This window comes from Burkholderia sp. 22313, assembly GCF_052045245.1.
Taxonomy (GTDB): Bacteria; Pseudomonadota; Gammaproteobacteria; order Burkholderiales; family Burkholderiaceae; genus Burkholderia.
Genome location: NZ_JBQEON010000003.1, coordinates 226,888 through 330,328, shown reverse-complemented (window position 1 = coordinate 330,328; position 103,441 = coordinate 226,888). Strand labels below are relative to the sequence as shown.

Below are 103,441 nucleotides of genomic sequence, written 5' to 3'. Positions count from 1 at the left end.
CAGCATGCCAGCAGTCAAAAACACGACATCTGTAAATAGCCAGAACACGACATTAGGATATGGCCGCTACAAGATTTGAGTTCGATAATTCACGTTATGTAAAATATGAATTCTCAGATCAACACGTCGCTGTCTTTGAATCGAAATACCGAGGGCGGTAAAGTCTCGGTGCGAATGGATCGGCTCCATGAAACCGCCCGAAAACGCCACAAAAGTACGTTCACAACAGCATGCCCATGGATCGAAGTCGCTTGGAAATTTCGGCCGCCAATCTCTGCCCCTCTTTTAAATGAAAAAGACTATAACTAACAGTTAAGCCAGCATCCGTTGTCTTCTGCATGCAGGATTTTTTCTCTTCGGCGCACGGGGAAAGAATACTGTATGCCCCTTCAACATCTTTTGCCAAATCCTTGAGAGAAACATTGTGTTGTTTCGCCATTTGTTCTAGGAAAGAAATCATGGAGTCCTCGGCGTGAATTGGAACTCTCTTTTTTTTCCCATTGACTGTATCCTCGACACGTATTGAATAGCTCGAAAAGACATGATAAAGACCTCCAATCTTTAGCACGCCCGCGTTGTTGGCGAAATTCTTTGCGTAACGCTCCACTATCACATCCGGAGGAACGAGATCCTTGTGGTTGCCACGATATGCCCAGATAGCGTTGAAGGAAAGCGGATTATCTGGGTCGAACAATCCAATTGGGTCCTTAGCCGCAGCCAGGCCAAAAGGATCAGCCCATGCGAGGGCATTGGGGGCATATTGATATAGGTTTACCCCGCCTGCGAGCCGAAGGGGGTCTTCGCTTACAAATTGCCCTAGCCGGGTATCGTAATATCGGTTCCGGTTGTAATGGAGCCCGGTTTCCTCGTCAAAATACTGCCCTTGAAACCGCAGCGGCTGATCAACCCAGAGCTTCATTCCAAGTCGACTGACATTACCCCACACCCCGTAACGCCCACTCCAGGCAACTGTGCCTGATTGGTCGGCAAGGTGGGTTGGCGCCCCATTGGGATCTGTATGGAAGAACACATGCTGTGTCTCGCATCTGGGCGTCGAGGCAAGTGGCTCCGTAGGTTGCTGATCGCCTCCATCGGCATGTAACGCTTGTTTCGGGTACGCGCATCGAATCCCCGCCAGCGGCCGAAAGGTACCCGGATAGTACACCCACTCACTCGCATCCCGGTATTCGTTAGCTGGCTCTGGCAACATAGCAGTCGAGCCCTCTGCGCTCTTCAAGTCCGCGTCGGCCATTGCGTCTGCCAGTAAGCTGCGATCGTCCGCATCACTGTGCGCGATCTCTGCCACCAGCGCATCGCCTTCCCAGAAAAAACAACAGGTACGCGCCCCATTGGTCCAGCCGGAAGCTGCGTCGTTCTGTGCGCCACGCTGGTGCTTGATCTGCGTGACCTTCCGGGTGCGCCGATGGAAGACGTCGTACGCATAACGCGTGTAGATGCGCGAATTGCCGACTAGAGGGTTTCCCGAGGGGCGCACCATCAGCGTTTCAATTAGCAGCCCATCGCCATCCCAGCGCAACAGCAGGTCCTCTTGTGCGCCCCGCTTACACAATAGGTTGCCGATCGAGTCAAATGTGTAATGGCAACCATCATACTCACCCTCACGCAACCATGTGTCGGTTTGCAGCCCGCAGTCAAATAAGACGGTCCGACTTCCTTCGGTGCCCTGACGGTTCCGTGTCTTCAATAAATCGCCCGCCGAGTCGTACAGGAACTGGCGCAGCATGCCAGTCGGATCGAGGTGGCCGGTCAGCTTGCCCACCGGGTCGTACTCGAAGCGTTCCGTGCCGAGTCGGGAGTCCCGTTTTTCGGTCATTTCACCGTTGGCGTCATAGGCGTATTCCGTGGCAAACACGGCGCCGGTGCCGACAAGCAGCGCTTGCTGGGCCAATTGTCCATCCGGCGTGTAGGTCAACTCGCGCCGCAGTACCTCACCCAAGTGTTCGACGCGAACCCGCCCGAGTGCATCGCGTTCGATCGTGACCGGCGCCGCATCGTCGATTTGAATCGAGGCGACCGCGCCGAGCGCGTCGTAGCCGTAGCGCACGATGTGTGAGACTGTTTCGGTGCCCGTTTCGAGCTGCGTGCGTCGCTCGATGCGCCGGCCAGCCGCGTCGTACCGGTAGGCAATCACGAAGTCGTCGCCCTGCTGTTCTTCAACGAGACGACCCGCGTCGTCGTAACGCAGTTCGACACGGCTGTCCGGATTTGTCGCGACGATCAACTGGCCACGTCGATCGTATGAGAATGTTTCGGTGCGGACACCGTCGGGTTGCCGAGGGTCCGGCACTTGCTTTTGCACAATGCGCCCAAGCGCGTCCGTCTGGTAGACAATCGCCTGCCCCAGTGGGTCGATGCTGCGCCGCAGTTCGCCCAGCGGGCCGTACTCGTAGCGGCGCGGTTGACCCCAGTAATTGACCTCCTCGACAATCCTGCCCAACCCATCGCGCTTGAGTTCGTAGAGCTCGCCGCGCTCGTTGATTACACCGACCAGTTGTTCCTCAGTATCGTGGCGGAATTCGACGACGTTTCCGTCCGGCGTCTGCCTTATGCTCACCTGCCCCAGCGCCGAATAGGCCAATTGCGTCACATTGCCGGTCGGATCGCGGTAGCGCACCAGATTGCCATCGGCATCATAGACACAGTGGGCCTCGCGCCCGCCTGGTTCGAAGGCGCGTGTCAGATTGCTGTTGCTGTCGTATTCGTAACGGCTCGCCTGCCCGAGCGCGTTGACGATCTGCACCAGGTTCCCAAGCGCGTCGTGCGTGTACTCGGTGCGATGTCCAAGTGCATCTGTCAGCACCGCAAGGTGGCCATCCCGGTCGTAGTCGAACCGCATCACCACTCCGAGTAGCCCGGTATGCGCGACGAGCTGGCCGTACTGGTCGTATTCGTAACGGACGCTGGCTGGAGATGGCGTTGTCTGCGTCAGCAGGTTGCCCCGATCGTCCCACGTATAGTGCCATTGTCCGCCCTCGGGCTCCATCCCGCACACCAGCCTGTGGTCGACGTTGTACTCGGCGCGCAGTACGCTCCCGTCTGGCAGGGTCTGCATGAGCAGATTGCCGTAGGTGTCGTATTCCCACCTAGTGGTGCGTCGCGCGGCATCGATTTTCGCGTTGGTGCGCCCCTGCGCGTCGTACCGGTAACTCGCTACGCCACCCAACGGATCAACCTCCGCCACCGGCATCCCACGCTCGTTCATCTGCGTTACCGTCGTATACCCGAGCGAATTGGTGACGCGCGTCTCCATCCGCGCGCGATCGTAGACGAAGCGATAATCGAATAGCCCGTTGTCACCCCAAGCATGATCGACACGCCACATGCCGTCGTCGCCCTGCTGGTAGCTGTAGTAGAACGACACGCCCCGCGCGCTCGTGTGGCTCTCCATCCGGTGCCCGGCCGCATACTTGAAATGATGCGGATGCGCCATCGCATCGATAGCAGTTGCCAGATTGCGCTCGCGGCTGTGCTCGTAGCTCACGAGCGGATGCGCGTTTCCGTCCGCATCGATCAGCGTCAATGAGGTCAACAACCCGGCGTGCAGCCCGCGGCCCATACCGCATTCGACAAAACGCTCGGTCTGCCCGTCGCGCCTCCACTCGACGAGACGCTCGAGCCCGCCATACATGTCACGCTCGAACACCCACGCATTGCCGTTGAGATCGGCCATGCGATCGATCGGCAACGTGAATCGCGAATCGCCATCGAGCGCCGCAATGGCATCCCGCCAACGGGACGGCAACACGAATCCGTATTCGATTCCCTCGCGCGTGCGAAGTACCATCCGCCCACCGTCGCTATACAACGCGTGCCCATGCTGCCAGTCATACGTGCGCGCCGGCCAGCCGTCGTCCACCGGCACCACGTTGAAAGCGGTCGCATGATCCGGAAAATGTGCGATCGCGCCGATCCCGTCTTCGTTGTGCGTCAGTTCGAGCCGGATATCGGCCGGCGTCTGCCAGCCGAAGCCCACTGCGCCCGCATGGCGATCATGACTCGCGTAATAGCGATTCCACACGAGCGGGAAGCGACCGGACACGGTGAAGTCTTTCTGCTGCACAACCACTTCGCCCGTCGTCACGTCGACCGGCTCCGCCTTCAGCACCGTGCATCGTAGAAATCCCGACTTCAGATGCAGTTTGTCCGCGAGATCCTTCGCCCACTTCGACCCCCGAAACGCCTTGAACAACCCCTTCGCCGCCGCAGCCATATTCACAATCGGCGGCCCACCCACCAACACCGGCCTTCCTGCCGGAATTGGCAACATCACCGAACTCGGCATCGACGGATAAGTCCGATCCGTATGCGCGCTGTTATGCGGAGGCGGCTCCATCCCAACCGACCAGCAACTCAACGCCTCAAGCGCCATGTACGACATCGGATCGTTGTTGGCGAGCACCGTCTTGCTGCCCATGAACGATTCCCCGTCGTTCGACGGTTCAACCTCCTCAGGTGGCGGCGCAAATGACTCCCCGAGAGGGAAATGCAACCCCGGAACGTGATACGCATGCGTCCCTGCCGTGGCCCGCATCATCCCGTTCACAAAAATCGGCCTGCCGCTGCTTCCCCCCGATCCGACGTTCGAACCAAGATCATCACTGATGCGGTTCTTGATCTTGTTGGCCTCTTTCGCCAGCCGCATCCCCTCCGCGACGTTGGGATCGTCCTTGAAGTCCGGCAATTTTCCGCCACCCGTCAAGTCGTTGACCTGCTGGCTTGCTTCATCGGCCAGGTGTTCCAGCTTCGTCACATCGTCGGGATGATCTTCGATGTATTCGGTCACCTTCTCCTGAACGATCATCATTGCAATGCAGCCGACCACGGCCTTTGCGGCCTGGATGTACTCGCGCTTATCGAGCATGAACCCGACATGTGGGTGCGGCAGGAACACCGGCGGTGTACCAGGCGTAACCAGCACCGAATGAACGTCCACGCCAACAACCGGATCGAGATGCTTGACGGCTGGAAGTGCCACGGTTTCGTCCCCTCGCGCTCACTCAGCGCCCGCCGCGCAACGCAGCGACCTTCTCGCTCAACGCGTTGCGCCGCCGGTCCATCGCACCCAGTTGCGACACCATCCACTCGACAACCATCGGCAGGTTGCTGTTCACCCGCATCGGCTCGTCGATCATCAACCCTGCATCGAGCGCATTGAACCCGGCCTCCAGCGCATGCTCGCGCTCCCCTGCCCGTTCCCAGCACACGGCGCTCATCCGCCACGCCTCGACCGTCATCAGCCCGTCCTTCGCCGCCGTAGTCGACGCCGTCGCACGCTCGTAGCAATAAGCCGAGTGCGCATAGTCCTTGTGCGCCAGATGCACGCTCGCCTCGCCGAACAACCCGTTCGCAACGAGCTTGTGGCCCGCCGGATGCCCCGCCTCGACCGCGCGCATGCCGCTGCTGGCGGCGCTCTGGTAAGCCTCGATCGCCCGCTCCCGATCGCGCCATTTCAGATACGCGGCCCCCGCAATCAGATGCACGACAACGCATTGATCGAACCACTGTTCACGCTCCGCGACCTTCAGTGCCGCCGCACGCAGTTCCTCCAGCCGAGAAGGACCACCGCCTTCGATCATCTCGGTCAGCATCACGAAATGCCGTCTAAACTCACCGCTCGGCCCGCGCTCGCCCGATTCCGCCAGCAATTCGCGCGGCACGCTCGCCATCGAATACTTGCCTTTTACGACGCACACCGCAGTCCGATGCCGTTGCATCAACGCAGCAAACGGCGCGATATCGATACGCGGCACGACGAAGCGCACGCGCTCGGCAAGCTGCGGCGCGACCGCAAGGATCGACAGCAAGTCATCCATCCAGCGCACCCATGCTGCATCATCCCGCACTGCCACAGGCTCCAGCACGAACACCATCGCCGGAAAAATGTCCGGATGGTGCTGCATCAGGCTGTCGGCAACCGCGAACAGATAGAGCACGGGATTCTTGCCGTCGTCATATGGCGGCTGCCAGTCCGCACGTACGCCCTGCGCAGCGGACCCCGCTCGCCGGCTGTCGTAGAACGCGATGAGCTCATCCACCAACGCTGACGCATAACCCGCTTCATTGACGAACGACGCCCGCATGGTCCTGACCGCGCACGACGTTTCATCCTGGACCTGGAAATACAGCCGGACGAGCTCCGCATCCGTCTCGTCGGTCTGCCAGATCATCACTCGCGCGTCCTGCTCTTTCGCGAAACTCATCCAGTCCGAATGCGCATCCATGAACCTGCGTTCTATCGGATTGGTCGGCTGCCAGTTCTGCATTCGTGCGGGCCTCCGTCACGGATTCAGTTTCAGTACGGCACCTTCGACCGTGTGCTCGGCAGTCGCCGACGACGTCACCGTCTTGCCGTTCACGCTGTGGGTGTTCGTGCCGGTCGATGCGACGTTGACGCCCTGGATCGTGATCGTGCCGTCGCTCTTCATCACGATGCTGGACATCCCGCAGACGAGCGAAAGCTGGTCGCCGGCGTTGACGAGCACCTGATGCTGCACGTTCGTCGTATGGTTCGCGCCGACGTTGACGGTGTGTTCGCCGCCGACCGTGTGCGTATGCGCATTCGCGATCGTCGACGTCCGCGTGCCGATCTCTTCGGTATGCGCCGATGCAACCAACGTCTTCATGTCCTTTGACGTCGTCTGATACATCTGTCCGACGTTCAGCGTCTTGCCTTCGCCGATTGTTTCCGTCTTGCCATGCGTGACCGATTCCGTATGGCTGCCGCCGATCGTCGCCTCACGATCCGACGCGATCGTCACGGTCTCCTTCTTCCCGACCGTTCGCGTCCGGTTCCCTCCCACCCCATGCGTCTCATCCACCCCGATCTGCGCGACCCGGTTCTTGCCGATATTCACCGTTTCGTTCTGCCCGACGCTCCGTTGCCGGTTGTTCTTCACCTGCATCGTTTCGTCGTTCCCGACCGTATGCGTATGGTTGTTCCCGACGGAAAGCGTGTGATCGGCCTCCGTCTCCGCATCGAAATTCCGCTCCGCATGCATCCACAGCTGCTCGGCGCCCTTCTTGTCTTCGAAGCGGAACGCGTTCGCATGCTCGGTCGTCCCGCCCGGTGACGACCGGGACAGCAGCCCGCTTTGCGTCGCACTCCCCGGCAGCCCCCACGGCGGCATCTTCTCGCCGTTGTAAACCCGCCCGGTCACGATCGGTTCGTCCGGATCGCCGTTCAGAAAATCGACGACGACCTCGTCGCCCACGCGCGGAATCTGCACGCCCCCGAATCCGCCCCCCGCCCAAGGGCTCGACACCCGCACCCAGCACGACGAATCCTGGTTGCTCTGCCCGTATCGATCCCACCGGAACTGCAGCTTCACGCGCCCATACTGGTCGGTCCAGATCTCCTCGCCGGGCGGCCCGACCACGGTAGCCGTCTGCGGCCCGTTGGTTCGTGGCCGCGGTGTATCGCGCGGCGACCGGTAAGGCTGGCTCGACGGCTGCACGATCATCATCGTCTGATGCACGACGGCCTCCGCGCCCCGATCGCTCGCGTAAGCGTTCTCCTGAAAGCGGTACTGGCACCGCACGATCAGATATTCGCGATTCTGGTCAGCACGCGGACAATGCTCGAGCGTGAACAGATACCCAGGCGCCGCACCGCGCACGTCCGTCTCGGCACTCGCCCGCTCATGCTCGGCCTGCTGTTCCTCGAGCCGCACGCGGCTGTAATGCGCACCCGGCGCATCGTCGCGATACCCGCCCGGCCATTCGAACGACGCGAAGCCGTCGTGATCATGGCCGCGTGGGTCGACTTTCTGCGTCGACAGATCGGCACGCGGCTTCGTATAGTCGTAGTCGGTGGTCTGATGCTTGCCGACGCTCACTTCCTGCGCGGGCAGCCACGCGTCGATGTGCTCCTCGTCGGCGATTGCGGTGCGATCCTGCGCGATGTACGGGATCGTTTCGTAGCCGGGCAACGCGGTGTGCGACGACATCGCGTCGCACAGCACGAGCGTGTGACTGTCGGCCGCGTGCCGGAAGTAAAAATAGATACCCTCGAACTCCATCAGGCGCATCACGAAGGCGGTATCGGATTCGTTGTACTGCACGCAGTATTCGCGCGGCACATACGCGTCGGTCAGCTTGTTCTCGATGGGGAAACCGTAAGGCGCGAGTACTTCCTGCACGATGTCGGGCACGGTGCGGTTCTGGAAGATCCGGCAGTCGGAACGGCGCGTCGCGAGCCACAGCCACGGCCGCACGACGAGTTCATAGCCGTAGTGCCGCTCGGCACGCCGGCCGCCGAGCGACGCGCGCGCGACGATCCCGTTCAGGTAGCGCGTCGACAGGTCCTGTTGCTCGATCCGCACGGTCACGGGTTTGCCGAGAAGATCCTTCAGCGACAGGCTGTGGCTGTCCGCCAGCGCCTCGATCCGGAATTCGAACAGGCGGCCGAGTTCGTCGCTGCCGTCGAGCGTGTGGAATTTCAGGTCGTCGCCGTGCGGGCTGTCGAGTGTGAATACGCGATTCACGTCGTTCCCTCCTCGTCGAACCGGTAAGCGAATTCGCCGCCGGCCGCGCTGACCTCGATCGACGCCAGCGCGCGGCCTTCGAGCGTGGCCTCGAGGATCGCGCGGCCGATCCGCGGCATCACGGTATGCGTGAGGATCGCGTCGACCATCCGGCCACCGGATTCGATGGTCTGGCAGCGCTCGACGATCAGCGCGGTCGCCGCATCGGTGCAGCGGAGCCGGATCCCGTGATGCAGGTCGATCCGCTTCTCGAAACGCCGCAACTGCAGTTCGACGATGCGTGCGAGCGTCGCATCGGTCAGCGGGTAGTAAGGCACGACAGTCAGCCGGCCGAGCAGCGCGGCCGGGAACACGTCGAGCAGCGGCGCGCGCAGCGCGTCGGCAAGCGTCTGCATGTCGGGCAGATGGTCGGGATCGCGACACAGCCGCATCACGCGATCGGCGCCGACGTTCGAGGTCAGCAGGATCACCGTATGCCGGAAGTCGATGTCGCGGCCTTCGCCATCCTCCATCCAGCCCTTGTCGAACACCTGGAAGAAAATCTCGTGCACGTCGCGATGCGCCTTCTCGATCTCGTCGAGCAGCAGGACGCTGTACGGCCGCCGGCGCACGGCCTCGGTGAGCACCCCGCCCTGTCCGTAGCCAACGTAGCCGGGCGGCGCGCCCTTCAGTGTCGATACCGTGTGCGCTTCCTGGAACTCGCTCATGTTGATCGTGATCGCGTTGCGCTCGCCGCCGTACAAGGTGTCGGCCAGCGCGAGCGCGGTCTCCGTCTTGCCGACGCCGGACGGCCCGCACAGCAGGAACACGCCGTGCGGCTTGGTCGGATCGTCGAGCTTCGCGCGTGCAGTCTGAATCCGTTCGGCGATCAGTTCGACCGCGTGACGCTGGCCGACGACGCGTTCGCCGAGGGTCTCGGCAAGCTTCAGCACGGCCTGTGTCTCGTCGCGCACCATCCGGCCGAGCGGGATGCCGGTCCAGTCGGCGACGACGGCGGCGACCGCATGCGTGTCGACGGCGGGCAGCACGAGCGGTGCGTCGCCCTGCATCTCGGCCAGTGCCTGCTGCGCGGCGGCCAGACGCGCCTGAACGTCGGCGCGTGCGGCCGCCGAGCGTGCTTCGGACGGCGTCTCGTCGAGGAGCGCGGCGCGCGACTCGACGATCGCCGTCAACGCATCGCGCTCGGCCTGCCAGCGCGTGTCGAGTCGATCGAGTTCCGTCTGCACCGCGGCAAGCTCGGCATCGATCGCGTCACACCGAGCGGTGTCGCCGCTGCCGAGCGCACACTCGCGTCCGATCCGTTCCCGCTCGACGCGCAAGCCTTCGATGCGCCGCCGCGCGTCCTCGATCGGCGCCGGCACCGCGTGCTGGCTGACGGCGACGCGCGCACAAGCCGTGTCGAGCAAGCTGATCGCCTTGTCCGGCAGTTGCCGCGCGGGGATATACCGGTGCGACAACGTCACGGCGGCCTGCAGCGCGTCGTCGAGCACGAGCACGCGATGGTGCGCTTCGAGCTTCGCGGCGAGGCCGCGCAGCATGGTCGCGGCGGCCGCCTCCTCGGGCTCGAGCACGTGCACGAGCTGGAAGCGGCGGGTCAGCGCCGGATCCTTCTCGATGTACTGCTTGTACTCGGACCACGTGGTCGCGCCGATCGTGCGCAGCAGGCCGCGCGCGAGTGCCGGCTTCAGCAGGTTCGCCGCATCGCCGGTGCCGGCCGCCCCGCCCGCGCCGACGAGCGTATGGACTTCGTCGATGAACAGGATCGCCGGCCGCTCGGACGACATCGCTTCGTCGATCACGCCGCGCAGCCGGCTCTCGAACTCGCCCTTCACGCTCGCGCCGGCCTGCAACAGCCCGATGTCGAGCAGGTACAGCGCGACNACGACGGCGGCACGTCGCCGGCGGCGATCCGCAGCGCGAAGCCCTCCGCGACGGCCGTCTTGCCGACGCCGGCTTCGCCGACCAGCAGCGGGTTGTTCTGCCGGCGCCGCAGCAGGATGTCGACGATCTGGCGGATCTCCGCGTCGCGCCCGATCACGGGATCGATCTCGCCGGCGCGTGCGCGGGCCGTGAGGTCGACGGCGAAGCGTGCGAGCGCCGAACCGTCGGCGGCCGATGCGGAGGCTGCGGCGCGCGCCGGAGAATCCCCGCCCGCGCCGGCCTGTCCGGCCGACGGCGTTTCGGGCGAGCCGTCGACGATCGCTTCGAGTTCATCGGCAAGCACGTCGGGCACGATGCGCTCGAACTCGCGTGCGATCGCGTACAGCACGTTGCGCAACTGCGGCGTCTTCAGGATCGCGAGCAGCAGGACCGCGCCGCGAATCCGCGCCACGTCGTATTTCAAGGTGGCATAGACCCACGCGCGCTCGACCGCGTCGTCGATGTGCACGGACAGGTCCGACACCGATCCCGCGCCGCGCGGCAGCCGGTCGAGCGCGGCAACGAGCCCGCGTTCGACGGCGGCCTCGTCGATCTCGAATCGACGCAGCACGCGCTGCAGGTCGCCGTCGGGTCGCTGCAGGAGCTGCTTGAACCAGTGCGCGAGTTCGACGTACGGATTGCCGCGCAGCCGGCAGAATCCGGTCGCTTGCTCGAGCGTCTCGTAGAGGAGCGGATCGAGCTTTCCGAACAGGTTGACGCGGCCGATATCGGACATGACGGTTCCCGTTTAGGCGGTTTCGCGATGAAGGACGGCGCCGGTGCGCGGCGGGGCGCCACGGCGCGCGTCGTAACGGACGACGAGATCGCGCGCGGGCCCCGCTTCGAGCCGCTGCCCGAGCCACGCGGTACGGCCGAGGCCCTGCGCCGCGCCGAGCGCGATCGCCGGCACCGCGTCGGCCGCCAGTTCGAGCTGCACGTCCCAGTCGAACTCGATGCCGACGTACTCGCGCACCCAGTGCGCGAGCTGCCGCGCGTGCGGGCCACCCGGCAGGAAGCGCCGGTACGCGTCGAGCGACAGCGGCCCGAGGACGATCCGGAAATGCGCTTGCGCATCGCGCACGGCGATGCCGAGCGCGACGCCGCCGACGCGCAGGGTCGGCCGCGTCGCGCGGATCACGCAGCGCTGTGTGCGTTCGATCGCGACCCAGCGCGGTACATGCTCGACGATGCGTGCGTCGACACCGAAATGGCGCCGCAGGATCTGCGCGAGCCCTTCCGGGTTGCGCGTGTGCCGGACGAGATGACCCGCATGGAAATAAAGGGCGTGCGGCGCGAGCGCGTCGGCAGCGGGGCGTTCGGCATCGGTCCGCGCGGCCGGCCCGTCGCCATGCGCCGCGCGCCCGACCAGGCTCGCGACGTACGCGTCAAACCGTGCTCGCCCGGGGCGATCGAGGCTCACCGTCGGCTGCGCGTCGGCCCATGCCCGGTAGAACAGCAGGATCAGCCGGTGATGGAACAGGTCCGCGAACGCGGTGAAGGTCGGGTCATCGTGCTGGGCCGCGCGCTCGTGTGCGTATTCGGTCAGGTGAGTCGGCAGCGGTCCGTTCGGCCCGAACAGCCCGAAGCCATGGATCGCGATGCGCGGCCGTACGACGCCACCGTCACCGTCGGTAACGCCGGCCAGCATCGACGCCGCGAACGCGAGCGACGGCTGCTGCCCGAGCCGCACGGGTTCGTCGCGCGGCCGCGCGGCATGACCGAGCGGTGCACGGCCGGGCGACAGCGCATCGAGCCAGCGCAGCGCCTGGAACAGGTCGTAGCCATGCGGCGCGGCACGCAGCCGCGCCCACCACGCATCGCGGCGTGCGGCATCGGCGGCCGGCTGCGCGCCGGCGGGTATCTCGTGTTTCATATCGCGGGCCGCCTGCCGACGCGCGCCGGCCAGTGCGCGAGCGTGCCGCGCTGCGCGCTGGTCAGCACGCATTCGGCGAACGCGTTGATCGAGACGTGCCGCGCGAAGAACTGTTCGAGCACCGCGCCGAGCAGGAATGGGCTGTCGCCGGAGAACGCATGGTCGTCCACGGTCACGTCGACCTGCACGCCGCGCCCGAACATCAGCGGCCCGAGCGCCGGCAGCCGCCGGAACACCGGCGAGAACGCGACGCGCCGCACGCCGTCGATCTGCCGGCGCATCGCCGCATCGGCCGGGTCGGCGTGCAGGCCGAGCAGTTCGCGCAGCACGTGCGCGCCCTCCTCGTCGTCGAGATCGGTCAGCGTCTGCCGGGCCAGCCCGAGATGGCGGATCAGTCGCCAGGCTGTCTGCGCATCGGCGATCGGCGGGCGCGGCCGCGACGGGCCGCGAATCGCGACGACACGCTCGACGGGCGCCGAGATGCGCAGCGTGAACGCGTTCGCATCGCCCGGCGGCAGCAGCAGCGCGAGATCGCGGTTCGTGCACAGCGTGTCGACGGACAGGTAGCGCATCGTCTCGTCGTACGGCGCGCACTGGCTGTCGACGAGCGACACGTAGGCTTCGCTGCCGACGTAGCCGGTGCGCGTGCCGTTCGCACGTGCCTGCGCGGACACCAGCCGCGGCTCGCGCCGCACCGTGTAGTACGCGCCGTAGTTGCCGTCGTCGCGCGCGAACGACGCGTGAAACGGCCGGAATTCGCGCGACTGGCCGTCGTCGCGCTGCTCGCTCGCGAGCCGCTGCACCGCATAGATCTCGTGATCGAGCGGCCGGCTGCGATCGACGACGACATGATGCTCGCGCGCGCCGGGCTGTAACCGGATGCGGTCGCCGCGGCGCGCGAACAGGTTCACGGCCGGCGTGCAGTTCAGCGCCAGATGCCGTGCATCGACGGCCGCCTCGAGCGCCGCATCGTGCCGGTCGAACAATACGGTCAGCTCGCATTCGTCGCCGGTGGCGCGCGCAAGCGCGGCACGCAGCCCGCCGATGCTGAAGAACAGGAAGCGCGCCGGAAACGCGAAATACTCGCGCAACAGCCGGTAGCCGTGGAAGCTGCGTCCGTCGTCGGGCAGGATAGCCTGCGCCGGGTCGAAACCCTCGTGGCCGATCGTGTCGGCGTCGAGCGCATGCAGCCAGCGCGGCGGCTGTGCCGGATCGTGGCAGACGACGCCGAGCGCATGCGCGGCAATCAGTTCGAGCAGGTGCAGCGCGTCGCGCTCGGGGCCCGCGAGATGAAAGGTCAGCCGTTCGAGCGGCAGTTGCGAGAGTTTCGCGCCGCCGCGCGCCTTGAGCCGGATGCGCAGCGCGCCGCGCGCGTCCTGGCGCGCCGGTACGGCCCCGCGTGGCAGCCACGACGGCGCGCCGGTGACGGTCGCGTCGGTCAGTTCGAGCGGCCACAGCGTCAGGTCGTGCGCGGTGCGGAATTCGCACGCGGTCTGCTCGGACGCGGCCGGCCGCGCGCGCAGCGCGGTGCCGGCCGGCAACCGCCAGCCCTGTGCGAGGCTGCCTTCGTTCAGCATCGGCGCGAACCGCACGATCGCCATCGACGGCAACGGCGCGAGGTAACCCGGATACACGGCATCGAGCAGCGCCTGCGTGAAGCGCGGAAACTCGGCGTCCATCTTCAGCTGCACACGCGCGGTGAGGAAGCTGAAGCCTTCGAGCAATCGTTCGACGTACGGATCGGGCGGCCCGGATTCGTGCAGCCGCAACCGCGCCGCGACCTTCGGGAACTGCTGCGCGAATTCGTCGCCGAGTTCGCGCAGGTACGCGAGTTCACGGTTGTAGTAGTCGAGCAGGCGCGTATCCATCGTGTCAGTTTCCCGCTGACGACTGCAGCGACATCGCGCCCGTCTCGAGATCGAGGTCGGAGCGCAGCACGAATTCGACCGGATGCGGGATCGACCACAGCGTGCCGCGGATCTCGAACAGCAGCACGTTGTGACGCGGTTCGCCGGCGCGCCCGTCCGCTGCATCGGCGATGCTGCGGACCTCGACGCTGTCGGGCGCGATGCGCGGCTCGAAGCGGACGATCGCGTCGCGGATCGACGCCTCGACCGACATGCGTTCGACGTCCGACATCGGCTTGCCGACGAGCGGCCGCATCCCGTAATTGAGCACCGATGCCTGCGCGTGCGCGAACGCGGCCCAGTCGACGAAGCCATCCTCGGCATTGCGCGTATTGAGCAGCCACGCGAGGTCGCGCAGCACGGCCGAGCGCAGGCGCTCGGCGCCGATCCATTGCGTGCCGGGCGGATCGGTCGTGCGCTGCGGCGCGTCGTCGGTCAGCCGGTCGAGCAGCGCCGGTTGCAGCCGGTCGCGCATGCCGCCGTGCCGGCCGTCGCGGGTTTTCGGGTCGTCCATCGTCATCGGTCCGCGGTCACATCTCGGTGTTTTCCTTGATGTTCCAGCCGACCGACACCTCGGCGCCCTTGCCGCCGTTGTCGTTCTGCTGCCAGTACTGCTTCTTCACCTTCGCGGCCTGGAAGCCGTAGTGCATCATCAGCCGATCGGCCGCGTCGCCGGGATCGATGCCCGCGACCTGCGCGGACGTGACAAGCACTTCCTGCAGCGTCACGCGCATGAACTCGATCTGCGAGCCGCCGGTCTTGCACGCGGAGATCTCGACCTTCGGCAAGTGCTTGCCGCTTGCGCAGTTCTTGATGATCGCGGGCGCGCCCTTGTCCATGTACGCGGCCACGACGAGATCGTTGAAGCTGGCCTTGCCCGCATTGCCGCCGCTGCCGCTCGCCATCGCGCCCGGCTGGCTCGCGCCCCACGTGAACGATTCGATGTCGGTCCAGCCCTTGTGCTGCGCGTCCGCCGATTCGCCGGTCACGCCGTCCACCTTCATAAACATTGCCACGCCCATTGCCGTCTCCGTTTCGGTGCGAAATCAGGTTGAATGCTGGATGGAATGCCCCTGCCGCTCACGCGTTCGCCGCCTTCGCGGACGGCAGCCGCGAGATGAGCCGCAGCGACACGGTGAGCCCTTCGAGCTGGTAGTGCGGCCTCAGGAAGAATTTCGACGTGTAGTAACCGGGGTTGTCCTCGACCTCGTCGACGACTACCTGCGCGGCCGCCAGCGGCTTGCGCGCCTTGGTTTCCTGCGACGAGTTCACGGGGTCGCCGTCGACGTAGTTCATGATCCAGTCGTTGAGCCAGCGCTCCATGTCGTCACGTTCGCGGAACGAGCCGATCTTGTCGCGCACGATGCACTTCAGGTAGTGCGCGAACCGGCAGCACGCGAACAGGTAAGGCAGGCGGCCGGACAGCCGTGCGTTCGCGGTCGCGTCGGGGTCGTGGTACTCGGCGGGCTGGTATAACGACTGCGCACCGATGAACGCCGCGAAATCCGAGTTCTTCCGGTGGACGAACGGCATGAAGCCGTTCTTCGCGAGCTCGGCCTCGCGGCGGTCGCTGATCGCGATCTCGGTCGGGCATTTCTGGTCGACGCCGCCGTCGTCGGTCGGGAACGTGTGGCTCGGCAGCCCTTCGACCGCCCCGCCCGACTCGACGCCGCGGATCGACGAGCACCAGCCGAACTGCTTGAACGAGCGGTTGATGTTGGCGGCCATCGCGTAAGCGGAATTCGCCCACGTGTAGCGGTCGTGATTCGCAGCGTCGGTGTCTTCCTCGAAGTCGAACTCGTCGACCGGATTGGTGCGCGCGCCGTACGGCAACCGCGCGAGAAAGCGCGGCATCGCGAGGCCGACGTAGCGGGAATCCTCCGACTGGCGCAGGCTGCGCCACGCCGCGTATTCGGTGTTCTGGAAGATCTTGGTCAGATCGCGCGGGTTCGACAGCTCCTGCCACGAATCCATCTGCATCAGCTCCGGCGACGCGCCCGCGATGAACGGCGCGTGCGCGGCCGCCGCGATCTTCGACAGCTCGCCGAGCATCTCGACATCCGGCGGACTGTGATTGAAGTAGAAGTCGCCGACGAGGCAGCCGAACGGCTCGCCGCCGAACTGCCCGTATTCCTCCTCGTAGATCTTGCGGAACAGCGGGCTCTGGTCCCACGCGACGCCCTTGTAGCGCTTGAGCATCCGCCCGACCTCGTTGCGCGACGCCGGCAACGCCTTGATCTTCAGCAACTCGTCGGTCTCGGTGTGCGTGACGAGGTAATGCAGGCCGCGCCACGCGCCTTCGAGCGTCTGGAAGTCGTCGTGATGCAGGATCTGGTTGATCTGCTCGGACAGCTTCCGGTCGATCTCCGCGATGATCTGCTTCACGCTGCCGTAGGCGTCGGTCGTCATGCCGACCGTATGTTCGAGCGCCTGCTGCGCGAGCGTGCGCACCGCACGCTCGACCGACTCGCGCGCCTCGGCGGTCTTCGGCTTGAATTCCTTCTGCAGCAGTGCGGCGAACTCGCCGGGCGCGGCTGCCGGTTGCGCGGCGGAGCGTGCGTCGCGGGTATCGGCGCGGGACTGGACAGGGTCATTCATCGCGGGCCTCCGTTCGGGTCGCGTCGCCGTCCCGCGCGTCCGCGTGCGGCTCGCGCACGAGTGTCTTCAGCAGGTCGGGGTCGTTGATCGCGCGCTCGATCAGCTGTTCGGCGCCGTGCTTGCCGTCCATGTACGACAGCAGGTTCGACAGCTCGGTGCGCGCATCGAGCAGCCGGCGCAGCGCGTCGACGTTGCGCGCGATCGCCGCCGGCGAGAAATCGTCGATCTGCTCGAACGTCATGTCGACGTTGAGCATCCCTTCGCCGGTCAGCGTGTTCGGCACCTGGAACGCGACGCGCGGCGCGACCGACTTCATCCGCTCGTCGAAGTTGTCGACGTCGATCTCGAGGAACTTGCGCTCCGGCAGGTTCGGCAGCGGTTCGGCGCGCTTGCCGGCCAGGTCCGCGATGACGCCCATCACGAACGGCAACTGCACCTTGCGCTCGGCACCATAGGTCTCGACGTCGTACTCGATCTGCACGCGCGGCGCCCGATTGCGCGCGATGAACTTCTGTCCGCTGCCTGCCGCCTTGGTTCTGTCCGTCATCGTCCACTCCTTCACATCGATCAGGTTGCGCGTACGGTGCCGCCGCTGGCCGGCGGCCTGCTTCATTCGCTCCGCTCGCCGCTCAGCAGGTCCAGCTTCGGCAGGCTCTCCGGAGCGAGATCCCGGATGATTTCGTAGAAGTCGAGCGCGAGCAGCCGCTGCGCGCGCCGCAGCAGCAGCGGCGCCGGGTGGCTCGGCTCATGCAGTTCGAAATAGCGGCACATCTTGTCGAGGCCGAGCCGCACGTCGTCGCGGCTCGTGACCTCGGCATCGCGCCAGGCCTGTGCGTTCGGCAGAACGGCCGGCGCCGATGCGGCTCGCGTGGTGCCGGATGCGGCCGGCGCGGCCGGAATCGAACCGTCCGGTGCGGACTGCCGCGCCATCGGCGCCGGCGCCGGCATTTCGCGCGCGATGCGTTGCAACGCCTTCTCCGTATCGCTCGCGTCGGGCGCCCATTCGCTGCCGAGCCGGTCCGTCACGCGCGCACGGATCGAATCCAGTGCGCGCAGCGCGGCATGCACCGCTTCGATCGGCATGCGACCGTCGTCGCGCACGGTCGACAGCGCGGCGATCAGGCCATCGCGGCTGCCTGCCGCCGGGCCGCCCGCTTCGTCGCGACCATCGAGCATGCGTTCGGCGTCGCGCACGCTCGGGCCGCCGTCGAACAACGGCTGGCGCCGTGCCGCGCGTGCGCACTCGTGCGCGCCGGCGACATCGGCGAGCGCGTTCATCCGCGGTGTCGGGTCCGGTTCGCCGTCGGCGTCGAGGCGCGGGTGCAGGTCGTCCCACCAGCGCTCGATCAGGTCCGCCACGACCGTGAGCCCGTCCGCATAGCCGGGAATGCCGTGCTGCTCGGTCCAGCTGCGCGCGAGATACGCGGCGACGCGCAGGTCCTTCGTCCGCTCGCCCAGCGCGAGCGCGAGGCGTTCGACCGTGCGCCAGTCGGGCAGCTCGGCCGGGATCACGGTGTCGCCGTACTGCTGCTCGGCGCGCGGCGTCGCGCGCTCCTGAAGCTGCAGGAAATCCGCGTCGTATTCGAGGTTCGGGCCGCACGGCGCATCGGGCGCGACGTCCGCGAGCAGCCGGCCGATCAGGTCGGCGCGCGGCGTCGCCGCCGGCAGGCCGGGCGACGGCGAGGACAACGCGGCGGCGGCCGGCGCCGCCTGGCTGACGTCATTCGAATGCATAGTCGATGTTGACCGGTTTGCTGCCGAAGTCGATCGCCACGGTGCGGTGCAACGGCGGCAGCGAGCCGTTGCGGATCTCGATCTGATAGACGCCCGGTGTCAGCGACACCGAGCGCAGCGGCGGGCTCGCGCCGCGCCGTGCGCCGTTCACGTACACGTCGCCCCACGGGCGCACGTTGAAGCGCACCTGGACGGTTTCCTGCTTCGGCGGGCGCGGCTCGGCGGCCGGCGCGCTGACCGCGGCGACGGCCGTGTCGGCTTCCGATGGCGACGTTTGCGCGGGCACCGGTGTGGTCGACGGCGACGCGGCGGCCTCTGACGGCGGGACGTTGACGACACGCTCCGACGCGTCGAGGCTGCCGGCCGGCGCGATGGTCGAGCGTGAGCCGGCTGGCGACGGTGTCGCGCCCGCGACGTCCGTGGCGGTCGTCGCGACCTGCGGCGCGGACGCGGCGGCCCCGATTGCCCCGACTGCGGGCGCGCTGGCCGGCGCGGCGGCCAGCGATGGCGGCGGCACCTGCGCGGACGATCCGGCCGGCAGGCTCGACGGCGGCACGACGATCGGCGTCGGGCCGTGCTGCGCGAGCGTCGCTTCCGACTCGCTGGCTGACGATGCGGCACCGGCCCGCGGCTGGCTTGCGGCGGCTTCCCGTTCACTCGCGACTTGCGCGGGTCGCGACAGATAGGTCGCGGCGATGCCGACGACGATCAGCACGGCCAGCGCGCCACCGATGTAGACCGGCATGCGCCGGTTGCCCGCCGCGATGAACGACGGGCGGCGCGGGGTGCGGGAAGGCGGCGAGGACGCCGATGTTGTAGCACCAGCACCAGCACCAGCAATCGGCTCTGCCGTTCCGTTCGGGTTTCCGGTCGCCGTTGCACCGCGCTGCCCGACGTCCGCCCCTGCGCTTGCCGATCGCACGCTCGCGTCGTCATGCGCTTCGGTCTTTGACGCTGATCGCTCATCTGCGGCCGCAGCCGACGCTTTGTCTGCCACACCGGAAGCACCGGAAGCACCGGAAGCACCGGAAGCACCCGAACCCCACTTCCCTTCCCCGCCTCCCCCCGTAGCAACCGCCTGCGGCGCAACGACCGCACCGTACCCGCCGCCAGCCCGCTCGACGTCCCGCAACCCCAGCTCGGCCGCGAACGCCGCGACCGACTCCGGACGATCCGGAATCCGCAACTGCAGCGCGTGATCGATCGCCGCGAGGAACGCGGGGCTGTACACCTCGCCGGCCGGCAACTCGCGCGACGCGAGCGGCCGGTACGTGTCCTTGATGCTGCGCACGACGGCCGCGGGCGGCAGTTCGCCGGTGATCATCGCGTGCATCACCGCGCCGAGTGCATAGAGATCCGTCCACGGCCCCTGGCTGAACGCGGGATCGTCGGTGTACTGCTCGATCGGCGCATAGCCGGGCTTGATCATCATCGCGCCGTCGTCGACGAGATCGCCGATGCGTTTGCGCGCCGCGCCGAAATCGAGCAGGATCGCGCTGCCGTTCGGGCGAATCAGCACGTTGTCGAGCGCGACGTCGCGATGGAAGCACTGTGCGCGATGCAGCGTATCGAGCGCGCCCAGCAGCGCACCGACGATGTTGCGCAATTGCGTTTCGCTCATGCGCATGCCGCTGTCGAGCAGCTGCTTGAGCGTGCGCCCTTCGTAGAACGGCATCGCCATGTACGCGGTGCCGTGGCTCTCCCAGAAGTGCAGCACCTTGACGAGCCCCGGATGGTCGAATTGCGCGAGCAGGCGCGCCTCGTTGAGGAACGCGCCGCGTCCTGCGTCGAACGCCTGCGCGAACCGCTCGGAGCGCAGCGACACCGTATAGTCGCCGCCGCGCGTCGCGAGCATCGACGGCATGTATTCCTTGATCGCGACCGCGCGCCGCAACGTGCGGTCGAACGCGCGATAGACGATGCCGAAGCCGCCGATGCCGAGCACCTCGTCGAGCTGCAGCTCGCCCAGGCGATGGCCGAGCGGCAGCGGCCGCACCGTGAATTCGGGCGCGTCGCCGCGGGTTGCCGTGTCGTGGTCGTTGTCTCTCGATGAAGGGTCCTTCATGTCCACCTCGCGATACCGCATCCGTGTTGCCCGCCGCCCGCTGCTAGCCGCCGAACAGCGTCAGGAACAGCGCGTTGTCGGGCACGCCCGTATGCGCATGCGTGCGCAGCGGCGAGCCGTCGGCACGATTGGTCCACCAGAAGCTCGTCCCGCCGTGCGGATCGAAATAGCCGGACAGCCCGGGCCACGCGGTGAGCGCCGGCCGCTCCGGCAGCGTCGCCGGCCTCGCGTCGACGACTTCCGCCGGCAACCCGCCGCCCGGCGCGAGCCGCACGCGGTCGAGCGTCTGCTCGAGATCGGCCGGCGCGCGCGCATGCCGGATCGCGTCGAGCAGTGCATGGCCGATCTGCCAGTAGAACGCGTCGGCGGCGTCCGGCAGCCCGTTCCAGTAATCGGTTGCCGGCATCGGCAGCGTGACGATCACCGGGTAGTAACGCCCGACGCGGTCGCAGCTTGGCGCGAGACAGCCGGCCTGCACGCACGATGCGCCGGCGCCCGCCGGCACCAGGAAGTTCCACACCGGTGCGACCGTGTAGTGGCGCGCGATCTCGTCCGGGCCGCGCTGGCGCATCGCGGCCATCCCCTGCTGAAGCCAGCGTTCCCACCACAGCGCGAGCGCGTGCGGCAGCCGGCTGTTCACGAAGTCGCCGGCGCCGGGAATCTTTCCGTACCAGGCCGGGGCGTCGCCATCGGCGCGCGTGAGCGGCGGGAGGCGGCTCATTGCTTCGGAGGGCATGTAAAGGACTCCATCTGGGGCAGCCTGAACGGATTGCGGACACTGCCCGCATTCACCTGCAGTACCAGCGGTTTTCCGTCGACGGTGAAGCGCGCGACCATCTGGTCCGAGCCGCGTCCGGCCGACACGGCCGCGCGGTCGAACAGCCGGTGCAGCGCCCACGGCCCGCCGGTCGTGAAGCCGTCGGTCGTGCCGGCCTGCCCCGATACCTGCAGCCGCACCTGGTTGCTGCCGCGCGGGCCCGGCCAGTCCACCGCGCTCTGCACGAGCGGGCCGTGCGCATAGCGGACGACCTGGCCGTCGACGTCGAGCACCATCTCCGTGATCGACGGATCCATTTCGAGCGGCTGGATCTGCACCTTCAGTTGCGCGGTGCGCGCGCCGCCGCCGAAATAGACGTCGCGAATCACCGCGGCCTTCTCGAACGACGCAAGCATCGCGGCCGCCGCCGGATCGGCATCCGCATTGCGGTTCGCGAAACGCCACGGGTGCGACGTCGTATCGACGATCGACTGCAGGTTCTTCTGGAAGAAATCGTCCATCAGGCCGCCGGGCGCGAACATCTGCGCGAAGTCCGCCGGCGCGACGTCGCGCGACGAGCCGCGCGCGAACGGATAGCGGCCCGCGATCGCCTGCCGGCAGAAGTCGCCGACGTTCGCGCCAGCCCGCTGCGCGACGCTGCGCTGCTCGACGGTTGCGACGCTGCCGTTCGCGACGTTCGACAGATCGTCGAGCACGTCGCGGAACGGTGTCGGCAGCCGGCCGGCCTGCGCGCGCAGCCGTGCGGGCGCGTCGGACGGCGGCGGCTGGGCGCCGCTGCGCAGTGCGTCGTCGGTGGCCGTCAGGTACGTATAGAGCGCGTCGATCGACTTCAGCACCGCGTCGAATGCCTGCGCCTGGTCGCCGCTGCCCGGCGCGAATGCGCGCAATCCGGCGAAGTGACTGTCGACCACCTGCTCGGGGCTCGCGGGCGCCGCCGCGGACGGATTCGCGTCGCTCGCGCCCTGCCCCGCGAAGATCTGCGACAGCGAGCTGCGCGCCTCGTCGACCTTGTCCTGCGCGCGCGACGCGAGCGTGCGTGCGCCGCCCGGCGTGTCGCCGAGCGCCGTGTCGCGCGCCAGCGCGATCATCAGCCGCGTGAGCGGCGAATCCGCCGACGACAGCGCACGCGCGACCTGGATGCTCTGCGCGAGCGTCGCCGTGTGCTGCAGCTTGATATCGGCGAGATAGTCGTCCCAGATCTTCAGGTAGTCGTTCAGGTACAGCTGGCGGATGTCGCGCGCCCACGCGCCGGCGTCGTTCGGCCCGGGGATCTCGGATAGCCCGAGGTTCAGCACCCACACCTCCTCGTGGCCGTACGCGTCGACCTCGCCGGCGAGGCGCGGCGAGAACACGTTGCGATAACCGTTGCGCGTATACAGGCCCGGCACGCCTTCCGACAGCGGCTTGCCGCTCTGGCGGCGGAACACCAGCGATGCGTCGGGCCCCACCGCGCGTGCGACGTTGAAATCGAATGCGGACGTCGCCGGCCGCAGCGTGCGCGTGAGCTGGCGGTACAGCCGCTGCGAGAACGGCACCTGGCGCAGCCGGTCGCGCACGTCGGCCACGAGCCGCTCGTTCATCGGATACGGCGACACGGCCACCCGGTTGCCGAACAGCGCGGCGAGATGCGCGCGCAGCGCCGAGCGTTCGGCCGGCGAGAAATCGGGCGGCAGCGCGCGCTCCATTTCCAGGTCGACGACGGCCTGCACGAACGCGGGGTCGTAGTGCGCGCTGTCGTACAGCATCAGGTACGCCTTCAGCGCCGCATACGCGTAGTCGGTTTCGTCGGGCCGTGCATCGCTCAGCGCGGCCTCCATCCGGCGCGCGGCGATCGGCAGCAGCACGTCGTCGAGCGCGCGCCGGTACACGGCGTCGACGGCCTCGTCGATCTTCTCGCCCTGAAAGAGCCCCCAGCGGTATGCGAGCGGCGGATGCGACCGGTCGACGCCGCCGGCATTCGCGAGCCCGCCGAGCGCGTCGAGCACCGGCAGCAGCCGCGCGATGTCGGCCGCCTCCGAGAACTTCGCACCGGCGATCTGCGCATCGACGGCCGGCACGCGCTGCGCGATCCGGTCGAGATACGCGCGATTGTTCGCATAGCTGCGCAGCCACGCGGCCAGCACGACCACGCTCACGACGGCCAGCAGCGCGTAGCCGGCGATCTGCAGCACGCGCCGCTTCTGATGCCAGCGCAGGTCGCTGCCGGCGAGCGCGGCTTCGCGGAAGATGTGCTCCTGCAGCAGCGACTTCAGGAAGAAGCTGCGCCCGGTCGAGCCGACCTGCGCGACCGGCGGCACGCCTTCGATCTTCAGGAAGCGCTTGATGCCGCTCATCACGCGGTCGAACGCGGTGCCCTCCTGCGTGCCGCTCGTCAGGTACACGCCGCGCAGCATCGGCATCGGTTCGAAGCTCGATACGGAAAACACCTCGGCGACGAACTGGCCGAGCATGTCCTGCAGGTCGGCGACCTGCTGCGGCAGCAGGTACGCCATCTCGCGCTGGCGCGCATCGGTCTGCGTCGCGAGCAGCTCGGGCAGTCCGTCGTTCAGCCGCTGGTGCAGCAGCCGGTATTCGCGGTCGAATGCGGCGCGCAGGTCGAAGCCCGGCGCCTCGCTCTGCGCGAGCGGAAACGTGAAGCCCCACACCTGCGCGCATTCCGCGCGGCCGAAGGTGCCGAAATACTCGGCGAAGCCGGCCAGCAGGTCGGCCTTCGTCACGAGCAGGTAGACGGGAAACCGGATGCCGAGCTGCGCGCGCAGTTCGAGCAGCCGCTTGCGCAGCACCATCGCGTGCTGCGTGCGCTCGGCCTCCGACGCCCCGACCAGGTCGGCGACGCTGATCGTCAGCATCGCGCCGTTCAGCGGCTGGCGCGTGCGGTACTTCTTCAGCAGCTCGACGAAGCCCTTCCACTCGGCTTCGTCGAGCGCGCGATTGCCCTCGTGCGTCGTATAGCGGCCGGCCGTGTCGATCAGCACCGCGTCGTTCGTGAACCACCAGTCGCAGTGCCGGGTGCCGCCCACGCCGCGAATCGCCGCGCGGCCGAACTGCTCGGCGAGCGGAAAACTGAGCCCGGAATTGACCAGCGCGGTCGTCTTGCCCGAGCCCGGCGCGCCGATGAACACGTACCACGGGAGCTGGTACAGATACTGGCGCGACATCCGGTCGAACCAGCGCGCCAGCCCCTTGCGCGCGCTGTCCGCCTGGCCGAAGCGGACTTTCTTCAGCAGCGTCGCGGCCTCGTCGAAGCGGCTGCGCAGCTCGTCGAGCTGGGCCTTGGCCGGATCGTCGACGGTGGCCGGCCCGGGCGCGGCGGCGCGCAACTGGTTCAGCAACTGCGCGTTCAGGCGGCTCGCGTGCCAGCTGCGCCACGCGACGCGTGCGCCCCACGCGGCGAACAGCGCGGCGATCGTCACCGCGCGCGCCCAGCCGCTCTCGAGTGGCCGGATTTCGGCGAACGCGAACAGCGGCCCGGCGAGCCACACGAAGCACGCGAGCACGACGAGACCGGCGAAGGTCCAGATTTCCCGCGACGGCAACGGCCGGACGAAACGCGCGACAGCCTGGTTCATGTCAGTTGGCTCCCTGCGTCGCGCGCGCGCCGACGGCGAGACTGCCGGGCGCCGGCAGCAGCGTGATCTCGACGCGCCGGTTCAGCGCGCGGTTCGCGGGCGTATCGTTCGGCGCGACCGGATCGAGCGTGCCGCGCCCTTCTGCCGCGAGCCGCTCCGGATGATCGAGGCGCGCGGCGATCATGCTGCGCACGGCCTCCGCGCGTTCGCGCGACAGATCCCAGTTCGACGCGAAGCGTGCCGTGTGCACCGGCGTGTCGTCGGTATAGCCGGTCACGCGCACGTGGCCGGGCACCTGGTTCAGCGCATCCGCGACCCGCGCGAGCACCGGCGCGTAACGGTCGATCACCGACGTCGAGCCGGACTTGAACAGCCCGTCGCCGCGCAGCACGATCACGCTGCGATCGGCGTCGTCGCGCACCGACACGAGGCCGGCCGCGATCTCGGGGGCCAGGAACTTCGCGACCCGCGGCACCGGCGCCGGGCGCGGCGGCGCCTGCGCGGGCTGCAGCTTCGGCACGTGCAGCGCGTCGATCGACGCGAACAGCTGGTCCGAATGTCCGGCCAGCGCGACGCGCAGCCCGACGAACACGCCGAAGCCGATCAACAGCGCGAGCGCCACGCAGACCCACAGCGGCACGACGAAGCGGCGCGACACGTCGCGCGTGACGATGTCGCGCCAGTGCGGCGACAACGCGGGATCGAATTCGCCGCGCACCGAACGGATCGTGTGAGCCAGCTGCCAGCGCAGCGCGTCGAGCTCCGCATGGCCATTGTCGAGCACCCGATAGCGCCCCTCGAAACCGAGCGCCAGACAGAAATACAGCAGTTCCAGCAGATCGAGGTGCTGACGCGGTTGCTGCGACAGCCGTTCGAGCAGGTGGAAGAACTTCTCGCCGCCCCAGGTTTCGTTGTGGAACGACACGAGCAGGCTGTGCGACGACCACACGCTGCCGCCCCACGGCGTCAGCGCGGCCGCTTCGTCGAGCGCCGTGCACAGACAGTAGCGCGCGCCGATGATCGCCTCCGACGGCACGCCGGCTTCCTGCGCGCGCGCCTCGAACTGGCGGATCTCGACGACGAGATGCTCGCGCAGCCATGCCGGATTCGGATGATGGACGGTCGAACGGATCTGCGGCACGAGATTGAGCAGCGGGTTCGCGGCCGCGACGAGCGGGTTCGTGCCGCTCGCGGCCCAGCGGCCGGGGCGCGGTTGCGTGGCCGTCGGCCCGGTCGCACTGGCTGCGGCGGCCGGATGCATGCCACCCGGATTCGGCGGCACGAATCCGCCTGTGCCGGCGGAGATCGAATCGGAGGAAGAATTCATCGTGCTGTCCCGCCCTCACCCGCGTATCGCCCAGAATTCCATCGAGAGCCCGGGGAATTCGCCGGCGAAATGAAATGCCAGACCGCCGGAGCGCGCCAGCTGCTTCCACAGGTCGCTGCCCTTGTCGATCTCGAAGTACGTATGTCCGGCGTGATACGGGATCTGCCGCGGCGCGACCGGCAACTGGCGCATCGTGATGCCCGGCAGCTGCAACTGCACCAGGTCGCGGATCCGCTCGACCGGGCCGAGCTTCGCCTGCGCGGGAAACCGCGCGCGCAGGCTGTCGGCCGGTATGTCGGCGCGCACCGCGAGCACGAAGCCGGCCGTGTCGCGCAGCGCGGGATCGGCGAGCGTCGCGACCCGGATGCCGTTGCCCGCGTCGCGCAGCTCGATCTGGATCGCGTTCTGCTCCAGCACCGTCGACAGCGACCGGCGCAGCTCCGTCATCAGTTCGGCGAAGCTCGTGCGCAGGTCGTCGTGCACGTAGACCGCGAGCGATTGCGGGCGCCGGCCGGCCGCCGTGAACGTGCTGAGGTCGCACGCGAGCTTCAGCCAGTCGCGAAACAGCGCCTCCGGATGCGTCGCGACGTCCTGCTGCGCGTGCCAGGTCAGCGCCAGGTAGCGGTTCACGAGCTGCAGCAGCAGGAAATCCGCGACTTCCGAGACGCCGCCGCGCCCCGGTTCCGACAGGCGCTCGGCCAGCGCGTCGCTGCGCTGCGTGAGCAGTCCGTGCAGTTCGCGCGTGTAGGCGAGCAATGCCGGGTCGCGCTGCGCGACCAGGCGCGGCGGGATGTAGCCGTCGTCGACGAGCAGCCGCGCGTCGGTGCGCCGCTCGACGATCCGCACGACGCCGAGCGCATGCCAGTCGCCGGTCAGCTCGGTGTCGAGCATCAGCCGGACGTTCAGGCGCCCCGTCTGCAGCAGCGCGGGGCCGAGCGCGACCGCGTTCGCATCGGCCACTTCGTATTCGCGCACGACGTAGCGGGCGACGTCCGCGTTGCCGCTGCCGCCCGCGTCCGCGCCGAACGACACCTCCTCGCCGCCGCCGCGCCAGCGCGGCAGCGCGAGCACGACGAGCCGGTCCTTCGCATCGGCCGGTATGTCGAGCGGTTCGGGCAGATCGTCGGGATGCGACAGGTCGAACGGCGTACCGTCGCGCATCACGCCCGTCGCCGCCCGCAACGCGACCTTGCCGAGCGCCAGCTGCTCACGGTCGATCTCGAGTGTGTCGAAGCCCCAGTAAAACCCCTGCAGCGGCAGGCAGCGCAGCGCGACGTAGCGTTCCCAGTGCCGTTCGAGCTGCTGGAAATGCTGCGGCCGCAGGAACATCCCTTCGGTCCACACCACGCGCTGACGCAGCGCGGCGACCGGCGTCGCGGACATCGTCGGTTCCGTCATGGGCGCCCCCGCGTGTCGTTCAACGCGAGACCGCCGTTCCTGACCGCGATCGACAGCTTCAGCTCACCGGGCGACGTCTGCCAGAACTTGTATACGTTGAGCTGCCTCGCGCGCGGCAGCGGCACCGTCAGGCGCCAGCGGTTCCTGTCGAGCATCCGGTACTCGGCGATCACGCCGATCGCACCGGCCTCGACATTGCCGCGGTAGTGCAGCGTGCGCGACTCGCCCGGCCGCAGGATCACGCGGTCGGTGCCGAGGAGGTCCGCGCCGAGGATGTTCTCGGGCTTGTCCTGGAGCGAGAAGAAATCGGCACCATCGAACGCCGACGCCGCGCGCAGCTGGAACACCTTCAGCACGATTGGCGACGGCCTGCGGTTGAGGTCAGGGTTGACGTCGGGCGCAACGTCGACCGTGATCGCATACGGCACCGCGGCGGCCCGCTCGGTGGCGCCGCATCCGGGCAACAGCAATGCACATCCCAACACGATGAACCCGCTGGACCGCCAACGCATATTCCACCCTCGCAGCGCAATAATTCCCCCGCCGATTTCCATAAGCGAAATCGGAGCTCCGGATTAAAAAGGGACAATTAATTGACCGGTAATTATGTGACTCGCATACCCTTCCGTTAAATTCCATGCGGCAATTTATTCTTGTAAAAAGCCGGGTCAAATCGCCAATTACGAGCCGGGGTCGAAATTGGGGTAATGACAATGGATTGAATTGATTTCGGTCATTTCGAGAAGACGTGTTAATTCGACCGGTTCGCGGCGGCGGCCCGGTTCTCTTGCATGGACATTTGCTGTATGGACGCTGAACCCAAGCCTGCCAGCCGTCGGCGGTGGGTGGTCACGCCCCGTGGGTCGTGCCAGGCTGTTTGCGTTGGCCGAACGGACGGCCCGCTTCTTCGGCCATTGACGGGCACCGGGCAAACAACTGACGAATCCAAAAAGCACAGCGAACTATAGAATCGATTTTATGGATTAACAAGTCGAAAACCGGGAATTGATTTGAGTGGTAACTCGAACGCATTTTTCCAATTGAAACAAAGTGTAACGACGGCATCGATCGGCATGATTGGCACTAGAATCCAACAGCGCTTGCGCAACACCTTCCAATCACGCAAAAAATTCATTCCAAAATGAAAGGCCGTTCATCGATCGTGATTTTTCTCGGCGCCTTGTTGCTGGGAGTCGGCGGATGCGGCACGTCCCCCACGCAGTCGGCTGCGCGCGCCGCGGTCGACAGCGCGCGCGCGGCCTATGGCGCGGGCGACTACGGACGCACGATTGCGATCCTGAGCCGGGCGAAGGAGATCGACGGGGCCGACACCGACACGCAGGTCGCCGCGCACAAGCTGCTCGCGTTCAGCTATTGCGTGACGAACCGCATCGCGCAATGCCGCGCCGAGTTCTCCAAGATTCTCGACCTCAACCCGCGCTTCGACTTGTCCCCCGCCGAGAAGGGGCATCCGATCTGGGGGCCCGCGTTCGAATTCGCGCGCCGCAGACATGCGTCGTCATCCTGACCGAACCGGTTTCCCCGCGAGCGCTTCACCACCGAGCGACGTATGACATGCAACTGATCGTGATCGAACACGCCGGCGAGCCGGTCGAAAGCGACTCCTACGACGCCGTCGTGTTCCACCCGCCCGGCGGCACCATCGGCCGGGCCACCGACAATCATCTCGTGCTGCGCGACGACACCCGGCAGATTTCCCGGCTGCAGGCCCTGCTGCAGGTGGGTGACGACGCGTGTCTGCTGAGGAACCTGAGCAGCGTGTCGACCATCGAGGTGAATCGCGAGCCGGTCGGCTATGCACAGGAGCGCCCGCTCAATACCGGCGACATCATCCGCATCGGGCCGTACGTGCTGCGGGCCGAGCGCGACGATGGGCAGGATGCGCCGGTCGTCGACATGCCCTCCGATGCCGGCGCGCGCGCCGACCTGCCGCGCACGCAGGAAACCGCCGCGCGCCCGCACGGCGACGCGAAAGGCGCCGGCAACCGGCTGTGGGGGCTGCTGCAGGATCGCCTTGTGCCGCGCGGCAAGGCGGTGGACGCCGGCGTGCGGTCCGGCGCGGCACGCAAGGACGCGGAGCGGCCGGCGAGCCGCACCGCGCCGGCCGCATCTCCGGCGCCGTCGCAGCGCGACCTGAATCAGCTGTCAATCGATCCGCTCGACCTGTTCACGCAGCCGTCGCCCGATATCGGCGCATCGGGTCCGGCGTCATCGGCCGAGCGCGGCAATGCAGGGCGCGACGCGCCGTCCGCGACGCAGGCCGACCATGCGCCCGAGTGGACGCAGCACGTGCGCGTGCAGCCGGCGGCGGCGCACGCCGAGCCGCGGCCGGCCGACGAGGCTGCCCCGCAGCCGCACCGCGTGCCGACGCCCGATGAATTGCTGAACGCATTCTTCGAGGGCGCAGGACTCGATGCGGCCGCCGAATCGCATCAGTGGTCGGCCGAACAGCTGTACATCGCCGGACAGTTGCTGGCGCTGTTCGCGAACGGCACGGTCGAGCTGCTGTCGTCGCGCAGCATCCTGAAGCGGGAGGTGAAGGCGCACATGACGATGCTGCTCGATCGCGAGAACAATCCGCTGAAGCTGCTGCCGGACGGCGGCGCGGTGCTGCGCCAGATGTTCGGGCTGCCGCTGCCGGGCTTCATGTCGCCGCAGAGCGCGGTCAGCGACGCGTTCCAGGATCTGCATGCGCACCAGATCGGCATGGTCGCGGGCATGCGCGCCGCGCTGATGGATCTGCTGACGCGTTTTTCGCCGCAACGGCTGCGCGAGCGCGACGATGCGATGCGCTGGTACGAGAAGCGCGTGCCGGCGCTGTACAAGGCAAGGATGTGGGATCGCTACACGGCGACCCATCGCGACACGGTGTTCGCGATCGAGGACGATTTCGCGTCGGTGTTCGGCAAGGCGTTTCTGGCGGCGTACGACGCGGAAGTGGAGAGCTATCGCGGCAGCAGCCGGCATTGAGCGGCGAACGCCATCTGTCCAATGCTCGATGGGAGCGACCGCCATTGCCGGGCAAAGCCGGCAGCGAACGAAGCGGAAAGAACCAGAAACAACAAGGCCGGGCACAACACCCGGCCTGCAACCGACTACTCAACGTGCGCGCCGCGCCAACGGCAGCACGCACGCCGTCGAACGGTCGTCAGACCGCCATCACCGTCACCGACTTCGTGACGAGATACGGCTCCAGCGCTTCCGGCCCGCCTTCCGAACCGTAGCCCGAATCCTTCACGCCGCCGAACGGCATTTCCGGCCACGGCGTCGCCGGCTGGTTGATCCACAGCATGCCGACTTCGAGGCGCTGCGTCAGCAGATGCACGTTCGCGAACGAACGCGTGAACGCGTAGCCGGCCAGCCCGAACGGCAGACGGTTCGCTTCCCCGATCGCGTCCTCGAGCCTGTCGAAGCCACGGATCGCCGCGACCGGGCCGAACGGCTCGTTGTTGAACACGTCCGCTTCGAGCGGCACGTTCGCGATCACGGTCGGCGCGAAGAAGTTGCCTTCCGAGCCAACCCGCTCGCCGCCGGTCTCGATGCTCGCGCCGACCTTGCGCGCGTTCTCGACGACCGACGCCATCGCGGTCAGCCGGCGCGGGTTCGCCAGCGCGCCGAGCGTCGTGCCTTCCTCGAGGCCGTTGCCGACCTTCAGCCCCTGCGCATGCGCGACGAGCGCGCGCGTGAATTCGTCGCGGATGCTGTTGTGCACGAGGAAACGCGTCGGCGAGATGCACACCTGGCCCGCGTTGCGGAATTTCGCGCCACCGGCGGCCTTCACCGCCAGCGCGACATCCGCATCCTCGGCGACGATCACCGGCGCGTGGCCGCCCAGCTCCATCGTCGCGCGCTTCATGTGCTGGCCCGCGAGCGCCGCGAGCTGCTTGCCGACCGGCGTCGAGCCCGTGAACGTGACCTTGCGGATCACCGGATGCGGAATCAGGTACGACGAGATTTCCGCCGGATCGCCGTACACGAGGCCGATCACGCCGGCCGGCACACCTGCGTCGACGAACGCGCGCAGCAGCGCGGCCGGCGACGCAGGGGTTTCTTCCGGCGCCTTCACGAGGAACGAACAGCCGGTCGCGAGCGCGGCGCTCAGCTTGCGCACGACCTGGTTGACCGGGAAATTCCACGGCGTGAATGCCGCGACCGGACCGACCGGCTCCTTCACGACCGTCTGCTGCGCGCCGAGATTGCGCGGCGGCACGATCCGGCCGTACACGCGGCGGCCTTCGTCCGCGAACCATTCGATGATGTCGGCGGCCGACAGCACTTCGACACGCGCTTCCGTCAGCGGCTTGCCCTGCTCCTGCGTCATCAGCTGCGCGATCGTATCGGCGCGCTCGCGCACCAATGCGGCCGCCTTGCGCATCGTCGCCGCGCGTTCGTGCGCCGGCACCTTGCGCCATGCTTCGAAACCGCGCTGCGCCGCAGCCAGTGCGCGATCGAGATCGGCGATGCCCGCGTGGGCCACCTTGCCGATCACCTTGCCCGTCGCCGGGTTCACGACGTCGATCGTCTTGCCGGTCGCGGCGTCGACCCACTCGCCGTCGATCAGCAGTTGCGTATCCGTATAAGTCACGTTAGCCATCCAGACACCCCAGTTTTACGTCGATAAAACGCGCGCAGCCGCGAACGGCCGCGCGCCGGTTGACAGAAAAAGCTGCGTGGCCAGGCGCGATGCACCCGGCAACGTTCGACGACAGGCACGCGGCACGCATGCCCGTCGTCATCCGCCACGGTCGGCCGCGCTCAGCGCGCGGTCGCCGTCGCCTTGCGGAGTTTCGCGACGTCCGCCGCCTGCACGGCCGGCGCGCCGTTGTTCCAGCCGGCGCGCATGAACGTCAGCACGTCGGCGATCTGCCGATCGTTCAGCTCGTTCGCGAACGCCGGCATCGGATACGCGGAAGGCACGCCGCCGATCACGAGCGTGTCGCTGCCGTTCAGGGTCACGTTGATCAGCGACGATGCATCGGCCTCGAGCACGTTCGGATTGCCGGCGATCGGCGCGAGCAGCGGCGCGTAGCCGCGGCCGTCCACGCCATGGCAGTGCAGGCAGTAAGCGTTATACACCTTTGCGCCCGGATCGTTCGCCGGCCGACTCAACGCAACCTGCGTCGCCTTCGGATCATGACGGTATGGCGGCGCGCCCGTGCCGCCCGCGGCGGGCAACGACTTCAGGTAGCGGGACATCGCCGCCAGGTCGTCGTCGGTCAGTTCCTGCGTGCTGTGGTTGATCACGCTGACCATCGAGCCGAACGCGGTCGCATGCCGGTTCGCGCCGGTTTTCAGGAACTGCGCGAGCTCCGCGTCGCTCCAGCGGCCGAGCCCCGTATTGGGCTCGCCGGTCAGGTTCGACGCGAACCAGTTGTCGATCGGCGCGCCCGACAGGAACGCCGCGCCACCTTCGTCCAGCGCCTTCTCCTGGAAGCCGACGCCGCGCGGCGTATGGCACGACCCGCAATGCCCGAGCCCCTGCACGAGATACGCGCCGCGGTTCCACATCGCGTCCTTCGACGGCTTGTCGCTGTACGGCGTCGAGTCCAGGAACACCGCGTTCCACAGCGCCAGCGTCCAGCGCATGTCGAGCGGCCACGGGATGTCGGATGCCCGGTTCGCCTGCTTCACCGGCTCGACGCCGTGCATGAAGTATGCGTACAGCGCCTTCACGTCGTCGTCGCGCAGCTTCGCGTATGACGGATAGGGCATCGCCGGGTACAGGTGACGGCCGTCCTTCGCGACGCCCGCGCGCAGCGCGCCCGCGAACTCGGCTTCCGTATAGCCGCCGATGCCCGTGTCCGGGTCGGGCGTGATGTTGGTCGTATAGATCGCGCCCATCGGCGTGACCATCTTCAGGCCGCCGGCGAACGGCGTGCCGCGCGGCGCGGTGTGGCACGCCACGCAGTCGCCGGCCTTCGCGAGATACGCGCCGCGTGCGACCAGCGCGCTGTCGGCGCCGGCCGGCGTCGCTTGCGCGGCATGCGCGGCCGTGCCGGCCATCAGCGCGGACAGCGCGATCAACGATGCGCCGAGCGTGTGAGCGACGTGATTCAGGCGGCTCGGGCGATTCAGGGTGAGGTTTCGCATGATTCTGCCCCCTCCCGTCAAACCGACTTCAGCTGGCTGCCGACGGGCAGCTTGCGCAGCCGCTTGCCGGTCGCCGCGAAGATCGCGTTCGACAGGGCCGCCGCGGTCGCGGCGGTGCCCGGTTCGCCGATCCCGCCCGGCGCTTCGCCGCTCTTCACGAGATGCACCTCGATCGGCGGCGTCTCGTTGATGCGCATCATCCGGTAGTCGGTGAAGTTGCTCTGCACGACGCGGCCGTCCTCGATCGTGATCTCGCCATACAGCGCGCCCGTGATCCCGAAGATGATGCCGCCCTGCACCTGCGCCTCGATCGTGCTCGGATTGACAGTCATGCCGCAGTCGACCGCGCATACGGCACGCCTGACCTGCACCTCGCCGTCCTCCACCGCGACGTCGATGACGATCGAGAAGAAGCTGCCGAACGCGTGCATCACCGATACGCCGCGCCCTTGCCCCTTCGGCAGCGGCGCGCCCCACCCGGCCGCCTTCGTCGCGACGTCGAGCACGTTGCGCGCACGCGGCGTCTTGTCGAGCAGCGCGCGGCGATACTGGACGGGGTCGGCCTTGGCCTGCGCGGCGAGCTCGTCGATGAAGCTCTCGACGACGAACGTGCCGCGCGTCGGGCCGACACCGCGCCAGAACGCGGTCGGCACGTGGCGTGGTTCCTGGCGCACGTAGTCGACGAGCTGGTTCGGCAGATCGTACGGGAGTTCCGCCGCGACTTCCACCGCATCGGGATCGACACCGTTCTGGAACGCGGGCGGCGCAAAACGCGCGAGGATCGACGAGCCGACGATCCGGTGCTGCCAGGCGACCGGCTTGCCGTTCGCGTCGAGGCCGGCCGAGATCCTGTCGTAGTAGTACGGGCGGTACATGTCGTGCTGGATATCTTCCTCGCGCGTCCACACGACCTTCACGGGTGCATTCACCTGCCTGCCGACCTTCACCGCTTGCGCAACCATGTCCGTCTCGAGGCGCCGGCCGAAACCGCCGCCGAGCAGATGGTTGTGCACGACGATCTTCTCGGGCGGGAAGGCCGTGATCCGTTGCACGGTGTCGCGCACGCGCGTCGGCACCTGCGTGCCGAGCCACACCTCGCAGCCGTCCGGACGCACATGCACCGTGCAGTTCACGGGCTCCATCGTCGCGTGTGCGAGGAACGGCTGTTCATAGACGGCATCGACACGCGTCTTTGCGTTCGCGAACGCCTTGCCGACGTCGCCGTCCTTGCGTGCGACGGCGCCCTTGCCGGTCGCGGCGGCTTGCGCGAGATCGGCGACGATGTCCTTCATCGACACCTTGGCGTCCGCGCCCTCGTTCCATTTGACGACGAGCGCCGACGCGCCGCGCTTCGCGGCCCACGTGTGATCGCCGACCACCGCGACCGCGTTGTCGACGCGCACCACCTGGCGCACGCCGGGAATCTTCGTCGCGGCCGTGTCGTCGACACTGGCAACCGTGCCGCCGAACACCGGGCTGTTCACGATCACCGCGTACAGCATGCCGGGCAGCCGCACGTCGAGGCCGAACTGCGCGGTGCCGTCGACCTTCTCCGGCGAATCGAGCCGCTTCACCGGCTTGCCGATCAGCTTGAAATCCGCCGGCGGCTTCAGCGCGACGTCCTTCGGCACCGGCAGCTTCGACGCGGCGTCCGCGAGCTGGCCGTAAGACGCACGCCGGCCGCTCGGCGGGTGCCGCACTTCGCCGTTTTCGGCGCGGCAGGTGGCCGGATCGACGTGCCATTGCTTCGCGGCTGCCGCGACCAGCAGCGTGCGCGCGGTCGCGCCGGCCCGGCGCAGCGGCTCCCACGCGTAGCGCACCGACGTCGAGCCGCCCGTCAGTTGCCCGCCGAGCAGCGGATCGAGGAACAGCTTCTCGTTCGGCGGCGCATGGTCGAGCGTCACGCTCGACAGCGGCACGTCGAGTTCTTCGGCGATCAGCATCGGGAGCGCCGTGTAGACGCCCTGGCCCATTTCCACCTTCGGCATCACCAGCGTGACCTTGCCGCCGCGGTCGATCTGCACGAATGCGTTCGGCGCGAACACGCCGGCACGCGCGCTTTCGTCGGCATCGCCGCCGATCACCGAGCGGCGTGCGTCATCGCCGGCGGCCGGCATGCTGAAGCCGAGCAGCAAGCCGCCGCCCGCGGCCGCGCCGAGCGACATGCCCGCCTTGAGAAACGCACGGCGCGACACGCGCGCGCCGGCCCGGCCCGCATCGGTCAGTCCTCGCGACATGTCAGTTCCCCTTCGCGGCATGCTTGACCGCCGCGCGAATCCGGTTGTAGGTGCCGCAGCGGCAGATGTTGCCGGCCATCGCCGCGTCGATGTCGGCGTCGCTCGGATTCGGGTTCGATGCGATCAGCGCCGTGGCCGCCATCACCTGCCCGGACTGGCAGTAGCCGCACTGGACGACGTCGAGCTCGCGCCACGCTTGCTGAACCTTCTGCCCGGCCGGCGTCGCGCCGACGGCTTCGATCGTCGTGATCTTGCGGCCCGCGACGGCCGCGACCGGCAGCACGCACGCGCGCGCGGCGACGCCGTCGAGATGCACGGTGCATGCGCCGCATTGCGCGATCCCGCAGCCGAATTTCGTGCCGGTCAGGCCGACGACGTCGCGCAATACCCACAACAGGGGCATGTCGTCGGGAGCGTCGACCGTGCGGGTCTCGCCGTTGATAGTGAGGGTGACCATTCAGCCTCCGGGGCCGGTGTATTCGGGGAAGCGGCGCGACCGGCGCGCCGGGGTGTTCATCGCCGTTGCGCAATGCAGCGGCTGCCGCGCGACCCGGGTGGGGGCGAGCCGCGGCGGCGATGCTTCAGTGCGGCTTAGTCGGCCGTGTCGATGCCCGACAGCACCTTGATGACGGGCGGCGCCGAGAACCAGTCGGCCGACTTGATGCTGAACGCGGTGAAATACGGGCTCGCGAGGTGCGCGTCGAACGCGGCTTGATCGTCGTAGATCTCGAACAGGTGCAGCGCCGGCGAGCCGTCCTGTTCGCGGAACAGGTCGTAGCGGCGGTTGCCGGGTTCGGCGCGGGTCGCCGTGACCATGCTGCGCAGTTCGGCCTCGACGGCTTGCGCGTGTTCGGGTTTCGGAAAGACCGAGGCCATCACATAAAGCGCCATGTTTTTCACTCCTTGGGAAAGGGAATCGAGCATGCCATAAGCCGGCGTCGGGTGACGCCGGCGTGCAAACGCACATGTCGCCTCAGGCCAGTTCGTCCGGGCCCACGCGCACGACGACCTTGCCGAAATTCCTGCCGGCGAGCAAGCCGATCAGCGCATTCGGCGCATCGGCCAGATCGGGGATCACATCCTCGCGCGCCTTCACCTTGCCCTGCGCGACCCACTCGCTCATCTCCTTCAGGAACGGCGCATAGCCGGTCGCATAGTGATCGAGGATGATGAAACCCTGCATCCGGATGCGCTTGCGCAGGATCGTCGCCATCAGCGCCGGCAGGCGATCGGGGCCGGCCGGCAGCGCGGTGTCGTTGTAATGCGCGATCAGCCCGCACACCGGCACGCGCGCATGCTCGTTGAGCAGCGGCCACACCGCGTCGAACACGGCGCCGCCGACGTTTTCGAAATAGACGTCGATGCCGTTCGGGCAGGCTTCCTTCAGCTTGATCGCGAATTGCGGATCGCGGTGATCGATGCCATCGTCGAAACCGAGCGTGTCCTTCACGTACGCGACCTTGTCGGCACCGCCCGCGACGCCGATCACGCGACAGCCTTTCAGCTTCGCGATCTGGCCGACCACCGCCCCGACCGCCCCGCTCGCGCCAGCGACGACCACGGTTTCGCCGGCCTTCGGCTCGCCGATCTTCAACAGCCCGGTGTATGCGGTGAACCCCGGCATGCCGAGCACGCCGAGCGCATGCGACGGATGCGCGACCTCCCGGCCGAGCGGAATGAGGTCGCTGCCATCGGACAGCGAATAGTCCTGCCAGCCGCCGCCCGCGACGACCAGGTCGCCTTCGCGATACGCGGGCAGGTTCGACGCGACGACGCGGCTGACCGTGCCACCGACCATCACGTCGCCGAGTTCGACCGGCGGCGCATACGACGGCGCGTCGCTCATCCGGCCGCGCATGTACGGATCGAGCGACAGCCAGACCGTGCGCAGCAGCACCTGGCCGGCGCCGGGCACCGGCACGTCGCCGGTTTCGGTGCGGAAGTCGTTCGGGGTGGGGGCGCCGACCGGGCGCGCGTTCAGGATGATTCTGCGGTTTGCTGCCTTGCTTTGCGGCATGGGAACCTCCGTCAACAGGAATGGGCGTGCGATGGGCACGATCGGATCAACGTTGGACAACCGTGATGCGCAGGGCTGCGGCCGTGCCGGTCAATCAAGCCGGCGCGCCGCAGCCATGCGGGTCGGGCACTCAGACTACCTTTCGAGTAGACCAGTCGTCTAGAGTTCGGGTAAAAACAAGGCGCGCCGATGCGCGCCTGCGTTACGCCTGCGCCCCGTCGTTCGCGACGGGCGGCAGGTTCAGCATCCGCCGCGTTTCGCGCATCGCGCGTTCGAGCGGTTTGCGGTCGCGGTGAATCTTTTCCAGCAGCGTTGCGCCAAGCCACAGCTCGTACAGGATCGCGGCGGTGTGCGCCGGATCCTCGACACCGCTCAGCGAACCGTCGCCCAGCCCGGCCTCGATGCCGCCGGCAAGCCGCTCGATGATCTGGCCGGTGCCGCGCCGCAAGACCGCGCGCATCGTCTCCGACAAGTCGGACACTTCCGCGCCGAGCTTCACCGCGAGGCACTTGCCCTCCGGATCGTCGGCGCACTGCGTGTGCAGCCAGTTGCCCCAGTACGTCATCAGGCGCTGCGCACCCGTGCCGGCCTGATGCTTGAGCAGGTTGTCGAGATGCTCGAGATAGCCTTCGAAATACGCGTCGAGCAGCGACTCGCCGAACGCCTCCTTCGAGCCGAAGTAATGGTAGAACGAGCCCTTCGGGATGCCCGCCGCAGCGAGAATCTCGTTCAGGCCGACCGCCGAAAACCCCTTGTGGAGCATGATCGGCTTCGCGATATTCAGGATGTGCTGGCGGACTTCGGCGCCTGAAGATGCATTCATGATGGCGTATCTTAGCAACGATTAGACCGGTCGTCTAGTAACGTCGAGCCGGCAAGTTGAGCGGCACTTTACCTGAATCGCGTCGCATCGCGGATGCGTCGCCACCCTGCCGTCGCGCCCATGTCACACCGGCTTGGGTGCGCGCTTCCTGGCGACCGGCTTCGCCGCGCGCAGACCGCCGCCAGCCGGGCGGCCCGGCGCCCTCCGTACCGGGGCGCGCGCCGCGCGTTCGGCACGCAATGCGTCGCGCTCGGCCGCGTAGGCTGCATTGGCCGCGCGCATGCCGTCGAGCTGGCCCTCGAGCATCCCGCAGCGATGCTGCATGTCGGCCAGTTGCGCCTGTAGGGCGGCGAGATCCTTGCGCTGCTGCGTATCGCGCTGTTCGGCGCGTGTCGTGGCCGCGTCGAGTTCCTTTTGCAGCCGCGCCGCCGCCACTCTTTCTCGATCGATTTCCTGAAGCGCCCGCTTTTCCGCGGCGCGCAAGCGTTCCTCGGCCCGGCCCGCGTCGTCGCGCAGCCGGTCGAGCTGCGCCGAGAAATCGGCCCGTGCCCGGGCCAGTGCGCGATCGGCGTCCGCGTTGTCGGACTTCAGCCGTTCGACTTCCGCTTGCAGCGCGCGGCGCGATGCGTCGTCGGCCGCCCTCGCCTGCTCCAGTTCGTGGATACGCACCTGCGCAGTCAGCAGCGCCGCGGTGCGTTGCTCGAGCGCGGTTTCGGTGCGGGACAGTTCGGTTTGCAATGCGGCGACTTCCGCTTTCGCCGCGGCGCGCTCCGCTTCCACCTCGGCGCGCAGCGCATCGAGTGCGGAGGCCGCTTCGGTGCTCGACCGGCTCCACAACGCGGCAACCAGCTCGCCCGCCGCGGCCTGCAGATCGGCCGGCAAATCCGGATGCTCGATGCGAACGCGGCTCTTTTCCCGCAACTCGGCCCAGAACTCGCCGAGCACCGCCGTGGGGGTGCTCATGCTGCCCTTGCGCACGAGCTGATACAGCCGGTTCGCGGTCGGCGTGATGCCGAAGCGGAAGAACATCAGTGCGCACACCTCGCGGTACAGCTCGCGGGTTTTCGGGAAGTCGGCCTTGAGGCGGTCGATTTCGGCGATCAGGCGGGGTTCGTCGGCGGCGAGGTCGGACATGGCATGCTGGGTCGGGAATTTCATAAATAATATAACGTAAACCGTTAAGTATCCAATCAATGAGCGCGAGTAATTTGACATTATTTCTATAATGTCGAGATTCGATGGGCGAGCTTCCTGGTTTCCGGATGCGACTCGCGTCCGCCCTCATCTCGCCCGCGCATGGCCTCTCCTGCGCCGACTGCCGCGGAAATTCCGTTGGCGCCGCGCCCGGCCGGCACCGTCCATCCTGCCGCTTGCGGCTCGCGTTCGAATCGCCCTCACCCGATAAGCATCCGTTAAGAATCCAGCTTGCATAGTGGCGCCCAGTCCTCGCCCGAGGTCTCCGCCCTGCGCCGCCCGGATGACGGCGCCTTTTGAAGGAGCGACCCGTGAATCCGCGCCCGCCCGCCGTATCGACGTCCATGCTGAACAAGGTGCCTGCCGTCACCGCCATCTTCTGGATCATCAAGATCCTGTCGACGACCGTCGGCGAAACCGGCGCCGACTATCTCGCCGTGCGCGCCGGCTTGGGCGTGCCGGTCACCGATGCGTTGATGGCCTCGCTGCTCGTCGGCGCGCTCGTGCTGCAGTTCCGCGCGAAAGCGTGCGTGCCGTGGCTGTACTGGCTCAACGTGGTGCTGGTCAGCATCGTCGGCACGCAGATCACCGACGCACTGACCGACGGGCTCGGCGTCAGCCTGTACGCGAGCACCGCATGCTTCGCCGTCGCGCTCGCGGCCCTGTTCGCCCTCTGGTATCGCAGCGAACACACGTTGTCGATCGAGACCATCGTCACGACACGCCGCGAGGCGTTCTACTGGGCCGCGATCCTGCTGACGTTCGCCCTCGGCACGGCCGCCGGCGACCTGGCCACCGAAGCGCTCGGCCTGGGATTCCGGCTCGGCATCGTGTCGTTCGGCGCGGCGATCGCACTGGTGGCCGTCTCGATGCGACTGGGCGCGAATCGCGTGCTCGCGTTCTGGCTCGCCTACATCCTCACGCGCCCGCTCGGCGCATCGCTCGGCGATTTCCTGTCCCAGGCCCGCGAATACGGCGGCATCGGGCTGGGCGCCGCGACGACGAGCGCGGTGTTCCTCACGTCGATCGTTCTGCTGGTCGCCTGCACGACGCTCGCGAACCGGCAGGCAAGCGTTCGATGATCGCTGCGTTGTCCTGTCTTGTTGCACTCCACCGTCCGACCACTCAAAGGAAATGAAATGCGCGCTCGCAAACTGATGCTCGTCTCCGTCGTCGCGGCACTCGCCGCAGGCCCCGTTTCGACGATTCTCGTCTCGCCCGCCTACGCGGCAACCGCTACCGCTGCGAAACTGGGCGACCTGTCCGGGTTCCGCACCATCGTGACGGACACCCGGAAACTCGTCGACGCAGGCAATCTCCCGGGCGCGAAAACCCGCATCAAGGATCTCGAAACGAAATGGGACGATGCGGAACCGTCGTTGAAGCCGCGTTCGGCCGCCGACTGGCATGTGATCGACAAGGCGATCGACCGTGCGCTCGCCGCGCTGCGTGCCGACAAGCCCGACGCCGCCGCCTGCCGTCAATCGCTGGACGACCTGCTCGCGCTGCTGAAGTAAGCGACGAGGCAACGGGCGCGCGGTCGGCACATCAAACGAAAGAGGCTCGCACCGCGCGAGCCTCGCTGACATCATGCTGTTGCGATCGTATTGCCGCACGCATGCCGACCGCAGTCGCGGTATCGGCAGACGAATGCTCGCGATATCGATGCGGTGGCGTACGACGTGCAGCCGTTGGTCAACCCAGTGGCACCACGCTCCCGAGCAGGATCCGCACGAGCGTCGCCTGGCGCGTCACGCCCGTCTTCGAGAAGATCGCGCGCAGATGCGTGCGCGCGGTGTTCTTGCTGATCCCCGACTCTTCCGCCGCTTCCTCGAGCGTGAGCCCGTTCGTCAGCAGCAGCGCGAGCGACGTTTCGGCGGGCGTCAGGTCGAACAGCTTGCGGATGATTTCCTGCGCGCCCTGCGGCTTGCGATCGGGGTCGCGCAGGAACAGCGTGACGGCCGGCCGGCGCCGGTTGTCCTCCGACCAGTCGGACAGCAGCACGGTACGCACCAGCAGCCCGAGGCGCGGCTTGTCGAAACCGCGCGTGATCGGCATCGCCTCGACGATCGCCGCGGCCGTGCCGTGGTGCCCCATCACCGCGTGGCGGATCAGCCGCTTGAGCGTGCGGTTCTCCTGTGCGCCGGTCGCCTCGATCGTGCCGCGCGCAATCGTCAGGCCGTTGTTCTGCTTGAGGATCTCGTCTGCGACGCTGTTCGTGTCGATGATCGTGCCGTTCTCGTCGAGCGTGATCGTGCCGATCTGCATCCGGTTGATCGCGTTCGCGTAGATCGACCGCTCGACCTCGGCCGTGTCGAGCCGCGAATGCAGTTCGACCGCGCGCTTCAGGTGCGGCAGCAGCAGTGCGCAGATCGCTCTGTCGCGCGCGGAGAACTGCTTCGACGCATGATTGCGGCACACGCGGAACCGGCATTCGACGCCCGACGACGTGCGCAGGTCGGCGCCGAGGATATAGCGCACGTCCTGCGGCTCCAGGAACTGCTTGTACAGCTCGCTCGACAGCCAGCCCGTATCGCCGAACACCTCGTCGACCGTGACCACGCGATCAGCCGGCAGGCCGACGAACGGGTCGAGCGAATAGTAGTAGTTGTTGTACGACGCCTCGCCGTCGCCCGGCACGACCGGACCGAATTCCGACGCATGCACGGACAGCGGCGCGCGACGGTCGCTCGCGGCCGCACGCAGGATCAGCGTCACGTAGTTCGCCTGCAGCAACCGGCGAACCAGCTCGAGCGCACCCGCCCACGGCGGCGTTTCCAGCGGGCCCTGGTAGATGCGCGCCATCAGCTCGCTGAAATCCGCGACGCCGATGTCGGCCTCATCGCGGGTTGGCTGGCTCTCTTGCGGGGCCCATCTCGTCTCCATCAACACGCTCCATCCTCCATGCAACTCGTTGTCGGTGCGATTCGTCCGCGCCGCCATGATTAAGACGCGTCTTAATTCCGGCGTCATCGGGACATTCACTGAATGGTGAGCTTTGGCTATCCGGGCGCGTGAACCATCGTCCAATCGGATGATGTGGCGGCCTGCCTGCTGCGCTGGAATGCCCGTCAGGCCGTGCCGGCAAGCGTCCGGCGCGGGCTCAGGGAAAACCGCGACACGGGTTTACCTGATTCAGACCGCATCCGATTCAGACAGGAGTTCCCATGCCGCTCGACCCTCAGGCGCAGGCGCTGCTCGCCGCGCTTGCCCACGCGCCCGCGATCGATTTCGATCAACTCACCGTTTCCGCGTACCGCGCGAGTCTCGCCGGAAGCAGCGCGTTCGCGCCCGGCGACGCGATTGCCGCTGAAGAGGACTGGCAGATCCCCGCGCCGGGTCGTCGGTTATCCGCACGACTGTATCGACCCGACGCCGCCGGACCGCTGCCGCTGACCGTGTTTTTCCACGGCGGCGGTTTCGTCGCGTGCGGCATCGACTCGCACGCGAACCTGTGCCGCAGCCTCGCCAGACGGGCACGCACGCTCGTGCTGTCGGTCGATTACCGGCTCGCGCCCGAAGCGCGCTTCCCGGCGGCCGCGCAGGATGCGTGCGATGCGGTGCGCTGGGCCGCTGCCAGCGCACGCGATCTCGGCGCGCGTGGCGGCGCGCTCGCCGTGGCCGGCGACAGCGCGGGCGGCAACCTGGCCGCGGTCGCCGCGCTGCAGTTGCGCGGCTCGGGCATCGCGATCGCGCACCAGTTGCTGCTGTATCCGGTCGTCGATTGCGCGACCGAGCATCCGTCGTACGAATCGCTCGGCGAAGGCTATTTCCTGACGGCGGACGCGATGCGCTGGTTCAAGCGCCAGTATTTCGACGACGGCGCCGATCGCGCCTCGCCGCTTGCGAGCCCGCTTGCCGTGGTGGACGTGTCAGGCGCGGCGCCGGCCACCATCGTCAGCGCGGAATTCGATCCGCTGCGCGACGAGGCCGAAACGTATGCGTTGCGTCTCGCACAGGCCGGCACGCCGGTGTCGCTCGTGCGCTGGCCGGGCCAGTTGCACGGCTTCGCGAGCATGCTCGGCGCGGTCGACGCGGCCGACCGCGTGCTGACGTTCGGCGCCGACGCGCTGCGCCGCGCATTCGACGCGACGGAGGCGCCATGACGCTCGCCAGTACGCTGGAAATCGTCGACGAGCTGCGTGCGGGGCGAATGGTCCTGCTCGTCGACGAAGAGGATCGCGAAAACGAAGGCGATCTCGTGATCGCGGCCGATCACGTGACGCCCGAAGCGATCAACTTCATGGCCCGCTTCGGACGCGGGCTGATCTGCCTGACGCTGACCGCCGCGCGCTGCGAGCAACTGAGGCTGCCGCCGATGGCCGATCACGACGGCACGCCGTTCGGCACCGCGTTCACCGTCAGCATCGAGGCGGCCGAAGGCGTGACGACCGGCATTTCGGCGGCCGATCGCGCGCGGACGATCCGCGCGGCGGTTCGCTCGGGCGCGCGCCCCGACGATCTCGTGCAGCCCGGCCACGTGTTTCCGATCGCCGCGCGCCCGGGCGGCGTGCTGGTGCGCGCGGGGCACACCGAGGCCGGCTGCGATCTCGCTGCGCTCGCCGGGCTCACGCCCGCGTCGGTGATCTGCGAGGTGATGAACGACGACGGCACGATGGCGCGCCTGCCCGAGCTGAAGACGTTCGCCGCGCAGCACGGCCTGAAGATCGGCACGATCGCGGATCTGATCCATTACCGCCGCGAGCACGAATCGCTCGTCGAGCGAGTCGGCGAACGGCCGTTGCATACGCCGTGGGGCCGGTTCCGCGCGATCGAGTATCGCGACACCGTGCACGGCGCGCCGCATCTCGCGCTGGTGCGCGGCGAGCCACATCCGGCGGCGCCCGTGCTGACACGCGTGCACGAATGCCATTCGCTGCTCGACCTGCTCGATGCGGAGCCGTCCGCGCATTCGTGGCCGCTGCACGCGGCGCTGCAGCGCATCGATGCGGCCGGCTGCGGCGTCGCGGTGCTGCTCGACTGCGACCTGCGCGGCGACGCGCTGCGAACGCCGGCCGGCCATGCGCGCCGCGACGGCCGCGTGTCGGGGATCGGGTCGCAGATCCTGCGCGAGCTCGGCGTGCGGCGGCTGAACGTGCTGTCGAGCCCGTTCCGGCTGCCGGCACTGTCGGGGCACGATCTGGAAATCATGGCGTTCATCCCGCTTGGCGACGACGATCCGGAAAGCGCGCGTGCCGCGCAGGGGAGCCCGCTGCGGGCGGCGTGATGCGCGGCTGACGGCGTCCGGCACGCGCGTCGTCGCGCCAGCTCGCGGCGTTTCCGCCTGACAGGCTATCGTTTGTTTTTATGAGATACAGTCTCGGATTTGTATTTTTACGATACATACCATAGACTGTATTTTCCGATTACAAACGATCGCCTGTCATTGCGCGGAGAGCCCATGGCATTCCCTGTCCAGACCTTGAGCCAGTTGCGCCCGATCCTCGTCGGCTTCCGGAAGTCGGCGGGGTTCACGCAGGCGCAACTCGCCGCCCGCCTCGGCGTCACGCAGCAGTCGTATGCACAGCTCGAAGCCAATCCGTCCGCGGTCAGCATCGACCGGCTGTTCAAGGTGCTGAACGTGCTCGGCGTGCGCCTGACACTCGACCCGGGCACGCCGGACGAAGGAACTGCACCCGGCGCGGCCGCGCCGGTTCCCGCCAGGCGCGTGCCGGCCACGCGCCGGCACGCGCCCGATATGCCGGACATGCCCGTTACGCCGGCCCGTTCGCCGGCTGCCGCGCAGGCTCCGGCCGCTGCCGCCGCACGGAAACGGCCGGCCTCGGCGAAGCCCGGCAAGCCCGGCGGCGCGAAACGGGAGGACTGGTGACGATGGTCCGCCGCCCTCGCCTCAATCGCCTCGACCTGTGGATGAACGGCATCCCGGTCGGCTACTGGGAAGTCCGGCGCGGCGTCGAACGCCTCGTCTACCTGCCGGCGTGGATCGACGATCCGCAGGGGCGTCCGCTGTCGCTGTCGTTGCCGTTCACGCCCGGCAACCAGCCGCATCAGGGCGCGATCGTCGCCGACTACTTCGACAACCTGCTGCCGGACAGCCAGTCGATCCGCCGCCGCATCGCCCAGCGCTACCGGCTCGGCTCGACGGCGCCGTTCGAGTTGCTCGCGTCGATCGGCCGCGATTGCGTCGGTGCGCTGCAACTGCTGCCGCCCGACGAGACGCCCGTCGACCTGCAAGCGATCGACGGCACCGTGCTCGACGACGCGGCCGTGGCCGACGTGCTGCGCCACGCGACCGCCGCGCCGCTGCCCGGCCACGCGGAGCCGGAGGGCGAGCTGCGGCTGTCGATCGCCGGCGCGCAGGAAAAGACCGCGCTGCTGCGCCGCGGCGGCCGCTGGCTGCTGCCGTCGGGCAGCACGCCGACCACGCATATCTTCAAGCTGCCGCTGGGGCGTGTCGGCAACATGCAGGCCGACATGCGGACGTCGGTCGAGAACGAATGGCTGTGTTCGAAGATCGTCGCGGCCTACGGCCTGCCGGTCGCCGCCTGCGACATCGGCCGGTTCGACGATCAGAAGGCGTTGATCGTCGAGCGCTTCGACCGCCGGCCCTCTCGCGATGGCACGTGGATCCTGCGGCTGCCGCAGGAGGACATGTGCCAGGCGACCGGCACGCCGTCGGCCGCGAAATACGAATCCGACGGCGGCCCGGGCATCGCGACGATCATGGGCATCCTGGCGAATTCCGCCGATGCCGCTCAGGACCGGATGAATTTCTTCGTCACCCAGCTCGTGTTCTGGGTGCTCGCGGCCATCGACGGCCACGCGAAGAATTTCAGCATCGCGCATCTGCCGGGCAACACGTACCGCAGCACGCCGCTGTACGACGTGCTGTCCGCGCACCCGATCATCGGCACGCGGCGCAACCAGCTCCCGCCGCGGCGCGCGCGGCTCGCGATGGCCGTGTGCGGCAAGAATCGCCATTACGTGATCGGCGACATCCAGCCGCGTCACTGGATCGCGCAAGGCGCGCGCGTCGGTCTGACCGAAGCCGACGTGCGCGCCGCCATGGCCGACGTGGCCGCACGCACCGGGCAGGTGATCGCCGATGTCGCGTCGCGCATTCCAGCGGGCTTCCCGGCGGACGTGGCCGATGCGATCTTCGACGGGATGCGCCGCCTGGCGCGCAAGCTGGGCGCGGTCGACTAGGGCCCGCTCACGCTGGATAACGCACGTTCACCGCCTGGAAAGAATCATTCGCGGGAGCAGCGCGGGTGCGTGCCCCCGCACGCCCGGCGTCGGATCATCCACGTGGACGATGCGCCCCGGCACCGACTCCGCACAATGGTCGCCGTGCCCATTCCCGATGCCCGCCCGACATGGAACCCGCCGCGCTCGATACCGCGTTCAGCCCGCTGCAGATCGGCCCGCTGTCGCTGCGTAACCGCCTGATCAAGTCCGCGACCAACGAAGGGATGACGCCGAACGGCGTGCCATCGCGTGCGCTCGTCGGGTTTCACGAGCGCATCGCCGCAGGCGGCGCCGCGCTGACGACCGTCGCGTACTGCGCGATCAGCGACGACGGCCGCACGTTCGTCGACCAGGCACGGCTCGATGGGCCGACGATCAGGCAGTTCCGCGCGCTTACCGACGCGGTCCATCGTCACGGTGCGGCGGCATCCGCTCAGATCACGCACGGCGGCTGCTTCACGTTCTTGCCGGCGCTGTCGACGAAGCGACCGTTGAGCGCGTCGGGCGGCTTCAACAAGGTCGGCGTGATGAGCGGCCGTTTCCTGAAGCAGGCGATGACGCGCGACCAGATGACCGCGATCGCCGACGAATTCGCACGGGCCGCACGCCATGCCCGCGACGCGGGCTTCGACGCGGTCGAGATCCACATGGGGCACGGCTATCTGCTGAGCCAGTTCCTGTCGCCGCTGTACAACCGCCGCCGCGACGCGTACGGCGGCGATGCGGCGCGGCGCGCGACGTTCCCCGTCGAGGTGCTGCGCCGTGTGCTCGACGCGGTCGGCCGCGATCTCGCCGTGGTCTGCAAGATCGGCGTGACCGAAGGCGTGCGCGGCGGCGGCACCGCCGACGACGCATGCGAGATCGCGCGGCGGCTCGAGGCCGAAGGCGCGCACCTGCTCCTGCTGAGCGGCGGGATGAATGTCGAATCGGTATGGCAGCTGTTCGGCAGCCCGCTGCCTGGCGATGCGCGCGCGAATGCCGACAACGCGATCGTGCGCACCGCGATGACGCTGCAGAAGCTCACCGAGCCGAAGCTGGGCGCGTTTCGCGAGATGTATTTCCTCGAGCATTCGAAGAAAGTGCGCGCGGCTGTCCGGATGCCGCTCGCCTATCTCGGCGGCGTGCGCTCGCGCGAGAATGTCGCGCTGGCGATGCGCGAAGGGTTCGACGCGGTGGCGCTGGCGCGCGCGCTCCTGTTCGACCCGGGCTTCGTGGACGCGCTGCGCGACGGACGAATCGCGCAGTCGGGCTGCACGTCATGCAACCGCTGCGTCGTGTCGATGTACACGCCCGGCGGTACCGCGTGCGTGCTCAAGGCGCCGAACGACCCGGCGCCGAACCGGATGCCGGCCGCGGGCGCGTGAGGTCGGGGGGCGCCTGATTCCGCTTTTGTGGCCGTGGTCGCAACGACTGCCGCTGCCGCCGCCGTTCAGCCCGCGTCGCGGGCGCGGGCCAGCGCCGCGAGGTTCCCTTCACCGAATCCGTGGTGCCCCTGGCGCTGCACGATCTCGAAGAAGATCTCGCCGGGCCGGCGCTTGACGAAGGTCTGAAAGAACAGGCGCGGCGCACCATCGCTGCCGATCTCGCCGTCGACCAGCACCGCGCGGCGGCGCAGCGCATCGAGATCGACGCCGTGCCCCGGCAGCCGCGCATCGACTTCGTCGTAGTAGCGTGCCGGCGGCTCGATGAATTCCACGCCGTTCGCGCGCAGTGCATCGACGCTCGCGAGGATGTCGTCGGTCGCCAGCGCGACGTGCTGGACGCCTTCGCCCGGATGATCCGGCAAATACGCGTGCATCAGCTCGGTGCGCCGCGTGCCCTCCTCATAGACCGGAATCCGCAGCGCGCCGCACGGCGACACCATCACGCGCGATTCTTCCGATACGTGCCAGTGCGCGTCGATTTCGTGGATTTCACGGAAATGCAGCAGGTCGTGGTAGAAGTCGAGCCACTCGCGCATGCGCCCCGCGCCGACCGTCTGCGTGAAATGATCGACCTGCTGCAGGCCGGTGCCCACGCAGTCGAGATCGGTATGCGCGGTCGCGATGTCGATCGGCCGGAAATCGATGTCGAAGATCGAGATGTCGCCGACGCCGCCGCGCTGGCCGTCCCGCCCGCGCCAGCGGTCGACGAAATAGAGGTGCGAATCGCCGATCCCCTGGATCGCGGGAATCTTCAACTCGCCGACCCCGATGCGCTCGCCCTCGAACGCCCACGCGCCAAGCTCGATCGCACGCTCGAACGCGCGCCGTGCGCTGGCCACGCGCAGTCCGATCGCGCACACCCCCGTCCCGTATTCCTCCGCGTAGCGCGCGGCGAACGAATCGGGCTCGGCGTTGATCAGGAACTGCATCTGCCCTTGGCGGTACAGCGTGACGTGCTTGCTGACATGGCGCGCGATCGCCTTGAACCCGAGCTGCTCGAAGCGTTGCGCGAGCGCGCCCGGCACCGGTGCCGCGAACTCGACGAATTCAAGCCCGGCCATCCCGAGCGGATTGGCGGCCGGATCGGCGACGGGCGGCGTATCGCAGGACGAGGGGGGGGAATTGCCGGGCATTCCAGTCTCCGGAGGCATGCGGTCGATGGGGATGACGCCCGGCGCGTGCGGCAGGCCCGGCCGATTCAGCGGCCGGACATCCGCCCGATTCGGGCGAGGTTTTGATGGTCCCGATTTTAACCAGATCGTTCACGGCGGCACACCCTGGCCGAACGGGATATCGGTGTCTCGCCTAGTGCAAACCCGGAAAGCGTTCGATAATCGCACACTATAGAACGATAATCGCGCAATTTGACCGATCGGCTAATTGCCGTGACCGGGCGCGCGTCCTATTCTCCGTTCACCCATCGACTTCAATGCAGCATCGGACGCGGCGCCGCCGCGATTCCACGATGCGCCGTGCCAGGAGACTTCGCCATGACCCCAACTTTCGGCACCCTCGACGCAGCCGCCGGCGCCCGGGCGCGCAGCCAGGCCCGCAAGGCCGCGATCGGCAGCTTCGTCGGCGCCGTCGTCGACTGGTACGACTTCCTGCTGTACGGGATCGTCGCCGCGCTCGTGTTCAATTCCGAATTCTTCCCGAAGATCAGCCCGACGATGGGCACGCTCGCGGCGTTCGCGACCTTCGGCGTCGGCTTCCTGTTCCGTCCGCTCGGCGGCGTCGTGTTCGGCCATTACGGCGACCGGCTCGGCCGCAAGCGGATGCTGGTGCTGACCGTGATGCTGATGGGGCTGTCGACCGTCGCGATCGGCCTGTTGCCGGGCTTCGCGACGATCGGCTGGTGGGCGCCCGTGCTGCTGGTGCTGATGCGTGCGATCCAGGGTTTCGCGGTCGGCGGCGAATGGGGCGGCGCGGCGCTGATGGCCGTCGAGAGCGCGCCGAAGCAGAAGAAGGCGTTCTACAGCAGCGGTGTGCAGGTCGGCTATGGCGTCGGGCTCGTGCTGGCCACGGGGATCGTGTCGATCCTGAGCCACACGCTCGGCGAGGCCGCGTTCAAGTCGTGGGGTTGGCGCCTGCCGTTCGTGTTCAGCATCGTGCTGGTGCTGATCGGGCTGTGGGTCCGCAAGAGCATGGACGAGTCGCAGGAATTCGTCGAGAAGGTCGAGCACGGCAACCGCAAGCTGCGCCTGCCGGTGCTCGAAGCATTGACGCACCATCCGAAGGCATTCCTGCTGATCGTCGCGCTGCGGCTCGCCGAGCTGTTCACGATGTATATCGTCACCGCGTTCGCGCTCAGCTATTCGACGTCGAACCTCGGCCTGTCGCGCGACCTGTTCCTGGACATCGGCCTGCTGGTCGGCGCCATCAGCTGCGTGACGATCCCGTGCTTCGCGTGGCTGGCCGACCGTTTCGGCCTGCGCCGCATCTACCTGATCGGCGCGCTGATCGGTCTCGCGTCGGCGGTGCCGTTCTTCGTCGCGCTGGAATCGCGCTCGATCGCGTGGATCGTGCTGTTCTCGATCCTGTTGGCGAATGCCGCGCACGACATGGTCGTGAGCGTCCAGCAGCCGCTTTTCACCGAGCTGTTCGGCGCGGAATATCGCTACAGCGGCGCAGGTGTCGGTTATCAGTTCGCGAGCGTGGTGGGCGGCGGGTTCACGCCGTTCATCGCGGTGGCGCTGGTCAGCGTGGCCGGCGGCTCGTGGCACCTCGTCGCCGGTTATCTCGCGGTGGGCTGCCTGATCTCGCTGGTGGTGGCCGCGCGGATGCGGGCGGCGCAGTGAGGACGTGACGGAATGGCCGGCCCGATACGCGGCCGGCCATTTCACACCGGCTGCCATCCCCGGCCAGCCGGATGGCCCCACCCCCACCCAACGTCAAACACCGTCAATCGCACGCGCGGAAGCCCTTTTTCCCCTCTGAACATTCCACGGTGCCCGCCGACCAATGGCATCATATGGGCCTACGTCAGTCACCGATACGCCCCCATATCATGTCGAATCTCATCGTCCACGGCGGCACCCCGCTGCGCGGGGACATCAAGCCGTCCGCGAACAAGAACGCCGTCCTGCCGATTCTGTGCGCCACCCTGTTGACCGATCAGCCGCTGCGCCTCGTCGGCGTGCCGGACATCACCGACGTGCGCAAGATTCTCGACATCTTCCGCACCCTCGGCAGCGACGTGTCGGTCGATTTCACGACGGGCATCCTCGAGCTCCACCATCGCAACACGACGTTCGACCCGGCCGTTCACCGCCTGCCCGAGGCGATGCGCTCGTCGATCATGCTGATTCCGCCGCTGCTCGCGCGCTTCGGCGTCGCGCGTCTCGAGAACGACGTCAAGGGCTGCACGCTCGGCGTGCGCGAAATCGATCCGCACGTCGAGGTGTTCGAGCGCTTCGGCGCGCATATCCAGCGCACGCCCGATTCGCTGATCGTCCGCGCCGACGGCCCGCTGACGGCCAACGATCACTGGCTCGACTACGCATCGGTCACGACCACCGAAAACTTCGCGCTGTGCGCAACCGCGGCCCGCGGCACGTCCACGCTGATGAATGCGGCGTCCGAGCCGCACGTGCAGGAGTTCTGCCAGTTCCTCGCGATGATCGGCGTCGCGATCGAGGGCATCGGCACGTCGCGCCTGTGCGTGACGGGCGGCGGCAAGCTCGGTGGCGGCGAATTCCGTTTCGCCGAGGATTTCCACGAAATCGCGACGTTCCTGGCGCTCGGCGCGATCACGGGCGGCGACATCACGGTGCGCAACTCGTCGCCGGAGCATTTCCCGCTGATCGACCGCACGTTCGCGAAATTCGGCGTGAACGTCACGCACCGCGACGGCTGGTCCCGCGCGGAACGCGACGGCCCGCTGCGCGTGCGCCGGCCGTTCACGCAGAACATCCTGACGAAGGTCGAAGCCGCGCCGTGGCCATACCTACCGGTCGACCTGCTGCCGATCTTCATCGCACTCGGCGTGCGTGCCGAAGGTAGTGCGATGTTCTGGAACAAGGTGTACGACGGCGCGCTCGGCTGGTCCGGCGAACTGTCGAAGTTCGGCGCCCATGTGCTGTTGTCGGATCCGCACCGACTGATCACGTTCGGCGGGCTGCAACTGACGCCGGCGCGCGTCGAGAGCCCGTACATCATCCGCGTCGCGATCGCGCTGCTGATGGTGGCCGCGAGTATCGAAGGCCGTTCGGAAATCATGAACGCGCTGCCGATTCGCCGCGCGCATCCGCATTTCGTCGAAAACCTGCGTTCGGTCGGCGCGAACGTCGAGTGGACGAGCAGCGAGTAAAGCGCGTACGGATGCGGCGCGCGCGTAACGGTCGCGCCGCATCCGGCTCTTCCGCTTGTTCAATTCGATCGTCGGCGTCGCTCAAACGGGGGCACTTCCAATCGTCGCTCCTCAGGCAAACGGATTTCGCAACACTGGACCACCGTCCACTCGCAAGCCGTCGTGCATGTCCTCGGTGTACAAGTATTCACATCCCTCGATCGAAGCAGTTGCCACGATGCACGCGTCGTGGAAGGACAAGCGGTGCCACTCTGCGAGCCGTCGCGCGAGGCCGTGCGCATCGACGGTGAGCGGCACGATATCGCACAAACTCCTGATCGGCTCCAGGAACTTCCCCACCTCGCGCCATGGCATCCGCAATTTGCGGTTGCACACACTGGCGACTTCATTCAGTACCTGGACGCTGATCGTCGGCCGCCGAAGGAACAGCGCCTCTACACGGTTTGCCTTGGTTTCATCCTCGGACAGCAGATAAAGCACAACATTGCTGTCGACGAACGACTTCTCCGCATTAATCCTGCTCATTCGCATCGTCACGGCTGAACTTGAAATCGGCTGGCAGCTTGCCCCTGAAACACCTCAACCGCTCCAGAAGCTCGTCGGGCCTCGGCTTGCGACTCACCGCGAAAACCCGAGGGCTATCGACCACGATTTCGATATCGTCCCCTTCGCGGAGCTCCAGTGCGTCGACCACACTGGCCGGAAGGCGAACTGCCAGACTATTGCCCCACTTTGCGACCTGCATATGAGGTGCGGATGCGGCACACTCGCGTTGCTCATCGACTCGCGCGATAATCGCCCACTCCTGCGCGAACACCGCGCCCCTGCCCGTCCGGCTCTCACGATGAAAAACCCCGATCTCGACCGACGCGACTGGATTGCCGGCCTCGAAAAAGGCCTGATGATCCTCGAGGCGTTCGACAGCCAGCACGCGCGGATGACGCCCACCCAGGCCGCCGCCCGCACCGGCCTCACGCGCACCGCCGCGCGGCGCTACCTGTTGACGCTCGAATCGCTCGGCTACGTCCATACCGACGGCAAGCTGTACGGCCTCACGCCACGCGTGCTGCGGGTCGGCTGGTCGTACTTCGATTCCGCGCGCCTGCCGCGCATGGTCCAGCCGTACCTGCAGCAACTGAGCGCGTCGCTGAACGAGTCGGCGTACGTCAGCGTGCTCGACGGCTGGGAACTCGTGTTCATCGCCCGCAACGGCGTGTCGCGCGTGATGACGACCGGTTTCGTGCTCGGCGCGCGCGTGCCGGCCCCGCTGACGTCGCCGGGCGTCGTGCTGCTCGCGCATCATCCGGATCGCGAGGCCGTCCGTGCCTGGCTCGACGACACCGAACTCGCGCCGTTCACGCCGCACACGATCACCAACAAGGCACGCCTGCTCGAACAGGTCGACCACGCGCGCGACGCGGGCTTCGCGGCGATCGAGCAGCAACTGCAGGTCGGCGTGCGCGGCATCGCGGTGCCGCTGAAGAATCGTCATGGCGAAGTCGTCGCCGCGCTGAGCACGAACATGCCGATCGGCGCGGAGACAACCGATGCGGCCGTGCGGCGCGTGCTTCCGCATCTGCAGGAAACCGCGCTCGCGATGCTGAACGTGCTTTAGGCGTCCGGGCCGCGCGCGTACACAAACGTCCCGCCCGCGACGCTCACCCGATCCGCCACCACCGCGGCAGCAGATCGCGCACTTCCCGCCGCCGGTAACGATCGTCGATCAGATGCACGACGCCCTCGTCGTGCTCGGTGCGGATCACGCGCCCGGCCGCCTGCACGACCTTCTGCAAGCCCGGGTACAGATACATGTAGTCGTACCCGTTGCCGAAACGCGCATCCATCGCCCGCCGCATCTGCTCGTTGACATCGTTGACCTGCGGCAGCCCGAGCGTCGCGATGAACGCGCCGATCAACCGCTCGCCGACCAGATCCACGCCTTCCGAAAACGCACCGCCGAGCACCGCGAAGCCGACGCCGCGCCCGCCCGCGTCGAAGCGCGCGAGAAACGCGTCGCGCTCGCTTTCGGCCATGCCGGGCGCCTGGGCCCACACGGGCACGTCCGGATGGCGCGTCTGCATCAGCGCGACGACGCGCCCGAGGTAGTCGAAGCTGCTGAGAAAACCGAGGTAGTTGCCGGGCCGCGTCGCATACTGCGCGGCGATCAGGTCGGCGATCGGTTCGAGCGAACGGTCGCGGTCGCGCCAGCGCGTCGACACGTGGCTCGCGACGCGCACGGTCAGTTGCTCGGCGCGGAACGGCCCGTCGACGTCGAGCCAGCCCGTATCGGCCGGCAACCCGAGCGTGTCGCGATAGAAATGGAACGGGCTCAGCGTGCCGGAGAACAGCACGGTCGCGCGCGCGGCTTCGTAGCGCGGGGCGAGAAAGCCGGCCGGAATCACGTTGCGCACGCACAGCGTCGACTGGAGCCGGCGGCGACGCCCGGCCGGCGCGACGCCGTCGAGCCCCGACTGGCGCGGCAGCGGCTCGCCGTGCAGCGTCGCGTCGAAGATCGACGCGCTGTCGAACGCGTCGGCAAGCACGCCAAACTGGATCGCCTCGAAATGAAAGCGCAGCAGCGCATCGCCGTTCGCGCGCGGCGCGTCGGTCAGGTGTTCGCCGATCGCCGCGACGAGATTCTGCACGGCCGACACGATCGGCCCCGGGATCTCCGGGTATGCCGCGTAGCGCTCGGCCTGCGCGCGGTTGACCGTGCCCCATGCGCGCGCAAGCCGGTCGAACGCCTTGCGCAGTGCGGCGGGTGCCGCCTCGCGCGCGGCCGCGAACGCGAACGGGTCGAGCGATGCGCTGTACATCTTGCGTGCGCGATCGAGCAGGTTGTGCGCCTCGTCGACGAGCACGCCGACGCGCCACTGGTTCTGCTGCGCGAGCGTGTGCAGCATCGCGTTGCCGTCGTAGTAGTAGTTGTAGTCGCCGATCATCATGTCCGACCAGCGCGCGAGCTCCTGCGCGAGGTAGTACGGACAGACGTCGTGCGCGAGTGCCGCGTCGCGCACGGTGTCGCGATCGAGCATGCCGGCACCGATCGCAGCGTCGCGCGCGGCCGGTAGCCGGTCGTAGAAGCCTTGCGCGAGCGGGCACGATTCGCCGTGACACGCACGGTCCGGATGCTCGCACGCCTTGTCGCGCGCGACGAGTTCCAGCACGCGCAGCGGCAGCGCCGGCGTGCCGGCGCCGAGCGTGGTTGCTGCTTCGAGCGCGAGCGCGCGGCCGGGCGTCTTCGCGGTCAGGAAGAACACGTGATCGAGCTCGCCCTCGCCGCACGCCTTCAGCAACGGAAAGACCGTGCCGAGCGTCTTGCCGATGCCGGTCGGCGCCTGCGCCATCAGGCAGCGTTCGTCGCGCGCCGCCCGATAGACGGACACCGCCAGCTCGCGCTGCCCGCTGCGGAATTGCCCATGCGGAAACGTCAGCGCACGCAGCGCTTCATCGCGGGCCGCGCGGTGCGCGGTCTCACGCTCGGCCCAGCCGACGAAGCACGCGCACTGCTCGGCGAAGAACGCGGCGAGCACGCTCGCGCTCAGCGTTTCCGTCAGCACGGTCTCGCGTTCGGACACGATATCGAAATACACGAGCGCGACGTCGATTTCGGCGAGGCCGCGCGCGTCGCACATCAGGTGCGCGTAGACCTTCGCCTGTGCCCAGTGCAACGCGCGGTGATTGGCCGGCATCGCGTCGAGGCTGCCGCGATAGGTCTTGATCTCCTCGAGGCGGTTCGCGACCGGATCGTAGCCGTCCGCGCGTCCGCGCACCGTGAGCGTGCCCCACGTGCCGGCCAGCGCGATCTCGGTTTCGTAGCGCGCACCGCGCTTCGACGTGACGGCGCCGTGGCCGGCAATGCCTTCGAGCGCGGTCGGTGCGGGCGTGAAGCGCAGGTCGAGATCGCCGCGTCGCGCGGTGAACTCGCACATCGCCCGCACCGCGACGACATAGCTCATGCGGACAGCCCCGCCGTTTCGACCGGCTCGATGCCGGCGCCCGCGCCGGCCCATTCGACATCGACGACGCGCACCGGCATGCCGTGCGCGATGCAGTACGCGAGCCAGCGCGTCTGGTTGTCCTGCAGCCGATCGCCGGGGCCTTTCACCTCGATCAGCTCGTAGCGCCGTTCGCCGGGCCAGAACCGGACGAGATCCGGCAACCCCGAGCGGTTGCTGCGGATGTCGGCGAGCAGGCGCGTGAACCACAGCCGCAGGTGCTCGGGCGGCAGGCAGGCCAGCGCCTCGTCGAGCAGCGCGTCGGTCAGCACGCCCCAGAACACGAACGGCGATTGCAGCCCCATCTTCGTCGCGTAGTGACGGCGGATCGTGTCGCGGTATGCGCCGGAGTCGAGTTGCGCGAAACAGGCGGCGAATGCATCCGTGCGACGCACCGCGAAATCGGGTGCATGCAGGTCGGCCGGGCCGCGCTGGAACGGGTGAAAGAACGCACCGGGCACGGCCGCGAACACGGGCTCCCAGCACAGCAGCCCGAACAGCGAATTGATCAGCGTGTTCTCGACGTAATGAACCGGCGCATCGGGCTGCGCAAGGTGGTCGCGCACCGCGAATTCGACGCTGACGAACGCTTCGGGGCGCGCCAGCACGAGCGTCTCGCGCGGCGCGCCCGGCGCGGCGGCTGCGCGTTCGACCCGCTGCCCGAGACGGCGCTGCAGGCGCGGCAGCATCCGCTCGACGCGCTGGCGCTCCTCGTCGCTTTCGAAGCCGCCGCGCGCGTCGAGCGCCAGCGAGAGCGCGTCGCCGTCGCGACCGCAACGTTCGAGCACGCGAATGCGCCGATGCCGGCTGCCCGGCCACGCGCTGCGCGCATACGCGTCGAGCGCGGCGGTCCAGTCGGCGCGGCGCTCGCAGGTCTGCCCGAGCGTGAACAGCAGCTTCGCGCGGCGCGTCGCGAGCCACGGCTGCGCGCAGTCGACCGTGTCGATCGCCTGCAGCAGCGCGTCGAACGGCAGGCCGTCGGGCCACGCGTCGAGTGCGTCGCGGCAGGTCTGCAGCGCGAGATACGCATCGACGTCGCCGCGCTGCTGGAACGCGCGCGACGACGGCGCGAACGGCACGCTTTCGTACTGGAACACGCCGAGATCGGCGAGCACGAATTCGCGCCAGTCCTGATGCAGATTGCCGAAGAACATCAGCCGCAACCGGTCGCACAGCGCGCCGACCGTCACGCGCAGCACGCGATCGCCGGCCTGCGCGCACCACGCGTCGAGCGGCTGCGCGACCGCGTGCCCGGGCCGCAGCCGTTCGAGCCAGTCGGGCTTGCGCTCGCCCGCGTGCGCGGCGAGCGCCGGAAACATCGTCAGCAAATCGGCCTTGGTCGACAGCGCGAACAGCGCGTCGAGCGTGAGTGCAGGCGCCGGATCGACCCAGCCGAGTTCGACGAGCGGCGCGGCCGCGTCGAGCGTGCTGCCGATTTCGTCGTACACGAGCTTGCTGGCGCGGAACTCGGCGCCGTTGCGCATCAGCATCCGCACGAGCAACGCGCGCGACGCCTGCGGCAGCCGCGCGAAATGTGCGAGAAACGCGTGTTCGTGCGTGTCGAGCAGGTCGTCGTAACGCTCGCCGAGCCAGGCCAGCGCGCGTTCGAAATTGGTCAGGTAGTAAAACGCCGGGGGCGTCGGCGATGCAGGCGTCACGGGGATCGATCACTGTACGTTTGTACAGGTTCGAATCATATCAAATGTGACGAAACGTGCCGCACGCCGCGGCTTCGCGGCATCGGCCGGCTACCCCTCCAATCCGCCGGCCCCGTTCAGAACTGGTAATTCACCGACATGTCGAACACGCCGTTGGTCGACTGCTGCGTGATCGGGCTGCGCCGCGCGCGGCCGACGAGTTGTTCGATCGCACCGTCCATCGTCACGAACCAGTGCTTGTTGACGAACCAGACCATCGTCACGCCGGCGCCGAACGACTTCATCCCCGCGCCCGGCGAATAGGTCGACAGGCCCGAGCGCGCGGACGCCGCCGGGGTCACGCCGAACCAGCTGTTCATGTAGCGCGAGTCGGCGAACGACACGGTCGGCCCGGCGAACCAGAAGAAGTGTTCGTTGCTGCCGGGCATCGGCATGTACGCGGAGAAATCGCCGATCCAGCCGTTCGAGCCGCCGATGCTGCGCCGTACATCCGCGCGCAGCACGAGCGGGAAATCCTTCGAGATCACGTAATCGGCCGCGAGCTTCATCACCGGCGCCGCGTTGATGTTGTCGAGCCCGTTCAGGTGGCCCAGATCGTCGGCCGAACGGCGCCCGAGGTCATAGCCCACCGACATGCTCACGCGCCAGTTCGGCCCGCGCAGCACATTCGCGCCGAGCCCCTCGCCCGTCGACAGGAAGAACAGGTCGCGATAGCGCACGTCGAAATTCGGGCCGCCCATCACGCGATAGCGATCGGAGCCCGCATAGCGCGGCTGCAGCGTCATCGCGGCGCCGACGCTCACCTGCCACGTGGGGACGGTCGGACTGAACAGTTTCTGCAGCGGGACACCCGCCGAGTATTGCCATTCGCCGAGCGGCGAAGGGGTCTGGGCTGCCGCATCGCGGGCCCCGGCCGCCGCCAGCGCGGCGAAGGCCGACAGGCCGGACACGAACCGGCGGGCGCCGGGTGACAACAACGGGCGGGCAACGGTCATCAAGGCGGTCTCCGTCGGTTGCGCGAAACGAACCTGAGGGAAAGCGCATCGCACCGGATCGGCTGCAACGGCTGGCCGCCGACGGCACGAACGTAGCGTGCGCTGAATTAGTGAACATCCTACGCGACGCGCGCGACGCCGCAAAGCGCCCGTTGAATACGGGCACTTTGCCGGCGTCCGGGCATCCGGCATCCGGGCGTCCGGCGTCCCGCACGCGCCGGCGCCGGGTTGCGGAATCAGAAGCGCTCGACGTGATAGTCGCCGGCGAGCGCGGCCGGACTGCGCGTCGACATCATGCGCGAGAAGCTGTCCGCGAGCCGTCCGAGCGCGAGTTGCTTCTGGCTCGCGTCCCAGTGCGTGTAGGTGTCGTACGCGGAGTCGTCGAACGACACGGTGACGGCGACCGGCCGCCCGCTGGCGCGAAAGCCGATATGCAGCACGCCGCCCGGCAATTCCTCGATGTGATAGCGCAACGAACGCGACTCGAAATAGCGGCCCAGCACCTGAGCGATCGCGCGCTTGTCCGGCGATTGCACGTGGATGTCCATGATGGTCCTCCTTTCAGTGGGCGCGCGGCCGGCCGCGGTTCGCTGCGCCCGCCCGGCATCCGCATCGGCGGCGGCTGCGACGGCGGATCGCCCAGTGGCGGGCCCAGGGGCACGGGCGGATCGACCGGATCGTCGTGCTCGGGCAGCATCGGGTCGGGATCGACGTCGGGCGTCGGTTCGGGACGGTGCAGCATGGATGGCGTGTTCATGTCGCTCCTGCGCAGCGGCTCGCGCGTGTCGATTGGCGCCGCGACCGTGCGCAAGCCGTGTGCCAACCCGTCGGGGTCAGCGATGCGCGTTTCCATGTCTCGAAACGCTCGCACATGACCGCAATCGCCGCCGCATACGTTCGCGTCGTAACGTATCCTTTTCCTGGGTTCATTCATCGCGATGTCCTCTCGTCCACGCCGGCGGCAAGCGTCATGCCGGCCGGCCGCGCGGGCATGACGCTTGCGCCCGTCGTTACTGCAAGGAGGTTCGACCATGACCGTATGCGCCACCGGCCGCCGCGACGCCGTGTCACCGGCTGCCGGCCTGCTCTCCCTCGCCACGTCGCGCCCGCCGTCCGAAGACAAGACGGAGGAGCGCATCGACGAAGGGCTCGAGGAGACATTTCCGGCCAGCGATCCGCCCGCCGTTGGGGGCGCGACCCGTATCGACCCCGACAAACCGTCCGGCCACCGCGAACGTCGTGCGCCCGACGCCCCACCACCGCCCCGCGATCACGGCTGACGGCGGCACCCCGGCCCGCGATGCGCGGCAGCGTAGCGCCGGCCGGCACAACCGGAGTGAACGCATGAAACGCATCGAACGTGCATGGCACGAAGTCAGCGGCGCCGCGGGCGTCGCGGCGCTCGCCGCGATCGAGAGCGCACTGGTACTGGCCATCGTCGTGATGACGGGCGTCGGCCACTAGTTCCGCACTCGCGGCCCGGCCATGGCTGCCGCCGTGGAAGATGTACAAGCCGGCTGGCAAATTTCTCCGTGGCCTGGCCCCGCAGGCCCGGCGTATGCCGATGGAACGCGGCACGCGTCCTGCTTCCGGATCGTCTCGCTCACGAAGGAGGCGTTCATGTATCGCGTCAACGAAATCATGTCGCGCGACGTGGTATGCGTCGCACCGACCGACACGATTCGCCATGCGGCCGAATTGATGCAGCGCTTCGACATCGGCGTGCTGCCGGTCTGCGACGGCACCGAGCTCGTCGCGATCGTGACGGACCGCGACCTCGCGGTGCGTGCGCTGTCGCACGGGCATTCGCCCGACACCGCCGTGAAGACGGTCGCATCCGCACCCGTGCAGTGGTGCGTCGAGGACGACGGCGTCGGCGACGTGCAGCAGCGGATGGCCGACGTGCAGTTGCACCGGATGCCGGTGCTCGACGGCCAGCACCGGATCGTCGGCATCGTGTCGCTCGGCGACATCGCGACGCGCGCGGGCGGCCCGGCACGCGACGAGCTGGCGAATACGCTCGAGGACGTGTCGCTGCCGCGCCGCCGCTGACGGGCGGCCCCCTCACCCGTGCGGCCCGCGAGTGCCTTCGGCGCGCCGCTTCGACCAGGAGAAAAGCGATGGCAACGGACCGAGCGCCGCGCACGCAGGCGCGCATTGCCGGCACCGCAGGCCGCTCGGCCGGCGGCCCCGGGCCGGACGTGATGGCCGCCGGCACGCTGGAAGACGATCGCGTGCTGACCCTGGATGGCGACGACATCGGCAAGGTCATGCACATCATGCTCGACGTCCGCTCCGGCCGGATCGCGTACGCGGTCGTGTCGTCGGGCGGCTTTCCCGGCATCGGCGACAAGCTGCTTGCGGTACCGTGGAATGTGCTGACGCTCGACGTCGAGCGCCGCTGCTTCGTGCTGCCGGTTCCGACCGAACGCGTGCGCGAAGCGCCGGGCTTCGAGCAGGACCGCTGGCCGGCGATGGCCGATCCGGCGTGGGCCGAGGCGCTGCACGCGCACTACGGCGCGTCGCCGTACTGGTTGATCGAGGAAGGTGAAACGGCCCTCGACGCGCCGCCTTACGAGGCGTCGCCGGGCGGCCCCGACAGCGACACGCGACGGCACTGACCGACGCGTGTGCCTACCGCGCCGGTCAGTGCGCGGCCGCGATCGAATGCGCGAGTGCGCGCGCGGCGCCCAGGTGCGCCTTCAGCGTCGGCAGCATGCCGGACGCGAACGCGCGGAGCTGCGGGTCGCGGCCATTGCGGGCTTCGGCTTCGTAGAGCCTGATCGCCGCTTCGTGCGCATCCGGCCCCGCCAGCGCGATATACGCGGTGTCGAACGCGTGGCCGTTACTGGTTCGCAGCGCGGTCACGGCCGGATCGACGAGCATCCGTGCCTGCACGGGCACGCCCTTTTGCGCGCCGAGCCGGCGCAATTCCGCGGCCATGCGGCCGTGATCGTCGATCATCCGGCGCGCGTAGGCCTTCACGTCAGGATTCGACGACCGGTCGAGCGCGAGCTGACTCGCCTGCACCTCCGTCTTGCCGACGATGCCGGCCTTGTCGACGAATTCGGCGTCGATGCCGGTCGGCCGCCGCGTCATGTCCGCCTCGTCGGCGGTCTCGCCGGGACGGACGACGCCCGGCGCGACATGAACCGACGAAGCAGGCAGCGCTTGCGCGTGCGCGAGTGCCGGTGTGCCGAACGTCGCAAGCACGCCCGCTACCAACGTGCACGCGGTGCCGGCCAACGCCAAGAATCGGCGCGGATTCCGGTTCCCGTCGTTCAGGTTCATTCCGACCTCCGCACCGGTTGACGGATCGGGCCGGCGCAACGCCGAAGCCCGCCGGTCATGCGGGACGATGCGCGGACGTGAAGCAATCCGTCCACGCGCCCTTGCTGACGGATGCGGCCGCGCGCCGTGCATCAGTGGCGCCGTCCGGCTTCGGCCGGTCCGTCGGCGGGCGCGACGTCGACGATCACGCCGGCCAGCGTCGGCATGTCGACCGGCTTGCACAGATACGCATCGAAGCCGGCGGCCATGACGCGTTTGCGGTCCGCCGTGCCCGCATGCGCGGTCACCGCGACGACCGGCAGATGCCCGCCGCCGTTCGGCAGATGGCGGATGTGATCGAGCAGCCAGAAGCCGTCGCCGTCCGGCATCGCGAGATCGGACAGCACGACGCTCGGGTGCTGCTGCGCGACCACGTCGAGCGCGTCCTGCCCCGATTGCGCGGTCGACACCTGGGCGCCGAGCGTTTCGAGCGCCGCCGCGAGGCTTGCGCGCGACGTCTCGTCGTCGTCGACCACCAGCACACGCTGGCCGTCGAGCGCGACCGCCGTCGACGCGCCGCTCGGCCGCAGCGGATGATCGGCCGGATCGTCGGCACCCCAGTCCACCGGCAGCATCACGGTCACGGTCGTGCCACGTCCCGCGCCGTCGCTCGTCGCCGCGACCTCGCCGCCGTGCAGCCGCGCGATGTTGCGCACGATCGACAGGCCGAGCCCGAGGCCGCGTTTCGGCGAGGCGGATGCGCCCTCCGGGCGGTTGAACGTATCGAACAGATGCGGCAGGCGTTCCGCGGCAATGCCCTGGCCCGTATCGGAGACCGACAGCCGCACGCGCGCGCCGGCCCGGGTCAGCGTCACCTTGATGCGGCCGCCCGGCGGCGTGAACTTGACCGCGTTCGACAGCAGGTTCGACAACACCTGGCGCAGACGCTCGCCGTCCGCCGAGATCACGCAACTGGCCATCGCGCACTCGGTCGACAACGCGAGGCCGCTCGCTTCCACGGTCCCGCCGAGTTCGCGCGCCGCTTCCCGCACGATCCGCACCAGGTCGACCGGCGTGCGTTCGAGCCGCATCCGGCCGGTCGCGAGCGACGATGCATCGAGCAGATCGCCGACCATCCGCGACAGCGACCGCGCGCTGCGATCGATCGCGTTGACCGCCTGATGCGCGAAACTCTGGCCGTCGCCACTGCGCAGCACCTCGACCCAGCCGTAGATCACGTTCAGCGGCGTGCGCAATTCATGCGACACGGTTGCCAGCAGTTCGTCCTTCAGCCGGTTCGACTCGTCGGCCTGCACGCGTGCGTCGCGCGCACCGCGCAGCGAACGCAGGCTGCGCCGCTCATCGTGGCGGCGTTCGTGCGCCTCGCGCAGCGTTATCGACAGGCCCATGCAATTGCCTTGCGCATCGACGATCGGCGACGCCGCGAAGGTCGCGCGAAAGCGGCCGCCGTCGTGCCGCAGGCACAGGATGTCGAGCGGGCCGGACGGCGCGCGCGCGTTGGCGAACGAGGCGGGAACGGGATGCAGGCGCAGCCAGCGCGGCGCGATCAGCGTCGTGACGTCGTGCCCGAGCACGGCCGCGGCGTCGATGCCGAAGATGCGTCGTGCAGCCGGGTTCCAGCTCGTGATCCGCCGCGCGGCATCGACGCCGACGATCGCATCCGGCGATGCGTCGACCACGCGGCGCAGCAGGACGTCGTCGAGCGAGCGTGGCGCGGGCGCCGGTTCGCGTCGCGGCAGGCGAGCGTCATCGTCGTCGGGATCGTCGGCGCCGTGCAGCCGGTCGCTGGCGAGCAGCGGCTTGACGGTCATCACGAGCATGCATTCGACGAAGCCGATCACGACGAACGCGCCGGCCTGCGCGAGCAGATCGGACAGCGGCGCATCGCGCCACCACAACGCACCGATCACGGCCACGCTCGCGACGATCGCGGCCAGGCCGCCGCCGAACGACGTCAGCCAGGCCGCAGCCGCGACACCGACGTAGAAAGGCAGCGGCGCAAACGGCTCGTGCGCGCCGACGACGTGTACCGCCCACACCTGCAGCGCGGACGCCACCCCGACGGCCAGCACGACCCATGCGCCCTGCCGGAACAGCTCACGGGTAAAGGTCCTCATCGTATCCCTGCATCGCGCCGGCGGCCGTCGCTCGACGGCGTGCCGCCTCGGCGGTCGGCACCTGCCAAGCGTGCCGGGCGAGCCCACAGGCCCCAGCAACGCGCGTACCCGGCACGGCATTCGGCCGTTTCGTCGTGCAAAAGCCGGTTGCGGGTGGCCGCCGCGTTCGCGCGGAACACGATTGCCGTTGTCAGTCGATTTTTTATCAAACCGCTGTAAAAAGGCATCGATGCGCCCGGCCGCTACGGCGTTCCGTCATGCGGCACCGCAATCGCGTGCTTCTTGGGGCAGCGGTCAGGACATTGGAAATTTCTATCTCGCGGCACCTTCCGGGCCGTTCCGCTGTCGGACGATAAAGATTGCAACGAAGGGGATGTGCGATGCCGATTTTCAAAACGGCGCGCTAACGCCTATGGCTGAATCAGCAAACCGTCCGAAGCAACGCGCCGACGCGCGCCGGCTGTCCGGCCGCTCCTCGGCGATGCGCACGTTGCTCGGCCGTATCGAGAAAATCGCACCGACCCGCGCCAGCGTGATGATCGCCGGCGAAAGCGGGGTCGGCAAGGATATCGTCGCGCGGCGGCTGCACGACCTCAGCGGGTGCCGCGACGGGCCGTTCGTGCCCGTCAACTGCGGCGCGATTCCGGCGGACATCGCGGAAGCGCAATTGTTCGGTCACGAGAAAGGCAGCTTCACCGGCGCGATCGCGCAGCGCGAGGGCTTCTTCGAAGCCGCGTGCGGCGGCACGCTGCTGCTCGACGAGATCGCGGAAATGCCCGCCTCGCTGCAAGTCAAGCTGCTGCGCGCGCTCGAGTCGAACACGATCGTGCGGGTCGGCGGCACCGAGGCGATTCCGCTCGACGTCCGCATCCTGTCGGCGACCCGCCACAATCCGGCAGAAGCCGTGCGCGACGGCCGGCTGCGCGAGGATCTGTTCTACCGGCTCGCCGCGTTCGCGCTGTACGTGCCGCCGCTGCGCCAGCGCAACGGCGACGTCGAGGCGATCGCGCACGAGTTCGTCGACGCGCTGAACGCGCGGCACCGCTCGCGCAAACGCCTCACCGACGCGGCGATCGCCGCGCTGCGCGCGTATTCGTGGCCCGGCAACGTGCGCGAGCTGCACAACACGATCGAGCGCGCGTACATCCTGGCGGACGACGGTATCGACGTCGCACTGCCAAAGCCGACGATGCTGCCCGACCACACGTCCGAAGACGCCATGGCGCTGCCGCTGGGCGCGACGCTGCATCATGCGCAGCAGCGCTTCATCGCGGCGACGTTGAACCACTTCGACGGCAACAAGCCGCAAGCCGCGAAAGCGCTCGGCATCAGCCTGAAGACGCTCTACAACCGGCTCGCGCTGATGCGCGACAGCGGCCACGCCTGAACACCGCCGCGCGTGCGGCACGCAGCGGCGCGGCCGGCGTCAGCCGCTCAAGGTCATGCGACCTTGAACTGCCCGACCGTCGTCGCGAGCGCGTTCGCCTGCGTCTGCAGCGCGGTCGCGGCCGCGGTCGACTGCTCGACCAGCGCCGCGTTCTGCTGCACCATTTCGTCGAGCTGCGTGACCGCGCGGTTCACTTCCTGAATGCCGCGCGTCTGCTCGTTCGCCGCGTGCGTGATCTCGGAGATGATCGTCGTCACGTTGGCAACGTTCGACACGATCTCGCGCATCGTGTCGCCGGCCTGGCGCACCTGCCCCGACCCGGCCGACACGCTCGCCACCGTCGATTCCACCAGCACCTTCACCTCGCGCGCGGCCTGCGCGCTGCGTTGCGCGAGACTGCGCACTTCCTGCGCGACGACCGCGAAACCCCGGCCCTGCTCGCCCGCGCGCGCCGCTTCCACGGCCGCGTTCAGCGCGAGGATGTTGGTCTGGAACGCGATGCCGTCGATCACGCCGATGATGTCGCCGATCCGGCCCGACGCTTCCTCGATCTTCCCCATCGTCGACACCACATCCGACACGACCACGCCACCGTGCGACGCGATCCGCGACGCGGCGGCCGCGCGCTCGTCGGCCTGGCCGGCAGCCGCGGCCGACTGGCCGACCGTCGCGGTGATCTCCTCCATCGACGCGGCCGTTTCCTCGAGGCTCGCCGCCGCCGATTCGGTGCGCGACGACAGGTCCTGGTTGCCGGCTGCGATTTCGTTCGCGGCCGTGCGCACCGATTCGCTCGCGTCGCGGATCTGCCGCATCACGTCGTTCAGCTTGTCGACGAAACTGTTGAACGAGCGCGCGATATCGGCCACTTCGTCGCGGCCGTCGGCCGGCAGGCGCTGAGTCAGGTCGCCCGTGCCCGAGCCGATCGACGCCATCGCCTGACGCACCTGCGACAGGCGGCGGAACGCGGTCGTGGTGATCGCGCCGACGATCAGCGACGCGACGCCGACGATCACCACCAGCGTGATCAGCGAAGCGGTCAGCAGCGAGCGCATCCCGGCCGTCGCTTCCGCCTTGTCGAGCAGGACCAGCGCATACCAGTCGGTACCCGGCACGGCCTGCGCGCGCACCAGCTTCGCGTCGCCGCCGACCTGCACCTGGACCGGCGCGCTGGCCGCGGCCAGCGCTGCCGCGCTCATGCCGCCGAGGTCGGGCGACACGTCGGCGACCGGCTTCAACGTGAGCTTCGCGTCGGGATGCGCGACGACGTGGCCGCTGCTGTCGATCAGCATCCCGAAGCTCGCGGGCGTCGGGTGGATCGTCTTCACGTTCGCGATCACGCTGTCCATCGTGACGTCGGCCGCGACGACGCCTTTCAGCGCGCCATCGCGCAGGATCGGCACCGCGAACGTGACGACCAGGTTGCCGGTGCCCGCATCGACATAAGGCGGCGTGACGACCGGCTTGCCCGCCTGCGCGGCCTGCTTGTACCACGGACGGCCGGTCGGGTCGTAGTCGGGCGGAATGCCGGTCGGGTCGGAGAAATGGAACATCTTGTCCGCGTAGCCCGCGTACACGTTCGTGAAGCCGCCGGCAGCGGCCATCTGCTTGAACACGGGCAGTGGATCGGGCGACAGCGCGGCGTCCTGCAGCGACGCGATCATCCGGCTCTTGGTCGCCACCCAGTCGCCGATGCCGACGACGTGGCCGCCGGCGACGGAGGTCAGGTTGCGATCGATCGCGTCGTCGTTGTATGAGCGTGCGATGAAGTAATTGATCAGCGTGGTGGCGACCAGCGCGAATACGACGATGGCAACGCACGCGGCAAGAATGCGGGTGCGGATGGACGAAAACATGGCAACGACTCGGTAAGGGAGCGCGAACGCCCGGTGGACGAATTCACCGGGTAAACGGCATTCGCGGCCCTGACTTGAGGGCGTTGTGACAATTCAGTGAAACATATGACGAAACGAACCGGCCGCCGTAAGCGGGTCGTCAGCACACTCGCGTGCCGCGGTGGCCGATGCCGGATGCGCGGGCGTCGACCGGGAACCGGCCGAGGTCCGGAGCGGCCGCAGGCAACCTGCCGTTACAAACGGCGACCGGTATGCGTAGCCGACTCCTTGTGCGACGAACCGGCCTGCGTATCGTGTTCGCGTTCGTGTTCGCGTTCGCGTTCGTCCTGCCTGCGCATCCGTTCGCGCAGATGGCGGATCGCGAACACGTGGATGTAGTCGTGCACGCGTGCATCGGACGACAACGCTCGCACTTCGTCGTCGAGCATCGTGCGTAACTGGTCGTCGCCGATCTCGCGCTGTTCGGCGGCGGCTTTCAACGAATCAAGCAAACGGTCCTGTGACATCGACGGGCTCCTGACGGTCGAGGAACGAAAGGAAAAACGGACGCTACCGAAAGATTAGAGGCTGGACGGCCGCCCGGCGTACGATGCGCCGAAGCGTGTTTGCGCACGATCAACGGCACGTTGCATGCCGCCCGCGCCGGTCTGTCGACGGACCGGCCCGCGCACGGAATCCGCGGCGCACCTGGCCCGCGAACGACTGGAAATCTTGCCACGCCACCCCGAGGCGCGGCACCCGCGATCGCGCGGACGATGAACCGTCGCGCGATCGCGGGTGCAGGGGGAAAACTTAGACCGGTCGAAATCCGGCGTCAAGCGGCACGCGCGGCGATTCATTCGTCAGTTCGAATGCACCGGATCGGGGCGCCCGGCGTAGTGCGCCGGCCCCGCGCGCTCGCGCCACTGCAGCCGATCGCCGGTCCGGCGTGTCAGCGGATTCCGATACCCGGCGCGCAATGCCTGACAGCGACTTCGGCGCGTGCCGATTGGCAACGCCCCGTTCCCGGCAGATACTGATGTCATGAACCAACCGTTCATACCCGGTCATCGCTCAGCCAGCCGTCGAGCCGGCAAGCGGGGTCCGGCGCAGGAGACCAACCATGGCCCATCGCAACTTCCCGGCCCGGGACGGACAGCGGCGCACGCCGTCCGCTCCCGCGGTGCCGACCGCCATTCGCCCGTCCGAGGAACTCGACGCGTTGCTCGCGCTCGCGCGTGAGTCGGGCTTGCTCGTCACGCTCGACGGACAGATCGGCCGAGAAAAATATCAGAGCGTCGCGGGATCGGTGCTCGCGCTGCAGCGGTTCGCCGCGGCCGTCCGCGCACGTGCCGACGCACCGGCCGTGTCGGCGCCGCGTCGCAAGACGCGACCTGGCTGGCCGCGGTTGCGCGATCGCACACCGGACGGGCGAGGATGCCTGCATGCCATGCGTCGGGATGCACGCGTATACCGGTGTGCGCGCCGCCGGCACGATCAGCGGGCGTTGCGCGCCGCATGACAGCCTGAACGCAGCCGACGCGGCACGAGGCCGCGTGATGGCTGCACCGGCCGCAGCATCCCCCCGGCGGCGCTGCGCTGCGCGCGACGGTCGCGCGACAGCACATCGCATGCCGCCCTCCACACCGATCCGCATTCGCGCGATCGCGTGCCGCTACGCGCCGTTCCGCACGGCGACATCGACGAAAAAATACCTGCGAGGAAAGTCGTACGCACGGGGCCAGGAAAGCGGACGGGGTGAGATGCACCCCGTCCGTCGTCCAAGGCAGCCGCCGGCTGCCTACCCTCGTGCCAGAGAGTTCTCGACCGGCTCCCGCGCCACGCGATGCGTGGCCCGGCTCCGGAACACGGTGGAATCGAAACGGTGTCGGACGCGCGCCGGTCCGCGCACGCGCAGACGTGTGCGCCACTGTCTCACGCAACGCAAGCGGCGTTTCTGATGCAGGTCAACGAAAGCCCGCTTCGCGCCGGCTGCATCCGGACCTTCACGCCGTGCCGCGCACGAGCAGCACCGGCACTTGCGCGAGATGCGCGACCCGGCGCGCGACGCTGCCGATCAGCCAGGCGGCGATACCGCGCCGGCCATGCGTGCCGACCACCAGCAGTTCCGCATGCCAGTGCACGGCGTCGCGCATCAGCGCATGGGCGACGTCGTCGCTGGTCGGGCGGGTTTCGACAATGCCGCGCTTGGTCGGGTTCCCGGTCGCATGGAACAACGGGCCGATCCGCGCCAGCGCGTCCTCGCCCTCCGCGCGATACGCATCCTCGAGCGCGCGCACCGGCACGATATCCGTCAGACGAACCGCGCGATCGACGACATAGGCCGCATACAGCAGCGTCGTCGGCGCCGCGTAGCCGAGCCCGACGCACACCGCGTGCAGCGACGGCTCGCTGCCGTCGACCGCGAACATCAGGCGCTGTAGCGGCCCTTCCGACGGACGCGCATAGCCGGCCGGCACGATCAGCAGCGCGCAGCGTGCGCGTGTGGCCAGCGTGTCGGACATCGCGCCTTCGACGAGCCGCAACAGGCCGTGGTGCGGATTGGCGCCGACCACCAGCACGTCCGCACGCCAGGTCGACGTTTCGTTCGCGAGCGCGTTGGCCACCGTCCCGCCCGTGACCGCCGTATCGACGATCACCTGCTCCACCGCCGCACCGCTGCCGGCGAACAGCGCGGCGGCGCGCTCGAGCGTCGCCTGCGCTTCGCGCGTCATGTCTTCGCGCGCCGACGTCAGCAGCGCGTCGATGCGCGGGATGTCGGGCAGCACGAGACGCGGGTTGTCGATTGCGCAGACGATGCGCACCTGCATGCCGGGGCGCAGCAGCGTGCGCGCGTAGTGTGCGGCGGACAGCGATTCCGGCGTCGAGTCGACGGCCAGCGCGATGCGTGCGAGCGGTGGAATGGACGGGAGGGTCGAAGTGGATGGCATGGCGAAGGCCTCCTTGCGGACGCGTCGTCGCGAACGACGACCGGAGCTTCGCGCGGCAGCGGCACGCGGCGGGCGGACGGCCGGCGCGGCCGCAGCGATCGGCGGGCGGCCACGCGAAGCGCGGACAAGCGATTCAAACAGCATATGACGTCCGGCCCGCGCGTGCATGATCGCGATCAATACCCGTGCGGGCCGTGCCCCGCTGCACCGCGCGCGCCTGGGCGGCGCGCGGCGTGTCGCGTGGCGGCCGGTCCGGTCAGGACTTCGTCGACGCGGGCGCGCCCGCGCGGTTCGCATAGAACACCGCGTACGCGATGCCGAGCAGCACGATCCACAGCGGGCCGATCACGAGCGCGACGCGCGTATCCGGCGTGAACGCCATCAGCACGACGACCAGCGCGAGAAAGCCGAGCGCGACGAACGAGCCGAGCGGATAGAACGGCACGCGGATCGGCAGGCGCGCGATCCGGTCGGCCGACAGCGTGCGGCGAAAGCGCATCTGCGCGATCAGGATCACGCACCACGTCCAGATCGCGCCGAACGTGGACACCGACGTCAGCCACGTGAACACGTGCTGCGGCGCGAGGTAGTTGAGCAGCACGCCGATCAGCAGCAGCGCGACCGACAGGGCCACGCCGTACACCGGCACGCCGTTGCGGTTCACGCGGCCCAGCCGGGCCGGCGCCTGGCCCTGCTGCGCGAGGTTGTAGAGCATCCGCGCGGTGCTGAACAGGCCGCTGTTGCACGACGACAGCGCCGCGGTCAGCACGACGAAGTTGATGATGCCGGCGGCGGCCGGGATCCCGAGCCGCGAGAACGTCATCACGAACGGGCTGCCCTGCGTGCCGATCTGGTCCCACGGATAGAGCGACATGATCACGAACAGCGCGCCGATGTAGAAGATCAGCACGCGCCAGAACACCGAGTTCACCGCCTTGGTCAGCGACTTTTCCGGATTGCGCGCCTCGCCGGCCGTGAGGCCGAGCATCTCGACGCCGAGATACGCGAACATCACGATCGGCAGCGCGCCGATCACGCCGTGGATGCCGTTCGGCATGAAACCGCCGTGGGCCCACAGGTTCGAGAGGCCCGTCGCGACCCCGCCGTTGCCGATGCCGAACGCGATCATGAGGCCGCCGCCGATGATCATCAGCACGATCGTGACGATCTTGATCAGCGCGAACCAGAACTCGAATTCGCCGTACAGCTTGACCGCGATGAAGTTCACCGCGCCCATCGCGGTGAGCGCGGCGAGCGCCCAGATCCAGTTCGGCACGCCGTGGAACCACATGTGCATGTAGACGCCGACGGCGGTGATTTCCGCCATGCAGGTGACGATCCACACGAACCAGTAGGTCCAGCCGGTCAGGTAGCCCGCGAGCGGGCCGAGGTAGTCGCGCGCATAGCGGCTGAACGCGCCCGCGACCGGATTCGTGATCGCCATTTCGCCGAGCGCGCGCATGATCAGGAAAATCGCGAGGCCGCCGAGCAGGTAGGTCAGCAGGATGGCTGGGCCGGCCGTACGGATCGCGGTGGCCGAGCCGAGGAACAGGCCGACGCCGATGGTGGCGCCGAGCGCCATCAGGTTGATGTGCCGCTCTTCCAGCCCGCGGTGCAACTGGTCTTCTGGTTGTTTCAAGTTCGTCTCCTGACAGCCGCGAACGGGCCGCCGTCATTGTCGATGTCAATGCGCGACCGTTCATGCCGATACCGGCAACCCGAAAACGAAAAATCCCCGCCGCCGTTTCCCTAATGAAAAACGTTGCGGATACTGCGTCACTGCGATTGGAATCGCCAATGATTATCGACATTTTCCGGAACAATCCGGAAAACGGATCGGGCCTTTCACGGAATACGCCCGTGCGGCCCGTGTAACGCGGCTGTGCGCGTGACGGGCGGCAACGGGATCAATCGCTTTCGGCGCGAACGAACGCGCGTCGAAGGTGCGCAATCAAGCGCACGCAATATGCAGGCGGGATTATAAGAATAATCAGATGTTTTTCGCCAGATGGTTTTTGCGGGAACTGGCGACCGTGAATACCAGCCGTGAAATTGGGCTGAACGGAAATGCGTGCGGGACGTGCGCGGAAGCCCGCGCACGATTTACTTCGACAACGTCGCCCGCACCGTATATTCGCCTTCGAGCGCGGTGCCGTGATCCGGCCGCACGAAATACCGCGACGCATCGAGATCCGCCGGCAGCGGCTCGACCGGATAACCATGCTTCTCCCACGCATCGAGGCCGCCTTTCAGCGCCTTGATGTTGTGGAGCATCTTCTTGCGCTGCATCTTCGCGATCAGGCGCTTCGCGGTCGCTTCATTCGGACACACGCAATACACGACGATCGGCCGCTTCAGCAACTCCGGATCGAGCAGGTCCGGCGAATCGAGATCGACCGGCACCGCACCGGCAATCCGGAACGGCTCGCGTTCGCGAATCGCGCGCGGGCGTGCGTCGAAGATCAGCGGCGGCTCGTTCGACGTCATCATTTCGACGAGTTGCGGCGGAGAAATGCGCACCTGCGCCAGATAGCGGCGGAACTGCACGCGACGCACCCAGCGGTACAGCACGAACGTGATGAAGATCGCGAGGAATGCGTCGAGGATCGTGCCACCGCTCGCGCGCACCCACAGCACGAACTGGACGATCTGGTCGTGCACGGCCGCGCCGCCGATGAGCCAGACTGCGGCCCACAACGACGCGCCGGCCAGATCCCAGAACAGGAACACGCCGACGCCGATCGCGGTCGTGCCGAGCAGCGGTGCCGACACGAGGCCGAGGCCCGGCAGGAACTTGGAGAGCACGAGCAGCGGCGCGCCGAATCTTTCGAACACGTTACGCGCGAAGCGCAGCGTCGTGTCGAGCGACAGCGAGAAACGCACAAGCCCGTTCAGCAGGCGCCGGCCGCGCGTGCGGCCCATGAAGAACCACAGCGAATCGGCGAGCATCGTCGCGCCGATCGCCGCCGCGAACATGCTCGCCCACGACGCCTGCCCCATCGCCGCCATCGTACCGCCGAGAATCAGCATCGGGACGGCCGGCACCGGCACGCCGAGCTGCGTGATCAGCACGCTCGCGAACACGGCCCACGGGCCGAGCGACGAAGGAATCGCAATGGGAAAGTGCCACACGGCGGCGCTCCTGGAAGACATGCGGACCGTGCGACGGGGGCGGCCGTCGATACGGCTGGCAGCGACCGTCGCGGCACGTCCGCGGCCGATCCTGCACCACCGTGCATTCTAAACGGGTTTGCGCGACGCCGCGCGGAACAGCCGCTGTCGACGGGTGCGTCGGCGGCCGGCCTGGCCGCCGCCGGCACACTCAGTCGCCGACGCTCGGCGCGAGCCGTGCGACGTATTCCGCGTACGCGGGGAACGCGGCGGCGAGCGTGGTCGCGTCCGCGAGTTCGAACTCCGAGAACTCGAAACCCGGCGCGACCGTGCAGCCGACGAGCGCGACATCCTCCGGCGCGGCGCAGCGTGCGCCGAACCAGCGCCCGGCCGGCACGACCGCCTGGAACACGGTGCCCGGATGCGTGAGCGGATTGCCGAGCCGGTGGATCGTGAGGCCGTCGTGCTCGTCGAGCACCCACACTTCGAGCGGATCGCCCGCGTAGAAATGCCAGACCTCGTCGGAACGGATCCGGTGCCAGGACGAATACGCGCCGTCGCACAACAGGTAGTAGATCGCCGTCGACGCCGCGCGTGGCGCACCGTCGGCCGGCCGCACGACCGAATCGGCCGCGCGGTAGGTTTCCCGGAAATAGCCGCCCTCGGGATGCGGCTGCAGGTTGAACTGGTGAATCAGGTCGGCGGCGGAGATCGGCATGGCGGATGACGTCGGTAAAGTAGGAAACCGGACACGCGACGCACGGCCAGGGCCGATCGAGGAGGCGATCGGCCGCCGTCGCGTGCCGCTGCGTCGATCGCCGCGGCCATGCACGCGGCGACCGGATCGCGCGCGGAACGCGGCGCGCGACGATGAAGCGAACACCGGCCGATGCTGCCAGAAGTGCGGGCCACGATGCAACCGGCGCGGCCCGACAGCGCACTCGCCGCTCGGCGTGCGGAGCGTCCATCCCCGTGCGTGCCGGATACATGACGGCATACGACCGCACACGATGTCACGCCGGCATCCGCCGGCTCCGCGCGGCAACCCGCGCCCGCCACCACGCGCGCATCCGTGCCGCCCGGCACCCGTCACGCGCTTGCCGCGGCTGCCGGTTCGTCGTGCCGCACCAGCAGCACGGGCCGGTCGGCCGCGCGCAGCAGCGATTCCGCCACACTGCCGAGCAGCAGCCGGCGCAGCCCGTGCCGCCCGCTCGTCCCCATCACGATCAGGTCGGCACCGGCCTCGGCGGCCGTGCGCATCAGCACCGCGGCGATGTCTTCGCCGTACGCGTCGAGCGCGCGCACGGTGCCCGGCACATGCTGCTGCGCGAGCACCGCCTTCGCCTCGTCGAGCACGGGCGTCACCGCATCGACGGCGGCCGCGTCGTCGTCGCGTTGGGCCGCGAAGCCCGCATCGACGTCGACGAGCTGCGGCCGATGCTCGACGACATACGCGCACGTCACCTCGCCGCCGGATACCGCCGCGATCCGGATCGCCTCGTTCAGCGCGAGACGCGCGCTCGGGCTGCCGTCGAGCCCGACGAAAATCCGCTTGTACATGGTCCTCCCTCCGACCGGGCACGCGTCGCGCATCGCGCAACGGCGGCCCGTCACTGCGAACCGGCCCGATGCCGGCTCGCCTGCCGAACAGTCTGCCCCACGTGCCGACGCGCCGGTTGATGCGCGTCAATCGCGGCCGGGACGCCCGCTGCACCGCCCGGCTATCGCATTTTTAGCTGACCCTATTACAAAAAACGCCTAAAGCGCGCACAATTTCGTCCTTAAAGCAGACGTGACGTCGCACGCGGCCGGTGCGAGTTTTTCCCGGTTTTGCCGCGCTGCCCGAGTGCCGCGGGCGGCCCCGACACCAGAATGGCCATCGAATGACCGCAAGTGGAACCCTGCCGCGTGACGCCCGAGGGCCCACGCGCTTCCAGACCATGTTACGCCAGCCGCTCGCGGCCGGCGTCGTTGCGCTGTTCGCCGGCGCGGCGCTGTCGCTCGGCGTCGCGCTGCTGGTGCGCGAGCAGTGGCAAGGCGCCGTCCATACGCGCTTCGAACGCCGCACGGCGCACGTGACCGCGATGCTGCGCCACGAACTGCAGTCCGGCGTCGCCGTGCTCGAAAGCGCGCGCGGCGCGTACGATCTCGCGCCGCAGATGACGCCCGACCAATGGCGCCGGTATGCCGACACGCTCGATCTCGACAGCGGATATTCGCCGGTCCGGCAGATCGGCTATGCGCCGTTGTCGCCGGCCGCGCGCAGCGCCCTCGCGGGCAAGGCGCCGATGCCGGCCGGCCCGTTGGCCGTTGCCACGCACAGCGCCCCCATGTCGAGCTCGGTCATCGTCCGCTTCGGCGCGTCGGACGCCGCACCGCTCGCGCGTGCGCTGCGCACCGGCGATGTCGCGCTCGGCATCCACCCGGCCGACGGCGATACGTCCCGCGACACGCGCACCCTCACGCTGTTCCTGCCCGCGACGGCCTCGCCGCGCGCGGCCGTCGCGCCATCCGGCCCGCACGAGCCCCGCGCCGATGGCGTGCTGTTCGCCGAAGTGAGTCCGACTCACCTGGTCGAGCGCGCGCTCGACGCGGAACGCGGGCTCGATCTGCGGATGAGCGCCGGTGACGATCCGCACCCTTTCGCGAGCGCCGAGACGACGACTGACGAAGCCTCGATGTCGCCCGACCTGATGCGGCGCACCGAGCAGCTGAATTTCGGCGGCACGGTGCTGACGCTCGCCTATTCCGCGGACGGCCGGCCGAGCGCGACCGGCGCACAGCGCGCGGCCGGCACGGTGCTCGCCGCCGGGCTGATCGCGTCGTTCGGGTTCGCGGCGCTCATCCATGCGCTGCTGCGCGGCCGCGCCGGCGGTGCCGACCCCGGCGCCAGCAGCCGCGGCATCCTCAACGAGGCGCGGATGATGGGCATCATCCGCTCGTCGATGGAAGCGATCATCACGATCGACGAAAAGCAGACGGTCGTGATCTTCAACCCGATGGCCGAACAGGTGTTCGGCGTGTCGGCGATGGAGGCGATCGGCGCGCCGCTGTCGCGTTTCATCCCCGAGCGGTTTCGCGCCGCCCATACGAAGCACGTCGACCAGTTCGGCGTGACGGGGGTATCCGAGCGCCAGATGGGCCGCCAGCGCGTGCTGTTCGGGCTGCGCGGCAACGGCGAGGAGTTCCCGATCGAGGCATCGATCTCGCAGATCCGCGATGCGTCGGGCAAGCTCTATACGGTGATGCTGCGCGACATCACCGAGCGGCAGCGCGCCGAGCATGCGCTGACGCAGTCGCGCGAGGAGCTGCGCGAACTGTCGGCGAACCTGCAGAACGTGCGCGAAGAAGAAAAGACCCGCATCGCGCGCGAACTGCACGACGATCTCGGCCAGCAGCTCACCGCGCTGAAGATGGACCTGTCGGTGGTCGAGCAGCAGTTGCGCGCGCCCGGCCATGCGCGCCCCGACGACGACGTGCTGTCGCACCTGCAGGGCATGCGCCGCCTGATCGATGCGACCGTCGCGTCGGTGCGGCGCATCGCAGCCGACCTGCGCCCGGTGATGCTCGACGATCTCGGCCTCGTGCCCGCGATCGAGTGGCTCGCGAACGACTTCACGAACCGCTACGGCATCGACGTCGAACGCCACATCGAAACGGGCGGCCTCACGTTCACCAGCGCGGGGGCGACCACGCTGTTCCGGATCGTCCAGGAAGCGCTGACGAACGTCGCGCGCCACGCGGATGCGACGCGCGTCGCGCTGCGGCTCGACATCGAGGAAGGCTGCTGCGTGTTGCGCGTCGCGGACAACGGCCGCGGTGCGGCGCCGGGCGGCCCCGCCCACGAAGACAAATCGTTCGGCCTGATCGGCATTCGCGAACGCGCACACATGCTCGGCGGCAGCGTGACGATCGATACCGCGCTCGCGCGCGGCTTCTCGATCACCGTCGCGTTCCCGCTCGGCACCGTTCAACAGGAAACCACCCTCACATGATCAAGGTGCTCATCGCCGACGACCATACGCTCGTGCGCGACGGTCTGCGGCACATTCTCCAGAACGCCACCGGATTCGAGGTGGCCGGCGAAGCATGCGACGGCCCGTCGACGATCGCGCTCGTCCGGTCGACGCCCGCGCAGGTGCTGGTGCTCGACCTGTCGATGCCGGGCCGCAACGGTGTCGAACTGATCAAGCAGATCAAGGACGAGAAACCCGCGCTGCGCGTGCTCGTGCTGACCATGCACGCGGAGCAGCAATACGCGGTGCGTGCCTTCCGCGCGGGTGCGTCGGGCTATCTGACCAAGGAAAGCGCGAGCGCCGAACTGGTCGGTGCGGTGACCAAGGTCGCGTCGGGCGGCGTCTACGTGAGTCTCGCGATGGCCGAACAGTTCGCGCAGAGCCTGAACGAACCGGCCGAGACGCTGCCGCACCAGCGTCTGTCCGACCGCGAGTTCGACGTGTTCCGCCGGATCGCCGCCGGACAGACGCTGACCGAGATCGCGCATGCGCTGTGCGTGAGCGCGAAGACGGTCAGCACCTACAAGACACGGATCCTGGAAAAGATGCAGATGCCGCACGAAGCGGCGCTGGTCCGCTACGCGATGCGGCACAAGCTGCTCGACGAAACGGACGACGTCTAGGCGGCCGGACCGCTGAACCGTGGCGGCCGCCGTGCGACGTGCGGCTGGCTGGCCTGACGCCGTGTGCGGCCGGCGGTTACTTCGCCGGTTACTTCGCCGGCACGGGGCACGCGAGATCGCCTTCCTCGCAGGACAGATAGCCCTTCAGCGTTTCGTTGCGCGTCTTGGTCAGATCGTCGAGACAGGTCGACACGACCATCGGATACGCGCTGCCGCCTTCGGCGTTCGCGCTGGAGAAATTGCATTCGGCATCGCGGTAGGCGATCCACGCGCGCTGCGCATTCACGAGCTTCTCGGCCAGCGGCTTCGCATCGCGCAGGCGCGCGGTGACGGTCTGGTAAGTGCGGTTCAGCTCCGCGTCGGATTTCTTGTATGCGCGATCGGCACACGCCGTCATCGCGGCCTGATCCGCCGCGTCCGCACAATTCGCCTGCGCATGGGCAACGTTCGCCGTCAGCGCGAGCGCGCCCAGCAGACCGGTCAAGACACGCATGAATGCTCCTGATTGTTTTCGTTGAAGTCGTGGAACGTGCTGCCCGGCTTGCCGCCGCGCCTCGGTGCGCGGCATCGCAAGCCGGCCGGCGCTACCCCATCCGCCGCGGCTCATGCGGCAGCGCGATGCCGACCGCGATGCTAGCGCACGCGCGGTGGATTGTCAGCCGGCGCCACGCGTGGCGCCGACGCAAAAAAGCCCGCACTCGACATGAATGCGGGCTTCTCGATACGGCCTCGCCGGGCGGCCCGGCGGCCGCGCGGCGGTAGACCGCTTAGTGACCGAAGTACACCGACGAACGATCGGTGTCGGCCGGGACCGTCACACGCTGGCCCGACTGCGACGTCACGACCGGGTTCGAGCCATAGCCCGTTGCGTCGGCTTGCGCGCCGGTGTTCTGTGCCGCGGCGATCTTCGCCTGTGCGGCCTGGATGTTTTCCGGATAGTTCATCCAGTCGTTCGGGTTGTAGCCGGCTTTTTCCAGCTGGACCAGCTCGGCACGCACTTGCGCGCGCGTCAGCGGCTGCGGGTTCGATTGAGCGAACGAGACAACCGGTGCGGCCACCAGAGCGGCCAGTGCAACTGCCTTGATCAGCGATTTCATGATGCGTTACCTCCAGATTGTTTTGTCAGGCGCTTCGGACTCGGTAGTCGTTGCGCATGAGTGAAAGTCTAGGCGGCTCGGCTATCAGGGTAAATACTTAAATCGCAAATTCACTGTTGACCCAATCCGTACAATTGCCGCGCATTCGGTCTAATCATCAGATGATTATCGTCGCGCCCGCATCCAATGGATTGCGGTCGGCGTCGGCAGGCATCCAGGCCTGCCCGGACAATCCGCGGGCTCCAGGCCACTGCCCCGCGGCTCCCGCCCTTGCTCCGGCTGAACCCTCAGCGGGACGGGTCGGCGACCGCCACCACCGACAGGTCGAACAGCAACGCCTTGAGGCGAATCCGGTCGGCGGCAGCGGTGTCGCCAAAAGCCGCGTGGTGAAGCGTCCAGCCCGGCGTCGCCGGATCGGCGTGCACCGCACGCACCGTGCCGTCGAGCGTCAGCAACGCGATCCGGTCGCCGTCCGTATACGGCAACTGCACGCTCAAAGGCTCGCCGGCCGCCGCGAGCGGCCGGTCGACCGCGATCGACAGCCCGTTCAGGCTCAAATCCCGAACGATCCCGATCCCGGCGGCCTGCGCCGCCCCGCCCGTGCAGCAGGCCGCGATCCGTACCGGCACGCGCGGCTCCGCGCGCGTGCGCAACCGGTCGACGAAACCCGGCGGCGACAGCACCATGAACGGCGCGGCGCCCGACACCTGCACCGCTTCGACCGTCGCACCGAAGCGCGACACCGCCGACCGGCCGATCGCGATCGCCTCGACGTCGTCGCCGCGGGCAAGGTCGAGCACGACTGCCGGCTGCGGTTCGACAAACAGCGCGCCCGATGCGCCGACCCCGATCAACCGGCAGCGTTGCAGCACGCGGGTTGCACCGACCCGCCGGCGGATGCCGATCGCGGCGCCAGCCGACAACCCCATGCGGGCGGCAGCTGGCGCGGTGTCGTGCGCCGGCGCGGCGGGCTCGGCGTCATCGCGTCTGCGCACCAGGCGGAAGTGATCGAACAGGAAGGCATGCTGCGCGGGATCGCGCAGTGTCGTGCCGGCAGGCAGCAGCGCGGCGCCGCCCGCATCGTAGAGATCGAAGCCGAGCGGGACGCCGGCGCGGACGTCATCGCGCGCGAGCGCAACGTGATCGGTAGTGAGCCGCATCGGAAAGGCGCGGAGCGACCGCGCGAGCTGTCGTGACAACGTTATAACGGCAGCCTCGCGCGAAATCTGAACAGTTCGTTACTGAGAGCCGCCGGTCGTGTCGGGCGACCCCTGTACCGGTACAGGGGGTGGCGCCGGCGCCGGCACGGCCGAAGGCGCGGCCGGCGAGGAACCGACACCCCCGCTCCCCGTGTTGCCCGGGTTCGTCGTGCTGCTGCCCGTCGATGACGGTTGCGCGGCCTGTGGTTGCGACGCGCCTGCCGACAATGCGGCGGCCGACGCCGCGACCTCGGACGCCGGAATCCATTCCTCGACGATGCCGCCGGATGCCGTCTCTGCGGCCGACGCGGCGGATGCGGCGGATGCCGCCGACGCCGCGGCAGCGTCAGCCTCGGGCTGACGCTCGATCCGCTGCGTCCTGACAGGCGCCGGCGCCTTCTTCGGCTCGGGCCCGAACCAGCCGTCGAACAGGTCCGTCACCCGTTCGCGCACCGACGCGAACCAGCCGGGCGACGGTTCGGTATCGAACTTCGCCTTCGTATCGACGATCCGTGCACGCTGCGCACGCTGGAAGAAGTCGCCGACGATCGGTAGCGCGCTGTGCGCGCCTTGCCCCCAGTAGTCGCTGCGCAGCGTCACGCGACCGTCGTCGAAGCCGACCCACGCGCCGGCGACCAGCCCCGGTTGCATCAGGATGAACCAGCCGTCCGCATTGTCCTGCGTGGTGCCGGTCTTGCCGGCCACGTCGCCGCGAATCCCGAAGCGCGTGCGGATGCTGCTGCCGGTGCCGCGCGTCACGACGTCGCGCATCACGCTGAGCAGCGTCTTGTCGGTCTCGGCGTCGAGCGCGCGCTCGGGCGGCGCCGGCGCGTATTCGGCAAGCACGTCGCCATGGCGGTTCTCGATGCGCGTGACCATTTGCGGCTCGACGTACAGCCCGCCGTTCGCAATGGTCGCGTACGACGCGACCATCTCCTTCAGCGTGACGGGGCTTGTGCCGAGCGCCAGCGACGGCACGCGCTCGAGCGGGCTTTCGCGCACGCCCATGTCGCGCGCAAGCCGCGCGACGGCTGCGGGGCCGACCTTCTCCATCACCTGCGCGGTGATCCGGTTGCGCGACAGCGCGACCGCGTCGCGCAGCGTCATCGGCTTGCCCGACGGCGGCACGTCGTCGTTCGGCCGCCAGACTTCGCCGCCCTTCAGCGGAATCTCGACCGCCTGGTCGATGAACGTGTCGTCCGGCTTCATCCCGTTCGCGAACGCGACGCCATAGACGAACGGCTTGAAGGTCGAGCCGGGCTGCCGCCGCGCCTGCGCGACGTGATCGAACGGCTCGTTCGTGAAGTCGCGGCTGCCGACCCACGCGCGAATCTGGCCGTCGCGCGGATCGATCGCGACGAAGCCGGCCTGCACGTCGGTCTTCGCCTTGCACAGCGCGCGCATGAACCCGCGGTCGGCGGCGAGCTGCTTCATCGCGGCCGCATCGTTCTTGCCGGCATCCTGCGCGGCCTTGTACTCGGGCGACTCGCGCATGAAGGTGCGGAACACCTCGTTGTCGGTGCCGCAGCCGTCGCGCCCGCTCCACGCGTTGTTCGCGATGCCCTGCAGCTGGTTCGCCTGCTGCGTCAGCGCCTGGGTCGCCATCTGCTGCAGACGCGAATCGATCGTGGTGCGCACGATCAGCCCGTCCGAGTAGATGTTGTAGTCGTTGCGGTCGGCCCAGCCGATCAGCCATTTGCGCAGTTGCTGCGCGAAGTGCGGCGCGGGCCCCGGCGGCTCCTTCTGGCGCTCGAAATCGATACGCAGCGGCCGGCGCTGCAACTGCGCGAACTGCGCCGGCGTCAGCTTGCCGTACTTCACCATCTGGCCGAGCACCGTATTGCGCCGCTGCAGCGCGCGCTCGGGGTTCAGCACCGGGTTGTAGTAGCTGTTGCCCTTCAGCATCCCGACGAGCGTCGCGCTGTCGAGCACGTCGAGCTCGTCGGCCGACTTGTCGAAATAGGTGCGCGCGGCCATCTCGACGCCGTACGCGTTGTACAGGAACGGCACCGTGTTCAGGTAGGTCTCGAGAATCTGGTCCTTGCTGTAGACGGCCTCGATCTTCAGCGCGGTGATCGCTTCCTTCACCTTGCGCGTGAGCGTCGGCGCGCGGCCGATCTCGTCCGGGTACAGGTTGCGCGCGAGCTGCTGCGTGATCGTCGAGCCGCCCTGGCGGTCGCCCGAGAACGTATGCAGCGCGGCCGACGCCGTGCGCTTCCAGTCGAGGCCGTGGTGCGCGTAGAAGCGATGGTCCTCGGTCGCGATCAGCGCATCGACCATGTGCGGCGAAATCTGCTTGAGCGGCACCCATTCGCGGTTCGACGGCTTGAATTCCGCCAGCAGCTTGCCGTCGGCGGACAGCACCTGCGCGGGCTGGTCGACACGCGCCTTGCGGATGTCGCCGATGCTCGGCGTGAACGGAATCAGTATCACCACGTACAGCGCGAACAGCGCCGGCACGGCGGCGGCCGCGCGCAGCACGCCGCGGCGCGTCGGATGACGGAGATGGTGCCAGGCGATGGCCAGGACACGCTTGACGGGCACCGCGGCGGCAGCCGCGACGGGCTGGGCGCGCGCGACCCATTTGGCACAGAGGTCACGCACTGACGACACGTTTCGGCGATTCACGCGGATGGGGGATCTGCTGGAAAGGCTGCATCGTACCAAAACTCGCGCGGCCCACCGGCCGGCGGGCGTCCCGGGCCCGCACGAATCGCCTCCGGCCTCGCATTTTTACAACAAAAAAGGCGCGCGCCCTGCTGCGCGCGCCCGCAGCGGGACCGCGCGCCAAGCCCGGTACAACCGAATGCCGTGCGCCGAGGTTCAGCGCACGAGGAAACCGTAGGTCAGCGGATCGCGCTCGTCGACGATCCAGTTCGCGAATCCGCAGATGTGCGCGCTGCCCTCCACTTCCGGGATCACGGCCGGGAGGTCGCCGACCGTCGTCTCGCGCAGCACGCGGCCCTTGAACACGGTGCCGACGATCGACTCGTTGACGAGCGTGTCGCCGGCCGCGAGCAGGCCGCGCTGGTACAGCTGCGCGACGCGCCCTCCCGTGCCGGAGCCGGTCGGCGAGCGGTCGACTTCGCGATCGGCGAACACGCAGCAGTTCGCCTGCGTCGAGCCCGGATGGCGCGGCGCGTTCGCGATGATCGTGCCGTAGATATGGTTGATTTCCGGAATCTCCGGATGCACGACCGGATACTTCGCGTTCGCGGCGGCCTTCACCTCCGCGCCGAAGCGGATCAGCTTCTCCACCGCCGCCTCGCGCACCGGCAGGCCGAACGGCGCGCCGTCGACATAGAAATAGAACGCGCCGCCATAGGCGATGTCCCCCGTCACGGTGCCGAACGACGGCGTATCGACCGACACGTCGCGCTGCCAGATGAACGACGGCACGTTGACGAAGCGCACCGGCCCCGCGTGCTCGCCGTCCCATTTCACGAACGCCTCGATGAAGCCGCACGGCGCGTCGATGCCCACGCGCGTCTCGGGCACGGTGCGCTGCACCCAGCCGAGCTCGACCGCGGCGGTCGACAGCGCGATCACGCCGTGCCCGCAATGGTCGCTGTAGCCTTCGTTGTGCAGGAAGATCACGCCGAAATCGGCGTTCGGCGATACCGGCTCGGTCAGGTAGCCGCCGTACATGTCGGCGTGGCCGCGCGGCTCGAACATCAGCGCACGGCGGATCTCGTCGGCGTTTTCCTTGAGCCACGTGCGGCGCTGGACGATCGTGTCGCCGGGCAGGCGCGGCAGCCCGCTCGTGACGATGCGGAACGCTTCGCCGCCGGTATGGACTTCGACGGTGGAAAGGGATCGGGAAATTTTCATGAGGATCGAAAGCGTGAAGACGAAGGACGGCGCCCCGGCGCCGTCCGGTGACGATTACTTCGCGTACGGCTCGGGCAGCCCGTTGCGGATCACGTAGACGGTGGTCGGCGCGCCCTTCAGGTCGCCGCGTTCGTCGAACGAATAGGTGCCGGCGACGCCCGCATAGTTCGTCTTCGCCAGCTGCGCGATCAGCTTCGCCTTGTCGGTGGTCGTGCCGGCCTTGACCATCGCGTCGGCGAGCAGCTTCATGCCGTCGTAGTAGTTCACGCCGTAGACCTGCGTATCCGTGTGATAGGCGTCGTGGTACTTCTTCAGGAATGCGCGGCCGGCCGGCGTCTTCTCGAGCGCGACGCCGCCCTGCGCGCAGTAGACGATCGACGCGGCGTCGCCCGCGACCTTGCCCATGTCGGCCGAGCAGATGCCGTCGCCGCCGAGCAGCTTCGCGCGCAAGCCGCGCTGCTTCATCTGCTTCGCCATCGGCGCGCCCTGCGCCGCATAGCCGCCGAGGAAGATCACGTCGGGATTGCTGGCCTTGATCTTGGTGAGGATGCCGAGGAAGTCGGTCGCCGACGAGTTCGTGTACTCCTGGTCGACGATCTTGATCCCGTTCGCCTTCGCGACGTTCATGAACTGCTCGGCGACGCCCTGCCCGTACGCCGTGCGATCGTCGATCACCGCGGCGGTCTTCGCGTTCAGCGTCTTCGCGGCGAAGGTGGCCATCGTGCCGCCGAGCTGCTCGTCGCTCGCGCCGATCCGGAAGATGTTCTTGAAGCCTTGCCGCGTGAGCGCGGGGTTCGACGCGACGGGCAGCATCGGCACGCCGGCGTTGGCGTACACCCGCGACGCGGGAATCGCGACGCCCGAGTTGTACGGCCCGAGCACCGCGACGACGCCCTTGTCGACCAGGTTCTGCGCGACCTGCACGCCCGCCTTCGGGTCGGCCTGGTCGTCCTCCGAGACAAGCTTGAACGTGACCGTCTTGCCGGCCACCTTCACGCCGGCCTTGTTGAGCTCGTCGACCGCGAGGCGCGCACCGTTTTCATTGTCCTTGCCGTTCGCGGCCTGGGGGCCGGTGAGCGGCGCCGAATGGCCGATCATCACGACTTCCTGCGCGTGCGCGGAAGTCAGCGCGCCGGCGGCAACGGCCACCGACAGCGCGATCATGAGGTGTCGCATGGTGTCTCCTGATTGGTTTTGTGTGAAACCAATGTAGGACATGCGTGGTCACCGTGCAAGCAGCTTCAAAAAGATTTTTGCGATTCTGGTTGTTTTTTAGACCAGTGCGACGAGATGAACGTCACTTCGGCGCGATGTCGCGCCGCACGCGCAGAATGTGCTGCTCGACGTAGAACGCCGCCGCGTCGGCGTCGCCGGACACGATCGCCTCGTAGATCAGCCGGTGCTCGGACACGTACAGCCGGATCCGGCCCGCGTCGTAGATGCCGTCGTCCTTGAGCCGCTTCCATAGCGGCTGGTCCATCGTCTTCGAGACTTCGTCCGCGATCTTCACGATCAGCCCGTCGCCGGTCATCAGGGCGAGCTGTCGATGAAACAGCCGGTCGCTCTCGTTCCACAGCGCGCGCTGCCGCGGGTCGTCGATATCGGTCACGGTTTCCATCTGCGCGAGATAGCCTTCTGCGACGGGATCGGCGCGGCCGTGCGCGGCAGCGAGGCGCGCGATCGCGGGCTCCAGGATCAGCCGCACGCCGAGCGTCGACGTCGGGCTGAAGTCCGCATCGGACGCACGGTGCGCATCGCCGCGCCGCGCGAGCACGTCGAGCGGCGCCGGCACGACATAGGTGCCCGAGTTGCGCTTCGTGATCACCAGCCCTTCGTTCTGCAACGCGCCGAGCGCCTCGCGCACGGCCGGCCGGCCGACCTGGAACAGCGCCGCGAGCTCGCGCTCCGACGGCAGCCGCGAATCGGCCGCATAGCGCCCGGCGCCGATCTCGTCGCGGATCTTCTCGGCGACCTGTTCGTAGATCTGCAATGGCCGGAAACCGGCTTCCAGGGATTCGGGGCGCGCGGACATCATCTGGGGCTCCTGCCCGGTCGGGGTAGTGGTTTGGGAATGGCGCCGCACTATACCGGAGCGGGTCCGGCACCGGGGCTCATGGCGACCCATCTGGACGGATATTAGAACCAAAACCGGCAATCTGCTTGCTTTTCCGGATTGCCGCGCGGCCAGTAACTGGTATAGATTCGATCCAGACCATCTGCCGTGACGCGATCCGGCAGCGCCGCAGCGAACGCGCGACGCGCGCGTCGTCCACGCCCACCCACCGAATCCAACCGACCGCCCCGATGACCCCCCTCTCCCGCACTCCCGCTTTCGATGCCGCCGAAACGGCCGCGCTGCTCGACTACCCGGCGCTGCTCGCCACGCTCACGCACACCGTCGCCGAATACGCGGCGGGCGAGATCGTCAGCCCCGAACGGCTGGTCGTGCCGCTGCAGGCGGGCGGCGTGATGCTGTCGATGCCGTCGAGCGCGCGCGACCTCGCAAGCCACAAGCTGGTGAACGTGTGTCCCGGCAACGGCGCGCGCGGACTGCCGACGATCCACGGCCAGGTGAGCGCGTACGACGCGACGACGGGCGAGCTGCGCTTCGTGCTCGACGGCCCGACAGTCACCGGCCGCCGCACGGCGGCCATCACCGCGCTCGGCATCCAGGCGCTGCACGGCACGGCGCCGCGCGACATCCTGCTGATCGGCACCGGCAAGCAGGCGGCCAATCACGCGGAAGCGCTCGCGGCGATCTTTCCGGACGCGCGCCTGCACGTGCGCGGCTCGCGCGCCGGCAGCGCGGCCGCGTTCTGCGACGCGCACCGCGCGCAGGCGCCGCAGCTCGCGCCGCTCGACGGCGACGCGATTCCCGATGCGATCGACGTCGTGGTCACGCTGACGACGAGCCGCACGCCCGTGTATCGCGAAGCGGCGCGCGAAGGCCGCCTCGTGGTCGGCGTCGGCGCGTTCACCGCGGACGCCGCCGAGATCGACGCCGGCACCGTGCGCCATAGCCGGCTCGTCGTCGACGATCCGGCCGGCGCGCGCCATGAGGCCGGCGACCTGATCGTCGCGCAAGTCGACTGGCGGCAGGTCGCGTCGCTCGCCGACGTCCTGAACGGCGCCTTCGACCGCCGCGGGCCGCTGCTGTTCAAGACCGTCGGCTGCGCCGCGTGGGATCTGGCCGCGTGCCGCACGGCGCGCGACGCACTGGATGCGCGCCGGCGCGGCTGATTCGACGACGGCGACAACTACCGGACGACAACGACAATGACGACCGGCGGCCGCCTGCACGCGGCCTGCGCGGCAACGCGGCACCCGCCCGGCGCCACCGGTTTCCCGTACGCGTTGTAGGAAACGCCCTACAACGCGTCGAAGCGGCCTACACAAACTTCCAATTCGGCCGATTTCATTTTTGGCGGCGCAACCCGATACTGCCCCCATGAATGCCAGCCTGCCGCCCGCCGCCACACTCAGGGTGTTTCTCGTCGATCACGCCGTCGCCGTCCGGCAACGGATCGCGCTGCTCGTCGGCGCGATCGGCGGCGTCGTGGTCGTCGGCGAAGCGGAAGACGGCCAGGACGCATGGGCGCACATCCGCAGCAGCCGCGCGGACGTGGTGATCGTCGACCTGCGGCTCGCGGACGGCAGCGGTCTCGACCTGATCGGAATGCTGTCGAAGGCCGCGCCGCGCGTCGTCACGATCGTGCTGACGAACCACTCGGCACCGGCATTCAGAGAGGCATGCGCGGCGGCCGGCGCCGATTATTTCTTCGACAAGACCGCCGAATTCGACGCAGCATGCCGCGTCATCGAATCTTTGGTGCGTGCTCGCGCGCACCATCCCTGACCGAGCCGGAGTGACTCATGTCTACAGCCACCGCCTGCGCCACCGCCCCGCCCGTCACGCGTCGGCCAACGCTTCCGCTTCGTGCGGTCGTGCCCACCGACGCCGCCAAACACCCGGCCGCGCGCTGCTCGGTCTGCGCCATGCGCTCGATGTGCCTGCCGCCGGACCTGACGGCCGACGAGTACGGCCGGCTCGACGCGATCATCTGCTCGACCCGGCACGTTCGCCAGGGCGACGCGCTGTTTCGCATCGACGACCCGTTCCAGAGCATCTATGCGGTGCGTGCCGGCTCGTTCAAGACGGTGATGATGCACCGCGACGGCCGCGAGCACGTGACCGGCTTCCAGATCGCCGGCGAAACGCTTGGCATGGACGGCATCGGCGGCGGCCGGCACTGCTGCGACGCGATCGCGCTCGAGGACAGCGTCGTGTGCATCATCCCGTTCGACGCGCTCGAAGCGGCGTGCCGCGAAATGAAATCGATGCAGCATTTCCTCTACCAGATGCTGAGTAGCGAAATCGTCCGCGAGTCGAGCCAGATGCTGTTGCTCGGCACGATGTCGGCCGAGCAGCGCGTCGCGCATTTCCTGCTGAACCTGTCGTCGCGTTTCGAGGCGCGCGGCTATTCGGCATCGGAATTCAATCTGCGGATGACGCGCGAAGAGATCGGCTGCTATCTCGGCATGAAGCTCGAGACCGTCAGCCGGATGTTCTCGCGGTTCCATCGGGATGCGCTCGTCGAAACGCGCGGCAAGCGCGTGCGGATCATCGACGCGCAGGCGCTCGCGCTGGTCTGACCCGCGGCACGGATCGCGTCATTGCACGGCGGCGCCCGTCGCGGCCGCAGGCGACGCAACCGCTTCCGGTTCGCCCGACTGCCACGCGGACAGCACCTGCTCGGCTTGCGCGAATGCACGGCGCATCGTCTCGTTCACGTCGTCGCCGGTGCTGCATGGCAGCGCTGCCGGCGCGCGACCATGCATGATCAGGTCGAGCCGCACGTCGTAGATCCGGCCGCCGTCGACGGCCGGGCGCGACTCGATCGCCAGCCGGCAATCGCCGAGCCGCGCGCGGAATCGCTCCAGCCGCACCAGCTGTGCGCCCGCTTCGGCCTCGAGCGCGGCGGAACCCGCGAATCCGACGCAGACGATCTGCATGCCCACGCCCATTTCGTTCCTCCTGACGGGCCACCCGCTCGTCGGCCGCGTTACCTGTTCCAATGTCGCTGTCCCGCTCGCAGCGGAATCCCGCCGCGCCATGAACGACGCGCCGGTCGCTGCCTGGGCAGCCTTGCATCCGGGCGTCGACGGCATGCGGCAATTCATACGCTGAATGTCTGCGACGTCTTCATTTCGATCCACGTCATCCCGGCCCGCAGCCCTTCGATCGCGGCCTCGTGCTCGGTGGGATACGCGTGACTGTGCTCGAACGTATGATGAAAGCGCGCCGCGCCCGTGCCGTGCTCGACGGACACGCGGCAGCGGAACTCGCCGGATTCGCACGGCCGCGTCTCGACTTCGACCGACCAGTCGCGTTCATGAATCGTGCCTTGCAGTGTCATGCGCCCTCCTGCGGTGTCAGTCGTCGAGCCGGAAGTGTCCGCTATGCAGCAACACCGGCCGTCCACCGATTTCGTCGAGCATGCGTCGTGCCATCGCTTCGATCGCCGACCGGTGTGCATCGAACGCGCCCAGCAGGTCCCGCTCGAGCAGTGACGGCGCGCCGAAATGATCTTCCAGTGCTTCGGCCGTGATCGCGCATTGCACGCAGCGGCCATCGACCCGTGCCGAAAACGCGACGACCAGGTCGCGTGCGCAATATTCGGGCGGTTCCGGTGGAAAGGCAATCTGCATCTGTCCGCCTGTCATCGTCAGGACGATCCCATGACATGAGCATAGCGGCCCGCGCCGCCGCGCGCTTGACCCACGTCAAGCGGTTCGCTGCACCGCACGATGCCGCGCCCCATCGCATGGCCGGACGGGCGTTCAGCCGGCGTCCGTGTCGATCGCCGCACCGCGCTCGGCCAGCAGTTCACGCAGCACGCTGCGGTGGCAGCGGTGCTCGTCCTCGCAGTAGCAGCCGATCGAGAACGCGCTCGTCGCCGACAGCGCGGCCAGCAGGTCCAGCACCTTCGGCGCGTCGCCATGCGCCATTTCCGCACGAAAGTGGCGCGTGAACGCGCGCCATTTGGCGTCGGTTTCGGCCGTCAGCGCCTGCGCGACGAGCTCGGGGCTCGGCGACAGCGTCGGCAGCCATACATCATAGTAGTTGCGCGATGCGAATTCCGCCTTGGGTACGCCGCGCGGCGGCCGCCGCACCGTGCCGATCCTCAGGCCCTCGCCAGCCGCACGCGGCGAGCCGAGCCGTACGATTCGAATAGCCATGCTGCTCCTTCGTTGCGTTCGATCCGTCATCGTAACGCCGCGTCGTCGCCGCGCAAGAAAAAACCGGCTGCCCCCACGACGGAGACAGCCGGTTTCGGCGATGCGTTCGGCGCGCCCGCAGGGGGCGCCCGGAGGCGCGCCGCTCAGACGCCGCTCTTCAGCACCTTGCCGATCGCGTCCGCGACGATGCCGACGTTCGAATCGTTCAGACCCGCGACGCACATGCGGCCCGAGCGCAGGATATACACGCCGTGGACTTCGCGCAGCGCGTCGACCTGCGATTCGGTCAGGCCCGTGTACGTGAACATCCCGCGCTGCTTCACGTAGCGCGTGAGCGCTTCGCCGCTGACGTGATCGCGCAGGCCGTCGTGGATCGACTGGCGCATGCGCGCGATGCGGCGGCACATCGCGGCGAGCTCTTCTTCCCACTGCTTGCGCAGCGCGGGCGTGTTGAGCACGGTCGCGACGACCTTCGCACCGTAGGTTTGCGGGTTGCTGTAGTTCGAGCGCACCGCGCCGGCCAGTTGGCCCAGCACGCGCTCGGCAGCCGCCGCATCCTCGCAGACGACGCTCAGGCCGCCGACGCGCTCGCCGTACAGCGAGAAGTTCTTCGAGAACGAGTTCGCGACGAGCGCCGGCACGCCGCGGCGCGCCAGTTCGCGCACCGCGAAGGCATCCGCGTCGAGGCCCGCGCCGAAGCCCTGGTACGCCATGTCGACGAACGGCAGCAGGCCGCGCGCCTCGATCACGTCGATCAGCTTCGCCCACTGGCCTTCGTCGAGATCGACGCCGGTCGGGTTATGGCAGCACGCATGCAGCAGCACGATGCTGCGCGCCGGCAGCGCGTCGATCGCCGCGAGCATCGCGTCGAACTTCAGGCCGCCCGTCGCTTCGTCGTAGTACGGGTACGTGTTCACCGTGAAGCCGGCGCGCTCGAAGATGAAGCGGTGGTTTTCCCAGCTCGGGTCGCTGAGCCACACCTGCGCTTGCGGGAAGTAGCGCTTCAGGAAATCGGCACCCACCTTCAGCGCCCCCGAGCCGCCGAGCGTCTGCACGGTCGCGAGGCGGCCGGCCGCGCGCGCCGGGTGATCGGCGCCGAACACGAGCGCCTGCACGGCGTCGCGATACGCGGCGAGGCCGATCATCGGCAGGTAGGGTTTCGGGCCGAGGTCGCGCTGCAGCGCGGTTTCGGCTTCGCGCACGGCGCCCATCACGGGAATCCGGCCTTCGGCGTCGAAATAGATGCCGATGCTCAGGTTGACCTTCTGATCGCGCGGATCTTTCTGGAAGTTCTCGTTGAGCGTCAGGATCGGATCGCCCGGGTACGCGTCGATGTGTTCGAACATGGCTATGTCGGTCTCGTTTGGAAGAATGATCGTGATGCCTGTGTCAGCGCGCGGATGCGCCGTCGCGCATCGCGTAGCCCGCATTCTTCTGACGGAAGCGATACCCGATCGCGAGCACCGCGAGCCAGACGGGAATCAGGTACACCGACAGGCGGAGATCCGGCGTCAGGTACATCACGACGAGAATGCCGGCCATGAACGCCAGGCACAGGTAATTCGTGAAAGGATAGCCCAGACTGCGGAAGGAAGTCTCCTCTCCGGCAATGCGCTTGGCCTGGCGGAACTTCAGGTGGATCAGCGTGATCATCGCCCAGTTGATGATCAGCGCCGACACGACGAGGCCCATCAGCACCTCGAACGCCTTGCCCGGCATGAAGTAATTGACCAGCACGCACACGCCCGTCGCGAGCGCCGACGCGCCGAGCGCGGCGAGCGGAATGCCGCGCTTGTTCACCGAGCACAGCACCTTGGGCGCGTTGCCCTGCTTCGCGAGGCCGAACAGCATCCGGCTGTTGCTGTACACGCCGCTGTTGTAGACCGACAGCGCGGCCGTCAGCACGACCACGTTCAGCACGTTCGCGACCAGGTTGCTGCTCAGCGCGTGGAAGATCAGCACGAACGGGCTGCCGCCGGACACGACCTTTTCCCACGGATACAGCGACAGCAGCACGGCGAGCGCGCCGATGTAGAAAATCAGGATGCGGTAGATCACCTGGTTGGTCGCGCGCGGAATGCTGTGCTTCGGATCGTCGGCCTCGGCCGCGGTGATGCCGATCAGCTCCAGCCCGCCGAACGAGAACATGATCGCCGCCATCGACATCACGAGCCCCGACACGCCGTTCGGGAAGAAGCCGCCGTGCCGCCACAGGTTCGCGACGCTCGCTTCCGGCCCCGCATGACCGCTCGCGAGCAGCCAGCCGCCGAAGCCGATCATCCCGACGATCGCGGCGACCTTGATGATCGAGAACCAGAATTCCGTCTCGCCGTACGACTTCACGCTCGCCAGGTTCAGCAGGTTGATCGCGACGAAGAACACCAGCGCCGACACCCAGGTCGGCACGCCGGGCCACCAGTACTGCACGTAGATCCCGACGGCCGACAGCTCGGCCATGCTGACGAGGATGTACAGCACCCAGTAGTTCCAGCCCGACAGGAAGCCGGTGAAGTGGCCGACGTACTTGTCGGCGAAGTAGCTGAACGAGCCGGCGACCGGCTCGTCGACGACCATCTCGCCGAGCTGGCGCATGATGAAGAACGCGACGACGCCGGCCACGGCGTAGCCGAGCAGCACGGACGGGCCGGCCATCTTGATCGTCTGCGCGATGCCGAGGAACAGCCCCGTGCCGAGCGCGCCACCGAGCGCAATCAGCTGGATGTGCCGATTCTTCAGCCCCCGCTTCAGGCCGTCCTTCTCGTTTCCAGAAACCATGTCTTCTCCACTCTGCCCGCCTCCGCCGGAAGCGGTGCGGCGCGCCTCGGTGTGCCGGGCGCTGTTTTGCTGTGCCGGCGGCCGTTCGTGGAGCCGCCGGGTTGGGGGACTGCAATCTTCGCGCGGCGACGCCCGATTCGCGTCGGCAGGCCGGCCACACTGGCCGCCGACTATCGCCCTCGCCCGCATTGCTGCGGACGCACACGAAAATCCGGCGTCAGTTTAGCGTCGCGACGGCGAAATCGGGTTGCGTAACCCGCTCATGCAAACCCTACATTATGAGATAAGATTGCATCCGGGAGACAGATGAGGAAACAAAAATGCCTGAACCGGTTCTCGATCGCATCGATCGCCACTTGCTGTCGGTGCTGCAGGAGAACGGCCGCGCGTCGAACCTCGACCTGGCGAAGGCCGTCGGCCTGTCGCCCGCGCAGACGCTGCGGCGCCACCGCCGGCTGGAGGAGATCGGCGCGATCCGCCGCTACGAAACCCGTCTGTGCCCCGATACGCTTGGCTTTGGCGTCACCGCATTCGTGCACGTGACGATGGAGCGCGGGCATATCCGCGACCTGTCGAAATTCCAGAAACTCGTGTCGGATCTCGCGCAGATCCAGGAATGTTTCTCGGTGACGGGCGATATCGACTACGTGCTGAAGGTCGTCGCGCACGACCTGAAGGGGCTGTCGACGTTTCTGCTCGAAACGCTGATGCGCATTCCCGGCGTGAGCGGCGTGCACTCGAGCGTGTGTCTCGATGAAATCAAGTGCACGAGCGCGATGCCGGTGGAGGGGTGATGCCGCACCATCCGGCATGGCGGGCGACGCACGGTCCGGCGGCAGCCGGGCTCACCGCACCACTTCAAACGCACTGATCAGCAACGCCCCCGAAGCAATCACCAGACACCCGCCCGCGCGACGCGGCGTCAGCCGCTCGCCGAGATACGCGCGCGCGATCAGCGCCGCGAACACCACGCTCGTTTCGCGCAGCGCCGACACCGGGCCCATCGGCGCGCGATCCATCGCCCAGATCACGATCCCGTACGCGAGCGCGGCGAACACGCCGCCGCATGCGGCCTTCGCCGTTTCGCCAGGCTCCTGCGTCAACCGCAGCGGCCCCGCGCGCAGCCGGTAATACACGGCCATCAACACCCCGGTCAGCACGAACATCCACGCGGTATAGCCGACCGTGCTGCCGCTTTCCCGCACGCCGATCCCGTCGACCACGCTGTATGCGGCGATCGATACGCCGGTCGCGAATGCGGTCGGCAGCACCTGCGTCATCCGGTGCTGTGCGCCGCGCCCGCGGTCGAGCCCGATCGCCAGGATGCCGGCGCAGATCAGCACGAGCCCGCCTTGCGCACCCGCGCTCAGGCGCTCGCCCGCGAACACTGCCGCGCCCAGCGTGACGAGCAGCGGTGCGGTGCCGCGCGCGACCGGATACGCGACGGTCAGGTCGCCGTGCTCGTACGCGCGCACCAGCAGCAGCGTATAGACGACGTGGATCACCGCCGATGCGGCGACGCAGGCCCAGCTCGCGGGCGTGATCGGCGCGGCGGCCGGCAGGAACAGCAGTGCGAACAACCCGATCGCGATCTGCAGCACCGTGGCCGAGCGCAACCGGTCGCCGCTGCTGCGCACGAGCGCGTTCCATGACGCATGCAGGAAGGCGGCGCACAAAACGGCAAACAGAACGGGGATCGGCACGCTGAATACTCGCTGACGGCCGGCAACGCGAAATCGTCGCCGCGGCGCCGATCATCGCATGAATGGATCACCCGACTGTCAAAAAAGCGCGGTGGCGCGGGCGCCCCGGCGAACCGGACCATCGCGCTGTCGCCCGCCCCGCGCGGCATGCGCGGCGATGACCGGCCCCCCGCCGAATGTGTCGGCCGGATTGCATGCGCGCCCTACCTTTCCTCTGCCTTTCTCCAGGCTTCGCGTCGTAATGAAATCGATACCGCGACGCAACCGTCGCGAAACCGGCCCGCCCCCATATCTTCATGACGGGCTGTTCCAATGCCGGTGCTCCATCACGCGCTCCGCGCCGAACCAACACGGCGACGGAGCCGGCTCCCCACCATCGAAAACCTATCTGGAGTTTCCCGATGTTCCGTCAAGCCTTGCTCGTCACAGCCTGCGCCGCCGCGGCGCTTGCGCTGTTCGCCTGCGGCGGCAGCGACGATCCCACGTCGACGCCCCCGGTGTCGGCGCAGGATGCGCTGCAAACCGCCACGCCGATCAAGCACGTCGTCGTGATCTACGGCGAAAACGTGTCGTTCGACCACTACTTCGGCACCTACCCGAACGCGGCGAACCCGTCAGGCGAACCGGCATTCAACGCGAAGCCCGGCACGCCGACGGTCAACGGGCTGACGGGCACGCTGCTCACCGCGAACCCGAACTTCACGAACACGGCCAACGGCACCGACGCCGCGAACCCGTTCCGCCTCGACCGCACGCAGGCCGCGACCGCCGACCAGAACCACGCGTATACGGCCGAGCAGCAGGCCGAGGACAACGGCCTCGCCGACCTGTTCCCGAAATACACCGGCAAGGGCTCGTCCGGCGGCGCCGGCGCGTTCGGCACGAAGGGCCAGGTGATGGGCTACTTCGACGGCAACACCGTCACCGCGCTGTGGAACTACGCGCAGCGCTTCGCGATGAGCGACAACGCGTACACGACGGTCTACGGCCCGTCGACGCCGGGCGCGCTGAACGTCGTGTCGGGCCAGACCAACGGGATGCAGGTCGTCAAGACGTCGAAGCAGCCATCGACGCTTACCGCCACCTCGTACTACATCAACGACGGCCAGGGCGGCTTCACGATGATCAACGACGTCGACCCGGGCTTCGACGTGTGCTCGAGCACGACCGACCAGGCGATGATGAGCGGCAAGAACATCGGCGACCTGCTGAACGGCGCGAAGATCACGTGGGGCGGCTTCATGGGCGGCTTCAACCTGTCGACGACCAACGGCAACGGCACGACGGGCTGCGCGCGCAGCACGGTCGCCACCGCCGTGAACGCCGCGACCGCCGACTACATCCCGCACCACAACTGGTTCCAGTACTACGCGTCGACCGCGAACCCGCAGCACACGCGCCCGAGTTCGGTCGCGGCGATCGGTTCGAGCCTCGAAACCGACGGCAAGACGGCCGAACCGGCGAACCACCAGTACGACAGCGACGACTTCTTCGCGGCCGTGAAGGCCGGCAACTTCCCGTCGGTCAGCTTCCTGAAGGCGCCGGCCGCACAGGACGCGCACGCGGGCTACTCGGACCCGCTCGATGAGCAGGCGTTCGTGACGAAGGTCGTCAACTTCCTGCAGCAGCAGCCCGACTGGCAGAACACGGCCGTGATCGTCACCTATGACGACTCGGACGGCTGGTACGACCACGCGTACACGGCACCGACTCACGCGTCGTCCGACGCGGTCGACCAGGTGAACGGCAACGGCAAGTGCGGCTCGGGCGGCACCACCGGCGTGAACGGCGGCACCGTGAACGGCCGCTGCGGCCCGGGCGTGCGCATCCCGTTCGTCGTGATCTCGCCGTACGCGAAGCAGAACTACGTCGACCACACGATGCTCGACCAGGCGTCCGTCGTACGCTTCATCGAGGACAACTGGCTCGGCGGCCAGCGCATCGGCGGCGGTTCGTTCGATGCGACGGCAGGCGACCTGCGCGCGCTGTTCGACTTCTCGTCGAAGCCGAATACGGCGCCGCTGTATCTCGACCCGACGCAAGGCACCGTGCTGAGCGCGGCGCCGTCGATCTGACCGGCGACGCGTTACCGGTCGCAGCACGCAACAGCAGGCCGGCGCATCGTGCGCCGGCCGTTTCCGTTTAACGCGCCGCTTTCACACGGTGCCCGATTGTCGACCGACAGCATGACAGCTCGTCCCGCGTTCCCGTCTCCCGAAACATCCGGCGCCGCCGCGCCGCGCTCCCCTGCCCGCGCGCTGCGCCGCGCCGCGTTCGCGCTCGGCGCGGCCGTGGTCGGCTACGGCGCGTTCGCGATTGCGTTTCCGGCGCACACGCCGGCCGCGATCGGCGATGTCGTCGCCGACTGGACGGGCGCGAATCCGCATCCGGTCGTGTTGCAGCGCCCGGCCGCGCAGCCGTTGTCGGCGGTCGCGCAGCTCGGGCGCGCGCTGTTCGCCGATCCGTCGCTGTCGGGATCCGGCAAGCAGTCGTGCGCGTCGTGCCATAGCCCCGATCATGCTTACGGCCCGCCGAACGGGCTCGACGTGCAGCCGGGCGGCCTCGCGATGACGCAGCAGGGCTACCGCCCGCCGCCGTCGCTGATGTACCTGTATCGCCAGCCGAACTTCAGCATCGGCCCCGATGCCGGCGAAAACGACGCCGCGCCGAGCGTTGCGCAGCAGGCTGCCTCGGCCGCCGGCGTCGTCAAGGCGCGGAAGGTGGCCGGCACGTCGGCCGCGCCGCAGCTCGTACCGCAGGGCGGGATGTTCTGGGACGGCCGCGCCGATACGCTGCAGCAGCAGGCGTTCGGGCCGCTGTTGAATCCGGTCGAAATGGCCAATGCGAGCATCGACGATGTCGCACGCAAGCTCGCGCAGTCGTCGCATCGCGCGCAGTTCGAGCAGTTGTTCGGCCCACGCGTGTTCTCCACGCCGCAGCTTGCGGTGTCGGAAGCGATGTTCGCGATCGCACGCTATCAGGTCGAGGATCCGTCGTTCCATCCGTACAACAGCAAGTACGACCGCTGGCTCGAAGGCCGTGCGCGCCTCACGCAGGCCGAGCTGCGCGGACTGCGGCTCTTCAACGACCCGGACAAGGCGAATTGCGCGGGCTGCCATCTGTCGAAGCCCGGCAAGGATGGCTTGCCGCCGATGTTGACCGACTATCAATACGAGGCGCTCGGCGTGCCGCGCAACCAGGCGCTGGCGCAGAACCGCAACCCGGCGTTCTACGATCTCGGCGTGTGCGGGCCGTTCCGCGAAGACCTGAAGGACCAGACGCAGTATTGCGCGATGTTCCTCACGCCGACGCTGCGCAACGCGGCGACGCGCCACGTGTTCTTCCACAACGGCGTGTTCCATACGCTCGACCAGGTCATGGCGTTCTACAACGAGCGCAGCATCTGGCCGCAGAAGTTCTATTCGCGCGGCGCGGACGGCAAGATCGACGAATACGACGATATCCCGGAGAAGTACCGCGCGAACGTCGACGTGACCGATGCGCCGTTCGACCGCAAGCCCGGCGACAAGCCGGCCATGAGCGCGCAGGACATCAAGGATATCGAAGCGTTTCTCGGCACGCTGAACGACGAGCCGGCACGCTGAGCATCGGCTCGCCGGCGCGCTAGCGGAGCAGCGCAACGTTCTCGTCGATTCGACGCTGAATGTGCATCAGGGTGTCTTCGGTGATGATCCCCTGGTAGTCGCGCGTGGCAATGGCCGAAAACCGGCTGGCCACGCCGCACATTCGGTCGATCATGTCGCCGGCGGCGGTGGCGGAAATCTCCGCCTCGTTTGCCAGCCCGAGCAAGGCCGTCCGGTCGATCTGCAGGGCCTCGCCCATTACATCCATCTGGTGGTAACCGCCGGGCCCTTCACAGAATGTCACGTCGTAGGCCGGCGCGAGTTTCCACTCGCCGGATCTCGACATGACGTACGCGAAGTTCTTGGGATGATCGTCCCGATTGTTGAACGCGACATTGAAGACAGCCCGTTCAAACGCCCGCGCCTTCTCCCGGACATCATTGGTGCACATGTGAGTCGCACGCAGGAAATTCACGTAATCCAGCGCACCGGGCGTTTTGTAATCGGCACCGGTAAACGCGGCGACGCTTTGCATGGGCACGCGCAGACCGTCCCGTCGGTCAAAGCGCCGGGACGCGAAGGCCGCCATCCCGTCAGGCAAATTGAAATGCAACGTGTCCGCGGTCTCGATGCCGCACGTGCGCAAGCACTCGGCGTAGACCATCTCGATGGCACACACTTCAGGATGTTCCTGCCGAGCCGGGAACTTGATCAACCACGCTTCGAAACCCGCCGTGGCCGCCGTCGTAAAAGCGCCGGACCGCGGATCACGGTAGACCAGCGCCTTCGGCCTGGCGCCTTGCGGAGAACCGCCGACCTGCAGCAACTGATGAAGGAACGCCCCACCTTCACCATTAAGGACTTCCTGCACCTCGGCCGCGAGTCGATCCAGAGGGATATTCGGCTGCGCTTCCTGGACCTCGGGCGCAACGGGCTCGAACGACATGGCCCCCATCGCGTGGTTGCCAATGTAAGCCAACCGCTCGAGCGGCCCGATGCGTGCGGCGTTGAGGCCGCGGCGTTTGAACAAGCGATCCATCAGCAACATGCCCCATCCGTCGGGCAGCGCGTCATAGACCGGTCCGGGCAGTCCCATCTGGTGGGACGGAAAGTCCTTGCGCAGTTTGGCCCCATGCAACGGGAGTGCATAAGACGACAGTTCCAGCCCCCTCTTGCGCGCGTCATCGCTATATTCGAACACGATCAACGGGCGCCCCGTGATGGCCGTCGTGGAGACCATCGATCCCCACAGCCAGTGCTCTCCCCAACCGTCGTAGTAAACATCGACCCGCTCAATCATGTCTGGTCGTCCTCTTGACGCGCTGGCGTTTGGCGCTCTTTTCATACCGGTGAACATCGTCCAGGCTATCGAGCTTCGGCAGGAACAGCGCTTCGAGTTCCTTGCTTCGCCCGAGAACCATGGCGACACGGATGACCGTCTCGAGGCCTACATTGCGCCCGGCTTCCAGGTTGGACACGGTATTGGCGCCGACGCCAGCACGCGCGGCCACATCGGTCTGCGTCAGTTGCAACGCCAACCGCTCCGTGCGAAGCCGCTCGCAAATCAGGGCGACGATTTCATCAGGCTTGCGAAAGCTTAATTCCATCATAGTGGGTCTTATGGCGCTTTACGGTATGTAACTCACAATATTATAGAATTATAGACCCGATGAACTCAAGGCATATAATTCTGCAATATTGTGTCTTATCGATGAAAATCCCACATTAATCACTATAAAGAAGAATTAGCGTGCGATCGATATAGGCACTCTCTCCACCCAGAAGAAGCGCTTCAAGTGCACGTGGGGTTCCGGCTTCTGGAACCGAGCGCGACGGTGACGATCTGTAGCAACGCGTGAACGATCGTGTTGACGAACGGCACCCGCGGATCGGCCGCGCGAATCGCCCGGCGGATGCTGACGAGCGGCCGCCGTACCGGTACAGCGCCCACCAGCCGCCGCCCGCAGACGACAAGCGCAGCGGATCGGCCTGGGTCACGCCCGTGAGGAAGCTCTCGCTGCCGACCCCGTGCGCGAGGCTGTAACCGTAGGCGACGTGCTGGCTCGCATGCGGCAGCAGCGCGAGCAGCATCCCGCCGCAGCCCGCACCGACACCCGTCAGGATCGTGACGACCGCCATCCGCGCGAACGGGCGAGCCGCCCGCCGCGCGCACGCGTCACGCCGGATACGTGACGCGCTCCGGCTCGCGCCGCATGATCACCTTCCCGTGGCGCACCGACAGCGTGGCCTTCACCTGCCGGCGCACCGCTTCGTAGTCGCTGTCCGCATCGAGCACGACCAGGTTCGCGGGCCGGCCGACCGCGATCCCGTAACCGTCGCCGAGATGCATCGTCGTCGCGCTGTGGTCGGTCACGAAGTCGAGGCAGCGCTGCAGGTCCTGGTAGCCCATCATGTGGCAGATGTGGAGCCCCGCATCGAGCACGCGCAGGATGTTGCCGTTGCCGAGCGGATACCACGGATCCTTGATCGAATCCTGTCCGAAGCACACGTTCAGGCCCGCGCGGTCGAGTTCCGCGACGCGCGTGACGCCGCGCCGCTTCGGAAACGTGTCGAAGCGCCCCTGCAGATGGATGCTTTCGGTCGGGCACGAGATGAAGTTCAGGCCCGCGCGCTTCAGCAGCCGGAACAGCTTCGAGCAATACGCGTTGTCGTACGAGCCCATCGCGGTCGTGTGGCTGGCCGTCACGCGCGCGCCCATCCCGCGCACGCGCGCTTCTTCCGCCAGCACTTCCAGGAAACGCGAATGCGGATCGTCGGTCTCGTCGCAGTGCACGTCGACGAGGCAGCCGGTGCGCTCGGCCAGGTCCATCAGGAAACGGATCGAGCTGACGCCCTGCTCGCGCGTGTTCTCGAAATGCGGAATCCCGCCGACGACGTCCGCGCCGAGCTCGATCGCCTGCGCCATCAGCGCGCGGCCGCCGTCGAACGACTCGATGCCTTCCTGCGGAAACGCGACGATCTGCAGGTCGATCAGCCCGCGCGCCTCGTCCTTCACTTCGAGCATCGCCTTCAGCGCGGCGAGCGTCGGATCGGTGACGTCGACATGGGTGCGCACGTGCTGGATGCCGTGATCGCGCAGCATGCCGATCGCCGCGTGCGCACGCGTTTTCGTGTCGTCGTGCGTGATCGTCGCCTTGCGCTCGGACCAGCGCTCGATGCCCTCGAACAGCGTGCCGCTCATGTTCCAGGCCGGCTCGCCGGCCGTGAGCACGGCATCGAGGTGGATATGCGGTTCGACGAGCGGCGCAATCGCGAGGCGGCCGCCCGCGTCGATCTCGTCGGCGCCAACCGGTGCAGCCGGTGCGATCGGCGCCGTTTGCGCGTCGATCCGCGCAATCCGGTCGCCGTCGATACCGATCGTGAACAGCCCGTCGCGGCCGCGCAGGCGTGCATTGAAGAGGTTCATGTCGCTCCAGGCATCAAGCGGCGTCAACGCGCCGCGCAGGGGGAATCGGGCTGCGGCAATGCGTGCCGCGCTTTATTTGAAATCCTCGATCGTCAAGCCGGTCGCCGCGCGCATTTCGTCGTTCGTCACGTCGCGCACGTGCTTGCCGAAGGTCCACACGTGCCGGCCCGGGTCGCGAGCGCGGCTTTCGGATCGCGGTAGCATAGCGCGGCACTGAAGGACGGACGGTGAGGTTCGGTCATCGATGTCTCCGTTTCCCGGCATGGGACCACCCCATTCTCCACGCGCGTGGCGCGCCGATCAACTCCCGTCGCCGGCGGCGCGCGTGTTGTCAATGCGCGACACGGCATGCGCCGCAACCCCGCATCACGCACCGCGCCCTTGCCAAGGACGCACGCCATTCGGCCGCCACACCGGTTTGTGAACGCCGTGTGACGCACTCTTGCGCGGCGTGCAAAGGAGCCCTCGCGCGCCTGCCGCAGGAATCGGGCGGGCGCGCCCCTACACTTGCGCCGAACTTTGCTTACCCAGTCCCACACGCAGGAGTCATCGCATGAACAAAACCCTCGTTGCCGGCGCATGCACCGCCGCGCTGTTCGCCCCGCTCGC

General features: G+C 67.9%; 83 protein-coding genes and 4 pseudogenes (1 of these 87 cut by a window edge). 26 read left to right on the top strand and 61 right to left on the bottom strand.

Going from position 1 to position 103,441, the window contains the following annotated elements; translation table 11 throughout:
* Positions 1 to 220 precede the first annotated feature (220 nt).
* From ACTJKF_RS04810 to tssJ, 17 genes and pseudogenes are all read right to left on the bottom strand, one after another.
* Complete coding sequence (locus tag ACTJKF_RS04810) at positions 221 to 4,996, bottom strand: RHS repeat-associated core domain-containing protein (RefSeq protein WP_440622429.1); 4,776 nt, start codon at positions 4,994 to 4,996, stop codon at positions 221 to 223.
* A gap of 22 nt (positions 4,997 to 5,018) precedes the next feature.
* Positions 5,019 to 6,284 (bottom strand): hypothetical protein, encoded by a 1,266-nt coding sequence (locus tag ACTJKF_RS04805; RefSeq protein WP_440622428.1) that lies wholly within the window; start codon positions 6,282 to 6,284, stop codon positions 5,019 to 5,021.
* A gap of 15 nt (positions 6,285 to 6,299) precedes the next feature.
* Positions 6,300 to 8,504 (bottom strand): type VI secretion system tip protein TssI/VgrG, encoded by a 2,205-nt coding sequence (gene tssI / locus ACTJKF_RS04800; protein WP_440622427.1) that lies wholly within the window; start codon positions 8,502 to 8,504, stop codon positions 6,300 to 6,302.
* Positions 8,501 to 11,160 (bottom strand): annotated as a pseudogene (gene tssH, locus ACTJKF_RS04795) (type VI secretion system ATPase TssH). Before tssH ends, tssI begins: the two are co-directional and overlap by 4 nt.
* A 12-nt stretch (positions 11,161 to 11,172) precedes the next feature.
* A complete protein-coding gene (gene tssG, locus ACTJKF_RS04790; protein WP_440622426.1) occupies positions 11,173 to 12,297 on the bottom strand; it encodes a type VI secretion system baseplate subunit TssG in 1,125 nt (374 codons plus the stop codon).
* Positions 12,294 to 14,165, bottom strand: a complete 1,872-nt coding sequence (tssF, locus tag ACTJKF_RS04785) for a type VI secretion system baseplate subunit TssF (RefSeq protein ID WP_440622425.1) — start codon at positions 14,163 to 14,165, stop codon at positions 12,294 to 12,296. Before tssF ends, tssG begins: the two co-directional genes overlap by 4 nt.
* 4 nt (positions 14,166 to 14,169) lie before the next feature.
* The gene (gene tssE, locus ACTJKF_RS04780) at positions 14,170 to 14,718 is read right to left on the bottom strand and encodes a type VI secretion system baseplate subunit TssE (protein ID WP_440622424.1); all 549 of its coding nucleotides are present in this window, start codon (positions 14,716 to 14,718) and stop codon (positions 14,170 to 14,172) included.
* Between the two features lie 16 nt (positions 14,719 to 14,734).
* Positions 14,735 to 15,226 (bottom strand): Hcp family type VI secretion system effector, encoded by a 492-nt coding sequence (locus tag ACTJKF_RS04775; protein WP_057927224.1) that lies wholly within the window; start codon positions 15,224 to 15,226, stop codon positions 14,735 to 14,737.
* A 58-nt stretch (positions 15,227 to 15,284) separates the two neighbouring features.
* Positions 15,285 to 16,802 carry a type VI secretion system contractile sheath large subunit gene (tssC, locus tag ACTJKF_RS04770; protein WP_440622423.1) on the bottom strand — a complete coding sequence of 506 codons (1,518 nt, stop codon included), beginning with the start codon at positions 16,800 to 16,802 and terminating at the stop codon, positions 15,285 to 15,287.
* A complete protein-coding gene (gene tssB / locus ACTJKF_RS04765; RefSeq protein ID WP_440622422.1) occupies positions 16,795 to 17,349 on the bottom strand; it encodes a type VI secretion system contractile sheath small subunit in 555 nt (184 codons plus the stop codon). The genes tssC and tssB overlap by 8 nt, the downstream gene beginning before the upstream one ends.
* A 62-nt stretch (positions 17,350 to 17,411) precedes the next feature.
* Positions 17,412 to 18,536: a type VI secretion system protein TssA gene (gene tssA, locus ACTJKF_RS04760; protein WP_440622421.1), complete on the bottom strand. Its 1,125-nt coding sequence runs from the start codon at positions 18,534 to 18,536 to the stop codon at positions 17,412 to 17,414.
* Positions 18,523 to 20,601 carry a protein kinase domain-containing protein gene (locus ACTJKF_RS04755; RefSeq protein WP_440622420.1) on the bottom strand — a complete coding sequence of 693 codons (2,079 nt, stop codon included), beginning with the start codon at positions 20,599 to 20,601 and terminating at the stop codon, positions 18,523 to 18,525. The genes tssA and ACTJKF_RS04755 overlap by 14 nt, the downstream gene beginning before the upstream one ends.
* A gap of 43 nt (positions 20,602 to 20,644) precedes the next feature.
* Positions 20,645 to 21,337 carry a type VI secretion system-associated protein TagF gene (gene tagF, locus ACTJKF_RS04750; protein WP_440622418.1) on the bottom strand — a complete coding sequence of 231 codons (693 nt, stop codon included), beginning with the start codon at positions 21,335 to 21,337 and terminating at the stop codon, positions 20,645 to 20,647.
* Positions 21,319 to 24,948 carry a type VI secretion system membrane subunit TssM gene (tssM, locus tag ACTJKF_RS04745; protein ID WP_440622416.1) on the bottom strand — a complete coding sequence of 1,210 codons (3,630 nt, stop codon included), beginning with the start codon at positions 24,946 to 24,948 and terminating at the stop codon, positions 21,319 to 21,321. The genes tagF and tssM overlap by 19 nt, the downstream gene beginning before the upstream one ends.
* Position 24,949: 1 nt before the next feature.
* Positions 24,950 to 26,275, bottom strand: a complete 1,326-nt coding sequence (locus ACTJKF_RS04740; RefSeq protein WP_440622415.1) for a DotU family type VI secretion system protein — start codon at positions 26,273 to 26,275, stop codon at positions 24,950 to 24,952.
* Positions 26,276 to 26,290: 15 nt separating this feature from the next.
* Complete coding sequence (gene tssK, locus ACTJKF_RS04735) at positions 26,291 to 27,673, bottom strand: type VI secretion system baseplate subunit TssK (protein ID WP_440622413.1); 1,383 nt, start codon at positions 27,671 to 27,673, stop codon at positions 26,291 to 26,293.
* Positions 27,670 to 28,185, bottom strand: coding sequence for a type VI secretion system lipoprotein TssJ (tssJ, locus tag ACTJKF_RS04730; protein WP_440622412.1), 516 nt, complete (start codon positions 28,183 to 28,185; stop codon positions 27,670 to 27,672). Before tssJ ends, tssK begins: the two co-directional genes overlap by 4 nt.
* A gap of 629 nt (positions 28,186 to 28,814) precedes the next feature.
* Here tssJ and ACTJKF_RS04725 point away from each other — a divergent pair.
* The gene (locus ACTJKF_RS04725) at positions 28,815 to 29,201 is read left to right on the top strand and encodes a TssQ family T6SS-associated lipoprotein (RefSeq protein ID WP_440622410.1); all 387 of its coding nucleotides are present in this window, start codon (positions 28,815 to 28,817) and stop codon (positions 29,199 to 29,201) included.
* Between the two features lie 47 nt (positions 29,202 to 29,248).
* Positions 29,249 to 30,664, top strand: a complete 1,416-nt coding sequence (gene tagH, locus ACTJKF_RS04720) for a type VI secretion system-associated FHA domain protein TagH (protein WP_440622409.1) — start codon at positions 29,249 to 29,251, stop codon at positions 30,662 to 30,664.
* A 178-nt stretch (positions 30,665 to 30,842) separates the two neighbouring features.
* Here the strand turns inward: tagH and ACTJKF_RS04715 are convergent, their stop codons facing one another.
* The 8 genes from ACTJKF_RS04715 to ACTJKF_RS04680 form a co-directional block, all read right to left on the bottom strand.
* Complete coding sequence (locus tag ACTJKF_RS04715) at positions 30,843 to 32,288, bottom strand: NAD-dependent succinate-semialdehyde dehydrogenase (protein WP_440622407.1); 1,446 nt, start codon at positions 32,286 to 32,288, stop codon at positions 30,843 to 30,845.
* Positions 32,289 to 32,449: 161 nt separating this feature from the next.
* Positions 32,450 to 33,784 (bottom strand): c-type cytochrome, encoded by a 1,335-nt coding sequence (locus ACTJKF_RS04710; RefSeq protein ID WP_440622405.1) that lies wholly within the window; start codon positions 33,782 to 33,784, stop codon positions 32,450 to 32,452.
* A 17-nt stretch (positions 33,785 to 33,801) separates the two neighbouring features.
* Positions 33,802 to 36,021, bottom strand: coding sequence for a molybdopterin cofactor-binding domain-containing protein (locus ACTJKF_RS04705; protein WP_440622403.1), 2,220 nt, complete (start codon positions 36,019 to 36,021; stop codon positions 33,802 to 33,804).
* Position 36,022: 1 nt separating this feature from the next.
* Positions 36,023 to 36,478, bottom strand: coding sequence for a (2Fe-2S)-binding protein (locus ACTJKF_RS04700; RefSeq protein ID WP_440622402.1), 456 nt, complete (start codon positions 36,476 to 36,478; stop codon positions 36,023 to 36,025).
* 134 nt (positions 36,479 to 36,612) lie between these two features.
* Entirely contained in the window at positions 36,613 to 36,912 is a 300-nt protein-coding gene (locus ACTJKF_RS04695) for a putative quinol monooxygenase (RefSeq protein WP_440622400.1), read from the bottom strand.
* Between the two features lie 82 nt (positions 36,913 to 36,994).
* Positions 36,995 to 38,038, bottom strand: a complete 1,044-nt coding sequence (locus ACTJKF_RS04690) for an NADP-dependent oxidoreductase (RefSeq protein WP_440622398.1) — start codon at positions 38,036 to 38,038, stop codon at positions 36,995 to 36,997.
* Positions 38,039 to 38,240: 202 nt separating this feature from the next.
* Positions 38,241 to 38,861 carry a TetR/AcrR family transcriptional regulator gene (locus ACTJKF_RS04685; protein WP_440622397.1) on the bottom strand — a complete coding sequence of 207 codons (621 nt, stop codon included), beginning with the start codon at positions 38,859 to 38,861 and terminating at the stop codon, positions 38,241 to 38,243.
* 123 nt (positions 38,862 to 38,984) lie between these two features.
* Positions 38,985 to 39,995 carry a DNA-binding protein gene (locus ACTJKF_RS04680; protein ID WP_440622436.1) on the bottom strand — a complete coding sequence of 337 codons (1,011 nt, stop codon included), beginning with the start codon at positions 39,993 to 39,995 and terminating at the stop codon, positions 38,985 to 38,987.
* A gap of 404 nt (positions 39,996 to 40,399) precedes the next feature.
* On the opposite strand from ACTJKF_RS04680, the gene ACTJKF_RS04675 reads away from it, so the two are divergent.
* Entirely contained in the window at positions 40,400 to 41,137 is a 738-nt protein-coding gene (locus ACTJKF_RS04675) for a COG4705 family protein (RefSeq protein WP_440622435.1), read from the top strand.
* A gap of 57 nt (positions 41,138 to 41,194) precedes the next feature.
* The gene (locus ACTJKF_RS04670; protein WP_440622396.1) at positions 41,195 to 41,572 is read left to right on the top strand and encodes a histidine kinase; all 378 of its coding nucleotides are present in this window, start codon (positions 41,195 to 41,197) and stop codon (positions 41,570 to 41,572) included.
* A gap of 178 nt (positions 41,573 to 41,750) precedes the next feature.
* On the opposite strand, the gene ACTJKF_RS04665 is transcribed toward ACTJKF_RS04670, so the two are convergent.
* Entirely contained in the window at positions 41,751 to 42,941 is a 1,191-nt protein-coding gene (locus ACTJKF_RS04665) for a helix-turn-helix transcriptional regulator (protein WP_440622395.1), read from the bottom strand.
* Between the two features lie 281 nt (positions 42,942 to 43,222).
* Here ACTJKF_RS04665 and ACTJKF_RS04660 point away from each other — a divergent pair, with 281 nt between their 5' ends.
* From ACTJKF_RS04660 to ACTJKF_RS04640, 5 genes are all read left to right on the top strand, one after another.
* On the top strand, positions 43,223 to 44,161 hold the full coding sequence (locus ACTJKF_RS04660; RefSeq protein WP_440622394.1) for an alpha/beta hydrolase: 939 nt from the start codon (positions 43,223 to 43,225) through the stop codon (positions 44,159 to 44,161).
* Positions 44,158 to 45,282 carry a bifunctional 3,4-dihydroxy-2-butanone-4-phosphate synthase/GTP cyclohydrolase II gene (gene ribBA, locus ACTJKF_RS04655; protein WP_440622393.1) on the top strand — a complete coding sequence of 375 codons (1,125 nt, stop codon included), beginning with the start codon at positions 44,158 to 44,160 and terminating at the stop codon, positions 45,280 to 45,282. Before ACTJKF_RS04660 ends, ribBA begins: the two co-directional genes overlap by 4 nt.
* 174 nt (positions 45,283 to 45,456) lie before the next feature.
* Positions 45,457 to 45,885 carry a helix-turn-helix domain-containing protein gene (locus ACTJKF_RS04650; protein WP_440622392.1) on the top strand — a complete coding sequence of 143 codons (429 nt, stop codon included), beginning with the start codon at positions 45,457 to 45,459 and terminating at the stop codon, positions 45,883 to 45,885.
* Positions 45,886 to 45,887: 2 nt separating this feature from the next.
* Complete coding sequence (locus ACTJKF_RS04645; RefSeq protein ID WP_440622391.1) at positions 45,888 to 47,222, top strand: type II toxin-antitoxin system HipA family toxin; 1,335 nt, start codon at positions 45,888 to 45,890, stop codon at positions 47,220 to 47,222.
* 170 nt (positions 47,223 to 47,392) lie between these two features.
* Positions 47,393 to 48,628: an NADH:flavin oxidoreductase gene (locus ACTJKF_RS04640; protein ID WP_440622390.1), complete on the top strand. Its 1,236-nt coding sequence runs from the start codon at positions 47,393 to 47,395 to the stop codon at positions 48,626 to 48,628.
* Between the two features lie 65 nt (positions 48,629 to 48,693).
* On the opposite strand, the gene ACTJKF_RS04635 is transcribed toward ACTJKF_RS04640, so the two are convergent.
* Positions 48,694 to 49,821, bottom strand: coding sequence for a 4-hydroxyphenylpyruvate dioxygenase family protein (locus ACTJKF_RS04635; RefSeq protein WP_440622389.1), 1,128 nt, complete (start codon positions 49,819 to 49,821; stop codon positions 48,694 to 48,696).
* 357 nt (positions 49,822 to 50,178) lie between these two features.
* On the opposite strand from ACTJKF_RS04635, the gene shiA reads away from it, so the two are divergent.
* Together shiA and ACTJKF_RS04625 are read left to right on the top strand one after the other, a co-directional pair.
* Complete coding sequence (gene shiA / locus ACTJKF_RS04630) at positions 50,179 to 51,486, top strand: shikimate transporter (RefSeq protein WP_440622388.1); 1,308 nt, start codon at positions 50,179 to 50,181, stop codon at positions 51,484 to 51,486.
* A 209-nt stretch (positions 51,487 to 51,695) separates the two neighbouring features.
* The gene (locus ACTJKF_RS04625) at positions 51,696 to 52,997 is read left to right on the top strand and encodes a UDP-N-acetylglucosamine 1-carboxyvinyltransferase (protein ID WP_440622387.1); all 1,302 of its coding nucleotides are present in this window, start codon (positions 51,696 to 51,698) and stop codon (positions 52,995 to 52,997) included.
* 111 nt (positions 52,998 to 53,108) lie between these two features.
* Here the strand turns inward: ACTJKF_RS04625 and ACTJKF_RS04620 are convergent, their stop codons facing one another.
* Together ACTJKF_RS04620 and ACTJKF_RS04615 are read right to left on the bottom strand one after the other, a co-directional pair.
* Complete coding sequence (locus tag ACTJKF_RS04620; RefSeq protein WP_440622386.1) at positions 53,109 to 53,522, bottom strand: PIN domain-containing protein; 414 nt, start codon at positions 53,520 to 53,522, stop codon at positions 53,109 to 53,111.
* On the bottom strand, positions 53,509 to 53,742 hold the full coding sequence (locus ACTJKF_RS04615) for an AbrB/MazE/SpoVT family DNA-binding domain-containing protein (RefSeq protein WP_440622434.1): 234 nt from the start codon (positions 53,740 to 53,742) through the stop codon (positions 53,509 to 53,511). Before ACTJKF_RS04615 ends, ACTJKF_RS04620 begins: the two co-directional genes overlap by 14 nt.
* 99 nt (positions 53,743 to 53,841) lie before the next feature.
* Between ACTJKF_RS04615 and ACTJKF_RS04610 the strand changes: the two genes are divergently transcribed.
* On the top strand, positions 53,842 to 54,612 hold the full coding sequence (locus ACTJKF_RS04610; RefSeq protein WP_440622385.1) for an IclR family transcriptional regulator domain-containing protein: 771 nt from the start codon (positions 53,842 to 53,844) through the stop codon (positions 54,610 to 54,612).
* A gap of 43 nt (positions 54,613 to 54,655) precedes the next feature.
* Here ACTJKF_RS04610 and ACTJKF_RS04605 read toward each other — a convergent pair whose 3' ends face one another.
* The 4 genes from ACTJKF_RS04605 to ACTJKF_RS04590 form a co-directional block, all read right to left on the bottom strand.
* The gene (locus tag ACTJKF_RS04605) at positions 54,656 to 56,956 is read right to left on the bottom strand and encodes an ATP-dependent DNA helicase (RefSeq protein ID WP_440622384.1); all 2,301 of its coding nucleotides are present in this window, start codon (positions 56,954 to 56,956) and stop codon (positions 54,656 to 54,658) included.
* Complete coding sequence (locus ACTJKF_RS04600) at positions 56,953 to 58,653, bottom strand: VRR-NUC domain-containing protein (RefSeq protein ID WP_440622383.1); 1,701 nt, start codon at positions 58,651 to 58,653, stop codon at positions 56,953 to 56,955. The genes ACTJKF_RS04605 and ACTJKF_RS04600 overlap by 4 nt, the downstream gene beginning before the upstream one ends.
* Before the next feature lie 116 nt (positions 58,654 to 58,769).
* Positions 58,770 to 59,648 carry a MipA/OmpV family protein gene (locus ACTJKF_RS04595; RefSeq protein WP_440622382.1) on the bottom strand — a complete coding sequence of 293 codons (879 nt, stop codon included), beginning with the start codon at positions 59,646 to 59,648 and terminating at the stop codon, positions 58,770 to 58,772.
* Between the two features lie 236 nt (positions 59,649 to 59,884).
* Positions 59,885 to 60,196: a hypothetical protein gene (locus ACTJKF_RS04590; RefSeq protein ID WP_440622381.1), complete on the bottom strand. Its 312-nt coding sequence runs from the start codon at positions 60,194 to 60,196 to the stop codon at positions 59,885 to 59,887.
* 483 nt (positions 60,197 to 60,679) lie between these two features.
* Between ACTJKF_RS04590 and ACTJKF_RS04585 the strand changes: the two genes are divergently transcribed.
* The 3 genes from ACTJKF_RS04585 (at position 60,680) to ACTJKF_RS04575 (ending at position 62,269) form a co-directional block, all read left to right on the top strand.
* Positions 60,680 to 60,928 (top strand): hypothetical protein, encoded by a 249-nt coding sequence (locus ACTJKF_RS04585; protein ID WP_440622380.1) that lies wholly within the window; start codon positions 60,680 to 60,682, stop codon positions 60,926 to 60,928.
* Positions 60,929 to 61,268: 340 nt separating this feature from the next.
* Entirely contained in the window at positions 61,269 to 61,700 is a 432-nt protein-coding gene (locus ACTJKF_RS04580; RefSeq protein ID WP_440622379.1) for a CBS domain-containing protein, read from the top strand.
* Positions 61,701 to 61,768: 68 nt separating this feature from the next.
* Positions 61,769 to 62,269: a PRC-barrel domain-containing protein gene (locus ACTJKF_RS04575; protein ID WP_440622378.1), complete on the top strand. Its 501-nt coding sequence runs from the start codon at positions 61,769 to 61,771 to the stop codon at positions 62,267 to 62,269.
* Between the two features lie 25 nt (positions 62,270 to 62,294).
* On the opposite strand, the gene ACTJKF_RS04570 is transcribed toward ACTJKF_RS04575, so the two are convergent.
* Positions 62,295 to 62,939, bottom strand: coding sequence for a DUF4142 domain-containing protein (locus ACTJKF_RS04570; protein ID WP_440622377.1), 645 nt, complete (start codon positions 62,937 to 62,939; stop codon positions 62,295 to 62,297).
* A 131-nt stretch (positions 62,940 to 63,070) separates the two neighbouring features.
* Positions 63,071 to 65,056, bottom strand: coding sequence for a PAS domain-containing hybrid sensor histidine kinase/response regulator (locus ACTJKF_RS04565; protein WP_440622376.1), 1,986 nt, complete (start codon positions 65,054 to 65,056; stop codon positions 63,071 to 63,073).
* A gap of 342 nt (positions 65,057 to 65,398) precedes the next feature.
* On the opposite strand from ACTJKF_RS04565, the pseudogene ACTJKF_RS04560 reads away from it, so the two are divergent.
* Positions 65,399 to 66,443: pseudogene (locus ACTJKF_RS04560) on the top strand (sigma-54 interaction domain-containing protein).
* A gap of 53 nt (positions 66,444 to 66,496) precedes the next feature.
* On the opposite strand, the gene ACTJKF_RS04555 reads toward ACTJKF_RS04560, so the two are convergent.
* Both ACTJKF_RS04555 and ACTJKF_RS04550 read right to left on the bottom strand, forming a co-directional pair.
* The gene (locus ACTJKF_RS04555; protein WP_440622375.1) at positions 66,497 to 68,296 is read right to left on the bottom strand and encodes a methyl-accepting chemotaxis protein; all 1,800 of its coding nucleotides are present in this window, start codon (positions 68,294 to 68,296) and stop codon (positions 66,497 to 66,499) included.
* Between the two features lie 233 nt (positions 68,297 to 68,529).
* Positions 68,530 to 68,802, bottom strand: coding sequence for a DUF3562 domain-containing protein (locus tag ACTJKF_RS04550; RefSeq protein ID WP_440622374.1), 273 nt, complete (start codon positions 68,800 to 68,802; stop codon positions 68,530 to 68,532).
* 596 nt (positions 68,803 to 69,398) lie between these two features.
* On the opposite strand from ACTJKF_RS04550, the gene ACTJKF_RS04545 reads away from it, so the two are divergent.
* A complete protein-coding gene (locus tag ACTJKF_RS04545; protein WP_440622373.1) occupies positions 69,399 to 69,797 on the top strand; it encodes a hypothetical protein in 399 nt (132 codons plus the stop codon).
* Positions 69,798 to 70,281: 484 nt separating this feature from the next.
* Here ACTJKF_RS04545 and ACTJKF_RS04540 read toward each other — a convergent pair whose 3' ends face one another.
* From ACTJKF_RS04540 to ACTJKF_RS04520, 5 genes are all read right to left on the bottom strand, one after another.
* A complete protein-coding gene (locus tag ACTJKF_RS04540; protein WP_440622372.1) occupies positions 70,282 to 71,226 on the bottom strand; it encodes a universal stress protein in 945 nt (314 codons plus the stop codon).
* 256 nt (positions 71,227 to 71,482) lie between these two features.
* Positions 71,483 to 72,865, bottom strand: a complete 1,383-nt coding sequence (locus tag ACTJKF_RS04535) for an amino acid permease (protein ID WP_440622371.1) — start codon at positions 72,863 to 72,865, stop codon at positions 71,483 to 71,485.
* Between the two features lie 464 nt (positions 72,866 to 73,329).
* On the bottom strand, positions 73,330 to 74,358 hold the full coding sequence (locus ACTJKF_RS04530) for a DedA family protein/thiosulfate sulfurtransferase GlpE (protein WP_440622370.1): 1,029 nt from the start codon (positions 74,356 to 74,358) through the stop codon (positions 73,330 to 73,332).
* 190 nt (positions 74,359 to 74,548) lie between these two features.
* Complete coding sequence (locus ACTJKF_RS04525) at positions 74,549 to 75,055, bottom strand: cupin domain-containing protein (protein WP_440622369.1); 507 nt, start codon at positions 75,053 to 75,055, stop codon at positions 74,549 to 74,551.
* Between the two features lie 371 nt (positions 75,056 to 75,426).
* Positions 75,427 to 75,897: a universal stress protein gene (locus ACTJKF_RS04520; protein WP_440622367.1), complete on the bottom strand. Its 471-nt coding sequence runs from the start codon at positions 75,895 to 75,897 to the stop codon at positions 75,427 to 75,429.
* 323 nt (positions 75,898 to 76,220) lie between these two features.
* On the opposite strand from ACTJKF_RS04520, the gene ACTJKF_RS04515 reads away from it, so the two are divergent.
* The gene (locus ACTJKF_RS04515; protein WP_440622366.1) at positions 76,221 to 78,332 is read left to right on the top strand and encodes a PAS domain S-box protein; all 2,112 of its coding nucleotides are present in this window, start codon (positions 76,221 to 76,223) and stop codon (positions 78,330 to 78,332) included.
* Complete coding sequence (locus ACTJKF_RS04510; RefSeq protein ID WP_174379593.1) at positions 78,329 to 78,976, top strand: response regulator; 648 nt, start codon at positions 78,329 to 78,331, stop codon at positions 78,974 to 78,976. Before ACTJKF_RS04515 ends, ACTJKF_RS04510 begins: the two co-directional genes overlap by 4 nt.
* An 88-nt stretch (positions 78,977 to 79,064) precedes the next feature.
* Here the strand turns inward: ACTJKF_RS04510 and ACTJKF_RS04505 are convergent, their stop codons facing one another.
* The 7 genes from ACTJKF_RS04505 to ACTJKF_RS04475 form a co-directional block, all read right to left on the bottom strand.
* Entirely contained in the window at positions 79,065 to 79,469 is a 405-nt protein-coding gene (locus ACTJKF_RS04505) for a lysozyme inhibitor LprI family protein (RefSeq protein WP_440622365.1), read from the bottom strand.
* A 274-nt stretch (positions 79,470 to 79,743) separates the two neighbouring features.
* Entirely contained in the window at positions 79,744 to 80,073 is a 330-nt protein-coding gene (locus tag ACTJKF_RS04500; RefSeq protein WP_440622364.1) for a DUF4148 domain-containing protein, read from the bottom strand.
* A gap of 287 nt (positions 80,074 to 80,360) precedes the next feature.
* Complete coding sequence (locus ACTJKF_RS04495; RefSeq protein ID WP_440622363.1) at positions 80,361 to 81,233, bottom strand: PilZ domain-containing protein; 873 nt, start codon at positions 81,231 to 81,233, stop codon at positions 80,361 to 80,363.
* Positions 81,234 to 81,311: 78 nt separating this feature from the next.
* On the bottom strand, positions 81,312 to 83,885 hold the full coding sequence (locus tag ACTJKF_RS04490; protein ID WP_440622362.1) for a penicillin-binding protein 1A: 2,574 nt from the start codon (positions 83,883 to 83,885) through the stop codon (positions 81,312 to 81,314).
* Positions 83,886 to 84,095: 210 nt separating this feature from the next.
* The gene (gene lhpH / locus ACTJKF_RS04485) at positions 84,096 to 85,103 is read right to left on the bottom strand and encodes a trans-3-hydroxy-L-proline dehydratase (protein ID WP_440622361.1); all 1,008 of its coding nucleotides are present in this window, start codon (positions 85,101 to 85,103) and stop codon (positions 84,096 to 84,098) included.
* A 54-nt stretch (positions 85,104 to 85,157) separates the two neighbouring features.
* Entirely contained in the window at positions 85,158 to 86,279 is a 1,122-nt protein-coding gene (locus ACTJKF_RS04480) for a branched-chain amino acid ABC transporter substrate-binding protein (RefSeq protein WP_440622360.1), read from the bottom strand.
* A gap of 121 nt (positions 86,280 to 86,400) precedes the next feature.
* On the bottom strand, positions 86,401 to 87,138 hold the full coding sequence (locus ACTJKF_RS04475; RefSeq protein WP_440622359.1) for a FadR/GntR family transcriptional regulator: 738 nt from the start codon (positions 87,136 to 87,138) through the stop codon (positions 86,401 to 86,403).
* Positions 87,139 to 87,407: 269 nt separating this feature from the next.
* On the opposite strand from ACTJKF_RS04475, the gene lhpI reads away from it, so the two are divergent.
* The 3 genes from lhpI (at position 87,408) to ACTJKF_RS04460 (ending at position 89,756) form a co-directional block, all read left to right on the top strand.
* Entirely contained in the window at positions 87,408 to 88,343 is a 936-nt protein-coding gene (gene lhpI, locus ACTJKF_RS04470) for a bifunctional Delta(1)-pyrroline-2-carboxylate/Delta(1)-piperideine-2-carboxylate reductase (protein ID WP_440622358.1), read from the top strand.
* A gap of 208 nt (positions 88,344 to 88,551) precedes the next feature.
* Positions 88,552 to 88,959: a response regulator gene (locus tag ACTJKF_RS04465; RefSeq protein WP_440622357.1), complete on the top strand. Its 408-nt coding sequence runs from the start codon at positions 88,552 to 88,554 to the stop codon at positions 88,957 to 88,959.
* Positions 88,960 to 88,976: 17 nt separating this feature from the next.
* On the top strand, positions 88,977 to 89,756 hold the full coding sequence (locus ACTJKF_RS04460; protein WP_440622356.1) for a helix-turn-helix domain-containing protein: 780 nt from the start codon (positions 88,977 to 88,979) through the stop codon (positions 89,754 to 89,756).
* An 18-nt stretch (positions 89,757 to 89,774) separates the two neighbouring features.
* On the opposite strand, the gene ACTJKF_RS04455 is transcribed toward ACTJKF_RS04460, so the two are convergent.
* From ACTJKF_RS04455 to ACTJKF_RS04430, 6 genes are all read right to left on the bottom strand, one after another.
* On the bottom strand, positions 89,775 to 90,128 hold the full coding sequence (locus ACTJKF_RS04455; protein ID WP_440622355.1) for a metal ABC transporter ATPase: 354 nt from the start codon (positions 90,126 to 90,128) through the stop codon (positions 89,775 to 89,777).
* Positions 90,129 to 90,280: 152 nt separating this feature from the next.
* Positions 90,281 to 90,520 (bottom strand): UDP-glucose 4-epimerase, encoded by a 240-nt coding sequence (locus tag ACTJKF_RS04450; RefSeq protein WP_124498906.1) that lies wholly within the window; start codon positions 90,518 to 90,520, stop codon positions 90,281 to 90,283.
* 16 nt (positions 90,521 to 90,536) lie between these two features.
* Positions 90,537 to 90,827 carry a DUF1488 domain-containing protein gene (locus ACTJKF_RS04445; RefSeq protein WP_440622354.1) on the bottom strand — a complete coding sequence of 97 codons (291 nt, stop codon included), beginning with the start codon at positions 90,825 to 90,827 and terminating at the stop codon, positions 90,537 to 90,539.
* A 117-nt stretch (positions 90,828 to 90,944) separates the two neighbouring features.
* On the bottom strand, positions 90,945 to 91,343 hold the full coding sequence (locus ACTJKF_RS04440) for a DUF488 domain-containing protein (protein WP_440622353.1): 399 nt from the start codon (positions 91,341 to 91,343) through the stop codon (positions 90,945 to 90,947).
* Between the two features lie 143 nt (positions 91,344 to 91,486).
* On the bottom strand, positions 91,487 to 92,689 hold the full coding sequence (locus ACTJKF_RS04435; protein ID WP_440622352.1) for an amino acid aminotransferase: 1,203 nt from the start codon (positions 92,687 to 92,689) through the stop codon (positions 91,487 to 91,489).
* A gap of 43 nt (positions 92,690 to 92,732) precedes the next feature.
* Positions 92,733 to 94,118 (bottom strand): amino acid permease, encoded by a 1,386-nt coding sequence (locus ACTJKF_RS04430; RefSeq protein WP_440622351.1) that lies wholly within the window; start codon positions 94,116 to 94,118, stop codon positions 92,733 to 92,735.
* A 320-nt stretch (positions 94,119 to 94,438) separates the two neighbouring features.
* Between ACTJKF_RS04430 and ACTJKF_RS04425 the strand changes: the two genes are divergently transcribed.
* Positions 94,439 to 94,912 (top strand): Lrp/AsnC family transcriptional regulator, encoded by a 474-nt coding sequence (locus ACTJKF_RS04425; protein ID WP_060339892.1) that lies wholly within the window; start codon positions 94,439 to 94,441, stop codon positions 94,910 to 94,912.
* Between the two features lie 51 nt (positions 94,913 to 94,963).
* Here the strand turns inward: ACTJKF_RS04425 and ACTJKF_RS04420 are convergent, their stop codons facing one another.
* Positions 94,964 to 95,821: an EamA family transporter gene (locus ACTJKF_RS04420; protein ID WP_440622350.1), complete on the bottom strand. Its 858-nt coding sequence runs from the start codon at positions 95,819 to 95,821 to the stop codon at positions 94,964 to 94,966.
* 401 nt (positions 95,822 to 96,222) lie between these two features.
* Between ACTJKF_RS04420 and ACTJKF_RS04415 the strand changes: the two genes are divergently transcribed.
* Together ACTJKF_RS04415 and ACTJKF_RS04410 are read left to right on the top strand one after the other, a co-directional pair.
* Positions 96,223 to 97,896 carry a phospholipase C gene (locus ACTJKF_RS04415; protein WP_440622349.1) on the top strand — a complete coding sequence of 558 codons (1,674 nt, stop codon included), beginning with the start codon at positions 96,223 to 96,225 and terminating at the stop codon, positions 97,894 to 97,896.
* 111 nt (positions 97,897 to 98,007) lie between these two features.
* Positions 98,008 to 99,426 carry a cytochrome-c peroxidase gene (locus ACTJKF_RS04410; protein WP_440622348.1) on the top strand — a complete coding sequence of 473 codons (1,419 nt, stop codon included), beginning with the start codon at positions 98,008 to 98,010 and terminating at the stop codon, positions 99,424 to 99,426.
* Between the two features lie 19 nt (positions 99,427 to 99,445).
* Here ACTJKF_RS04410 and ACTJKF_RS04405 read toward each other — a convergent pair whose 3' ends face one another.
* The 5 genes and pseudogenes from ACTJKF_RS04405 to ACTJKF_RS04385 form a co-directional block, all read right to left on the bottom strand.
* Positions 99,446 to 100,705 carry a type II toxin-antitoxin system HipA family toxin gene (locus ACTJKF_RS04405; RefSeq protein ID WP_440622347.1) on the bottom strand — a complete coding sequence of 420 codons (1,260 nt, stop codon included), beginning with the start codon at positions 100,703 to 100,705 and terminating at the stop codon, positions 99,446 to 99,448.
* Entirely contained in the window at positions 100,698 to 101,015 is a 318-nt protein-coding gene (locus ACTJKF_RS04400; protein WP_440622346.1) for a helix-turn-helix domain-containing protein, read from the bottom strand. The genes ACTJKF_RS04405 and ACTJKF_RS04400 overlap by 8 nt, the downstream gene beginning before the upstream one ends.
* A gap of 209 nt (positions 101,016 to 101,224) precedes the next feature.
* Positions 101,225 to 101,544, bottom strand: a pseudogene (locus ACTJKF_RS04395) (chloride channel protein); the annotation flags it as partial.
* A gap of 37 nt (positions 101,545 to 101,581) precedes the next feature.
* Positions 101,582 to 102,832 (bottom strand): cytosine deaminase, encoded by a 1,251-nt coding sequence (gene codA, locus ACTJKF_RS04390; RefSeq protein ID WP_440622345.1) that lies wholly within the window; start codon positions 102,830 to 102,832, stop codon positions 101,582 to 101,584.
* Between the two features lie 72 nt (positions 102,833 to 102,904).
* Positions 102,905 to 103,015, bottom strand: a pseudogene (locus tag ACTJKF_RS04385) (VOC family protein); the annotation flags it as partial.
* 370 nt (positions 103,016 to 103,385) lie between these two features.
* Here ACTJKF_RS04385 and ACTJKF_RS04380 point away from each other — a divergent pair.
* On the top strand, positions 103,386 to 103,441 hold the beginning of the coding sequence (locus ACTJKF_RS04380; protein WP_440622344.1) for a porin. Its footprint extends 1,087 nt past the window's final position; 56 of the gene's 1,143 nt are visible here — the first part of the coding sequence; its start codon is at positions 103,386 to 103,388; its stop codon lies beyond the right edge, outside the window.

Excerpts from the sequence above, each read along its gene's own strand:
- ACTJKF_RS04805 (WP_440622428.1), bottom strand. The coding sequence starts at position 6,284 with ATGCAGAACTGGCAGCCGACCAATCCGATAGAACGCAGGTTCATGGAT.
- tssG (WP_440622426.1), bottom strand. The coding sequence starts at position 12,297 with ATGAAACACGAGATACCCGCCGGCGCGCAGCCGGCCGCCGATGCCGCA.
- tssF (WP_440622425.1), bottom strand. The coding sequence starts at position 14,165 with ATGGATACGCGCCTGCTCGACTACTACAACCGTGAACTCGCGTACCTG.
- tssE (WP_440622424.1), bottom strand. The coding sequence starts at position 14,718 with ATGGACGACCCGAAAACCCGCGACGGCCGGCACGGCGGCATGCGCGAC.
- ACTJKF_RS04775 (WP_057927224.1), bottom strand. The coding sequence starts at position 15,226 with ATGGGCGTGGCAATGTTTATGAAGGTGGACGGCGTGACCGGCGAATCG.
- tssC (WP_440622423.1), bottom strand. The coding sequence starts at position 16,802 with ATGAATGACCCTGTCCAGTCCCGCGCCGATACCCGCGACGCACGCTCC.
- tssB (WP_440622422.1), bottom strand. The coding sequence starts at position 17,349 with ATGACGGACAGAACCAAGGCGGCAGGCAGCGGACAGAAGTTCATCGCG.
- tssA (WP_440622421.1), bottom strand. The coding sequence starts at position 18,536 with ATGCATTCGAATGACGTCAGCCAGGCGGCGCCGGCCGCCGCCGCGTTG.
- ACTJKF_RS04755 (WP_440622420.1), bottom strand. The coding sequence starts at position 20,601 with ATGAAGGACCCTTCATCGAGAGACAACGACCACGACACGGCAACCCGC.
- tagF (WP_440622418.1), bottom strand. The coding sequence starts at position 21,337 with ATGCCCTCCGAAGCAATGAGCCGCCTCCCGCCGCTCACGCGCGCCGAT.
- tssM (WP_440622416.1), bottom strand. The coding sequence starts at position 24,948 with ATGAACCAGGCTGTCGCGCGTTTCGTCCGGCCGTTGCCGTCGCGGGAA.
- ACTJKF_RS04740 (WP_440622415.1), bottom strand. The coding sequence starts at position 26,275 with ATGAATTCTTCCTCCGATTCGATCTCCGCCGGCACAGGCGGATTCGTG.
- tssK (WP_440622413.1), bottom strand. The coding sequence starts at position 27,673 with ATGACGGAACCGACGATGTCCGCGACGCCGGTCGCCGCGCTGCGTCAG.
- tssJ (WP_440622412.1), bottom strand. The coding sequence starts at position 28,185 with ATGCGTTGGCGGTCCAGCGGGTTCATCGTGTTGGGATGTGCATTGCTG.
- ACTJKF_RS04725 (WP_440622410.1), top strand. The coding sequence starts at position 28,815 with ATGAAAGGCCGTTCATCGATCGTGATTTTTCTCGGCGCCTTGTTGCTG.
- tagH (WP_440622409.1), top strand. The coding sequence starts at position 29,249 with ATGCAACTGATCGTGATCGAACACGCCGGCGAGCCGGTCGAAAGCGAC.
- ACTJKF_RS04715 (WP_440622407.1), bottom strand. The coding sequence starts at position 32,288 with ATGGCTAACGTGACTTATACGGATACGCAACTGCTGATCGACGGCGAG.
- ACTJKF_RS04710 (WP_440622405.1), bottom strand. The coding sequence starts at position 33,784 with ATGCGAAACCTCACCCTGAATCGCCCGAGCCGCCTGAATCACGTCGCT.
- ACTJKF_RS04705 (WP_440622403.1), bottom strand. The coding sequence starts at position 36,021 with ATGTCGCGAGGACTGACCGATGCGGGCCGGGCCGGCGCGCGCGTGTCG.
- ACTJKF_RS04700 (WP_440622402.1), bottom strand. The coding sequence starts at position 36,478 with ATGGTCACCCTCACTATCAACGGCGAGACCCGCACGGTCGACGCTCCC.
- ACTJKF_RS04695 (WP_440622400.1), bottom strand. The coding sequence starts at position 36,912 with ATGGCGCTTTATGTGATGGCCTCGGTCTTTCCGAAACCCGAACACGCG.
- ACTJKF_RS04690 (WP_440622398.1), bottom strand. The coding sequence starts at position 38,038 with ATGCCGCAAAGCAAGGCAGCAAACCGCAGAATCATCCTGAACGCGCGC.
- ACTJKF_RS04685 (WP_440622397.1), bottom strand. The coding sequence starts at position 38,861 with ATGAATGCATCTTCAGGCGCCGAAGTCCGCCAGCACATCCTGAATATC.
- ACTJKF_RS04680 (WP_440622436.1), bottom strand. The coding sequence starts at position 39,995 with ATGTCCGACCTCGCCGCCGACGAACCCCGCCTGATCGCCGAAATCGAC.
- ACTJKF_RS04675 (WP_440622435.1), top strand. The coding sequence starts at position 40,400 with ATGCTGAACAAGGTGCCTGCCGTCACCGCCATCTTCTGGATCATCAAG.
- ACTJKF_RS04670 (WP_440622396.1), top strand. The coding sequence starts at position 41,195 with ATGCGCGCTCGCAAACTGATGCTCGTCTCCGTCGTCGCGGCACTCGCC.
- ACTJKF_RS04665 (WP_440622395.1), bottom strand. The coding sequence starts at position 42,941 with ATGGAGACGAGATGGGCCCCGCAAGAGAGCCAGCCAACCCGCGATGAG.
- ACTJKF_RS04660 (WP_440622394.1), top strand. The coding sequence starts at position 43,223 with ATGCCGCTCGACCCTCAGGCGCAGGCGCTGCTCGCCGCGCTTGCCCAC.
- ribBA (WP_440622393.1), top strand. The coding sequence starts at position 44,158 with ATGACGCTCGCCAGTACGCTGGAAATCGTCGACGAGCTGCGTGCGGGG.
- ACTJKF_RS04650 (WP_440622392.1), top strand. The coding sequence starts at position 45,457 with ATGGCATTCCCTGTCCAGACCTTGAGCCAGTTGCGCCCGATCCTCGTC.
- ACTJKF_RS04645 (WP_440622391.1), top strand. The coding sequence starts at position 45,888 with ATGGTCCGCCGCCCTCGCCTCAATCGCCTCGACCTGTGGATGAACGGC.
- ACTJKF_RS04640 (WP_440622390.1), top strand. The coding sequence starts at position 47,393 with ATGGAACCCGCCGCGCTCGATACCGCGTTCAGCCCGCTGCAGATCGGC.
- ACTJKF_RS04635 (WP_440622389.1), bottom strand. The coding sequence starts at position 49,821 with ATGCCCGGCAATTCCCCCCCCTCGTCCTGCGATACGCCGCCCGTCGCC.
- shiA (WP_440622388.1), top strand. The coding sequence starts at position 50,179 with ATGACCCCAACTTTCGGCACCCTCGACGCAGCCGCCGGCGCCCGGGCG.
- ACTJKF_RS04625 (WP_440622387.1), top strand. The coding sequence starts at position 51,696 with ATGTCGAATCTCATCGTCCACGGCGGCACCCCGCTGCGCGGGGACATC.
- ACTJKF_RS04620 (WP_440622386.1), bottom strand. The coding sequence starts at position 53,522 with ATGAGCAGGATTAATGCGGAGAAGTCGTTCGTCGACAGCAATGTTGTG.
- ACTJKF_RS04615 (WP_440622434.1), bottom strand. The coding sequence starts at position 53,742 with ATGCAGGTCGCAAAGTGGGGCAATAGTCTGGCAGTTCGCCTTCCGGCC.
- ACTJKF_RS04610 (WP_440622385.1), top strand. The coding sequence starts at position 53,842 with ATGAAAAACCCCGATCTCGACCGACGCGACTGGATTGCCGGCCTCGAA.
- ACTJKF_RS04605 (WP_440622384.1), bottom strand. The coding sequence starts at position 56,956 with ATGAGCTATGTCGTCGCGGTGCGGGCGATGTGCGAGTTCACCGCGCGA.
- ACTJKF_RS04595 (WP_440622382.1), bottom strand. The coding sequence starts at position 59,648 with ATGACCGTTGCCCGCCCGTTGTTGTCACCCGGCGCCCGCCGGTTCGTG.
- ACTJKF_RS04590 (WP_440622381.1), bottom strand. The coding sequence starts at position 60,196 with ATGGACATCCACGTGCAATCGCCGGACAAGCGCGCGATCGCTCAGGTG.
- ACTJKF_RS04585 (WP_440622380.1), top strand. The coding sequence starts at position 60,680 with ATGACCGTATGCGCCACCGGCCGCCGCGACGCCGTGTCACCGGCTGCC.
- ACTJKF_RS04580 (WP_440622379.1), top strand. The coding sequence starts at position 61,269 with ATGTATCGCGTCAACGAAATCATGTCGCGCGACGTGGTATGCGTCGCA.
- ACTJKF_RS04575 (WP_440622378.1), top strand. The coding sequence starts at position 61,769 with ATGGCAACGGACCGAGCGCCGCGCACGCAGGCGCGCATTGCCGGCACC.
- ACTJKF_RS04570 (WP_440622377.1), bottom strand. The coding sequence starts at position 62,939 with ATGAACCTGAACGACGGGAACCGGAATCCGCGCCGATTCTTGGCGTTG.
- ACTJKF_RS04565 (WP_440622376.1), bottom strand. The coding sequence starts at position 65,056 with ATGAGGACCTTTACCCGTGAGCTGTTCCGGCAGGGCGCATGGGTCGTG.
- ACTJKF_RS04555 (WP_440622375.1), bottom strand. The coding sequence starts at position 68,296 with ATGTTTTCGTCCATCCGCACCCGCATTCTTGCCGCGTGCGTTGCCATC.
- ACTJKF_RS04550 (WP_440622374.1), bottom strand. The coding sequence starts at position 68,802 with ATGTCACAGGACCGTTTGCTTGATTCGTTGAAAGCCGCCGCCGAACAG.
- ACTJKF_RS04545 (WP_440622373.1), top strand. The coding sequence starts at position 69,399 with ATGGCCCATCGCAACTTCCCGGCCCGGGACGGACAGCGGCGCACGCCG.
- ACTJKF_RS04540 (WP_440622372.1), bottom strand. The coding sequence starts at position 71,226 with ATGCCATCCACTTCGACCCTCCCGTCCATTCCACCGCTCGCACGCATC.
- ACTJKF_RS04525 (WP_440622369.1), bottom strand. The coding sequence starts at position 75,055 with ATGCCGATCTCCGCCGCCGACCTGATTCACCAGTTCAACCTGCAGCCG.
- ACTJKF_RS04520 (WP_440622367.1), bottom strand. The coding sequence starts at position 75,897 with ATGTACAAGCGGATTTTCGTCGGGCTCGACGGCAGCCCGAGCGCGCGT.
- ACTJKF_RS04515 (WP_440622366.1), top strand. The coding sequence starts at position 76,221 with ATGACCGCAAGTGGAACCCTGCCGCGTGACGCCCGAGGGCCCACGCGC.
- ACTJKF_RS04510 (WP_174379593.1), top strand. The coding sequence starts at position 78,329 with ATGATCAAGGTGCTCATCGCCGACGACCATACGCTCGTGCGCGACGGT.
- ACTJKF_RS04505 (WP_440622365.1), bottom strand. The coding sequence starts at position 79,469 with ATGCGTGTCTTGACCGGTCTGCTGGGCGCGCTCGCGCTGACGGCGAAC.
- ACTJKF_RS04500 (WP_440622364.1), bottom strand. The coding sequence starts at position 80,073 with ATGAAATCGCTGATCAAGGCAGTTGCACTGGCCGCTCTGGTGGCCGCA.
- ACTJKF_RS04495 (WP_440622363.1), bottom strand. The coding sequence starts at position 81,233 with ATGCGGCTCACTACCGATCACGTTGCGCTCGCGCGCGATGACGTCCGC.
- lhpH (WP_440622361.1), bottom strand. The coding sequence starts at position 85,103 with ATGAAAATTTCCCGATCCCTTTCCACCGTCGAAGTCCATACCGGCGGC.
- ACTJKF_RS04480 (WP_440622360.1), bottom strand. The coding sequence starts at position 86,279 with ATGCGACACCTCATGATCGCGCTGTCGGTGGCCGTTGCCGCCGGCGCG.
- ACTJKF_RS04475 (WP_440622359.1), bottom strand. The coding sequence starts at position 87,138 with ATGATGTCCGCGCGCCCCGAATCCCTGGAAGCCGGTTTCCGGCCATTG.
- lhpI (WP_440622358.1), top strand. The coding sequence starts at position 87,408 with ATGACCCCCCTCTCCCGCACTCCCGCTTTCGATGCCGCCGAAACGGCC.
- ACTJKF_RS04465 (WP_440622357.1), top strand. The coding sequence starts at position 88,552 with ATGAATGCCAGCCTGCCGCCCGCCGCCACACTCAGGGTGTTTCTCGTC.
- ACTJKF_RS04460 (WP_440622356.1), top strand. The coding sequence starts at position 88,977 with ATGTCTACAGCCACCGCCTGCGCCACCGCCCCGCCCGTCACGCGTCGG.
- ACTJKF_RS04455 (WP_440622355.1), bottom strand. The coding sequence starts at position 90,128 with ATGGGCGTGGGCATGCAGATCGTCTGCGTCGGATTCGCGGGTTCCGCC.
- ACTJKF_RS04450 (WP_124498906.1), bottom strand. The coding sequence starts at position 90,520 with ATGACACTGCAAGGCACGATTCATGAACGCGACTGGTCGGTCGAAGTC.
- ACTJKF_RS04445 (WP_440622354.1), bottom strand. The coding sequence starts at position 90,827 with ATGACAGGCGGACAGATGCAGATTGCCTTTCCACCGGAACCGCCCGAA.
- ACTJKF_RS04440 (WP_440622353.1), bottom strand. The coding sequence starts at position 91,343 with ATGGCTATTCGAATCGTACGGCTCGGCTCGCCGCGTGCGGCTGGCGAG.
- ACTJKF_RS04435 (WP_440622352.1), bottom strand. The coding sequence starts at position 92,689 with ATGTTCGAACACATCGACGCGTACCCGGGCGATCCGATCCTGACGCTC.
- ACTJKF_RS04430 (WP_440622351.1), bottom strand. The coding sequence starts at position 94,118 with ATGGTTTCTGGAAACGAGAAGGACGGCCTGAAGCGGGGGCTGAAGAAT.
- ACTJKF_RS04425 (WP_060339892.1), top strand. The coding sequence starts at position 94,439 with ATGCCTGAACCGGTTCTCGATCGCATCGATCGCCACTTGCTGTCGGTG.
- ACTJKF_RS04415 (WP_440622349.1), top strand. The coding sequence starts at position 96,223 with ATGTTCCGTCAAGCCTTGCTCGTCACAGCCTGCGCCGCCGCGGCGCTT.
- ACTJKF_RS04410 (WP_440622348.1), top strand. The coding sequence starts at position 98,008 with ATGACAGCTCGTCCCGCGTTCCCGTCTCCCGAAACATCCGGCGCCGCC.
- ACTJKF_RS04405 (WP_440622347.1), bottom strand. The coding sequence starts at position 100,705 with ATGATTGAGCGGGTCGATGTTTACTACGACGGTTGGGGAGAGCACTGG.
- ACTJKF_RS04400 (WP_440622346.1), bottom strand. The coding sequence starts at position 101,015 with ATGATGGAATTAAGCTTTCGCAAGCCTGATGAAATCGTCGCCCTGATT.
- codA (WP_440622345.1), bottom strand. The coding sequence starts at position 102,832 with ATGAACCTCTTCAATGCACGCCTGCGCGGCCGCGACGGGCTGTTCACG.